Source organism: Croceicoccus hydrothermalis, assembly GCF_022378335.1.
Classification (GTDB): domain Bacteria; phylum Pseudomonadota; class Alphaproteobacteria; order Sphingomonadales; family Sphingomonadaceae; genus Croceicoccus; species Croceicoccus hydrothermalis.
Genome location: NZ_JAIQCI010000011.1, coordinates 1 through 110,286 on the forward strand (window position 1 = coordinate 1; position 110,286 = coordinate 110,286).

Here is a 110,286-nt window from a genome sequence, read left to right on the forward strand (position 1 = left end):
AGCTCCTCGCCTTCATCGCGGCTGAAGACGCCCGCCTTGCGGAACATCGCATAGCGATGAGTGCCCAGCGGGAAGAAGCTGCCTCAAAGCAAGTCGGCTAACCTCACCGAAAGGAGGGCATCATGTCCGCCGAAACAATTGTTCAGCTACAACCTAAAGCCAATTGCGTGCCGATAGGGCGCAATTGCGCCGGAACGCTTGAGCTTGACCTCGACAAGCTCCTGGCGGGACGCCTGCTGATCCAAGGATCAAGCGGCGCGGGCAAGAGCGCTACCCTGCGCAGGATCATCGAAGAAGCCTTCGAATACATGACCACCGTGATCGTCGATCCGGAGGGCGAATTCGATAACCTTGCCGAGCATATCGGTGCCGCCACGATCAGAGCGGCAGATCTAACGACGGAAGGCATGACGTCCGCTGCAGTGCGCGCACGCCAACACCGAATTCCGCTCCACATCAACCTCTCCGACCTCGACGCCGAACAGCGGATCCTCAAGGCCGCGGCGTTCTTCGCCGGCCTCATGAGCGTACCCAATGAAATGTGGGCCAATACCATGCTCGTCTGCATCGACGAGGGGCACCTTCTGGCGCCGCATCTCGCCGGCACCGCGCAAGACGCTGAGACGCGCCGGCTCGGGGTCGCCACACTGACCGACCTTTGCGCCCGCGGACGCAAGCGGGGCCTCGCGACAATCGTGGCAACCCAGCGGCTTGCAAAGCTCAACGCTTCGGTCACCAGCGAGCTTCTCAACTTTCTCGTCGGCCTCAACGTGTTCGACCGAGACGTAAACCGGGCTGCCGATTTCCTTGGCTTCAACCCGAAAGATGCCGAGCGACTAAGGCAGCTCGCTCCGGGCGAATTCTTCGCGTTGGGACCAGCGCTGGCACCCGAACCACGCCTCTCGAAGATCGATCCGACGATTACGAAGCATATCGGGGCAACGCCCCAGCTGATCGGCTCAGCCGACATCAGTGCAGAGGAGGCCGCCCGCCTTCTCGACCTCGACGCGATGAAAGATCTCGCCAATTCGGGCGATGCCCGCAAACTGACGTTGCGCGGGACTCAGGCACTCGACTGCTTCTTGCTCAATCCGGTCGCGCCGACGGCTACGCAAGTCGTTCAAGCTCTCGCCCGAATCGCACCGAACGCAACAACAGCGAGCGAGCTTGCCGGCCATGTCGGAGCCGATCTCACGACCATCAATGACGCCATCGACGCGCTTGCGGCAATCGGCGCAATCGAAGGCACGCACCGGAACGACGATCGCATTGCCAGATTGAGCGCTCGTCTTCGCCAGAAGAATACCGGCGTGCAACTCGTCGGCCTCGCATGACCTATTGCTTCGACATCGTCGAGCTCACGCCTCTGGCGCCATCTCTGTCGTCCACCTCCAAGCCTCTCCGCGAAATCGCCTTCAGGCCGGACGCATGGCTTCCCGACGAGATGGACGATCTGGTCGCCATGTTTCTAGCAGACCGTCCAATCGGCGATATCGCAGACCGATTGGGCCGGACCAGGGCTGCAGTGCAAACGCGAATCTACGAACTCGGACTCAGGAGAAACTCAACCCAGCCATGGACAGAACAAGACGATAGCGAACTGTCGATGCGCTACGGCAACGAACCGACCGCGGCCGTAGCGCAATCCCTTGGCCGGTCTTGCAGCGCAGTCTATGCCAGGGCCTCGATCCTGGGCCTGAGCGAAGCGAACCCGCCGGGATGGACACAATGGGAGGACGCTCAGCTGGCGGAAGGCTACCGGCGCGCGATTCCCATCCAGCAGATCGCAATCCTGATCGGGCGCCCCATTTCGGGCACGGCCAGCAGAGCCAGCGCACTAGGTTTACGTCACCCAAACCATCCGGCTGACTGGAGCGATGCAGAGCTCGGTCGCGCGCTGCAGCTTGCTGAAGACGGGCTTCCATACCGCGAAATCATGGCAGTACTTGAGGCCGAAGGTTTCCCGAAGCGCAGCAAGGCCGGCTTCGGCAGCAAACTTCGGGCTACAGGTTACGGCCGCGGATGGGGCAGAAACTGGATCGACGAGGAAGACTGCCTCCTGCGAAAGGCCTACGCACAAGGGCTAAGCCTCACACCGCTGCAAACCCGGCTCGGCCGGTCGAACCATTCGATCCGCTGGCGCGCAGAATATCTCGGCTTGCGGGGCCACCATCCCAACAAGAACGGCTTCCGGCAGGGACCTGACTGGTCGGAGGACGATCTGGCGACGCTCCGCGAAGAATACGGACGGACGCCCACTCCGCAGCTCGCAAAGAAACTCGGCCGGACGAAGGCAGCGGTCTTCACACGCGCAAACGTGCTCGGCCTGCAGCATGGCTACATCAAGAGCTGGGACGACGGCGACCATGACGCCCTCGTGATCGCCTTCCGCAACGGCATCGCCATCGCAGATCTCGCACTCGCGCTGGACCGCAAGGCGATGTCGGTTTCGAAATACGCCAAACAGCACGGCTTCGCCTTCGGGCGGCGCCCTCGTTTGCCGTTTCCGCCATCTAAAGAGCTAATCCTCTCCTTGAACCCGAAAGAGGAGGGGGAGGGGCAAGAGCGCCTACAGATTAATAAGGAGGCTCATCATGCTGCTCACGACCGTCAGACCGACTGTAAGCCCGGAAACGATCACCAAGGTCACACGCCTGTTCAACGGGACGCCGGGCGACATACTGAACGAGCTCCTGCAAAACGCACGAAGAGCCGGCGCAAGCCGGATCACGATCGATTACGCCGAACTCGACGGCATGACACACGTCGCCGTGTCCGACGATGGATGCGGAATTGAAGATCCGGCCAGATTCCTCGCCTTGGGAAGCTCGGGTTGGAATCAGGAAATCGCACAGCGAGAAGATCCGGCAGGGATGGGCGTTTTCAGCCTGGCCGGACGCACCATTCTAGTCACTTCACGCCACGCATCGCACAAGACAGCATGGAGCCTGACGGTTCCAAGCTACGGTTGGACCGGCGATGTCGCGCTCGAGCTAGAAGAAGCCGCGCGCGATATCGGCACGACTATCAGCTTTGTCCTGCCGGACACCACCGCGCACTATATCGAGCGAAGCGTGACCCGCGCAGCGGAATTCTTTGCCTTGCCGGTTCTGGCGAACGACGTTGAAGTGCCGCGCCGGGACTTCCTCGCCGATGCGCTGCACATCACCGAATGGCAGGGGTCGCGGATCGGCGTGTTCACCGGCGTTCCTTCCTACAACAACCCGTCGGTGAATTTCCACGGCCTGACGGTCCAAAGTCGTTTCTACGACCTGGCTGAAAGCCTGGGCGGACCGCGCTACTTCACCAAGATCGAGATCGGCAACACACCCGACCTGCAGCTGGTCCTGCCCGCACGTAAGGAATTCGTCTCCAACTCAGCCTACAAGGCGCTGAAGGTCGCGTGCGAACGCGCGATCTACGAAGCAATCGGAAATCGGCCGAGCCACCGCCTGTCCTTCGACCAATGGAAGCGCGCCGGAGAACTTGGCATTACGCTGCCGGAGGCCGAATCCAAACTGCTCCATTGGAGCCCCGCGGTTGCGGCCGACGAAGACACACTCGCCGACCATAGCGAACGCGATGCCGATGCAGACATCATCATTGTCGAGCCGTTCGAACCCGTCATCGACCAGCCCCTGGCACGAGCCCTCCGCGACAACCCGCTAAGAAATCGCCTCGTCGAGCCACACACGCCCTTTGCGGGCTATTCCTGGTACGATGCCCTGCCTCGGCTATGCCGCGCGAGCTTCCACATCGCGCATGGCGGCGGATCCACGATAATTCGTTCGGACGGAGACGACACCTCCCCCGTGACAGAGAACATCGAGGCCGACCGCATCGAACTGACCTTCGACATCGAAACAGCCGGCTCGACAGTGCAGACGACCATCGAGACCGATCTCGCTTTCGGGATAGACGACGAGATCTGGTACGATACGATCGAGCACATCCGCGTAGCCTGGACGCCGTCGCCATCGCTGACGCCCGACACGCTCGTCGATCTCCTCGAGGCCGTCTGCTTTTGCGCAAGCAGCGATAGCGACGCCGATTCCTGGAGCACCCAACACGACCGGTTCCTGCGCGATGCGCGAAAGGCGGCCACCGAGATCCTCCTGGGCGAAGACGCCGCAATCTGCGGGCAGTTTCGAGACCTCATCCACCGCAATCGTTGGCTCCTGCCCAAGGGAAGAGGATTGGTCATCTCGGTCGGTGCAGAGACCGTCGAGGTAAAGCTCGATACAGCCGCGCTGGACGTGTGACATGCGTACTCCATCGGTCCTCTGCTACGGCGCGGGAGTAGACAGCACCGCACTGCTGATCGAACTCGAAGCCCGAGGCACGCCTCCCGACCTCGTTCTCACGGCTGACCCTGGCGCGGAAAAGCCGGAAACGTATGACTATCTTCGCATGATGCGACGCTGGATGGCCGAGCGGGGCATCCACCATGAGACCGTCCGCTATGTCACCAAGCGCTTCAAGAACTGGCCACCATACGAAGACCTGGCCGGATCGCTTCTCACCAATGGATGCCTGCCAAGCATCGCATTCGGGCGGCACAGCTGCAGCCTGAAATACAAAGCAACACCGCAGGAAGCCTACATCAAGCAATGGCCGCCCGCGCTGGCCGCATGGAACGCCGGGCAAAAGATTGTCCGGATGATCGGCTACAATGCCTCTCCCCGCGACACCCGGCGCTACGCACACGCTGCCCGCATCGACGATCCACTTTTCGACAACCGCTATCCGCTGCGCGAATGGGGGTGGGACCGCGATCGATGCGTACAGCGCATATGCGACGCCAGCCTGCCGGTGCCACCCAAGTCTTCATGCGTGTTTTGCGTCGCCATGAAACCCGAAGAGATCCGCGCGCTTCCGCCCCGCTGGCTGCGAATCATCGTGCTCATCGAAGCTCGAGCAGCCCCGCGGCTACGCACCGTTGAAGGTCTCTGGCGCAAAAGCACCAAGACCAAGCCGGGACGAATGACCGACTTCATCCGCACCGAACGGCTGCTGCCGGAGGACGAGATCGATACGATCGTCGCAAGCGCCCCTGCAGACCTTGTCCGCTTCCAGCAAATCGCCGCAACGCAGCCGATCGGGACGCGGCCGCACCTAGCCGCCTGGCTCGACCAGTTCCACGCCGGCATCAGAAAGGACGCCGCATGACACTCGCCATCGACAAACTCGATCGCACAGAGGCAATCGCCCGCCTCAACGACCGCGCTCGCCAAGGCCTCGACCGCCAGGCCGGGGTCGTTTTCACGACAAACCTGCTCAACAAGTTCAGCGACGGCGCGCACGCCAACGATATCATCGCGCAGGCGAGAATCATGAAAGCCATGCGCCGTTGCACGTTCTCCAAGGATTCACCGGAGCGTGACCTCAGCATTTTCGAAGTCGACGGCCACCGCATCATGATGAAAATCGACTATTACGATCCAACTCTTGAATGGGGATCCGAAGATCCGACCGACGCCTCGAAGACGCGCAGGATCATCACGATCATGGCTCCGGAGGACAACTGATGGGACACATCCGCCCGGCCCGCACAGATACGCGCGCGAATGTCCGAGCTGCGCTCAGACATCTGCGCATAGCGCGTGACCTTCTCAGAAAGGCCGACTGTCCGCGCGCGCTCGAAAAAACCCGCGCTGCCATCAAAAGCGCCGATGGTGCCGATCGCCACGCATCGCATCGCAGCATGAGGACCGCACTATGAGCAGACATATCGTGCCGCTCAAATTTGACGTTGAGGCAACCGAAGCTGTCGTCGGATGGGACAGGCCGCTGCAGACATTCTTCGTGCAGGTCTTTCGCGACGACGGCAACGGGGAGGACGAAGCCTTCATCTGGGAGGGCACGGAATTCGGCGAAATCGAAACGCCAGAAGCTGCCATCCGCTTTCTCGAACCGTATTGCCTGATCCCCAACGGGCTCAGCGCCACACTCCAGATCGAGCGGATGAAGACGCTCGCGGCTCACGATGGTCCTGCCCAGCAAGACGCGAAAGCATTCCTCGCCAAGCTGAACGCTCGGCGCCTCAAGGATTAGCAACTCCGCTCAGCTTCGCTCCATCAAGACCGACGCGCTCGCCCCATGGGCGGCGCGGATGCGCGCGGGTTCGCGCGCTGCCGGGCCGATGGCCCGGGGGAAGAGGGGGAAGGGAGAAGGTGCGCCGGACAAGGGGTCCGGTGGAAGCACCAGGAGACGTACAATGAACATCGGCAATCTGAAGAGCAACGACGAGGGCATCCACATCGGCCGCATCGTCACACTGACCTTCGCCGCCACGGTGGCGCTGCGCGAAGTGGTTTCGAACAACGACCGGGCACCCGCCTTCGACGTGATGGCGCTGTCGGCCGATCGCCGCAGCTGGGTGAAGATCGGGGCACTGTGGCAGTATTCCTCGAGCGAGAGCGGCGAGGTGTTTCTCTCCGGCCGGATCGACGATCCGAGCCTGGAAAAGCCGATCGATATCGCGTGCTTCCAGCAGGATGACGGCAGCTACAACGTCGCCTGGCGTCGCCCGCAGCGCAAGCGCACCCTGCCGACCGCATCCGCCGGCGACGACGGTCTCCCGCCGATGCCGCCAGTTGGCAGCGACGACACGCCCCCGTTAGGCGGCAACGATCCGTCCGGTGACGGCCTGGGCGAAAGCACCGCACCCGCGCCGAAGAAAGGCGCCAAGGCGAAGGAGCACGTCGACGCCTGATACCAATCCGATACCGAACTGCGCGGCAACTCCCCACCGCGATGACCTGGCGGCCCGTTCCAACCGGAACGGGCCGTTTTTTTGCCACCACCTCTCGCGTCTCCCTGCACATCTTAAAAGGAGAAGGGGGCAGGTGTAGGCGAACGATCAGATCGCTAAAGCAAGCAGACGCTTCACATCACTGGAATTCCGTATTATACGGACTTTACAAGGATTGCGGCATTCGCACCTTTAACTCGAACAACGGACACTCATCATGGGCACTCCACATCCACCAGTCGCCTCCTCAGAGGTCCAGAAGAAGTTTGGCTACTACTCGGACGAAGCCATGGCGCATCCACTTGAAATCGAGCGTCACGGAGCTGTTCGTCTCGTCCTGATGCGTGCCGACATCTACAAGGAAATGGCGCTCCGCGACCATGTCGCCGTCGCTGCAGAGGATATGAGCAATGACGACTTCCGGGCCCTCTCCAACGCCAGGTTCTCAAAAGAAGCCGACGACCTCAACGCCCTCGTGGACGAAGCCGCGACCAGCTGACATCATCAATTACCGCTACCTCTGGGCTCGCGAAGCGGCCCGAGGTATAGAAGAAGGCGCCAAGGCGCGTCCCTGCCTCGTCCTCAGCGTTGACGAAACACCCAGCGGAACGGTCATCTTCACGACGGCGCTCACGACAAGCGATCACACCGGAGCCAACTCGATCGCCCTTCCCGATGCCGTAAAAGAACATCTTGGTCTCGACTCCAGCTCCCGGGTGATCGTTACCGAGTATAATCGCTTCGTGTGGGTCGGGCCCGATATCGAACCCCTGCACGACGGACGTATTCATCTCGGCACCATGCCGTCCAAAATCGCCCGCCAGGTTCTCTCGGCGTTGCTTGCGAACCGGGGCGCCACGCAGGTCAAGCGCGAGTCCTGACCAGGCTGAGCGACGCGGCAAACCGATGCCTAATCCTCGCGCCTTCAGCCTAGCCGGACGGAAGCTCGCCCTAGAGGACTACCGGTGCTGCAGCCTCCGACGTGCGGCGACGACCAATCGGAATCCGCACCTCGCCCACTCGAGCAGGAGCGCTCCGCGATCGACAGGCGGCGAGGACGTGTCCTGAAGCAACAGCCGCGAACTCCCGCCAGAACGCATCCGTCAATGTCGGAGCCATTTCGCTGACAGCCACAAAGTCCCGGCAAAAACCGTCCGCCGCGCAGTGCCCCTGCCCCTCCGGGCAGACCGGGCCAACACCGAAATATCGGGCCGTGTTGGTCGCTGCGCGACCTGCCCGCACCACCCCGAATTTCGATGTTCCCCTTCGCTGACGCTCCGGTGTCCCGGCCCGCTCCTGCGGGGCTCGATAAGGGGCACCGGCGGACGGTTCGCCGGAACCATTGGAGGCTTACGAAATGAACAACGTCAACCTTGTCGGCCGTCTGGCCAAGGACCCCATCGCCCGCGACAACGGCGACACCCGCATCACCGAGCTGACGCTCGTCACCGAACGCCCCCGCATCCGCCAGGGCAAGACGCAGAAGGACCCCGAAACCGGCTACACCATCACCGACGCCGAGTTCCACAAGGTCACCATCTTCAACGGCATGGGAATGCCGATCCGCGAGCACAAGGCGAAGGGCGACCAGCTCGCCGTCACCGGGCGAATCCACTACACCCGCTGGAGGGACGCCGACGGCAACGACCGCTACGGCTGCGAGATCATCGCCGAGAACGTGATGTTCATCTGACCAGAAAGGGCGGCGCTGCGGCGCCGCCCTTCTCGTTTCACCCATCAGGAGGAACCCATGAAGGACTTCGGCCTCTTCGCCGAGCGCGATATCCCGCGCGCCGAGCGTATCATGCACGAGATGGAGCGTTATGCGGACCGACGCGAACGCTTCCTCAATGCCATCGACCTAGATGAACTCGATCGCGCAGCCGCGTTCGCCATTCTGCGCGACGACGACGATCTCGCCGAAACACTGGCATTCGGCCATCTGTATCTCGCGCATCTCTATAACCTGGAAGCTCAACGCGCCGATATCGCGGCAAACCTTGCGATGGCGGCTTAGCTGCCGTGCCGGTGTCAGCACTTGCGTGGTTTGCGTTCATTCGACCGGAGGTCGGCCAGAATCATACAAAGGGCCAAGACCCCAGCCTGGCGGCAGGTCCAGATCGGTTTGGTCCAAATAGGTCAGCGTTCCGGCCTTGTAGTGGTCGCTCTCTTCTAAATCCGCACGAGCAGTCCGCATCGCAAGCATCAAAGCCTGAATGCTGTCGATCCCGGCAGTTTCCTGGCTGCTAGTTCGGTCCGGCCATTGGATCCGCCAACGACAGCGATACTCGCCCCCGGGGGCAAGGACTGGCGCTTCGAAGTGCACTAACACTTCGCCGTCCGGTGCTGAAAAAGTGCGTTCCACGAATGCCATTGGACCACTTTATGCCGCCCAGCGACAATGTCTGCAATGGATCGATAGCCGAAAGGCAGGTTCTGCCGAAACGAGTCATGTTGGGTGCCACGGCCAAGCAGATCACAGGAACCCAACAGATCGCCACCGGCACCGCCGGGGTGGCTCACGATCGTCTCGCCAAACCGATAACAAATAACTCTCACACTGTAGTCCAAGTATGGCACGCGAGCTTGGCGGTCCGTCAAGGATCCGCGGTCCCCCCAATTTTCTCGACACCCCTCCGCTTCGCTCCAGGGCGCCGACAAAATCGGCTCCCCCGCGTCCCGCTTCGCGGCGGCCCTGCGGGCCGTCCCTGACCTCCCTGAGCATCGCGTGCCTGATGATGAGTGTCATCAAGAGGATGACGGATTCAGAAAATTGGAGGCTTATCATGCAGAAGTTCAACTCATTCGCCGACCTCGCAAACGCCCGCATCCAGCTGGCAGACAACCGCGAAGAGGTCACCGAAACCTACGATGGCGCATTCATCGAACACAGCGATCTGGCGAAACTCTCAATCGTCGAGGAGCCCGTCGCTGCCGAGATGCCCGATCCCGACATGGCGCGCCGCGCGGTGGAGATGGCAATCGGCACGATCTTCGACGTCCTGAAAGACACGAGGATGGAGGAATTCGCGCAGCAGCTTGCCTGGGGGATGGTCAACTCCTTCCACATGACCGCCCGCCTGGCCGAAGGTCGCGAAGACGAAGCAGCGAAGAAACTGGGCGAGATGGCCCGGCACTTCGATCCGTCGGAAATCTACGCCGTCGAACTCGAAGAAACGCAGCTGCTCTGCCAGACGCTGCAGGGTTGCCGCGAAGCGCTCGAAGCCATGCGCGACCACGCCTCGGATGTCTACCGGGTCGAAACCGGCCGTCCATTCACCGCCACGCGCGGATCGCAGGTCAGCAAGAACGGGGTCACCGCCTCACAAATCCAGGCACGGGACTACCTCGCTGCAAGGGCGCAGGAACGCCGCGCGCAATACACTCCTGAGGGACCGATGGTGGTCGTCTCGGGCGGACAAGAGGGCTGGCACGACCACCACATGATCTGGGACATTCTCGACGACATAAAGGCCCGCATCCCGAGCATGGTCCTCGCAACGACCGGAATGCGCAAGGGCGTCGATGCAATGGCCGCCTCGTGGGCGCAGGCAAACGGGGTCAAGACGATCCTCTACATGCCCGACCGGAAGCTCGGAAATCGCGCCCCGTTTGTCCGCAACGAGAACCTCGTAAAGCTCCGCCCGGTCGAAGCGCTAATCTGCGAAGGTTCCGGCATCCAGGCGAACCTCGCCCAGCGTCTCCGCACAGCCGGGGTGCCCTTGCACGTACGGCGCCTCACACAGCAGAGCGAGACCATCGCGCGACGGGCGTAACGCCCTTCGGGAGGCTCCGGCATCCGCCGGGGCCTCCCTTCTTCTTTTGTCGTGCATTACCGCGGCTCGGGGGCATCGAGCCCCGTCGCCGCGGCGGGGAGGCGGCTATCGCCGGTCGATTGCAAAGCAGCGGGACAGAACGAACGCCTCGCACAAGAACATCATAACACCGGTCCGCCGGATCGCTCGCCAGCAGGTGCCTGACGACACCGTGCGGCATCGCGCGGCGGACCTGCCACAGGACAAATCGCGAGCGCAGGAGCGGCCGTTGTCGGCCGCAGCAAGATGCACCGTCAGTGGCCGGCGCCGGCGGTCCCTTGCAGGCGGTCGGCCATGCGGCCGAACTCGCCATGCGCGGTCCGCCTCGCTTCGGATCACAAGCCCGCCAGGACGAGCAATGAAAGATGAGGGGGAGGGGAGATGACGAGCAACAGCAGGAGGAAAAGATGCTCGTCACGTTTCGCATCATCGACACCGAAACACACCTTCACTAGACCCCGGCCATCCTCAGCGCACGCGAGCTCGCCGCACTGTGCCAACTCCTATCGGACAATTCGCTCATGCCCGACCTCGACAACGGCGAGACGGAAGGATCCGCCTATCACTTCGAAGTCGCTGCCAATGGCTTGGCACTGGCGACCTTCGCCCGCGTTCTGTCCTTCCGAACGGATGTCATCGCCGTCGTTGAAGAGGCCCAATTCCTCGGCCGAACGCTGCGCATCGAACGCTCGGAATCGCAACTCAACACGCTGCTGCGCGTATCGAACCACATCGCTCTTACGCCAGACCTCATGATGGCAGAAGAGCTCGCCCACAAAGCGCTCACCGCCCTCAGGCTCACACCCGATAAGCGGACGATCCGACTGTCCAAGCTGCAAGAGCTGTTGCAGAACCCCTCAACCTCAAAAGCATTCGAAGATCAGCAAATTGGCACGATCTTCGACGCGTTGGCACGCGTCGCGTTCGTGGATTGCGGAGAGCAAATCCCGCGTCTCGAATGGGCATAAGCCACCTACATTATTTTCCGACCGACTAGCGAAGCCTCCACGCTATCGGAAACCTCGAAGGGCGCCCGGCTATCGCCGCGGCGCCCTTCCTTTTGCATGATGCTATCGCGCCGGGCACTGCCCCGCCTCGCTGGCAATCCTTACCGGCGCCTGCGCGCCTCGGATTGCGACGCCTCGGCAGGGCAGGGAGGGAAAACCTTATCACAGCCTTCCCATTGCACCACACGGGAGCGACCGCCTCAACGATCGGCGGTCCCCCCAATTTGCTTCGCAAATCGGTTCCCCCACCGCCCGCTTCGCGGCGGCCTGCGGCCGTCGTTGACCCGATCGCTCCCGCGCGCCCGCAGAAGCCCATCATTCATAAGAAGATGGAGGCTTACGATGACCTACAATATCACCACCTACGCCGCGCAAAACACGCTTGCAGCCGATGCCATTATCGCTCGCTCGATCACTCTCGACGAGAAGATCCAACAGGCCGAGCGTCGCTCCTTCCACACCTTCTTTGACATCCACGTCATTGAGAACGAGGACGGCACCTACAGCCTCTTCGAAGAAGGCGACTACGGGGCGATACCGAACCACCTGATCGACAGCATCACCTACACCGCTGACGGCAAGATGAGCGATGAGTTCTGACACGGATGAGGGGCCTCGCGCCCCTCATCTTTCGTCTGTTTGAAATCGGTCGTCAGGGGCATCGAACCCCTGCCGACCGAGTGACGCATAGCGTCACGCCAGAGCCGCAGAACCCTTCGGTTGTTTCAGCAAATCGATCGCCACCTTCGGCTTCATCGCAGCGCTCAATTCCAGGATCTCGATCGCGTTGGGTCTGCCGACTTTCTTGACCAGCTTTTCCAGGGCTTTTTGCTGCTCTTCCTCCTCGAGTTCCGCGAGCCTCTTTCGACGCTCCTCAACCTCTTTCTGAGCCTGCTCCAAAGCCGCGCGTTCGCGTTCCACTTTAGACACCATTTCACCACCTCGTTAGCGTTGCATCCGAGCGCGAATACTATCGTATTCGCGCGATCTGCAGAACTGCTTTTTGGACACTGGGTTGGTCGGATTTGTAGGCGGTGGAGATGGCGTTGTTTTCCGGATCCCTTACCGGCAATGCCGGCAAGGGACCGCGCTCTATTCGCTAGGTCCCCCGATCGCCCGGAACAACGGGCGACCGGCGAACCAAGCTCACCGAGCCCATGCTTTGCATGGTCTCGGCCCATTCGGGTAACGATCGCATTCCGGCCCCATCATCCAGGTCACGCCGAAATGCCGATGCCCTGGAGAGCCGAATACGCCCTGGCTTACAGCCAAGGGCTATCGGCTCATTCGCCACCCCAAAACGGTCCGTCCTTACGGCCGATCACCTTGCAGCAGGTCTCCGAGATCAAGACTCCTACCCACAGGACAGACTCAGGACAGTCGTACCCCTCCAAGTCCCTGATTTAGCACACCCTACACCGCAGCGCGGTAGGGGATTAAGACGGTATTACAGTCGTTTAGCCTCCATTTGCGGTCTTGCAAAATGTTTCAGGTTGGTCCCCGCTCGCGGAATTTGCCGACATTTCCGGTATTTACGCCTGCAACATCTTGCAAGACGCTTTCCACTTTCCTCCCGCTTTCAGCTGCTCTATAATCGACGCTGCGATATCCGAGCCATGCCCACACAACACTGTGGGAATGGACATGAAAGAATCACTCAAGGGCGTCGGCGTCGGCCTCCCGCCCGGAATGCTTACAGAGCTCGACGCCTATGCGGCGACCAAAGGGCTCTCCCGTTCCGAAGCAATTCGGGTCGCAATTGCCGTAGGGCTCCCGATGCTCAAGCTCGGGCTCGCGGTAAACACCCAGCGCACCCTCGCAATCCTCGAACACACGCAGCTGGCGCTCTCCCTGCTCGTTGAGCGGCAATACCCCGACGACGCCGGCGCGCTGGTCGACATGGCCTTCCAGAACGTGGAAGAATACCATGCCTGAGGATATCCGCTTCAGCAAAAAAGCGGCCACGCTGACGCACGATTCCGCTCGCGGAAAAGTGGTGCGCAACACCGACAATTTCACGCGCGGATCGCAGCTGTTCCACCATCAGATGATGATGACCTGGGCAGGGGTCAGGTTGCCGATCTTCGTGTGGTTTTTCACCACCCTCGTCGTGCTGGTGATCCTCAGCCTTATCTACTTCCAGAAGCATGAGATCCAGCTGGTCCTCATGCGCACCTTATCGGTGCTATGGGACTGGGTCGCGCTCGACCCGCTGAAGTCTGTGAACCTCACGCTTCCGAGTGGCCGGATCGCCGAGATTACCATGCACGGCGTGCCCTTTCATCCGGCCGTCCAAGCCGCATGGGAAACCGCCAAGCGCATAAGCCTCGCTTCGGCTGTCGCAGGCGCCTTCATCTGCGCCCCTCTGACCATCTGGTTCGTCGACTATTCGCGCAAGCGCGGCAGTGAAATTCTCAAAGAACGTCACGAGCGCGGCGCCATCCTGATCGACCGCGAGACCCTCGCGGCCGAAGTGCGCCGCCACAACGCGATCGAGCACGCCAAAGAGTGCGCCGCACGTCAACCGGCCGTCGCTCCCGACAGCGTCCTCAAGCAGACTGTCCGCGCCCGGACGCGGGCAGGATTTCACGTACCGTATCAGTTCGCCACGGTCCCGATGCCGTGGCGGCTCGAGCAAAGCCACGCCATGCTGATCGGCACCACCGGGTCGGGCAAAACCACCGAGCTGAAGAAGATCGTAAGGCAGGCGCGCGGACGGGGCCACCGCTGCGTCATCTTCGACCTGACAGGCAGCTTCGTCGAAAGCTTCTACGACCCCAAGACCGACATTATTCTCAACCCGATGGATCGGCGCTGCCAGCCCTGGTCGATCTTCAATGACTGCGATAATTACGCCGAGTTCATGAGCGCAGCTTCGGCGCTCATTCCCACCGGCCATAACGCCGAAGACGACTTCTGGCAGAAAGCCGCGCGCACGCTGTTTGTCGAGATGTGCATGAAGATGCTGACGATGAACGTCCGCAGCAATGGCGGGCTCGCCTATTACCTGATGCAGGCGGACCTCAAATCGATCAGCCGCCAGCTGGAAAACACCGTCGCTGCCTCACTGGTCGCAACACAGGCCGCCAAGATGGCGGAATCGATCCGGGCGACCTTCACCGCCAACGCGAACGTGATGCGCTTCCTGCCCGAACCGGCCGCAGGTGAGGAGGGCTTCTCGATCAACAAATGGATGACCCAGGACGTCCAGGAGGGATCGATCCTCTTCATTACCTCGACCCATCCCGATCTCGTCCTCAACCGGCCTCTGCTGACCTTGTGGATGGACCTTGCGGTCAACTCCCTCTTCCGGATGGGACGCACCCGCAACCTGCGCACCTGGTTTCTGCTCGACGAGGTCCACGCACTCCATCGGCTTCCTGCCATCGAGCATGGTCTGCAGACCGCGCGTGCTGTCGGCGGTGCCTTCATTCTGGGAATGCACTCGTTCGACAAGCTGGCCGAGACTTACGGCGAGAACGGAGCGGTCAATCTGGGCTCGCTCGCGCGCACCAAACTCGTCCTCGCAACAGCCGATATCGAGACGGCCAAGCGCTGCTCGGATTTCATCGGCAACCGCGAAGTGCGGCAGATGGATGAAGCCTACAGCTACGGCTACAACAATACCCGCGACGCCTCGACGATCACGCCCCGCAAGCAGATCGAAAATCTCGTGATGCCCGATGACATCACGAACCTTCCATCGCTCCACGGCTTCGTCAAATTCCCCGATGGTTTTCCCGCTGCGCGTATCAAGCTCGAATGGGAAGACTATCCGGTACGGGCCGAAGGCTTCGAGCGCGTCACGACCATGCGCGCCGCCGACTTCACCCCTCCGTCCGATGATAGCGCGGATGTGGGGGAGGGCGGCCGGGAAGGGGATGCGCCCGAGAACGAGCCGATACCCGTCATGCAGATCGACGAGACCGAGAAGTCGGAAGCGGAAAAGGCGGCGGAGGTGTTGCGCGAGGCGGTCGAGGGCGGCGTCCAGCAGCATCACAGCGACGACGAGAAGCAGATCGCTACTACCAGGGACGAGCGGGCCAGCTCAGAGCCCACTCAGACCCGGCCGGGCGACAAGCGATCGGTGCGCGGAAAACTGCGCTGGTCCGATCACGAAACAGACCATCAGCGCGAGAAATCCCGCCAGCAGCGTAGCGGCGAGAAAGGCGATCGCAATCCGCTCACTGCGCGCCCGCAACGACCGGACCAGAAGACTTCGTCGCGGCAGCGGGAGGACGATCAGGAAAGCGAGATCACCCGCGAAGACCGCCGGGGGTTCGGCGTCGAGCAGAAGCACCGTGAAGCCCATCCGGAAGCCGAGAGCGACCTCGATATGGACGTGGAGCGCTAAGCCATGCTGTCAGTTGCACCTGTCGGATCTGCAGGCGGAGCCGCCCACTATTTCGCGAAGGACGATTACTACCTGGGCGACGGCCCTGGAGAGCTGAGCGAGTGGGGCGGGAAGGGCTCCGAAGCGCTCGGCCTGAGCGGCGACGTCTCCAAGGATGACTTCGAGAAGATCCTCAACTCCACGCTGCCGGACGGCACTGAAGTCAACACAGCGGCGAACCGGCGCGCGGGCATCGATCTCACCTTCTCGCTCTCCAAATCGGCCAGCGTCCTCGCGCTCGTGACCGGGGACAAGCGGATCCTCGAAGCGCATCAGAACGCGGTCAAGCAGACCATGTCCTGGGTCGAGGGCAAGTTTGCAGAGGCGCGCGACTACAGCCGCAACCGCAATGGCGAGCCGGTCCGCACCGGCAACCTGGTCTATGCGCTCTTCCAGCACGACACGAGCCGCAAGCTCGATCCGCAAAGCCATATCCATGTCGTGGTCGCGGCGGTCACGCAGACGGTCGAGGGCAAGTGGAAGGCGCTGTGGAACGGCGAGTTGTGGCGCAACAACAGCGTCATCGGCTCTGCCTATCATGCGTTCGCGCGCAACGAGCTCGAGAAGATCGGCTACCAGACCGAGATCACCGGCAAGCACGGCCAGTTCGAGATCAAGGGCGTCTCCAAGGACGTCATCCAGGAGTTCAGCCAGCGCCGCGAAGAGATCCTGCAAAAGGCGAAGGAAGTCGGTGTCACCACGCCGAAGGGTCAGGACAAGGTGGTCGTCAACACCCGCGACCCGAAACTCAACGTGGAGGACAAGGAAGCGCTGCGCGAAAACTGGCAGCAGCGCGCTGCCGAAAAGGGCTTCGACGGCAAGGCACTGGTGAGTGAAGCGCGCGCTCGCGGGGGCGAAGCACCGGAACAGAAGATCGGCTCGCCCGAGCGCGTCCAGAGCCTCCTGGGCGCGATCAGGGACACGATCGGCAACTACACCCGTCCCTCCGATCCGCTCGCCACCAACGGTATCCAGCGGGCCTTTCTGACCCCATCTGAATTGCGCACCGAAATGGCCGTCGCTTCGGCCGTCCGGATCCTGGGACAACGCGAAGCGGCGTTCGCCATGGAGCAAGTGGGCAAGACGGCCGTCGACCTGGGATTGAAGGGCGTGACCGTCGACAAGGTCGAGGCGCGGATCTCGCAATTGATGGAGAAGGGCGAGCTGGTGCCCGGCGCAACGAACCGGCTCGATCATGCCATCACGCATGTCACCACGCCCGAACACATCGCGCAGGAACGGCAGCTTCTTGGCGAGATCGACCGGGGGCGCGGTGCGGCGCAGCCCATCGTGGGCGCCGGCGATATCGCGGAACGCCTGCAAGCGGCTGCCGGCGAGCGCCCGCTCAATGGCGAGCAGATCGGAGCGGCCACGCTCGCCTTGTCGACCAGCGATCGGATCGTCGTCGTCCAGGGCGTTGCCGGCGCGGGCAAGACCACCATGATCGAGACCATGGCCGGGGTGGCGCAAGAGGAAGGCAAGGAGGTCCTCGGCCTCGCATTCGCCAACAAAATGGTCGCCATGCTCCGTGACGAGGCGAAGATCGAGGCGCAGACCGTCTCATCCTTCGTCAATGCCCATATCCGCGGTGCCAGAGCCGGGCAGGGTCCCGGATTCGAGGCATCGCGCGCGCAGCTCGCCGGCAAGGTCCTGGTGCTCGATGAAGCCTCGCTTGTCGCTAACGACCAGATGAACAACCTCGCGACCATTGCGAACAGCCTCGGAGTCGAGCGTCTGGTGATGATCGGCGACCGCCAGCAGCTGCAACCGATCGACGCGGGCAAGGCATTCAGCCTCATCCAGAGCCACGATCCGGCGATGGCGCGCATGGATACAAGCCTGCGCCAGAAGACCGAGCATATGCAGCAGGTCGCCACGCTGACGCGCGAGGGCAAGTTCAAAGAGGCGTTCGAGGTGCTGGGCCCGCGCGTGCAGAGCGCTGGCAAGGACGAAAGCCATATTACGATCGCGGCCGACAAGTGGCTCGGGCTTTCACTGGAACAACGGGAGGGGACGGCGCTCTATGCTTCGGGCCGCTCTGCGCGCGCGGAGCTCAACGAGCTCGTCCAGCAGGGGCTCAAGAGCGAGGGGGCGCTAACAGGGGAGGGCAAGCCGCTCACCACGCTTTCGCAGGTCAACGCCACGCGCGAGGAACTGCGTTTCAGCAGGACCTATAATGGCGGACAGATCCTCGACGTGGTCCGCAACTCACTTCCAGCAGGGCTCGAGCGCGGCCGCTACGAGGTCATCGGCCACGATGCGCGGGGCCGGGTCATCCTGCAGGACGAACAGGGCAGGCAGATCAAGTTCGATCCCGCCAAAATCGACCCGACCGACAGGCGCGATGCGATCCAGCTGTCCGAAAAGGACGAGATCCGGCTGCATGAAGGCGACAAGGTCCGCTGGACGGCGAACGACAAGGATCGCGACCTGCTCAACTCCGAACAGGCCAAGGTGCTGGCGGTCGACGAGAACGGCGTCCGCATCCAGAATGCCAAAGGCGGGATCGTCGACCTGTCCAACGGCGACAAGATGCTCGAGCGGCTCGGGCTCTCCTACGCGATCAACATGCACCAGGCCCAGGGCATGACCACCGATAACGGCATCGGGGTCATGCACTCGGCCGAGCGACACTTGTCGAACCAGCGCCTGACCCATGTGATGGCGACGCGCGTGCGCAACGATATCGAGATCGTCACCAACGACAAGGACCAGCTGCTCCGATCGATCGAACGCAATCCCGGCGACAAGTCGAGCGCGCTCGAGATCATCGGTGAGAAGAGCGTGGACCAGCGCGGCGAGCGCCGCGCCGACGCGGATTTCAGCCCCAAAATTCCCGAAGCACTACGCAGCGACACCGACAAGCTGCCGCCGATGCCGGGTCTCACCAGCGAGAGCATGAGATCCGTCCCGCAACTCGATCTGCCCGAACGCAACATCGAACGAAGCCGATAGGAGCCGGCCATGAACACTGTCCCTCAAACCACGCTACAGTCCGATTTGTCCAACCTGGAAACGATCGTCCACGCGGCCGGTCTCGACCACCTCTCCGCGCGCATTGCCGGCGACACTTTCGCCGTCTGCGATCTTGGTCGCGACGGGGTGCAGGGCTGTGCCGACATGCGCAATGCCATCCTGCAGCAGCATATCATCGCCGATCTGGTTGCGCTCGGCATGTGCATCTTCGTTGCCGTGATGGTCGGCAGCCTGGCGGTCGCCTTCGTGCATCTCTTCGCCAAGGCACTTTGGCCAATCCAACGTCGCCGGCAGGCGAAAGCGCTGGTCGCGGTGTGATGGCAGCGCAGGTTTTCCTGGCGTCCGCCGACGGATTGGTCAGCGCGATCCCGTTTCTCGCGATCATCGCAGCGCTGGCCTTCCTCGTCGCCATTCTCAAGCGCGACAAGCGCGCAATTGGCGGACTGCCGGTCACGGCCAAGCCGCTCATGACCAATGCCGAGCGCCGCGCGATCGCCCATATCGAAGCCGCCCTGCCCGGGACGCGGGTTCATGCGCAAGTCTCGATGGGCGCCTTGATGAAGCCGCGCAAAGGTTTGGACCGCTCCACCTACTTCAAAACCTTCAACCGCTTCTGCAGCAAGCGCGTCGATTTCGTAGAGGAGGAGCGTGCCACGGGACGAATTCTGATGCTCATCGAGCTCGACGACGCGACCCACAACCGCCGCAGTGACCAGGACCGCGACCGACTGACGACCCGCGCGGGCTATACCACCGTGCGCCCCCCTGCCTCCGAACGCCCCACGGCTGAATCGGTGCGCCGACATATCGGGAACGCGCTCGGGGCAGACTCTTCCAACCCCGGACTGCCGGCGATCGGCCGGCGTCCAACCCAAGCAGCATGAAGGAGAACGAACATGGCTTTCAGCTACGATGAACTAGGCAAATTCGGCGATCGCGGTGCCGCCGAGGACTGGGCAAGACGCAACAATATCGACCCGCGTGACCTCCATTTCCGCGACACTGCCGACGGCGTGGACGTCGGCCTCCGCAAGGGCGCGCGAGGAAACGACAGCCGCTACGACGACAATCATGGCGGTCGCCGCGATGGCTTTTGGCGCTGAACAGCCAAGCCGATGCCCAAATCACAATCTTCGAGCCGGTCGAATACCCGCCCGGCACCAGCGATGGGGGTGCGCCATGGGACGCCCACCATGCTTCGGAGCGCTGAGGTGCAACCAAACAGGCAGCGCCTCATCCCTGAACTCCAACCACAAAGGACCGATGCGATGAAATACCTCATGACCGCGCTGGCGCTTCCTCTGGCACTGGCGGCAACACCGGCAGCAGCGCAAAGCTGCCAAGGTAAGGAGTGCGAGACGCACGATGCGGCTCCCACACAGGACGAAGCCGTCCTCAAGGCTCGCCAGGCCCTCGCGCGCGATATCGAAGCCAAGAAGCACGCAATGGCGCCTGCACCCCATTCCGGGATGGCGCATCAGATGCGCAACTATGCCGCGGAGCACCGGGAGCCGTGCGACCACGGCGACGATTGCCTCGATGCGCATGGTGTCTGCACGCAGTGCCCGAAAGTGGCGCAGAAAGCCGAATGCGTGGACTGTGAAGAACGCGCAGACGGGAAAACGGCGGCCTGAACGTGGGGACGCCCGGAGGTAACACTCGGATGAGAGCCAACACACAAGCCCGGCCGAGATGCGCTTTCTGCGGCGACTTTATGCCGTTCTGGCCGCCCGGAGCGCCGGCAACGACCTGCACGTCGTGCCGGCGCCCCCTCATCCTGTTCCCGGCGTCTCTCCGACACGCGCGCTACAGAATCTTGAGCGTCGTCGATGTGGCGAAGGTCATCCTCTTGCCGGTTGTCGGAGGTGCCGTCGTTGCGTTCGGATTGGCGCGGATGACCCCGCTCGCATTTGCCAATGTCGTCTCCATCGCGCTCCTCGTGTGGGGCACGATCGACGTCTGGGATGGAACGTCGGGCCTGGAATCGGGAATTGATCGCGTCCGGCGTAAGATCCGCAGCGATCGCACTGCGAAACGCATATCCATTGCCAAGACCCTCTTCGGCGGTGCCTCGATCGCGCTCGGAGCGGTCGGGCTTCTCATGATGAGCTGAGCCATGGGCATCGACGACAGAGATTACATGCGAGAACGCACCCGCAAAAGACTACAAGGCGGGGCCTTCGACGCTAAAAAACACAGATTCAACTATGGAAGCGGTCGGTGGAATCACGAGGAAAGCCTCGAACTCCAGCGGGAGCGGATCACCGGTCGCCGACGCCGGAAGACCTCGAACAGCAGCCGGTTCCTGACACCTGGACCAGTTCTGGCCGTCGCATTTGCCGCTGTGCTTGTCGCTAAGGGCCTCCCGGTGTTTCAGGACGTCCGCAGGCACGGCTACCTGCCCGACTTCGAAACCGGTCAGGCATTTCCCGAAAGCGGCGAATTCAAAGTGCGTGGTCGCCAAGCGCGCGGGGGCACGGCCCGATTTACGATAGCTGCCGGCGATCACAACGCGGTCGTGCAGCTGGTCGCATCAGACGGCGTCCCCGTGTTCATGACCTTCGTTCGAATGAACGAAATGGCTGCCGTCCTGGCGCCCCACGGCACCTGGACCCTCCGCCTTATCGAAGGGGACACCTGGTACGGCGAAGAGCAGCTGTTCGGGTTCAACACCGTGGTGGAGGACAGCAAGGAGCTCATGACCTTCGGCCCCGAGGAGGGCCACATCATAGATCTGCGCCGGCGCTTTAACGGTAACCTCGAGACCAAGACCAATCGGCGCTCACCAGATCTGGAGGGCAACTGACATGAGAAAAGGAAAGCGGCGTAAAGATCCGCGGACAAACCGATCAACGACCCTCGGACGGCCGAGGAGCGGCCCCTCACTCAAAACATGCGGTTAAACCAAACTGGAGACGAACCATGCCCCGAAAACTGAAGACCCTGATGGTCATCGCTCTGCTTGCGATTACCACATCTACCCCTGCGCAAGGACAACAAGCCGAGCGCACGCGTGAACTTTACCACATCTTCGACATCAAGACTCAAGCTGACCGGCAAGCAATTATCCGTGCATTGACCGATGGAATGAACATCAACGTGTCGGACTCGCAGACTATTACGCCGCTGATCCGAGGCGCACCGCCAGCGACGCCGGGTACATTCGAGCTGAAGGATCCGTTCGCTGACGGTCGGCTCGGTGCCTTTGGAGCTTTGCTCGGCTCAGCTCAAACCGCGCAGCTGAAGCAAGTCGAGTGTGACGGCGCCGTTTGGATTTCCAACGCTCAGCGCCGCTTGCGCGGCTCACAGCACCTGCGGCTCACCATGTGCCTGTTCCCTTACACCGAAGGCTATCATCTCGACGTGTACGCGATCGACACGGAAGATAAAGGCGGAGGCTTAAGTCGGCGGCTCGGAAGGCTCATTGCCGGCGCCGTGGTCGGAGACCCCGGCGACTGGACGAACAAGACGATCATGGATCTGCTCCGCACCGTCGATCGCCAGACGAACGCTGAAATCGACTATGTCGAGGGCCAACCGGCCTTTACCGGCGAGCCATGGGAGGAAGAGTATCAAATTATGCCGAGCGATGCGGAGAAGGTTGAGGACTGACCATGTTGTTGATTCATCTGACCGATAAGTCGGCGTAGATTGATTCACTCTATGCGTTGGACCGGCGAAGCGACAGCTTGCAGGCTTAACCCATGGATGATCGAGACGAGTACCAGGAACATTGGCGGGCTCAGGATCCCGAGCGTAATATCGCGCGAGAATACCACCTTAGTGTCAGCATGGACCTGTTTGGCTGGACGATCGTCGAGCGCCAATGGGGGCGGATCGGGTCCGTCGGTCAGAGGCGTCACCTCAAGGTTTGTGCGCCAGACAACGATTTGGCAGACATAATGCGAACATCGGCTAATTAGCGAGCTTGAGGCGCGACATGGGATCGTTGAGCTGGCGGAATTCACCGCCAGGCGGACGCTCCGCCTGCCCTCAAAGGCAGCCGCCGGGCAGGCTACGCCGCGGGGTACGATGCTACTGACATGGCCAAGCCTTCGCTAACGAGCGTTCAGCTCCGGCCACCATATGAACACTCATAAAATAGCTATTCTGCTCCGCCCAGCGTAAATATGCCGCGCGCAGCGCCGATCGGTCATAGCGTGGAGCGCGGCATTCCGCTTTTCGCGCGACGATCATCATGTCGAGCACGCCTTGGAGGTAAGCGCCGCATCGCGGCTCATTCGCTTGACAGCTTACGAACAACGCCGAGCCCGTCGCCGACGCGTGTTCGGTTTGGCCGATCGCACTATCAGGCAGGGCGGCCAAAGCGGCGCATAACAATATCCATCGCCTTGGCCGCATTTTCGTCTCCTATTCCGCAGTATCATTTCGGAAGGGGCGCACGGCCCTCGACGGCCGGCGCCCCGTGCTGATCCATCATTCGCGGCCGAGCACCTGGCCTTCGGGCGTGACGAACAGTTCGATCGTCTTTCCGTCGCTGTTCTTGCCCTTGATTTCATAGAGCGTGCTTCCGTCCGCCTTTCGGGTGACTTGCTCCGCTTTGCTTATTGACGCGAGTTGCGCGCGTGCCGCGTTCATCGCGGCCTCGGGCACCTGAGCAAGCGGGATGTCTCGTTCGCTGTGCTTGCCGATTATCCGGTTTTCGTTCGCCTCGTGGTTTTGCGCGATCGCCACGCCCGCGATCGCCAGCGCGGCCGCGCCCACGCCTGCGACAACAGTGAGAGTTCGTTTGCTAGCCATGTTCCATTCCACTTCCTGCATAAGGGCCGTGGGGTCGGGCGGGCGGCGGTTACGGCCCAATGAGCCGTCGTCCGAGTTCAACTCCTCTGATTGTTCATCCTGTCGAGCGCCGCGCGCAGCCCACGGGCGAGCTTGGCTGCGTCGTCGTTGGCCCAGAAGTGCATGAAGAACAGCCGCGGCTCGTCGTTTAGCATATGATTATGCAGCGCCGTGACCTCGATCCCGTTCGTCCGCAGCACGCGCAGGACCGGATCGACCTCGTTTGCGACAAGTACGAAATCGCCGGTGATGGCGGCTCGGCCGTCCCCGGTTGGCTGAAAGTTGATCGCGGTCGCCGTGCCCATCGTCGGCGGAGTCTCCATATCGCCGTCCATCAGCCGCTCGGCGCGCGGAAAGCTGTATTGGAGGATGCCACCGGCCGTCTTGCCCTCACCGCCCATCAACCGGTTGAGCGCGGCCACATCGAGGTCGAGCCGCGATGCGGCTGCGCTGGCCGAAGGCGATTGCGGCGCGGCGAGCGGGGTCCGACTGGCTGATAGCGCTTGCCGGAGCGCGGCCGCGAGCTTCACCGGGTCGCCGTGGCCGGCAATGTGCATGTACATGGTCGCAGGCGAAGAGCGGAGCAGGTGATTGTGGAGCGCGGTGATCGTAAAACCGCTTGCGAGCAGGCGGCTCAAAACGGGGTTCACCTCGTCGTGAGTCAGCACGAGATCGCCCATCACCATCGCCTCGTCGCCCATCGGCTGAAACGCCGCCCAAGAGCCGAGCGCGAGGGAGGGCTTGATCGTCACCCCATCCAGCGTGACGCTCAGGTCCGAACGCGGGAAGCTGTAGCGGTGAACGCCCCCCGGCTGTTCGGCCCCCGCTCGTCCTATCGCCCGGTCGACAGCCGACCAGTCCGGCGCTGCCCATGCCGGGCTTGCCAGCAGGAGGCTGGCGAATCCCAAGGCGATGGTCTTTTTCAGCATAATTGATCCTTCATCAGCGCACTCGACACGGAAAGCCTCACGTCATGCGAGCGCGCCGCCGGCGAGCCGCGACATTGCGCTCCGGTTTCTTTCTTCGGGATAAGCAGTCCTATGCTCATGAGGCTTGTGATGCAACCCTTACACTTGTAGGCTAGTGACGATACAACTATGACAAACACACAAGCTTCCCCTTGGTTGCTCCTGATCCCGCAGCTTCCGGCTAAGCCTGCCTATTTGCGGGTGAAGGTCTGGCGGCGTTTGCAGGCGATCGGGGCCGCGCCGCTCAAGAACGCCGTCCATGCGCTCCCCAATCGCGAGGACACGCGCGCGCTGTTCGAAGAACTGCATCGCGAGATCACCGAAAATGGCGGCGAGGCGCTGATCCTCGAAGCGCGCCTTGTCGGCGGCATGGGCGATGCGGAGCTGCGCGGAGTGTTCGACGCTGCGCGTGACGCCGACTATGAGGAGTTGGCACGCGAGGCGCGCGCGCTGTGTGAGGGCGAGTATGTCGCGGCGGCGGATGTGGGCCGCCTGCGCAAACGCCTGAACGAGGTCGCCGCGATCGACTTTTTCGGTGCGCATGGTCGGCAGGCGGCACAGGCCGCCATCACCGAGGCGGACCGCCGCTCTCACCAACATCCCGATGTGAGCGGCCCCGGTGCGCCCGAGCTGACCCCGGCGGAGCTAAAGCGCCGCGTTTGGGTGACGCGCCGCCATGTCCATGTCGATCGCATCGCGTCCGCCTGGCTCATTCGCCGCTTCATCGACCCCGAGGCGAGCTTCAAGTTCGTCGAGGGCAAAGGATATGTGCCGGAGCCTGACGAACTGAGGTTCGACATGGCGGACGCTGAGTTCACCCACGAAGGCGACCGCTGCTCCTTCGAGACCTTGGTGTTCCTCACCGGTCTCGAGACCGACCCCGCGCTGCGGGCGCTCGGCGAAATTGTTCACGACCTTGATATTGCCGATGCTCGGTTCGAGCGCCCGGAAACTCCGGGAGTGAGCGCGCTTATCGCCGGCATCTGTGCCGGCACCGACGACGACGAGGAGCGGATCGCGCGCGGATCGACCGCGCTCGACGGATTCTATGCTCACTTCACCCGGCGAAAAGAGGACTAAAGATGGAGGCCAGCGCACGCGCTGAAATCGCAGTCGAGACGCTGCACGAGCACGGCATCAGCTTTGGCGAGGCGGTGCGCGTCTGGATCAGGGTCGCGCTGCTCAGCTTCGGCGGACCGGCGGGCCAGATAGCGGTGATGCATCGCATCCTGGTCGAGGAGAAGCGCTGGATCGGCGAGGAGCGGTTCCTCCACGCGCTCAACTATTGCATGCTGCTGCCCGGCCCTGAAGCGCAACAGCTAGCTGTCTATATTGGCTGGTTGCTCCATAAGACCAAGGGCGGCCTGGTCGCGGGCGCGCTATTCGTGCTGCCCGGCTTCCTCGCGATTTTAGGGCTCAGCTATGTCTATGTGCTGCTCGGCGAAGTGGCGCTGGTCGAGGGATTGTTCTTCGGATTGAAGGCCGCCGTGCTGGCGGTGGTGCTACAGGCGGTGGTCCGGGTGGGTTCGCGTGCCTTGAAGAACAACGTCATGCGCGGTTTTGCCGCGCTGGCGTTCGTCGCGATCTTCGTGCTCGACGTGCCCTTCCCGCTGATCGTGCTTGCCGCCGCGCTGATCGGCTTCTTCGGTGGCCGCGCTGGTTACGCCGCATTCAAGGGCGGCGGCGGACATGGTCCCGCCGGCGCTGAGATAATCCACGACCGCGACACCGCTCTTGGCGAGGGCCTTCCCGACCATGCCCGGCCGAACCTCTCTTGGTCGCTGCGCATCTCCGGCGTCCTGCTGCTGCTCTGGCTCGGGCCGGTCGCAGCGCTGCTGTTCGCGTTCGGCCCCGACGACGTGTTCAGCCGCATCGCCACCTTCTTCAGCCAGATGGCGGTGGTGACCTTCGGCGGCGCCTATGCGGTGCTCGCCTATGTCGCGCAGGAGGCAGTCGAGACCTATGGCTGGCTCCAGCCCGGCGAGATGCTCGACGGGCTCGGCATGGCCGAGACCACGCCCGGGCCGCTGATCATGGTGACGCAGTTCGTCGGCTTCCTCGCGGCCTTCCGCGAAGCGACCGGGCTGCCGCCGCTCGTCGCCGCGACCTTCGGCGCAATCCTCACCACCTGGGTTACCTTCCTGCCATGCTTCCTGTGGATCTTCGCCGGCGCGCCATTCATCGAGCGGCTGCGCGGCAACCGCGCATTGTCGGCCGCGCTTTCGGCGATCACCGCCGCAGTGGTCGGCGTGATCCTCAATCTGGCGGTCTGGTTTGGTATCCACACTCTGTTCGAGCAAGTCCGCGAAGTGCCGTTCGCAGCCGGCACCATCGATCTCCCAGTCCTAACGTCCGTCAACTGGCCGGCGCTGGCGCTCGCGGTGGGTGCGATACTCGCCATGTTCCGGTTCAAGGCCGGCATGCTGCCGGTGCTCGGCGTCTGCTCGGTCCTCGGGGCCGCATATGTAATGATCATCTGAAGGAGTGACGCGTGACGATCGACCATCTTTCCCGACGCAGTGCAATCGCAACTCTTGGCATCGGAGCCGCCGCCATGACTATCAACGAAGCCTCTGCGCAGACGCCGGCCGCAGCGCCGGCGGCTGTCCCCGCCTTTGCCGGAAATCATCAGGTCAAGCCGCTCAGGTTCAATCCCGCCAGGCTTCACGGCCTCTCCGAAAGGCTGATCACATCGCACCACGAGAACAATTATGCGGGCTCGGTCAAGGCCCTGAATATGATCGAGACACGACTTGCCGCCGCGCTCGCTGACACGGACCTGCCGCCGGTGGTCTATGGCGGATTGAAGCGCGAGGAGCTGCACCGCACCGGCTCGGTCGTGCTCCATGAGGTCTATTTCGACGGGCTCGGCGGCAACGGCCAGGCAGCCGGTTCCATCCGCGACGCGCTGGGCGCGGCGTTCGGCTCGTTCGACCGCTGGGAAGCCGACTTCCGCCGTACCGGGATGAGCCTTGCCGGCGGATCGGGCTGGTGCGTGCTCGTCTACAATCTCCACACGCGCTCGCTGCACAACCATTGGGCGTGGGATCATATGCACGGTGCGATTGCCGGCGTGCCGCTGCTCGCGCTCGATATGTACGAGCACAGTTTCCACATGGATTACGGCACCGCCGCCGCCAAATATGTCGACGCCTTCTTCCGCAACATCGACTGGGAAGTGGTCGACCGGCGCTATGCCGCGGCTTTGCGCGGCGGCGGCTGAACCCGACCGCCGTGGCTTAACACCCACTGCTGCGCGACACCTGAGTTCGCGACCACAAAGGGGACAGGTCCGATGGGGAGATGCAACAATGACATCCGGCCCGAACATCGCTCTTCTTTGGCGTGGGAAAGCAGCCGAGTGGACGCATCGCTTTCATGAAGCCCGGCAGTGGCCGATAATGCAGGCCTTGCGGGCGCTCGGGGCGACCGCAAGGCCTGTACTGTACAGGGACGAGGCGGTTCGCGAGATTCGGGACGAGCTGCTGTCGTGCGACGCAGTGCTGGTCTGGGTGAATCCGTTGGACATTTCAGGCGACCGCTCGCAGCTCGATCCAATGCTGCGCGAAGTCGCGGGGTGCGGCGTTGTCGTCAGCGCGCATCCTGACGTGATCGCCAAAATCGGCGTCAAGGAAGTGCTCTACACAACGCGATCCATGGAATGGGGCAGCGATGTCGATCGATACGTGGACGCTGAAGGCCTTCGCGCTCGTTTCCCCGAACATCTTGCCGCAGGCCCGCGCGTGCTGAAGCCGAACTACGGCAACGGCGGCAGGAATGTATGGCGTGTCCAACTAGACGAAGCGGGAAACGCTCCGGCTTTGAAAACGTCGGTGAAAGTTCAAGAGGCCCGCCAAGGAAGCAAATCGGAGCGCATCAGCCTAGGCCCTGTTGACATAGTGGGTGAGCCACAGCTTTGCGGAAGCGAGGCATAGGAAGCCGAGGAAGGACGTTGCGGTTTTGTCGTAGCGCGTGGCGATCCGGCGGGATTGCTTGAGGCGGTTGAACAGCCGCTCGACCTGGTTGCGGTCCCGATAGCGCCGGAAGTCGCAAGCCGCCGGCTTACGGCGGTTCGCCTTGGGCGGGATGATCGGCAGGATGCCGCGCCACAGCAGCTCTTCGCGGACGGCGTCGCCATCATAGCCCTTGTCGGCGAGCAAGGCGTCAGGCTTGGGCACGGGCATGTCGAGCAGCGCTGGCACGGCACGGTAATCCGAGACCTCGCCCCCGGTCAGGACGAAGCCAAGAGGGCGTCCCTGACCGTCACAGCGGGCGTGGATCTTGCTCGTAAAGCCGCCGCGGCTTCGACCAAAGCCCTCCTTGCAGGTCCCCCTTTAGCGCCCGCTGCCTGAGAATGGCCGCGGACGGTCGTGCTGTCGATCATGTGCTGCCAGTCGTCGGTAAGCCCCAGATCGACCAACGTCGTCAGCATCGCGTCCCAGACGCCTTGCTCGGCCCAGCGCCGGAACCGGACGTAGACCGAGTTCCACTTGCCATAGCGCTCGTGCATGTCGCGCCACGGGCAGCCTACCCGCAGAACGTGCAGCATTCCGTTCAGGAACCGCCGGTTGTCATGCGACGGCCGCGCCTTGCGGCCGCGCTCCGGTGGAAGCAGCGCCCCGATGACCGCCCATTCCTCGTCCGACACGTCGCCTCGACCCAAAGCCACCTCCAAAAAGGAAGCCTTGAATCAGAGATCACACCCGCTGGGAATCCACTATGTCAACAGGGCCTAGCACTACGTTGGCAGAAGTTCGTTGGGATGTCTGATGAGGTTACATCCGCAGTGAGGGCAATGCCCCGGCGGTGAGCGAGAAAGACGGTCAAGGATGGCTTGGCGCACTGCAGGCAAGGTGGGGTGAGGAGGCGGACCGAGGACTCTTTTTTTTCCGGCCCGCCTGAGCGAGCCTTCGGGACTGCAAGAAGGTGTAAGCCATCATCGACATCAGGGCATGGCGGTGAAGTCCGTTCCAGGATCGTCCTTCGAAGTGGTCGAGGCCGAGTTCTTCCTTGAGTTGCTGATGCGCTTGTTCGCAGACCCAGCGCGCCTTGATCGCGCCGGCTAGAGCCTTGATCGGGGTGTCAGCGGGCAGATTGGAGAGATAGTATTTTCGCTCGCCATTCGAGCGATGCTCACCCACCAGCCAGGCTTCCTCGCCCGGCATGTGCTGAGCCCCGGCAGAACCGATCCGCTGAGGCGCACCATTGGCAATACGCACGCGCATGGCCGCAAAGCGGGCCGTCAGGCGTCCCTTGGTTCCTTTGCGCCAACTGACCTGTCGCCACTTCGCACCTTCGAGCATCGCGTGCGCGGCCATGGATTTGACGTCCGGCACATGCCGCACCCGTGGGCGACCGCGGCCAGCGACCGGGAAGATCAGTTGTACATCGGCTGGATAGACCTTTTGGTGCCGGGGGATGCCCACCGCCCAGCAAAGGTTACGCGCGCTCAGCGCCTGTCGGAATGGAGCGGATAGCCCGTAACCGGCATCGGCCAGCACACAGCCGAAGCGCACCCCGGCAGCGATGATACGATCGATCTCCTGGATCGCGATCTCGGGCTTGGTGCGATATTCCTGCAAAGGGGCAGGCACCCCCGCCTTGTCCATGCGTGCGGTATCGCTCGTCCAGCTTTCCGGCAGGAACAACCGCAAACTCAGCATGAGGGGAACTTCGCACGAGGCCAGTGTCACCGATACCAGTGTCTGGCAGTTCGCATTCTTGCCCAGCGCCGTAGCGTATTGGGGCGCGACGCCAACCGAAGCCTTGCCCTTCTTGGGCAGGGCGGTGTCGTCAATAATCAACCAGGCTCCATCACCGCCAACCAGTTCATCCGCCTGGTTCCACAAGGTCGCTTCCAGTGGGGCGCTGTCCCACAGACCGGCTCCGATGAAATGATGAAGCCGGTCATAAGAGATCGCATCTGAGCGCGCTGCCATGGGCTGGATGCTCTTGCGATCACCGGGCCCGATCAGACCGGCGATATAGGCCGGGCACATCCGTCGCCGCGTCTTGTTGCCCAGACCTTCCAGATACGGGGCAAGCCACCGCTCCAGATCCCCCTGCCAGTCCTCGTCCATCGCCAGCCTCCATCAAAGCTGGCTCCCCATGAATCACGCAATCCGCGCCATGGGAATCCCAAAAATTACTCTTCTGCCAAAGTAGTGCTAGCCGAGTGCTTGGAAAGGTGGGTGCCGTTTCTAAACGACGGCGGCGTGCTGATCGATCAGGCTTATCAGCCGCAGTCGTCCGAGGGCATGGTCCGCTGCTACGTGTGCGGGCACCGAGTGGTTGGCTTTGGGCACAACCTGATCACTGCGCTGATGACGCCAACGGCCATTGATACAACGTCGTCAACCCCACAGCCGATGGGCCGCGCCATGTTCGGACCGGAGGTGACGCGCTTCGCAGCCTTACGGAAAGCGATGGAGGATCGCTGGATTCCAGAGATGCAAAGGTTGCTGTCGATCGTCGACCACGATCTTCCGCTTCTTTGGGACGCCGACTTCCTATTTCGCCCTGGTGAAGCCATCAGCGATGGCTCCTATGCGCTTTGCGAGATCAATGCTAGTTCGGTTGCACCATTTCCGCCAAGCGCCGTCCAGCCAGTCGCCGCAGCGGCAATCGGTCGCGCTCTTGCCATTCGTTTGACGAAGGAGACCTCCAATCCTCATTGATATGATTCAAGCAATTCAAGAGACGTGACATTGGTCGTATCAATCAGACAAGCCTAAGGGTGAGCGAGGCTGGGTGAAACCGGCTCAGGTGGCAGCGCGGAGATACTGGTAGAGGGTTTCGCGACTGATCCCCAGGTCACGGGCGATGACGGCCTTGCGCTCGCCGTCATCAACACGGCGGTGCAGCTCGGCGACCATTTCGTCGGAGAGGGAACGTTTCCGCCCGCGATAAGCACCGCGTTGTCTGGCGACCGCAATGCCTTCGCGCTGCCGCTCCCGGATCAGGGCGCGCTCGAATTCGGCGAACGCACCCATGACCGAGAGCATCAGGTTGGCCATCGGGGAATCCTCGCCCGAGAAGGCCAGGCTTTCCTTCACGAACTCGATCCGGACGCCTCTTTTGGTGAGGGACTGAACCAGTTTGCGCAGATCGTCGAGATTACGCGCCAATCGATCCATGCTGTGGACCACGACGGTGTCACCCTCGCGGGCGAAGGCGAGCATGGCATCGAGTTCGGGGCGGTTGATGTCCTTGCCCGATGCCTTGTCGGTGAAAATCCGGTCGAGCGACTGCCCGTCCAACTGGCGATCGACATTCTGATCGAATGTGCTCACCCGGACGTAACCGATCCTCTGGCCTTTCATCGCCGCCTCCGGTCAAAATGTCAGGTTGAATTCTATGACACGGCGGAACATGCGTCAATAAATGCTTGCCATAACCCTATCCTGACAGAAACCGCCGCTGCATCCTGACGTCCGGTTAGGCTATACTCCAGATTGACGCTAGCCTGTCGCTCTCGACTCGGGATGGAGGCAGGATGGCGCGGCGGCGATTATTGACCGGAGAAGAAAGGCGTCGCCTGTTCGATATCCCCCATGACGAAACCGCGATCGTCGGCCACTATACCCTTGCCGCCGAGGATCTCGAACTGGTCGGTCGCCGCTATCGCCCTGCCAACCGCCTCGGTCTGGCAACGCAGATCGCGCTTATGCGGCATCCCGGCTTCGGTTTGCAGCCCGACGTCGACGTCCCCGATGCGGTCCTTCACTATCTCGCCGCCCAGCTCTTCGTCGATGTTGATGCGTTCGCCGACTATGGCCAGCGCGCGCAAACACGTAACGATCATGCCGACATTGCGGCACGGCATCTGGGGCTACACCCTTTTCGGCGAGGGGATATACCGCTCGCGCTCGATCTCGCCGCAAGAGCTGCGGAGCGGACCGATCGGGGCGAACCTATTGTCCGCGCATTGATGGAGGGGCTGAAGCAGGAACGCTTCATTCTTCCATCGGCAGACACGCTCGAACGTGCGGGCCTCGCCGGCAGGGCACGCGCCCGCAAAGCCGCGGCGGCGCTCATTGTCGAAAGCCTGGGTCATGCCGAACTGGCGCGGATCGATGATCTGATCGTCAACAACAGCGACTTCGGCATGACGCCGCTGGCCTGGCTGCGCAATTTCGAGGAAGCGCCCACCACGGCGAACATCAACGGGCTGCTGGAACGGCTACGCTATGTGCGCGGAATCGGCATCGACCCGGCGATCGGCGCGAAAATCCCCGACTTCCGGTTCGCGCAGTTCATGCGCGAAGGTGGCGTTGCGCCGGCGTTCCTGCTCTCCGATTATAGCCTTAACAGGCGCCGCGCGACGCTGATCGCGGCGGTCATCGACCTCGATGCCAGGCTCGCCGATGGTGCGATCCAGATGTTAGACAGGCTTGTCGGAAGCCTGTTCACACGGGCGCGGCGCGGGCGGGAAAGGCGCTATCAGGACAGCATCCGCTCGGTCGGCGAACTTATGCGGCTGTTCGGCGCGACGATCGCCGCGCTGGGAGAGGCGGTCGAACATGGCGGTAATCCGCTCGAACTGATCGACGAAGCGGTAGGCTGGCACAGACTGGTCGCAGCCAAATCGCAGGTCGATGCGCTGGCCGAGCTGGCGGGCGAAGATGCGCTTGTCGCGGCGACTGGTCGCTATGCGACGCTGCGGCGGTTCAGCCCGGCTTTCCTCGATACATTCACGTTCAAGGCATCGGGGAGCGGATCGCAACTGGTCAAGGCCATCGAGGTCATCCGCGATACCAATGCCCGCAAGGCCCGCAGCCTGCCCGAGGGCGTTCCGCTCCCATTCGCCAACCGGCAGTGGAAGCGCCTCATCACCGAAGGTGGCCAGGTCGATCGCCGGCGATACGAGACGGCCATCATGGCCACGCTGCGCGATCGGTTGCGCGCCGGCGACATATGGGTCGAAGGAACCCGCAATTATCGCCGCTTCGACACCTATTTGCTGAGTCGACGCGATGCCGATAAGGTGGCCGACAGCCTGCCATTCCAGACCGATGCGGCCGCCTATCTGGAGGAGCGGGCAAGGACGCTCGACTGGCGGCTGCGCCGTTTCGCCAAGCAACTCAAGGCGAACAGGCTCGCGGGCGTGGCGCTCGAACGCGACCGGCTCAAGCTGCAACCCATGCCGGCGATCACTCCACCCGAGGCGGAGGCTCTCGATCGCAGGCTCGACGCCTTGCTTCCGCGCGTGCGGATCACCGAACTCCTGGTCGAGGTGGCCGAGCGCACCGGGTTCCTGAGCGCATTTCGCGATCTTCGGTCCGGCAAGGAGCATGACAACCCGCACGCGATCCTCGCCGCCATTCTCGCTGATGGATCGAATCTGGGTCTAGAGCGCATGGCCAACGCCAGCGACGGGGTGAGCTACGCCCAGCTTGCCTGGACCCACAACTGGTATTTGTCGCCCGAAAACTATCAGGCCGCGTTGGGGATGATCGTTGCCGCGCACCATGATCTTCCTTTCACGCGCCATTGGGGAGCCGGCACTAGTTCATCCTCCGATGGGCAGTTCTTCCGCTCGGGCCGCAACCGATCGGCGGCGGCCGACATCAATGCGAAATATGGCAGCGAGCCGGGCCTGAAGATCTACTCCCACCTGTCCGATCATTTTGCCTCGTTCGGATCGCGGATCATGTCGGCCACCGCCGGCGAGGCCCCCTACGTGCTGGATGGCCTGATGCTCGGCGCCGGCGCGCTACCGCTGCATGAGCATTACACTGATACCGGCGGCGCGACGGACCATGTCTTTGCCCTTTGCCATCTTCTCGGCTTCCGGTTCGTGCCCCGTCTGCGCGACATCGCCGACCGGAAACTCGGCTCGATCGCCGCGCCTTCGACCTACAAAGGCATCGAAAGCCTCATGGGCCGCACGATCAAGACGGCGGCGATCGAAGCCGATTGGGATGACATCGTCAGGATCGTCGCCTCCATTAAGGAAGGAGCCGTTGCGCCCTCCGCGATCCTGCGCAAGCTGGCCGCCTACAAGCGCCAGAACAGGCTGGATTTTGCGCTGGCCGAACTCGGCCGCATCGAGCGGACGCTATTTGCGCTCGACTGGCTTGAACAGCCCGACTTGCGTCGCGCCTGCCAGGCCGGCCTCAATAAAGGCGAAGCACGTCATACCCTTGCCGCCGCGATCTACACCAACCGACAGGGGCGGTTCACCGATCGCTCGATCGAGAATCAGGAATATCGGGCATCGGGCCTCAATCTGCTGATCGCGGCGATTTCTTACTGGAACACCGTCTATATGGACAGGGCCGCCCAGCATCTCCAATCATCCGGCGGCACCTTCGATGATGCGCTGCTTGCCCATCTCTCGCCGATGGGCTGGGTGCATATCAGTTTGACCGGCGACTATCTGTGGCAAAGGGCAAACCGGCTCTCCCCTGGCGAGTTCCGCACCCTCAACGATCCCATGGCCCGCCTCAAACTCGTGGCATAGCCAGTGTTCTCATTATGTCCGCCAAATCGTTGTCTGGCGCACAAACCTTGAGGTGACGCCTCAGAGCAGGCGCGAAAGCTTCATAGACACCGCAGATGCGGAACGATCGATTGCATCGGTTCGGCGACGCAGAGCCAGCGCAAACAAGCGGATCGGGGTCGCTTACCGGCTCCGTGATACGTCAACGCCATAAAAGTACGCTGACCCGGCTAGACGGTTCGCCACAATCGATCAGATAGTGATTACCTGGGCTGCATTCATCGTCGCTACGCTCGTCTCAATTTCAGTATAGAGGTCAGCTTCGATTCCATGGGCGTCGATCTCTACGACCAGGGCAAAACGCACTTCAGGCTCTTCCTCGCGTAGCCTCGATTTGGACTTCCACCACCCGGCAACCGGATGGACGGCCAAGAGATTGCGACGAGCAAGGTCCGATGCTTTGCAAGTAAGTTGGTCGATATGGAGAGAACCAACATCGCGCCGGTCGCTACCGTACTCCCAAAGGTCATCTTCCTCGACCTGGGGGCCGACGGCCTCGACTGCCTTGCTGATGCGCGCCATGAACTGCTGCGCCCCTTCGCCAGCCCGGTTCAGCTTGAACCGAAGATTATGTGATGCGTAGCGGTATCGTGAACCACGAGACGCCTCGGATGGATTAGGCGCGACGAAGGAGCTGAGCGCGACCCGAAGGGTGACGTTCGCCGTTCCAAGCTTCCGCAATTCTTCAACCGGCCAGGGCAGAGTGAAAACGCGCATCTCTTTGTGGACGTCATCTCCCGACTCCGCTGAGATACCATAAGGCGTGATGACGTCCTGCACGATCATGGTGAGAGCGTTTGAAGCGCTGCGGCGGGCTCTCTCGAGATCGGGGACCCCATAACCGTAACGCTGGAACAGGCGGGCGTAGCTTCCTTTATTAGGATTTGGTGGCAGATGTGATCGCATCTGCGGGGTCCACCGCGCAGAGCCAACATACAGCGCTCGCACGCTTTCGGGCCAAAGCAGCGGATAGTCCGACCAAAGCTCTGTTATCTGCTTTGCGGCGATCGCCGTCGCGGCGCTCGTATCGTGAGTAAAGCTGAATGATCTTTGCGGATATGTATGGTTGGTCGTGAGCAAGGAAAGATAACCATGGCGCATCGGCGGCGGCGCAGCGCCGACAGCCCAGTTACCGCCCTCAAGGACGATATCGGGTTTGAGCGGCCAGGTGGAAGACCAAGATGCTGTCCGTGAGCTTGGCGACAAATCGCCGTGGGGCGCAACGGCAGCTACACCTTCGTCCGCCGGCACCATCGTTTTTTCCGTGTAGGCGCCGACGCTTATGACGTTCCAAGCCTGCGCCGGGGATTCTAGCTCGTTGTCAGCATGGTCGCAAGTATCCAGGTATTGGCCGCCGGTGAAGGTGAAATTGTTGGTGTTGCCCGCAGAAACCAGAATCAGGCGCGGGTCAGACCGCTTGCCTGAGACGCCTGCAGCAAGCTGATCAACTTCGGTTGACCATGAGGTTGGAGCGCCATCATGCGGCGTGTCCTCATCAGTTGTCACGGCCAGGGTGAAGGTCCGCCGACGAACCGACTGTTCTACTGTATCAATCGCTTGGCGCGTTACAGCGCCTAGCAAGTGATGGGGATTACGCCCGGCGTCAGGCAAAAGCTTCACCGATTCAAGGCGGTGTGAAACGAAGACCGGTTCTGCAGTATACAAAACCGAAATGAGATCTCCGAACAACGCCAAGCCGGCAAGTTGAGTGCCATGACCCTTTATGTCTTCAAGACCCCAGGCGGGGTCAGCGGCATGTCGGTCCTGTGCCGGCAAGACAGGAGCAATTAGCGGATGGGCGCGACTGACGCCCGTGTCCAACAAAGTCACATAGCCCCCGTCCAAGGCGCCGAGATAGCTCGTGCGGTCGCCGAGCTCCTCAACCCAGGCAGCTTGTTCCACAACATCCAGAGCGTCGAAGAATTCGGCGGTTACAGCAGGTGCGGCCAAAGCGCGAACCCCACCAAGTCTTCTCACGGCGAGCGCGAGGTGCTCTTGTGTTGCATAACCGACAACGACAACATCTTCCGGAAATCGCAAGCGGTCGGTGTTGACTACAACATGATAGTCGACTGCACTCGCCACAAAGGCTTCTGCCTTGTCGGGATCAAGCCAGATTTCCCAATGCACTGCACCCTTATCTGAAGGGAACTTTGTCTGCGGTCCGCGCCACAAAGCGCGCAAGCCGGCCTCGGTGATCGCCGCGAGGCTCTGTACGAGATTGGCATTCTTAGGGCGGCCGGGAATTATCTCACCGTCCTTCTCCCTATCGTTCGTATTCTCCGTCTCGAACTCCGCGATTTTCTTCCGGAGCTTCTCGACACCCCTGGCTGTCGCGAAAACTGTTGCCGTCTCGGTTGAGCCCTCATCACTGGACTTCGTGTCGGTGCGCAGCAGCTCGATGCCGCTTGAGCCAAGGCTGTCCTTGGTCAAAGGCTCATTCGGCCGACCCAACACCTCGAGATAAACACCCGGGAGACCGCCGGCAGTTACATCAGGAAGTCGATCGAGAGCTTGCAGTAGAGCTTGAGCGTGCCCAGCACGATCGAGGACATCACTCGGCTTCTTGCCGCCGCCGCCCGTCTTCGTTCGAAACGGGAATGCCCTTCCGAGATCTTTTAGAAGAAAGTGACTCAGGTTTCGTGGCATTCGCGTCTCTTCCTAGCCCCTGTAGCGAGCGACGGCGCCCCAGCGAGTTTACCAGATCAAGTGTTGTTATGCTGTTTCTGTCGCCGAGGACGGCGCGACGCGCAGCATCCTCAGCAGCTGCTACGACATCGGCAGTCGACAAGCCCGCAGCGCAATCGGTGATCTTCCGCCACGACAAGCGCGAGAGAGAGAAGCCAATCAGACGGCGTTCGAGCGCCTCACGGATGGATGCAGCGTCTGGCAGTTCATAGGAGAGAACGAGGTCAAAACGCCGGAGGACCGCTCGGTCGAGGATCTCCGCAAGATTTGTCGTGGCGACCACGATCGATGGTCCGGTATCCTCCTCGAGAAACTGAAGAAACGAATTCAGGACTCGACGCGCTTCGCCGACGTCGTTTCCGTCGCCTCTCGCGGCCGCGAGAGCATCGATCTCGTCAAACAGGTAAACTCCGCGCGTCGTCTTAATCGCGTCAAACACCAGTTTGAGCTTCTGAGCGGTTTCGCCCATGAATTTCGTGATGAGCCCGTGCAGCATCACCGAAAACAGAGGAAACTGGAGTTCGCCTGCCAGGCTGTGCGCGCTCATTGTTTTGCCGGTTCCGGGCGGCCCAGAAAGCAGGATCCGCCGTCGCGGCTTCAGCCCCTTTTCCTCAAGCTTCTCGCGCATCCTCGTCTCGACGACGATGTGAGCCAATTCCTCCCCGATGAGGGGCGGCAGAATGACGCTATTCAGCCTTTCGCTGGGATACGAGGCGACCAAAAACTGCGCCAGATCGCCGCGGGGTGCTGCAATCGGAGTGAGGTTTGGCGTTCGAGCTTCTGCCCTAGGCATCTGGCCGGCGTCGGCCCACTGGCGCAATTGCTCGGCCAGACGCTTATGCCCCTTCTGCTCCTCTGCAGCTGACAGCTGCATCGCGAGATCGAAGAAGCGATCGGAATCCCCCTCCGCGTGGCTCTTGATGAGACCTATGAGCTGCTGCGCTGACGCCATTATAAAGGTATATAGCGGATTTGCTAACGATACACCCCTAATTCGGCCTGCGATAAGCCACGACGGTCGTCAGCTGAAAACACGAAATTGCAGAGGGTCTAAGCTCTTTCGTTCCCATTCTGTTCCGACATCGGCTAGAGCTCCTTCGTTGAAAGGATGCTTACCCGATGCCTGTCTCCCTGGTCGATCTTGAATGGACCCACCTTCCATCGCAGCACCATGTTGCACTCAACAGCCTGCCTGCCGGCTTCCCGAGCCCGGCAGAGGGCGAAGAAGACGATCCGATCGACATCACCAGCTGGCTGATCGAGAAGCCCGCAGCATCCTACCTCATGCGCGTCCAAGGATCATCCATGTCGGGTGCCGCCATCAATGACGGCGATCTGGTGGTGGTGAGCCGTGCAGAGCGACCCCGACCGGGCCACATCGTGGTCGCAGTCGTGCACGGGGAACGAACATTGAAGCGCCTCAAGCGGCTCGATGATCGACTTTGGCTGATCCCCGAAGCCGAAGGCTATCCGCACACGCTCGTCGACGAATATGTCGAGATTTGGGGCGTGGTGGTCGGACTCGCGCGCAAGTACCGATGAGCGGCCTCATTGCGCTGTGTGATTGCAACTCGTTCTACGTCTCGGCCGAGCGGGTAATGGACCTGTCGCTCCGCGGCATTCCGACGATCGTAGCCTCAAACAACGACGGATGCGCCGTCGCACGCTCCGACGAAGCCAAATCCCTTGGCATCAAGATGGGCGATCCGCTTCACTTGATCGCCGACAAAATCAAGCGGCACGGAATCGCCGTCCGATCCTCCAATTACACGCTGTACGCGGACATGCAGCGGCGCGTCATCGCTGCGACCGAGCCGTTCGCCCGCGACATCGAGATCTACTCGATCGACGAGAACTTCCTCGATCTAACCGGATTCGAACACCTCGATCTGGTCGACCATTGCCAGAAGCTGCGCGCCAACATCCTCCAATGGACCACAATCCCGACCTGCGTCGGCATCGGAGCCACGAAAACGCTCGCGAAGCTGGGCAATGCAGCAGCGAAGAAGAACCCAATTTTCCACGGAGTTGCGGACCTGAGCGACGAACATATTCGTCGCTACGTCATGGATCGCATTGAAGTCGCGGATGTGTGGGGAGTGGGGGCGGCGACAGCGAGAAAACTGGCCGGTCTCGGCATCTCAACGGCGGGAGAACTGCGGGACATGCCGTTGAGGCAGGCGAGAGGAATGGGGACGGTGGTTCTGGAGCGTCTCGTCGCGGAACTGAATGGTGTGCAGGCGGACGTGGTGGAGCTCGTCGCTCCTGCAAAGAAGGGGATGGCTGTGACGCGATCGTTCGGACGGCCTGTCACGTCTCTCGAGGATCTCATGGGCGCCGTCTCGCAATTTGCCATGCGCGCCGGCGAGAAATTGCGCGCGCACGGCCTGGTCGCCGGCAGGCTGACTGCGTTCTTCCACACGAACCGCTTCAAGCCAGATCGGCCGCAGCACTCCGTTGGGCGCGGCGTCTCATTGCAGCCCATGACCAGCGACAGCTTCGAATTGATCGCCGCCGCCCGCGCAGCAGTCGAACGTGCCTATCGTGATGGCTACGAATACACAAAAGCGGGTGTCATGCTCGAGCAGCTCGTCTCCGAAGAGTCACGTCCGCGCACGTTGTTCGAGGATATAGAAGGTCGCGAACGCAAGGTGCGCCTCATGCACGCGCTCGACCAGATCAACGGAAAGTTCGGCCGAATGACGGCTGTTCCTGGCTCGCAGGGCTTTGATCGGCCGTGGAAGATGCGCGCCGACATGAAATCACCTGCCTGGACGACCCGAATAGACGAGTTGCCCATCGTCAAAGCAACCAGCTAGGATCGCTGTATGTGCAACCGATACAGAATGAGCGCGTCCGATCGCGACCTGGCCGAACGCTATGGAGCGCCGCTGCTGGACGAGGACCTGACGCTTCCCGGCGGCGAACTCTTCCCGAAGCGGCCTGCCTGGGTGGTCCGGCAGAGTGCCGGGGAGCGGAAACTCGACGTCATGAAGTGGGGTTTCCCGCTAGAGGTATCTGGTCCGCGCGGAGGAACTACCAAAGCGGTGACGAACGTGCGCAACTATACATCGCAATTCTGGCGATCGGCGCTCAAGGATCCGGAGCGCCGCTGCCTGGTCCCCGTCACGGCCTTCAGCGAATACGGGCCAGGTCCGAAGGGCGGCAAGCCGCTCTACTGGTTCGACCTTCCTTCGCGGCCAATCTTCAGCTTCGCGGGAGTGTGGCGACCGGCAGAGGACGGGGCGGTCTTCGCCTTCCTCACCACCGAAGCGAACAGCGTAGTGGAGCCGATCCACCCCAAGGCAATGCCCGTCATCCTTCACGATGAGGACGAGGAGAAGTGGCTGACGGCCCAGATGGAGGATGCTTTAGATTTAGCAGAACCCTTTCCGGCGCAGCTCATGAACGTCGCTCAAGATCCGAACAAAGGAAAGCCTGCAAGCGAATAGACCTGCCTATCTCCAGGGCAGGACGGTCCCGGTCTGCAACAAGGCTGCGCCGAGATCACGGCCGTCCGCCAACCGGCAAGAGGCGACCACTCTGTCGTAGCTAGTCCCTTGCTGAATGCACCGCATAGCAGGATAGCGAACGCGGATATGACCACTTCTCAAGGTGCCCCTGCTGCCGCCCAAAAGCTCGACAAGGGCGTCACGGGCATCAATTCCGGATGCTGTAGGGCAGGGATGACCGCGGCGGCAGGTGCCGTCGATTTCTCGAGCAGCAACGTCAGCAAGCCTGATCTTGGGCCCTTCCGCACACCATATCGGTCCATCGCCGTCATAAACGGCGGTAGGGGTGCAGGAGAATGCTCCGGCTGCTACGATCGCCAAAATCATTGACATTACCTTGCTTCAGAAGCGTGTGCGTGGCCCATTATTAGGCGTAATCCCGAGATCGACGATCGCGTCATCGCCAAATAGCTCTGGCATTTCGGATTCTCGGGTCTTTATAGTCACAATCTCCGCGCGCTTCACGACCGCGATTGAATCCGCGCCAACAAGATAGATGTTCTCAGCGTCGGCTGCAATCTGCACTCCGGTCGCGTTTTCTCCGCTGGAAAGATGATAGGTATCACATTCGCCTGCTTCACACCCGCTGGCAACACGATCGTCTACTGCACCAAGTCGGAGTCCCGCTGCGGCGAAGCCAATACCCATAGGTATGGTGGAAAATAACGTAACGCTCACGAAGACGGTGAAAATATCAAGCCAGTGGAGACTGCGGTAGTTCATCCTGTTCCAAAACGCCCTCGCCTCTTCGGACCAGTCTGTACGTAAGTGTTCGCGCTCCTGATTTCGAAACAAAAACTTGAGAGCCGTATACCCGATCGCAGCGACGACCAAAACAACTGGCCACCAGGGCAAAGGGGCCAAAGCCCGCAGGAGGTTGAGACAAATACTAATCGTTCCAAGAGCGCCTGCCGCGACTGTCTGATCGAACGAACCGAGGAAAGCGTCGAGCGGAATCCCCGTTGCGGCACTAAGGGTGAGAGCCTTGGTGAACCCTACGAAGTAAAGAGTAGCGGCGGTCGCTGCTGCCCGCTTCAGTACGACAGTTAGAAGACGTCTCCGGATTTCCACCCCCTTAGGAGGTTCGCTCCACCGATCTTGCGAAACGGCCTCTTCGGCAACACTCATTTAGCACGCTCCCTTCGAGCCCCAACTTGAATGACGCATGTAAAGTAGGGCAAAGAGGTACTCTTCGCACGCTCGATGAAGACTGAATTGATCCGAACTTTTGGCCAAACCCGCCTCTGGGCGTGCCTAGAGAAAACCTTCGCCGGCGTGTTCCCTAAACCGCTCGTGATCGCGCACATATTCAGCCACCATGTCGATCGAGGCGTGTCGGCTGTGCTCCTTCATCTTGAACAGATTGGCGTTCTGCCGCCCTGCTTCGGTCAGGAATCCGGCGCGCAGCGAATGGCCGGAGAACATTTCGGGCGGATAGCCGGCAGCAGCAGCCGCCGCTTTGACCACCAGCGCCACGCCTTGCGCGCTCATCGCCTTCTCGGTCAGCCGGCCTTGCGGGGTCAGCTTGCGGAACACCGGCCCCGAAGTGATCGCGGCCTTTTCGAGCCAGGCCTTATAATGGCGGACCGGTTCGAGCCGCCGGCCGTCGAGGATCGCGACCTTCTGACCCTTGCCCTCCTGGTCGGTCTTGGACGAGGGGATGCGGATGAGCAAACCACGCGGCTCCTCCGCCACGCGTTCGACGGTGATGGTGACCAGTTCGGAGCGGCGCAGCGCGCCGGCCATGCCGATCGCCAGCAAAGCGCGATCGCGATAATGGCGCAGCTCCTCGCCCGCGATTGCGCGCAGCATGTCGCGCAGCACGTCGCCATCGGCGGCGCGCTTCTTGACCGGTTCCTCGTCCTTCTTATCCCTGCGGATCGCGCGCATCGCTTTCTCGAGCCGTGCGGCATCGGGCTGCGAAGTCGGCGGTTCGGCGCCGGCGGCACGATGGGCGAACACGATCGCCGCCAGGCGGCGGCCGATCGAGGCTTTCGAGAGCGGCTTGCCCTTGGAATGGCGCGTGCCGTTCTCGGCGATGTCGGTGAGGAAGGCGGCCGCGACCTGCGGGCTCGCCGGCAACGGATTGTAGCGCCGTTCGGCGCACCATTCGACGAACAGCGTCCAGTCCGAGCGATAGGCGCGCAACGTAGTCTCGGCTGAGGCGCGGCTGACATAGCGATCGACCCGCTCTTTATCGTCGGGCTCGAGCTGCGGCAGATACGGTTCTAGCGCCGTCACTCCGTCGAGCGCGACCAGCGCGCCGGCGACGATCGCATCGAGATCGCCCGGACTGCTGGCCGCGGCCGCGGCGCCTGGTTCATCATCCTCGGGTGGAGGATTGCCGTCGGGATCCATCGCGCTATCCTCGCCTGTCCGATCTTTAAGGAAATCATCCGGCATTTAGTCCGGCGGTATTCTGCGATTCCTTCGTCGGTGTTTAAGGAGAACGGACAGGTAGCGGACCGCCCTCTTGCTGGCCAGATTGTTTTTAGCGGGAATCAGCCTTATCGCTAGAAAGGCGGTGTGCCAGAGGCGCTGTGATGTGTCGCGAAATGGAGGCGATGCCATAAGCTGGATGTTTTGCCGTCTTTCGCATACATGTCAGAAATGCAGCAGGAAGCATCGCAAATCTAGCGAGGTCAAACATGTTAATCCAGGTCTTGATAGCGGCGAACGGGCGCATGAGCCTGCCGGCTGACATTCGCAAGCGCCTCGGGCTTTCCGACGGCGGCGCGGTATTTATCGAGGAGACGCAGGACGGCCTGGTGCTGCGCACCGCGGCGCAATCGGTCGCCCACGCGCAGGGATTGGCGAAAAAGTACACTAGCGGACAGCCGGACAGCGGCGTTGCGGGATTTCTCGCCCGGCGCCAGGAGGATAGCGGCGCATGAATCCGTTTGCGCTCGACGCCTCCGCGCTGATCGCGATGCTCAAGCAAGAGCGCGGCGCGGCCAAAGTGGCCAAGGCTATTGCCTCGGCCCGGCTGTGCGCGGTCAACTATGCCGAAGTGGTCAGCCACTTTGCCTTCCTGGGAATGCCGGACGCTGACATCGACGCAATGCTCGATCCGCTGCCCATCGAAATCGTCCCGGCCGACCGTTCACTCTCGCGGATTGCCAGCAACCTGAGAAGTGTGACGTCAGAAGCAGGGCTGTCGCTGGGCGACTGCTACTGTCTGGCACTGGCACAAAGAGACGGCCTGCCAGCGTGGACCTGCGACAGGAATTGGGATATCGTCGCGGAAGCGGCGGGGGTTAAGGTCGTCCAGGTGCGGTGAGCGGATCGGCTGAGAGGAAGACCTGAATATCCGACGTTCGGAGGTCCGAAACACCTTGCCAAAAGCCGCCGTACAGTCACATCAGTGACCACGTTTTTGATCGAATGGCATTGCGACAAACCTGACGTTCATGACGAGATGTCTAACGTCAGGTCTTGGCAAGTAGCCGGAAGTCTATCCGTCTAGTTCGAGCAAGGTCTGATGACGAACTTAGCCAGCGCTGGATCATACACGCGCTGTGTAATGGTGCCGTCGCCGATCCGCGAGACCAGCTCGTTGATGATTGAAAGCGGGGCAAGGAACCATTCGCGTGGCTGCACGATTTTGCCGAACCGGTCACCCGCTGATAGATCAAGGCGGGCAGGCCCGAGCGCGCGATGGATCAGCCGTTCCAGCTTAATTCGATTGATGTTGTAGAGTTTGTATTCAGCAACGACCTCGACATCCGCGAGCAGGAAAGTCGGATCGTTTCGCGCGTTGGCAATCCGGCTGATAACCGGTTGTCCTGTCACACCGATCTTATGGATCAGGTCGCGATGCTCGTCGACGTAGGGATGCGATGATTTGCTGCGGAGTACATAGATGGTGCCGCTCTCCAGATCGTCGGGCTCCGCGATGTCTCCGAAGAGCGGACCTGCGCTTTGCTCGCTCACGCGCCTAGCGGTCTCGTCCCGATAGAGCGACTTCTGGAATGAACGTGATAGGACCGTCGCCTCAGTTGCGTTGTCATAGATCACACGCACACGGCGATCGGCCCGCTCATACTGGGTCGTGAAGGCCTCGGTCGAGGCGGCGATGTAAGCGAGTTGTCCGCCGACGATGAAGAAGTTCCCCGGCTGGATTTCGGCCAGTGTAACCTCGGAATTGCCGAGCGCCTTGGCTTGCCTGCTACCGGCCTTCAGATCGACCTGCACCGCGTCGAACAGCGGCTTGAAGTCTTCGAAATCCTCGCACCTCTCACGGTTGGCGATCTCTTCAGCCGCTCTCTTCTCGGCCCGAGAACTCACATGCCGCAGCTTTGTAATGTCATCTTCCGAGCCCGGTTGGATGCCGAGCTCTGCCAAAAGTGCAGTGTCGTCGAGTTCGCCCGATGGTTTCCCTAACGGCTCGGCTGCATCCAGAATGCTGTCCGGGTCCATGCTCGCCAGGAGCTCTTGCGCTTCGGGAAGCGCGCGAAGCCTCTCAAGGCGGACAGCATAGAGGCGCTCGAAGATGTCATGATTCTCCCCGTGCCTGGGGAGGCGTCCATGCTCTTTGACGAAACTCTGTATGTCCTCGAATCCCGCTATGATGCGTTCCTGAAGCGGGGTCAGCTTTCGAACTGGCTCGGGTGCTGTTTCGACACCAAGCTCGGCCAGCAGTTCGAGGTCACTCAATTCAGCCATTGCTGGCCTCTTTGGTGGCGTGGCGTTGGAGGAAAGCGATGCCCTCGGCCATCTTGCGTTCCCAAGCATCTTGAGAAGTTAGCGACGGCAGCCGTCCGCGCTCCCGCTTGAATTCCAGCGCGCGCTCGGCAAGTGCGCGTGCTTCTTCATAGGTCAGTTTGTCCTTCTTTGCGTTGATGACCGCCTGAACCTGCAACAGGGTCTTTGCATCCATGGACTTAGCCAAAACAGCAATCGTTGCCTCGAAAGGATTGACCCGGTCGATGAGATCGATGTCGAGCTCCGTCACGCTGAGCGCGAACCTGCGCACGCCTTCTATGAAGGCGGTATTTGCTTTGATCTCGCCGTCACCATCGCTTGTCAGGACAGCTTTGGCTTGCTGGGTCAACGTCATCGCTGCAACCGCCTGTTGGCGGACCGCTTCCTGATCGTGTTCGCTCAGCTCGGGGTACTTTTCCCGAATGATCTTGCCCATCTTGAGTTGGGTCAGCTCTTCTGGAACCACATCGGGGTCGAATACGCCGCGTTCGACCACTGCCTTGTCCTGCACAAAGGTCGCAATGACCTCGTTGAGATCCTCACGGCAGATACGCGTTGCCTCGACGCTCTTTGGCAGTTTGAGACCCTTGATCTCGAAATGCATCTGGCCGTGATCGTTCACGCCAAAATTGGTTTCACCTTCCTTGTATCCACCCGGCCCGTAGTCGAAGTCCGGTTTCGGACCCGCGTCCTTTGGGGTGAAGTCGAAGCGGGGTGCGAGCACCTGCTCCATGAGCAAGCTCGCCGCAATCGCCTTGAGGTAATCGTTGATCGCGTCGACTACGAGCAGGCTGTCCGCAGCCGGTTCGGCGATCAGATTGGTAAAGCGAGCGCGGGTCTTGCCCGGCGCATCACGGGTTGCCCGGCCAATGATCTGGATGATTTCAGTCAGGCTGGAGCGATAGCCGACCGTCAGCGCGTGTTCGCACCAGATCCAGTCGAAGCCTTCTTTCGCCATACCCAGCGCGATGATGATGTCGATGAAGTCGCGATCCGATCGCGCATCGGGCGATTTCAGGGCTGCGGCGACGCGGTCGCGCTTGGCGGAATCGTCGTCGACGAGGTCGGCCACTTTGATCACGTTCCCGGCAGCCGTTCTGATGAGGTGGAACCCTGTCTCGGGATCAATGCCCTGCCAGTCGCCGAGGTGGTTCATGATATCCTCGGCTTCGCGATGCTTGTCTTTCAGGCTCTCGCGCGAATTGACCGATGGGATGTGGACGATGGTTTTCACCGTCGGATCGAGCAGCGCTGAAATCTTCTCGGTGTAAGGCCCGGTGTAGAAGCTGTAGCCGATATCGAGCGTCTTGAGATACTCGTAGCCATTGAGCTGCTGGTAGTAGGTGTAGGTAACCGTCTCGAACTTGGCTTCGTCTTCGGGCGCAAGCACCGGAATGGCATCGCCACGGAAATAGCTGCCCGTCATCGCCACGACATGCGCCATGTCGCGCCCGATCAGCTGCGCGAGCTGCGCGCCGAGGCGGTTGCCGGCATCAGCGGAGACATGGTGGAATTCGTCGATTGCGACCAGGCGGTCGTCGAATGCTTCCGGTCCAAGCTCGTCGAAAGCGAAGCGGAACGTGGCGTGTGTGCAGACGAGCACCTTTTCATCGCTCGCAAGGAATTCGCCGACCGCCTTCACCTTGGACTTCGCGACCTTGGGATCATCGGCACCCGGCGTGTTGCACAGGTTCCATTGCGGGGCGACGTTCCAGTCGGTGAAGAATCCGTACTTGCTCAATGGTTCGCTGCTGAAACTCGCGCCGATCGAGCGTTCGGGCACGCAGATGATGGCCTGCCGGACATTCTGGTTGGCCAGCTTGTCGAGCGCGATGAACATGAGCGCACGTGATTTGCCCGAGGCGGGCGGGGACTTGATCAGCAGATATTGCTCACCGCGCTTCTCATAGGCTTGCGCCTGCATAGGGCGCATGCCCAGCTCGTCCGACTTGGCCGACACGCCGGTCCGGGCGGTCGTGAACGATACGGCGGGAATGATTTGATCCTTGGCGCTCATTTGAAAAGCTCGCTGTGTGTTCCGGCGCGGGTGAAGAATATGCCGCCGCCGGGTGCCGGAATGTCTTCCACACGATAGATGAGCAGGAAATCGCCACCGACATGGCATTCGCGGTGACCCTGCCATTCACCCTTGAGTGCGTGGTCTTTCCATTCGGGGCCAAGAGGTGCGTCATTGGCGATAAGCATCAGCATGACCTGCTTGAGCCTTTTCATATCGTATCGGCCCGAACGCGACAGCCGCTCGAAGTCCTTCAGGAATGACTTCGCATAGCCAATCGTCCGGGGCAGCGCGGTGCGCTTGCTCGCAACTGGTTTTCTCAAGACTTCGGTTTTCCGGCCTCACGCAGGGCTTTGCTCTCTTCCTCGAGCTCGGCAAACATGTCTTCTGCCTTGTCGAACCGAGGCGTGCCGCCATTTTTGAAGAACTCATCCGCCTCTTCCATCGCCGCGCGGGTTTCCGCATTGGGAACCTTGAGCTCCAGCGGAAAAGCCTGATCGGTGGCGATGCGATGGAACAGCAGGCGCACGGCATCGGCGGTCGACAGCCCCATTGCCGCCAGCGCCTCGGTTGCACGTTCTTTCAGATCATTGTCCATTCGGACATGAATCATCGAGCTATGAGCATTCATAACACCTCCTGTATCTCAAATGAGAGATAACCAAGAAGGGTGCATTGGTCAATCGAGTTCAATGAGCTCTCGAACCACGAATTCTGAGGACGATCCGTCTTCCAAATCCTTCATGTAGAAACGTTCGCCGACTTCAATGGCCCGGTCAAAAATCTGCATTTCTCCATAGCGTTCCGCGTGGCTGTCCTCCGGGTCGCCGCCGAAGTCCACCGAACCGTCTGGCTTGAAAATCACAGGGCGACACCAGTTGTTGCCCTTCGGGATTCCCCACCATCCGGAATGGGGGATGGCGTGGGAAATTGTCTTATCGTCATTGAGTGGGACAGTGACGACTAGTGGCGACGGCTCGTCATGGTTCACTTGGTCGAACCGGATTCTTACTAACTTCATCTTCCCTCCGCGGTCTGGTCTAGGCTTATGCCGCCTTTGCGCTGGTCATTTTGGTGTAGAGTTCGAACAGTTTTTCGAGGCGTTCGGTGTCGTTTTTGAAGCGGCGTCCGATGTAGATGCGTTCCAGGACCTCGTCGTTGCGATCGTGCGTGTGGCGGAGGTTTTCGGGCATCTTCTCCGGATCGTAGAGTTCAGCAATGGTTTTGGGAAAATGCGCCTCGCGGGCGAGGAGGATGTCCTCGGCGCAGCGGGTCAGATCAGCTTTGTGTTGTGCCTTCAGACCAGTGGTAGGCAAGGGAAACGTGTTCCAACCTAGGGTATTAGAGTAGCGATATCGGGTTTCGAGCTTGCCGCAGACGGTGGCGATCCAGACCAGATGCAGGTGCGAAGCAATAAGCGAAAGGTGCCAAAGAGGCGCGTCATACAGTCCAAACGCCGCGTTTGATACAACCGCGCCTCTCGAAAGCGCGCCTACTGGCAGAACATCCCGATTCTCGCTTGTGTGTATGGGGATGATCAACGGCACTTCAGTGCCGCCTTTTCCATGCCGGATTTCCGCGAAAGCATGCGGCGTAGATGCTTGTTCTTTGGTCTTGGCCTTTGTACTCTTGTTCCTAAATGCTCGAACATTCTCAAGGCGGCTCGCAATGAATTCTATATTCGATGCCTTCTCTACATCACGGTCGGTAATCCAGAGGCAGTAGCGGAACTTGCCATCAATATATTCATCGCTTCCGAGATACGGCTTGAGATAATCTTTCCCCGTGCCCTTCGCAACGTCTCTGAACTCATGCGATTTGAGAACCAAGCCGCCACCATCAGCGGGCTTGCTTCCATAATCCATCGGTGTGAGACCATTCAACGGCTTCGAAACTTTCTTCACGATTGTTGTAGAGTTTGGCACTAGGTAAGGGCCGATGACGTCGACACGTCTTTCTAGCGGATTGTCTGGATCAGTCTCATCGAAGAGTTTGGTGTCTCCCTTTTTCACAGTCAGGCCGACTACAACTACCGTCACGCCAGCATTGTTGGTGGCCAGATTCTTCCATTTGAAGGAAGTTCGGGCGAAGTGAATCCTTACCCCAGTCTTCAAAGCCGCGCGCCAAAACGCATCAACCTGCTGTCCTTGGCAGATCGAATTGGTAGCCACGAAGGCGCAGTCAGTCGCCGCGTCACGGCAAAGCGGGATCGCTTTGGCAACCCAGCCCAAGACGTAATCTAACGACTTCCAACTTGCGGTTGATGATTCAAATACCCCGGCGAGATCGAGCTTCTCGCGCTCGCTCATTTCGGACTGGCCGCTGTATGGCGGATTTCCGCAGATATACGTTTCGCCGCCCGCATTTTCGAAATCGATCTCGGCTTGCTCCAAGGGCCTTTCAAACAGATCATCGCCTCTTACCTTTACCCCCGTTCCAGTAGGCGGGCAGAGACTCAGCCAGTCCATCCGAAGCGCATTGCCGCAGGTGATCCAGTTCTGGCTATCGAGCGGCAGGAAGTCGGCGAGAGCCTCCTTCTGCCCGCGATAAAGCACGTCACACTGAAACTCGGCGATGATCAGCGCGAGGCGTGCAATCTCTGCCGGAAAGTCGCGCAATTCGATGCCGCGAAAGTTGGTGAGCGGAATGTCGCTGTCGCGCTCGCTCTCGCCGCGCCGCTTGTTTATCTCGGCCTCAAATCCGCGCATCTGCTTGTAAGCGATGACGAGAAAGTTGCCCGACCCACAAGCTGGATCGAACACCCTGATCTTTGCCATTCGGTTGCGCAGGTTTACCAGCTTGCGGCCATTGTCGCCTGCTTCCTCCAGCTGCTGGCGAAGGTCATCCAGGAACAGCGGGTTCAGCACCTTCAGAATGTTCGGCACGCTGGTGTAGTGCATGCCGAGCGCTCCGCGCTCCTCATCATCGGCGACCGCCTGGATCATGCTACCGAAGATATCGGGGTTGATCTGTTTCCAGTTCAGCCCGCCGATATGCAGCAGGTAGCTGCGCGCCATGCGGCTGAAGCGCGGAACCTCCACACTGCCTGAAAACAGCGCGCCGTTGACATAGGGAAAGGCATCGGCGTGGGGCGGGATGTTCACCGCCTTGCGATAGCGATCGTCCAGCTTGCCTTCGTGCCGCGTGGGCGTGTCCATCGCGCGAAAGATGTTGGAGATGATCTCGTGCGTGTTGCAACTGTCCCGGTCGCTGAATCGCTCGACCGTAGAGGTGAACAGGCCCTCTCCGTTGAAGATGTCGGTATCCTCCGCGAAGAAGCAGAAGATCAGCCGGGCCATGAAGTGGTTCATATCAGGCCGGCGCTCCGCCGCGGCCCAGTCGGAGTTCTCTCTCAGCAGCTCGACATAGAGCTTGTTGAGCTTGCTGGTCGCGCGAATGTCGAAGCTGTTCTCGCGGATTTGCTTGACGGTGGTAATGCCCGCGAGCGGCAGGAATGCGCCGAAGTGGTTCGGGAAATCGCTGTAGGTGGAGGCGACGGATTCGTCGTTGATCAAATCCTCCGCCTGCAGGTCGACGCCGTCAGTGGCCAGGATGAACTTGGCTTTCGCCACGCCAGTCTTGGGGCTCTCACGCAGGGCCTTCAGCGTCTCGTCGACCGTGCCCGGATCGCAAGTGGCGATATGGATATTGTTGCGCTGGAGGACGCCGCCGGGAACGTCCGAGGCATTGGTTGTCCCAACCCGCAATTGCTTCAGCGTATTCGCCTTGCGCCCGAACGCTTCGAGAAACGCGAATGGAAACTCCGCCCGGTCAAATGGCTGGGCGGCCAGTTCTGAAATGGCTTCTTCGATCTCGACTGCATTCATAGCGCGACATTAGGCGGGCGGGTGCGCGATCCGCAACAACCTATTGAAGGTGGCAGCCCTCGAGGTTTATCTGCTTTCGGGCTGCCGAATGGCTTCGCGCTGAGTGAATGGCAGATAGGGCAGAAGCTGCCGTTCAAAGCCTGGCCGGCGAACGACGCACCTTGGTCGAGTCTCGTCGGTATGCATCGCACGGCCTATTGCCTGAACCGCCAACATAGCGATCGTAGCGACGAAGATCGACAGGAACAGTTCTATCCGCTCTATTCGATCTATACTGGCGCACGCGACAATGGAGCGCGGCATGCCATCGATCAAATTCGTGCTGTCGGCCGCCCTGACGAACACGACCTCGCTCACGTGCGACTATGCGCGCGCTACGGTCATCTTTGACAGCGACTCGGCGGGGGGAGATTGTTACGATCATAACAAGGAGCAGAGATGGTCGAGTTTGTAACGAAGGCCGAGTTGCGCAACTTCGCGGCCAAATTGACTGTCACAGAGCAGGCAACCCTTCGCAAATCTTTGGCGTCACGATCCCTTTCTGGCGCAACCTTCCTATCGCATTCGAGCAAAGACGATGCCCTTGTAGTTGGCGCGACGCGAGTGCTCGAAGGGCATGGCGCGACCGTTTACACTGACGAGGTGGATCCCGCGATGCCGCCCTATACGAATGAGGAGACAGCCAATCTTCTCAAACAACGAATCCAGCAGACCCGGAAATTTGTCCTGCTGGCCAGCGCGAACAGCAAGGAGAGCAAATGGGTACCTTGGGAGCTCAGCATCGCCGACGGCTATAAGGGAATGGAGCGCATCGCGCTCTTCCCAGCTGCCGAAAGTGCGAACGACACCACATGGGCGAGCTGGGAGTATCTGGGTCTTTATCGCCGTATCGTCTGGGGCAAGATGCAAGGCGAAAAGGATCCACTGTGGATGGTTCACGACTGGAAGCGTAACACCGCTGTCAAACTTAGCAGCTGGTTGGGGTGAGCGGCTTTTTGCCCCTTCCCAAACAGCACGCGGCTCTGCAAAGGTTGATATCTGCACCGCTACGTAACGGAAGAGACGAACTCTCGTGTCGAATGTGGCGGATGAACAGATCAGGGTGAGGGTGATTGATGGCAAGACGTGTATTCTTCAGTTTTCATTATGAACGAGACGTCCGGCGCATTCAGCAGGTTCGCCAGTCTTGGGTCGTTCGGCCCGGCGGCGAAGCCCAACCCTTTTACGACGCTGCGGCCTTCGAAGAAGCGAAGAAGCGTGCGGGCGGCATCGAGAAATGGATCGAGGATCAGCTAAAAGGTACGTCGGTGACGGTCGTCCTTTACGGCGCGAAAACCTATGATCGAGAGTGGGTACGTCACGAGATCAAGCGCAGCTATGAGCTCGGCAAAGGTATACTCGCAATCGACATCCACAGCATCCGCGATCCGCAGGCAGGCGTCGATGTGCAGGGCGCCAATCCGCTCGGCTATTGGAATATCGAGCGCGGCGGCCGAAAAGTTTATTTTACCGAGCTATACAAGAGCTACGACTGGGTGCGGGACGACGGCTATCATAATATGCCGACTTGGATCGAAGCCGCCGCTGCTGCCGCGAAGCGCTGAGGCATAATGATCGCGCCCGACGGAAGCACGCGCCGCGCGACTGGTGGAACAGATCGAAAGGGAGAAGCTTCGTTTAAAACCTGCAGTCGGGTGAACCGGCTCCGCCTCATTTGTTCGCGCTGATTCGGTATGTATCTCAAAGAGGCGACCGTAAGGCAGCAGGGCATCGCGAGCGCGCTGGGATGGGGCGATGCGGAAACGGCGTTGGCGTTCAAGATGCTGCCGCAGATCATACGGTCTCGCTTCGACATCTTCCTTTCGCACGCCGTCCGTGACGCCGAATTGGTTCTGGGCCTTAAGGAGATTCTCGAGGCGACGGGGCGGATCGTCTACATCGATTGGATCGACGACCCAGCGCTTGATCGGTCGCAGGTGTCCGGCAAGACGGCGGAAGTTTTGCGCAAGCGCATGCGGGAGAGCGAGAGCCTGCTCTATCTTCACACCGGGCATTCGCGGGTATCGCGCTGGATGCCATGGGAGCTGGGTTTTTTCGACGGTCTGAAGGGGAATGTGGCCATCCTGCCCGTCATTCCGGACGATGGCCGCCTCGACTTTGAACGGGAGGAATTTCTGCAAATCTATCCGAAGGTCGATGTCGTCAATGTGACGGGCACGCCGTCACTGCACGTTAATCGCGCTCGCCGGACGGAGAGCGGCGACTATCTCTCGTTCAACGCCTGGTTGAAGAGCCCGGATAAGTTGCGCCCCGATTTCGGGCCGGGACGTTGATATGTGCCGGAGATTATCGATGGAGAGCGTGACCTACCAGATCGGCTTGCTCGGAGCCGGCATAAAACCATTCGGCGCACAGATCGAAGCCGCGGTACGCGCGCGCGTGACCGAGATTGGCGATGACCTTGCAGAAGCACTCAGTTTCTTCGGGCCGGGCGAGCAGCCCTCCGCCCGGTGGCCCTCGGTCATCGTTTATGTAGGCGGGGATACCGTAACAGACGAGGAAGACATCGAGGCAATGATCGCAGCCAGCATCCCGGTGGTGCCGGTCGTATTCGATCTCGAACACTATAGCAGCCAAGTTCCGCCGGCGCTCAAACCCATCAACGGGAGCGCCGTTGATGCAGCGGCCCCGGATTTCGCCGCGATCGTCAATGTGGTGCTCGAAAATCTCGGGCTGCTTCGCAAGGCTCGTCGCCTTTTCTTGAGCTATCGCCGCGTTGAATCGACGCCGGTGGCGCAGCAGCTGCGTATCGCTTTCGACGCACAGGGCTATGACGCCTTTCTCGACACGAATTCGGTGCCGAAGGGCGATCCGTTCCAGGATGTGCTGTGGCACCGACTGCTCGACAGCGACGTGGTAGTGGTGCTGGGGACCGAGAACTTCCTAGCCAGCAAATACACCAAGCTGGAAATTGCCAACGCATCCGCGATGGCAGTCGGAATGCTGCAGGTCCTGTGGCCTGGGGTCCAAAGCGAACCCTTCGCCAGCCTCGCGGTGCCGTTTCAGCTTGAGGACGCCGATTTCGACGGTAAGCAGCTGAAGAGTGAGACCCTTGTAAGGATCGTTTCAGCGACCGAAAAACTGCGCGCACGCTGCCTGGCCGCGCGCCATGCCAGCCTTATTGGCGAGTTTTGTGAGGAAGTTCGCCGGATCGGCGGCAATCCGCTCGTCCAGCCTGAGCGGTTTGTTTTGGCGGAGATGCCTGACGGCCGCCGGATCGCTGCGATCCCCGCAGTCGGCGTCCCGGACGCGCAACGCTATCATGAGGCCAGTTCACGCTTTCCGGTCGGCGATCATGGCGCCACCGAAGCGCGCCTGATTTATGATCATCGCGGAATGCTGCCCCAATGGATGAGCTTCCTCGACTGGCTCGACGACTTCTTGCCAGTTAAAGGCCTGCGAGTGACAGATACCGCCGCCAAGCTGGGGAGAGTGTGATGCGTTCGATCTTTCTGTCAGCAAGCATCCCAAATCCCACCCGGCATCCACGCTATTATGAAACGATGGACGTCATCGCGATCCGCGATTCCGTGCGAGCGCTCGCGACCGTTGCCTTGCCCAGCGCCTGTCTGTTCTGGGGAGGGCATCCCTCGATCACGCCGTTGATCCGCGTCGTAGCGGAGAGTGTCGGTATCACGGGCGGCCCGCACGTCCGCCTATTCCAATCGGCATGGTTCTCCGACGTCTTGCCCGACGATAACGCGGCTTTCGAGGAATATGCGCTGACTGAGAAGGGGGCGACGCTCGATGAGAGCATCTCCGTCATGCGTCGTCACATGTTAGGCTCCGCGCCGTTTGACGCGGCCGTCTTCATCGGCGGCATGGAAGGGATTGAGGTCGAGTTCGATCTTTTTCGCGAGTATCATCCAAACGCACCCGTCTTTCCGATCGCCTCGACTGGAGCGGCGGCCAAGCTTCTGTATGAGCGACATGCCGAAGCGCTCAACCTCCCCCCCGAGCTGGAAACGAGCTTCACCTATCCGACACTTTTCCGCAGTCTATTGGCTCTGTCGACCAGCTAGTCTAGGGGACGGGGTCTCACGAGCCCGTTCATTGATGATCAGGATACGGGAAGCCGGTCGTCCTGCGGTGACATGCCGATGCGGAAACCCGAGACTAAACACCCAATTACGAATGAGTGTTAGTCGGATCCGCCGGGGCTCCCACGGTAGAGACGCCACTTGCGGAATGGATCGCCACGCAATCGAGCGCTTGGTCGCGAAGTTCATGCTGCGGAAAACTTCCCAGAGCTTCCCACCAGATGCTGACGGCCTCATCCCGCTTGCCCTTATTCCACAGCGCGCCAGCCAGTTCGAAGAACGCGGTACCGTCGGTCGGATCAATCACCGTCGCCTTGCGGAAGGCAGCGACGGCCTCGTCGTATCGGTCCATATGAAGGTACGCATTTGCGACCTGCACCCAGCTCAAGGCGTCCGGCTGTATCCGTTCAGCTTGGTCTAGGAGGAGCGGAAGACTCTCCTCGGGCCGGCCCAGAAACAGCAGTGCCGTGCCTAGGCAGTATCCATATTCCCCTCCATCGAGGTCATATGCCCGGCGATAGCACCGCTCCGCTTCGTCCCAGTCCTCTTCCTCCTGCGCCCAATGCCCTAGCCGGTCCCATGGCAAGGCTGCATCGGAATCATCAGCCTTCGCAATGTGCTCGTCAAACTCGAGCCGAAATTCATGGTAGGTTTTGCCAACCTCCACACCCTGACCGCGCAAGTAGAATGTTGCCATTAGGAGCTCGCTTCTGGCACGCGGATGGTCGGGATGCCGAGCCACGTAACGGCGCCAGAACGTTAGGGCCTGCCGCGCATTGTCCGCAGTGGTCCTTCCGAAGAGCGCGACCAACCTCGCGCACCAAGGCCAAATCCAAATTTCGTCCTCGGCTCGGCCGAGCATGGTGGTGATCTCGCGAAAAGCAGCGCGTCCCTCGCCCAGGTTAAACAGGGCGTTCATCCTCCAGCCAGCGACGCCCGACATCGCATTGGGGTGCCTCTTCTCGAAAACAATCTGGTCGAAATGGTCGAGGGCTTCCTGATACCTGCCATGGCGGATGTGGTACTGGCCTAGGGCGTGATGGGCCTCGGGGAGCGCGGGATCCAGCTCCAGTGCCCGGTGGTAGTGCGACGCCGCCGATACTTCGTCTCCCAGCTGCTCGACGCTCGTCCCTAGGTTCTTCTCGATCTGCGCCTCTAGGTCCGTCATCCTCGCAATCTTCGGATCGGAAAGGGCCATCTCGTAGGCGGCGCGGGCCTCAACTTCGCGGCCAAGTGCGGAATAGGCGTTTCCTATCGTATAGTTCAGACTAGCGGGCTCGAAGCGCCCATGCCTGAGCTTGTTCCTAAAGTGCTTGATGGCTGCCCCGACCCGGTCACGGTCAATTTCCTTGCCATCCATCCCGAAATTGATCTCTGCCATGTACGCTGGCCCCATGGCGTCCGAGCCTAGGCCCAGCACCGCCGCGAACTGGTCGAAGGCTGCGCTTATGGCGTCGTCGGCGCCCTCTTCGTAGAGATGTTTGAGGAGCTCCGTCGCAGCGCCGCGATCCGCTGGGACATGTATGTCGGGGGCGCGGCGCCGAAGCAGCGATGGCACTAACGAAGCCGAAGCGCCGATCTGATCCGAGCGGCGGCGACGCGAGGCGATCGCGCTGGAACGTACGAGCGCTGAGTATTCACCGAGCCACTCGGCGGTAAGCACCGTACCGAATGTGATGGTTAGCGAATCCTGTTCGGTCCATCCGCGTCCGTGGTGCTCGTACTGCCGAAGTACGGACTCCACTGTTCTCACGCGCAATGAGCGAGAGGGTTCGTGGTAACAGACGTAGATGCTGTGTGGCTGAACTAGGAGGTAGTTCAGGTTGGTTCGCGCCACCTGAACGCTGACGGAGCCATCCGAGTTGAGCTCACACCGCGTACCCTTAATCTGAACATGTACGCGTGCATTGGATGCCGCCCCTGACCCAACGGCTTCGATCTGACAGTCGGTTCCGTAATCCCTGCGGTCGCACGCCTGGAGGTCGAACGCTTCGCTGGTGGCGAGCAGGGCGTTGAACGCTGCAACCGCGCGCTCCTCGATGCCGCGGTTGTCGTCTCGCTTGGGAAATTGATCGAAGTGGTCCATGCATTGTGGAAACTAGCGTATCCGTGAAGAATTGCCGAGATGTCCGATGCACTGGAGCGATGATTGGCACAAACGCGACCGAAGCCAGTCGACCGCCGCTCGCAGAATGCGCTCGGTGCGCCATCTAACGCCAGATTGCAATTTAGCGAACGACTGCTTTCGGGCGAAGCGAGCGGCAGCGGGAACGGCGGCAATGAGGGCGCAAAGCTGAAGCGCCGGTTCGCCGGACGGAACGTCGGCTATCTTGATCCGTGCTCCTGAAAGGAGCCGTTCCGGAGTGTCCGACGTTGCAGTTGTTCAAAAAGCACCCATCGAAATGGTTTCCGGGATCAATTCGCCGACATTCAGCGTCCAACCCAAAAAGACAGATCATGTGCTGACGTATTTCTGCGGTTCCACCAAACGCTGTCATAAGATCGTCACAGCACTGGTCATGATAGGTACGACGGGCTCGCCAACGAGAACAAGGAGTTGCGACTGATTCGATAGCTATCTAACAGTTGAGATGGCAAAACGTCGAGGCACCATGGGCATGGACTATCACGGCGATTTGATGCGGCTCTTGCGAGCGATCAATGAATACGAAGCCACAGGAGATTTGCCTCCCGATGCTTCGTCGATCGACGTTGTGTGCGAGCGGGTACTCGAATTCGACCCTTTCGAGACTGTTGCGAGGCGCTGGAAGCGCATTACCATCTCTGAACCCGAAGACCCTACGAAAGACGAACCCTGGCGGCGTTGATAGCCGTTGAGGATTTTCGGCCTCTCGCTAGAAGGTGCGCATGTCAACGAGCCACGTGGGAACATCATACAGAGCCGCCCTGGAAGCGCTTGCGCCGTCGGCCGACGAGTGCCTGGAAGCTTTGCGCTGGTCCGTGGTTCGAGATGGAGAGTTTCACCGACGCGAAGCATCCCCCGAGTCAATCAGCAAGCTGACCGGTCAGGGAGCCGAATGGGGCGGCTACGCCTTTCGCCAGTTGCGCCTCACGGGGTTCATCGAAAACAGCATAGACGCATTTACCTGGCAATCCTTCGATCAGGCCCGCCTCGGCTCCTGCCTGGATCTGATGTCCGGCTTTGAATCGACCGCCATCCTGCGAAGCCAGTTCATCGACATGTCGAAAGTGCGCAACGAGCTCGACTATCGCCGCAAGGATCTGGCCCGCCTGGCTCACAGCCAGTCTCCGCTTGCTGCAGTCCTTTCGCTGCAGAAGCTGTTGGTGACATTCGTCGCGAGCATAGGCAGCGCGGAACTTCTCGCCGAATATGTGACCGCCAGCAGGGCGGCTATCTGCTACGCGTGGGCTGATCGGCTAACGGCCAGCGCGGTTAGCGAGATTGCTGAGTGCATCGAGCAGATGTTCGATCTCCTCGATGCCAATCAAGCGCGCGAAGCCGCCAGAGCCTGCAGCACCATGCGACTGATGCCCTATAAGGAAGGCGCAGAGCCCCTCGAAGTTTAGCGTTAATCCACGGCGAAATTCAGCGATGCCGGCGGCGCGTCCCGAAGCTCCGGAATGAGCAATTGCCGTACGGCGTGCATAGGCGTGCCGATCACATTAGCGTGCCCCGTGAGCCGCGGCTCGATCAACTGGTTCGCCTTTTTCGAGAACTCTCCGGCGTCAGGCGACTGATTCCGCAAATCCAGCTGCGCGTGCAATGAATCGGCTATCCCATCGAAGTAGATCCCGCACGCGGCCTTTGCTTCCTTGACGCTTCGTTTTGGCGCGACTTCGATCAGCTTTCTTGATGCCTCCAACAGAAACCCTCCGTCGGGTGACTGACTATCGGCCAACCAGAGAAGCCGGAAGAACACCTGCGGCAGCAGTTGTCCGGCCAGTCGGGAAAGAGCGCTTTTCTGCCCCCCGAGAAGCAGGGCGCACAGGGTGAGTGCCGCCAGATAGAAGCGCTCCTCCTTGATATCCCATTGCCCGAGCGTCTCTTCAACATGCCGGCGGAATGCCTCGAGGCGCTCAGCAGGCTCCAGGACGAGACGACCGGCGCCGATCTCCATGAAGGCGCAAAGCAGCTGACGCCACTCTTCGATCTGGTCATGCGAGAACATCGCGACCGAAAAGCTGAACCGAGTTTTGTAAAGGTAGCCGTCGGCCGCCAGAGCATTAAGCAGCAGGCGGGATTTCCGTTCGCCAAGATCGTGATTCTCGGCGGTGCATTTGACGGTGATCGCGTGCCCCGGCGGAAGCTCGCCGTAAAGGATCTTCCATCTTAGGGAAACGTAAGCTTCCTCGAGCTCACTAGCCATTTCGACCCTCTTCCTCAGACACAGCTGTTCGTCCCGGATCGACCCATCCGTCTCCAAGACGCGCTCGAATAGCCACAATCGCCCCTCTCTGGAACCCAAAAGCGATATGTGGTATTCTACCGTTTGGAGAAGCACGATGTCAGATTTGCACATTGAACGTCATGAGGATGGCCTGGTATTCGAACCGGGTCTCAGCACATTTGCCCAACACGGCATCCCATCTGCAGGGACAAGCGCGAATGAACAGCATGAGCAGGAACTCCGTGAATGGCTACAGGGTGATCTGCAGCCGGTTGATCGCTCTCCGCTCTATACGGCGGCGTTTCTCCTAGTCGCGGCGATTATCTTCGGCCTTCCATACATCATTTAGTTGCGATCCTTCCACCAGGCAGCGCGGCGGCTGTCCTGAGTTCGCTGGTTCAAATCGGAAGCGCCGATCACCCCTTGCTCATAAGTTCGGGCGGCGCCCTCGCGCCCGCGGGCGACGTCTTCACGACCTTCTTCGATCGCAGCCTCCGCACCCTGAAGGCGGGCGTCGACCTCTGACGAGCCACCGCCTCCTGACGCGTTGCCGCCACCACGGCCAGAGCCGCGAAGATCCGCTTCACTGAAGTTGGACGGACCCTGCACCGGACCCATAACTTGCGTTGGCGGAAGCATCTCGTCGCGTACCGGTGCCATGGTTTCATCGATGTACTTGTCGAGAATCCTGTCGACCACAATGTTACGGCTTGCCATCTGCGTGGGAGTAATGTCGGTCTGGTTCGGATTGAGAGGCACGTCGAGGCCTTCGGCCCGCGCACTCATGGCCTCATCATAATACCGGCTCGCCACGATCTGCGACATATCCTGACTGATCGTTGCGCCCCCGCCCTCACGTGTGGTCCAGGTGGACGAGAGGGTGCGCGATGCTTCGTCGATCTCGGAGAGCTGCCGATCGATCGAGCGAATGTCTTCGACCAGATTGTCGCGATAGCTCCGATCTTCGGAGAAGCCCTCGTTGCGGCTGAAAGACCCGTCGCGAATATAGGCCCCGCTCTCGCGGCGACTTTCATCACTTACATCTTGTGACTCAGAACTGCTGCTGTTTCGGGATAGATTTACGCGGTCAGACTGGGTTTCGGTATAGCCATCTTGAAATACCACCCCGTCTCTCGCCGTCTTCATGACATTGCCCGAAATGCCAGTACCAACGGCTCCACGCCCTCCACGCCCTCCAGGTACTCCGCGGCCCCCGCCTCCTCCTGGAAGCCCGAGACTAGCGGCAACTGACCAGTTGGTCTGATCGTCGGCAGTATACTGATCTTGCGCGGAACGACGACCATCGACGTGCTGCCCGATCGTGCGTCCCTGCCCCGTCGTGAAGACATTTGACTGACCATCACGCCGCGACTGCGCTTGCGTAGCCCCTTCGCTGATCCCGCTTTCCGACATGCTGCCGCTCGACGTACGGGAACCGCTCGAGGTAGAAAAACCGGCCCGCTCGAGCGCGGCAACGCGCTCAGATCGCGCAGCCGATAGAACCTGCCGGCGTGTCTCGAGCTCGGACGCCGCCTCCGCAAACTCGGCCGACCGCGAGGCTGTCACTTGCGGCGCAAACCCGAGATTGCTCATGCCGCCGCGGGACTCGTAGATCATTGATCCCCCGGCCGTCTGCGCCACTGCAGTGCCATCGGCGCTCTGGAACGTCGATCTACCGAACCCGGTGCTGTAGGACGGCGCCGAGTTCCACTGATCCCGCTGCGTGACGTTGCCCGTCAGGTTCATATAGCTCTGGTTGCCATAAGAATAATTGCCGGTCGTACGTTCAATCGCCGCGGCCTCGGCCGCGCCCTGGGCGGGCGCGAGCATCGAGGTCGCCTGCGAGGAGACAGCCATCGCACCGCGCGCAAGCCCCGCTGCGAGAAACGGAATCGACATCATCAGGAACCCGGCAATCGTCGCCGTGTCCGAGTTCACCGCATCGATCCCAGCCATGCCAGCCATGGTGATCCCGCCCGGCGCGACAGCATTCATCGACTCAGCCGTTCGCTCCATAATGAACATGTGCAGGACCGCGTAGAGCGGCCCCCATGCCGCCAGGTAGAAAAAGCCCGTGAAGTAGCCCTTCAACGCCGGGACACCGGTTTGCGGAAGGAGGAAGAGCGGGAAGATGACGGGGAACATCGCATAGAAAACTACCGTCAGCACGATGTTGAGAAGCGGCACCCACGTCATCGCCTGCTGGGCGATCGAGGAGTAGGTATTGCGTGCCTGTGCCTCGGCGCGCAGCATCGCAAATGTGTCGCCGTCGGCCGAGCCGAGATTGGCGCGCGCTTCCAGGAAGGCATCCACCAATGAGCGCTGGTGAAACACCTGCTCCGAGCTCTGGCTTGCTCCGTGAAAGGCGCTGGTCAGTACCGGAATGTCGGCGTCGAGCTTCGCCTTTGCCGCCGCCGCTGACAGTCCGGGGAAGATCTTGCGCCCCTCATCGGTCAGTCTCGCGGCAGTCTCTGCCGGGAGATCGGTGTTGCGCAGCTGGTTGTAGGCAGTTTCGCAAGTGATGACCGAGGACGATCCCGAGGAATCGAGCCATTTCATCGCGCGAGCCGGCGAGCCCGGTCCCATATCGCTCAGAATGTCGGTCGAGTTGGCAACCGAAGCGAACGTCTTGTGACCCAGCATGATGTCGTAGAACAGGCACTGCTTGAAGAATTCCTCCAGGTTCGACCGCACGCGCGGATCCCTGATCTTGAATTCGGTGGTCCTGTCATAAAGCCGCGCTCCGTAGATCATCCCATTGCTGCTCAGTTGCAGCGCGGTCGGCATGACGAACACCGTCTCGGCCGTCCGCGTCATCCAGTCGCCGGCAAGGCTTGAAACCGACGCCACGGTCGCCAATCCGATCGGAACATTGTCGACCACTGCCGAGGGCAAGGAGGGATTGAGCCGGTCGGTGACCCTCACCGAAGTCGTCGGGATAATCAAAGCGCCGTAGATCAGCACCGAGCCGAGGAACCAGTTGAGCCACATGCGCCAGTTCATGCTGAAGGCAACCACCAGCAGCGCGTATATCAAGCCAATCACCATCACGACGCGGATGAGGGAGCGAAACCCCCCTCCCCCGCACCATGCCGCGACCGCATTGAGCACGTTGACGATGTACTCGCCGCCTCCGATCGTGAAGATCTCCAGCATGATTTGCGGCTCCCTTAGTGGATGCCCTGCTTGGACATCGAGGTGCTGAAGGACAAAGCTGCCGACATTTGCGGCGACAGGCTGTTGCGAAGCGTGCTTTCGAGGAAAACCGTGCGCTCGACGATGGCCTGCGTCCGGATCAGGCGCTCGTTCATCGCATAGGAATAGCCTTTGATGACCTCGCGCACCGAGGCGATCTGATCGCGCCACTGCCCAAGCGTCTCCGGGTCGGCGCGGTCAAAGCTGACCGAGCCTTGCACAACATAGCCGTAGAACTGGTTGGCGATCGTATCGAGCAGGTCCATCGCGACGATCTCGGCCAGTCCGCTCATCTCCTGGGTCGACATGCCCCCAAGCTGCGCCGCCGAATTGACCGTGATGATCTTGTAGAGCGGAACGCTCGTTGCGCCGAGCAGGCCGATTTCATCCGTTGTCAGCGCGGCATTGGAGCGCACTTTGCCCGCCATGCTTTCGATGAGCGCCAGCACGCGCGGCTTGAGAGCAACGGCCTGCGAGACATTGATCGCTTGCGGCGTCGGATTAAGGCAATCCGTATATTCGTCGCACTTGAGAATGGTGGTCGACGTCGTGCCGTCGATCAGCGCTGTCAGCAGCGCCTGATCGCCAATCCCGAAATACTTGTACGATGCGCCGGAATCGGCGTCGGGCGGGCGCACATAGACGATCGTGCCGACCAGGCTCATCAGGTATTCTTTGAATTCGTTGGAGAAGCTGGGATAGCTCTTCTGCAACGTGTGCCAGGTGTAATTGTACGACCCGGAGGGCAGACCCTCGTCGGTATTGCCCTCCATGATGCCCGCGCGTTCACCGCCGGCATTGCACATCTGTCGGCCCTTCGCCCAGTCGGTCGCCCACCCCTGAGAATTGGCGATCGCCTTGCACACCTCGGATTGGTGTCCCTGGTTCTTGCCCCAAAGCCCCGCCACCAGACCCTGCGCCATCTCGCACGAGTTCATGTTGAACTGGTTCATCTGCTGAACCTTTTGCGCGAACTCCTCGATCGTCGAAGAGATTTGCGGGCTGATCGACTTGATCGCCAGCTGGAAGGCAAAGCCGAGCGCATTGTTCGCGACCGACTTGAGCATGGCGACGATCTCGTCGGAATTGATGAACGAGAAGCTGCCCGAGAAAATGTCGATGCCGCCGCACCCGGCCTTGGCCGAGGGAAGCGAGAGGTTGACCGGGTTCACGCTGCGCTGCGGGAAACGCGACCAGACGCCGCCGCCGGTATAATAGCCGGCTGACTGCCCCTGATAGGCGGTCGGGCCGGTCACGTTCGCGGCCGCGCCCATATCGTTGAAAAACGTGTTGAGCTCGTTGCCCACATTGGCTTGCGCCGGCGCCGCCGCCATGCCGGCTGCGGCCAGTGCCGACAGAGCGGATCCCATCCAGCGCAGAGCGGTCCGACCGAGTGGGCGTTTGGTTGTCCGTCGCATCAGTAATCACTCCCCGGCTCGACTTGCGTCAGATAGAAGATCCGCTGCATGACCTCGTCGGCCGCCATCAGACCGTAACCGATCGGAATCGGCTGCTTCGTCTCGGTATCGAACAGGACGAGCGCCGGGACCTGGCGGTTCTCGCCAAGCCCCATCCGCTGATACTGGCCGGTATCGACCACGAAGTTGGGGAAGGCATCGTTGGCGCCGCCATCCATCGAGACAGCCAGCACTTCGAGCCCGAACTGGTCGGATATGCCGCGCATGATAGGGCTGAACACCTGACACGCTGCGCAATTCGACGAGTAGAAGTAGAACACGCCGTAGCGCTGCGAGAGATCCTGCATGGTGCCCTGGCGCTCGATATTGCGCTGGTCGGTCCAGGTCTGCTTGCCCAATGTGTTGACGGGCCGCTCGAGCGTATAATCGAGTTCCGGATTTTGCCACACTGCCCGGCTCCACACATCGGCGAAGGTCGAGGCGCGGTCGAGTTGCTCGCGCTGGAAGCGAATGTACTGCGTCACATTTTCCGTTGTCGGTTCAAGGATCGCGCGCGCCTTGAGTTCGTCGAGCTCGTCGGTGATCGCGGCCATCCTCTGCGCTGCAGGAACCGAAGGTGCAGACGACGGCCGCTGCGCCTCACGCACCTTCGAGGGGTCGCAATAGAACCAGCTGCCGAGCTTGCGCTCATCGCAATAGAAGGGATCGCGCGGATTGCCGGGCATGTCCTGCGCGGATGATGCCGGCGGCACGATTGCCGACAGACTGACCGCCGCCATGGTCGCAGCGATGACGAGACGCTTAGTCATTGTTCTGCTCCTTCGGTAAATCCAGCAGGTTGAGAAGGTAGGAGACCTTCAGGACACCGAGGCCCCGATCGATCATCCGGATGCACCCGCCGTAAAGCGTGGTCACACAGTCGATGCCCTCCGGCGTAAGCTGGTAGTCCGACAGGGTCGCACCATACGAACTGACCCAGCCTTCCTCTTCGAGGCGGGACAGTGCCCAATTCACATCGACAGCTGAGACAGACTTCTGAAACCAGTCGGACAGCATGTCGCACAGGTGCGTATCGTCGCGCGGCCTCTGCCGGCCGATCGCGCTGGCAACAGCCAGTTCGAATACTGTCATCGACGGCACGTCGTGCTCGCGGTGGATGGTCGCAATCCTGGCCATAACTCCCCTCATGGCGATGTGTGCAAATCGTAATATTGGGCGATCCGCTCCTGGATCAGGACGCCGGCCTCGATCTCGTCTGGCAGCCGTGCAGCCTCTACGAACTCATCGTAGACCTCGCTGAAATCCATCTGTGAAAGGTCGAGCTGCTGGAACTGTGCGACCAGGAAACCATCGCAGGATGGTTCCTTGGCCGAACCCCAGGACATGCCGAGCTGCGCCCTGCCCTGCTCCTGCAGGATGCGGGTGAGCTTGCTCGAAAAGCAGCAATAGGACTGCTTGCGCGTCACGCAGACGCCAAGGATCTTGTCCGAACAATAGGTGCCGACATAATGGCACAGGCCCTCATCATCCTTCTGATCGACGAGCCGATCTTCGGAATCGCACAGCCAGGGGGTGATGAGGGGCACACCCTTGCCCGAGCAGCAATTCGAGATCCCGAAGACCTTCCTGGTGCATTTCAGGTCCTCGCCTGTGAACAGGCGCAGCGTGTCGGGATCGAAATCGTCGCGGAATTCGCCCATCGTCTGGACCGCGACCATCGCGTCCTTGAACTCGGTCGATGCCTGCCGCTCGACCGGGGTACATTCGCCATCGATGCAGTACAGGTCGCCGGCGCACACGAATTCAGGGCCGGACGTATTGCCGTTGGACCCCGTGGTGCAGCGATACCAGATGTCCCACAAATTGCAGGTGCCATCGCTGTTTTCGCTGAGGCATTCCCGGCGATCATAGGTGCAGCTCGAATTGGCTTCGAGCGCCGAGCAATCGTTCTTCTGCTCGAAGCTCCCGCACTGATAGGTGCGCTCCCACCGCCAGCACGAATGGGTGACCGCCACGCCGTTCACCATGCGCGTCTGCGGCGAAGCATCGACGCAAACCTCAACCGGATTGTTGCACGTCAGCGACGCCGTCTTCGTCTGGCAATCGCTCTCGTTGATCGAGGAGGTGGCGCTGACATTGACGGCCCCGTCATACCTCTCGGCCGCAGCGTGCCAGTGCTGCTCGGACGTAAGATCGGGCCGTGTGAACCGAGACAAAAAGCGCGTGTAATAGGGCGTACTCGATTGCACCGCCGGCAGCGGATTGTGTTCGGCTGCGCAGGTGTAGCTGCGCGTCTCTACCTTCCCCAGACGCAGGTACTGATCCAGTCGCCCATAGATGTAGTGCGGTCCGTCAGCGGAGTGGCTGGTTCCGGTCAGCCGGCAGGAACTGTCAGCTTCGGCAGACGTGCAGGTCGATATCGTCTCGACAATCTGCTCCGGAGTGGTCGTGCAGCCGTTGCGGTTGCACTCGGTCTTTTCCGGGATGACGATGTCGACGCTCTGGCAGCTATAACGATGTTCGGCCGTCACCTGCACCTGGCGCACGACGGAACAGGTGAGCGGAAATTCGGCCGCGGACGTGCCGTCATTGCAGCTCTCAAAATAGTCGCTCGCACCGGTGTTACCGCCTGGTAGCGGTTCGCACGAACCGCTCGATCCTCCCAGATCGACGTCCGTTCCGAGATAAGCGTCGGGATCCTTCTCGACGAGCTGCGCCGAGGACAGATCGATTGTCGTCGGATCGAAGGTCGGCCTGCTGGTGTCGATCACGACCCCGTAGCTGGGATTGGTATGACGCTGCAGCTCGCCAATATCGCTCAATCCATCCGGATCGTCCGCAAGGTCGGTTTCGCTGAACGTCGTGCCGCCGAAACCCGGCACCGCATCGGGAGCCGCGTCGCCGAGAATTGTACCCGAAGTCGCGTCCCTGAGTGTCTCGGCGAGTGCTTCGCCCTCCTCGCGCGCATCCTGCATGGCCTGGCCGAGCGCAACGCTCGAACAGACAAAGGCGATCACCATCGCCGCAGAACGCGCCGCCAGCCTCACCTGCGATCTCGCAGATTGGACAGGGCAACCCGCGAAACAGCCGCCCCTGGTCCATCGGCATCGGCGAAGACCGACAGCGCATACTCCACCGTGACATTGCCGCCGATGCGGTCATGCGGAGGAGCCTGGCTGACGCAGTCGAGCTGATCGCACGGTTCGAAATCGCGCGACAGCGCAACATAGGTTGGCACGCGATCGACGGCGAAGGCGCGAAAGAGGCGCGGATCGATCGCCATGTTGCTCGCGCCCTGCTGGTCGACGACCTTCTGGATGCCCGCAATGAAGCCGCGCGGATCGCCGGAAGAGAAGCCGCGAAACACCACCACGCCGCCGGCCCGGGTCGTATCGGCGATCATGCGCGCCAAGGCCTCTTCCGGCATGGAGAGGCTGGCGAAGGCGATAAACAGCGGCGCTCCCTTGGGCGCCGCCATTGCAGCCTGCGCCCCGGCCAGCATTTCATCGAAGTCGATCGCGCCTTCGGAGCCTGTGACATCGCTCACGTCCAGCTGGCGGATGGCCTCACCGCCTGCCTCGACGACCTCCTGCGCCGGCTCGCGGTGCACCTCGGCATTGGCGGTCGCGAAGTCGAACAGCGCCTGCGCGTCCTCGACGTGCTCATCCGCGCGTCGCTCGATCTGCTGGATGTCGAGCCCCTCGATGCTCTGCGCCAGCACTGCAGAAAATGTGCCGCATCCCAGCGTGACCAGAAGAGGGACAATCAGCTTCTTGTTCATGCGCCACTCTCCTCAAAGCACGCAGCAATTGCGCTTGCGCCAAAGGAGGAAGCCCACGTCCTCCCCTTTGACCGGATAGACCTGACCAGAATTCGGCAGAATCGTCGTCGCACCGATCGGCGAGCAGGACTCGCGCCCATTGACCATCGGCGTCGGATTGACCTGCTGCAGCCGGTATTGGCTCTTCTTCAGGATCGGCATGAGGTACTTGCTGCACAGGCCCTTGCTGCCCATCGTGCCGTAGGCGAGCCCGGTGCGGTGCATCTTGTAGATCATCCGCTCGGCCGCGAGACGCGCGGATTGCTTGATCCCGATATTGGCGCCGATATTGCCGTTCATCGGGTACATCGGTCCCTGGCATCCCGAGCACCAGAACAGCTCGTCGAGAGGCAGCTTGGCCGTGGCTGCGATGCAATCGGCCGAGCACGCGGCCTGCGCCAGCGGATTGGCGAAGACGGCCGCTTCGGGATTGAGGAGTGTCGTCAGCTGATCGTCCTGCCACAGCGGATCGATCTCGGTCATGTAGGCGATGTCGAACGAACTCTGCTCGAAGCAGATGAAGTCCGTCAGGATCTCGAGCCAGTAGAGCAACGGATAGACGTAATAATGCACATGGTACTTGGCAGTGTTCTGCCCCTGCCCTCCGACCTGCGAGGACGTAGAGGCATGGCCATTACCAATGCCGAAGCCCGGATCGAGCCGCACGCCGCCAAGATTGGGAAAGCAGAACGGCCGCGTGGTCACATCGACAAGCCGGACCGGTTCCCAGAACCCGACCGCGAGACCGACACGCGGGATGGGAGATCCGCACAGGCACACCGGAAGATCGGGATTGTCAGTGTCAGCGCGGCTCGACGGCCAGATTTTCAAGGCACCCAACGACAGGGGAAACATGCAACCCCAACACACATCCGTGATCGGATTGACGAAACTGCCCGAGCAGCGGCCGCCGCTTGCTTCCGGCAACGTCTGAGCGCTTGCAGGAACCACGAACAGGGCCAGCAGCAGCGCGGCCAGCAATGCGCGTACCCTACTCATCGCCAGCACTCCCGTTCATGAGGAAGTCGTCATCGGCTCGGTTCTTGGCCCGGACCCAGATCGGAACCTGGACAGCGAGGAACACGATCAGGCCCCCCATGACCGGCAAGGCGAACCGGCCTGTAAGGGACCGCAGTTCGGCGAAGAACGCACAGCCCATGGCGACCAGCGCCAGGACGACAATTATCCGGATGCGGGCCTGGCGCAGAGCGGGCGTTTCAGGGGCGGCGAGCGGAACAGGCGCCAGTTCTTTCACACGGCCGAACATCAGCTGGCCCTCCGCGAAATTGCCTTTTCCCGGATGACCAGGATCTTGCCGTCCTGCTCGACCAGTGCCGGGGTGTGCTCGATCCCGAAATGCTCGGACAAAGTGCCCGACTGATCGAAATAGAACCGGCGCTGATGCACTTTCATCTGCTCGAACGGAGAGCCGTTGACGAAGATGATCTTCGCTTGCTGATCGTCACCTTGCGCCATCGCCCAGGACAGTTCTGCATCGCTGTCGCCATTGACGAAGACGAGCCGCTGGGTGAGCGCCACCGTGTCGAGCGGGTTCACCCGCTGACCGGCCATCGCAATGAGATTGCCCTTGTGGTCATGAATATCACGCTCGATCGTGACGGCCGGATCGAACTCCCAGACACGATCCTCCTGCGCCGGACGGATGCCGCCGACCGGGACCGGACGCATAACCCGCTCCTTCACACGGTTGGCAAACTGCTGGTTCATCTGGTCGAGGCGGCCCGTCCGGCGCGCTTCTTCGAGCTTCGCCTTGATGACCTCCATCAGATCCGGCTCGATAACCGCCCAGGATTCGCCCATCTGCCCGTGATCGACCGCCCGCGCTTCGGGAAGACCGGGAAGGAACGGCCCGATGGCGAGACCAACCAGAGCTGCAAGAAACACCCGGGTCACAGGATCGGCTCCCCCACCCCGACGAGGCGGTCACGGCAGACATATCCGATCGCGGAATACCGACTGTCGAACCCGTCCTTGTGGTCGGTCGCCGCAAACACGCATCCTTCGGGAATGATGCCGGTCGGGCCGGCCTCCAGCGGATCGCCCTTGCGCGTCAACGGCTTGAGCTGCGCCACCGGCTCGCCATTCACCAGCACCACGTCCCCGCTGCGGATGACGCTATCGCCGGGAATGCCATATGCGATCTTGGCGAACGCTTCGGGCTCCTTGCCGAAATACTTCTGCGTCAGAGGATCATGGCCGGGGTGGAACACGACATATTCGCCGCGCTTGGGAAACTTGCCGCTCTCGACAAAGAATGCCCAGTTCGGCAGCGATTCCGAGGCGTTAATCATGAAGGCGTGGGTTTCGCTCCACGCCTTCAGCGCCAGATAAGCCGAGAACACCACACCAAGCGCGGCGATCGCCGCAATCTTGCTACGCGTCGTCAGGCGACGTGTGTTAGCGGGCCGCGACATCGGGAACTCCCTCCGTCGACAGATAGGCCTCCATTTCGCCCTGCACGCCGTCTGCAGGCATCATCTCGGGGCGGGCAACCTGACCATAGACCTGGCGCCTCACGGCGTCGGTGATGTCCGGAATGTCGCCACCGATGACCGCCTCATGCACCAGCACGACCTTGCCTCCCGCCGACAGCCCGGCGACGGTCTGATCGAGCGTGCGCATGAAGACGGCAGTCTCCTGCGCGGCTTTGGCCTCATCACTGCCCGATCGCGCCTGCGCTTGCAGATATTCGCCAATGATGCCTTGCAGCTGCAGCTGCACGAACTCCTGCTTGGGTGGCCCTGCAATCAGCGTCTTGGTCACCCATGCACCCCATGCGACCAGTACAATCGCAGCGATGACAATGAGAATCTCGGACCGGCCCACCCGCATTGCCGCAAGCCCTGACGCCTTGCTCCGCCGCCCAGCGGGAGAAGGTGTTGCCGCCCGTGGTGGCTCGTGATCGAACAAGTCAGTCATGGGACGTCTCCGTTTCCTTGAAGATCCGCACGAGGCCCGACCGGCGGAAAAACCCGATCGCGCAAAAAGCGATCACTGCGCCGGTGGCGAGCAGGTGATTGAACTGCGCCTGTCGGGCTGCATCGGCAGCGACGTAGCGGGAGGCGAGATTGTCCAGCTGCAGCATCGTGCCGGAAATCGTGAAATTGCCGATCGCAAAGAAGAACAGCGCGACGACGCCCATCGATGCCAGGAGAGTGACGGCAAGCCACCCCGTCATCCGCAGGCTGGCAGCCAGCCCGAATTGGGAGCGCCGCACGCTGGCTTGTGCGACATTGCGCATGGTCACAGCGTTCATTCCGCAGCCTCCAGCAAGTTGTCGTTTTGGGGAAAGGCCACAGCTTCGATCGCCGCCGACATCGAATGTCCGCGACGGACATATTCCTCGATATCCGCGAACACCCGCGGGCTCGACGAATAGAGCGTGGCCGAATACGGATCGAGAACGAGCCTGCAGACGGTCTGCGTTTCCGGCCCGCGGATCAGCAAATCCGAGTAGTCGGTGCCGTTGCGCTTGAGCGATCGCAGCAACGCATCGGTGAAATTGTCCATTTCGAACCGATCGCTGTTGCGGAAGTCGGAAATCGTCTCCGCCTTCTGCTGCAGGATCACGAACCAGTCGGAGTTTTCCAGCGCCGCGCGCGAGCCATCGGACTTGTAATAGTCGTTGATCGACTGCGTCGCGGTGATGAGCGCCGCGCCGTATTTGCGGCAGGTGCGCGAATAGGTCTCGACGAAGTCGGCCATCGCCCCGCCCTTGAGCATCTGCCAGGCCTCGTCGATCAACAGCGCCTTGGCGACCGAGCGGTCCATGCGGCGCATTGTCTGCGACGCGACGAACATGATCGACGTCAGCACCACCCCACGCAGCTCCTCGCGCGTAGCCAGGTCCGACAGCTCAAAGACCGTCAGGTCGGCCGACAGGTCGAGATTGCTATCCCCAAGGAAAAACCGCCCGAAAGTCCCGTCAGAGGCGAAGGGCAGGAGCGAGGTCGCCAGATCATATGCAAATGGATGCTCCTCCGTCTTTAGCGCGCCAATGATGCCATCGACCGTTCCATCACTCCCGTCTTCGTTCCAGACGGTGTTGACCGCCTTGTCGATCAGACCGCGCTCGGTATCGTTGAGGCGCGTTTCATGCCGTGCCATCTGCGAGATGATCGCCTTGAGCATGGCGAGACAGTCGACGAGGTAATCCTCATCCTCTGCAGCGAGCGTGGGATCGATCATACGGAACGGGTTGATCGAAATCCCCGAGGACAGCTTGAACTCGGTAAAGGTGCCGCCGAGCGCCTTCGCCATGTGCTCGAAGGAGCGCCCATCGTCGATGACGATGGTCTTGGCGCCCACCCCGACGAGACTGGCGGTGAGATCCTGCAGAAAGACAGACTTGCCCGATCCCGACTTGCCGGCGATCGCGACATTGTGGTTGCCTGCGCTGTTCTGGAATGGCGACCAGAATTGCGGTTGCCCGCGCCGGCCGATGAACATCAGGTGCGGAATATGTCCGCCGACATATTCGCCCTGCAGCGGGGCGATCGCTGCCACGTTGGCCGAACGCATGAGCCGCAGGCGCTTCATCCGCTTGTAATCGGAATCGAGCCCATCGGCCATCAACAGCGGGAAATGCGCCATGAATGCCGGCAGCTGGATGTGCGTCTCGTCGATGAGATCCCATCCGGCAGCCTTGTAGACCGCCTTCATGGTGCGCTCGCACGCCTCGCCGCGACCCTTCGGCGCAAGGATGGTCACGGCATAATAGCACGAGATCAGCTTCTCGCCCGCCTTCACCTGGTTCTGCACGAACTCCCATTCGGCGGCCTGCTCCTTGATCTTGGGAACAAGCTTGGCGCCCTGCCCGTCAGCCAGCGACCGCGTGCGGGCGAACTTGTAGCCCGACTTCGCCTCCGAGGACTCGCTGCCGGGAATGATCCCGCAAATCGTCTGCAGCGTCGGACAAGGCAGGTTGAGCTTCGTGTTGAAGATGTCACCAATGGTCTTTTGCGTATCCCATGGCGCCCAGCGGTCCGGAAAATTGCGCACCGACATCGTGCGCACGTCGAAGCGTTCGGGAACGAAATCGCGCATCTCGGGCACGCCCTCAACGGTTTCACCCGTCGGCCGCAGCGACTGCGCGTGAAGCAGCAGGCGATCCTTCTCGACGTGAGTGACAAGGTCCCGGCGGACACATTGTTCGTTGATCGGATCGAAGCGGTTGTAGCCGGGAACATCATCGCCGGCTCCCGTCGATGGTGCCAGGACCTCATCAAAGAACCGGATCAGGTCGACCGGGGTGGACACGCGGACCGGGACGTCGATCGACTCCAGCGCCGATACGACGCCGTCGCGCATGGTGATGAGATCGCCGACCGACAGGCCGCTCCCCTCGGTAACCCCGACCGCCAGGATACAGCGAAAATTGCGCGCGAAGAACGGCCCGTCGCTAGCAAGCGAGGACCATGCCCCGTTCTTCAACTTGTCGAGCCGGTGACGCGCCAGCGTCTGGAACACCCCGCCGGCACGATAGCGCGGCAGAACCCATTCCTGCAGTTTCTCGGAGATCCGCGGCGAGGCGTAATTCGTCACCGAGAACTTAGCGCCAGCCATCAGGATATCGGAGAAGATCGAACCGACGATATCGGTCACCCGATCGTTCGCGCCAATCAGCGGCGCCAGCTCGAGGATGAAACCCTTCGAGCGGGTCTGGTAGAAAATCTGCTTGCCCTCGTCATACGAGCGATAGCCGAGGAAATGCGAGAGCATCGGCACGCTCGCTGCATTGGCACGGCGCTCCGGCTTGCGATTGTCGCCCACCAGAGCCTCGACAAGATCATTGAGCGCCTTGAACATCGCCGCTTACTCCGGCGTGCCGGGAAAGGACGCTGCCTGACGGCGCGGCCGATCGGTCGACAAAGTTGTGGCCACCTCCTCCTTGATCCGGTCGATCGGTCCCGGACCGACGGCCAGCTGAGCGCCTGCCGGATCGGCAAGCTGCACCTGGTCGATCAGGGTCGAGGGCGAGGCGACAGCCAGAAACGGCGGCGCACTCTCTGCCGCTGCCAGCAGCCCGCGGCCGCTAGAGCCGTGCGACCCCCGCAGCGCCAGCGCATCGACCGTATCGCCGCGCCCGGGGAGCCGCACATCGGTATGTACTGAGGCGCGATCATGCAGCTGGCCGCGTGCGTCGACGAAAGCCGGGAACACGACGCGCAGCCGGTAAGTATCGGCGCCGCGTTCGACGTGATCCGCTGAGGCGAGGATTGCATCGGGCACAGGCACCTCGCCGTCGTCAATCGTATAGGGCCCAGCAGGCGTAAGGAGCTCGGTGGAGGACACGCGCTGGATCTCCGCGAGCGCACCGTCATCGATGACCGTAGAGGGCGCGCACACGCCGTCAGGCGCCTCGCAGCGAAAGCTGCCATTGACGTTGGTCCCGAGCGTGGTGCAGCCCGAAATGAGACCGGATGCCGCCACAGCGGCCAAAGCCATGCTTCGACCAGCGACAATCGCCGGAAAAGGTCGCTTGAAGATCATGAGTTCTCTCCCTTGAGCCAGGTCTCGAGGAAATCACGCGGACGAGCGCCGTGCAGGACCGCGCCATCGCTGCGCACGATGACCGGCGTGCCGGTGAAGCCGTGCTGGCGCGCGAACGCCTCATTGGCGTCCAGACCCGACGTGTCGCACTCGCGCACATTTGAAATGGCCTCGCCGGCATAGGCCTGGCCGAGCGCCCGGCGCCGATCGCTCGCGCAGACGACCGCATCCGAGATCATCCGTGTCCCGAGAATAGAAATCGGGCGTTCGACGACCTCGACGTTCATTGCCGACAGCGTCTCGTGCAGTTGCTTGCAATAGCCACAACGGAAGTCGCTGAAGACGGTGACTTTCGTCCTGCCCCGCCCCCACCGAATCGCACCATCGGCAGGAAGAGCCTCGAGCGCCGCCTTCTCGACAGTCGGCGCCGTCTCGCGGGCAGAGGCCACAGGTGCCGCAGGCTCCCCACCGGCAGATGCGCCGCTCGATGCCGCGGCACCAACCAGCATGTCGGGATTGATCTCGAGCAGCCGAGCGGCGGTCAGATCCTGCTTGGTCTCCATGTCATAGACACGGCCGATGATGAGGTAGCGCCCGCTCGCATCGGTGTAGAACAAGTTGCTCCCGGCCTGGACCTCGCACAGCCCCTCGATCTGTTCGCAATCGACTGCGGTGAGCTGGGTTTTCGGCAACCGCTCCCCGAGCGCAGCCTGGACGGTCCCACTCGACGTGCTTTGCGCGACAGCCTGAACCCCGAGGGCAAGCAAGCTGCCCGCGCCGAGGATCGCAAGTCCCTGCACCGCCCGTCTGGACCCAATTCCGGCTTCGGAAGAGCCGGACAATGTGCGCGTGATATTGAAGCTGTTGAACATGGTGGCCTCTCAGTTGCGGATGAAGGTGCCATCGAGGAACACGACCTCGACCTGTGCGCCGGTGGGCATTTCCACGACCGGCTGATACTGCTCGGCGCGCTCGATGAGATAATCAGAAAGCGTCGTGCCCGCCTGGGCTGCGCCGCCACCAACCGCCGCAATGCCGACACTTTCGACATCAGGCAGCGCCGGGTTGCCTTGGGTTATCCGGGGGATCTGGTTGGCACTGTTGAAGGCGTTGCCGGCGCCGCTTACGAGGCCCGCAAGGAATGCCTGGGTCGTCAGCCCACCCTCGCGGCTGACCACACGCCCGCGGATGCCGACCTTGCCGCCATAGGCGAGGAAGCCCTTCACCTCCGACACCGCATAGCGCCCGCCGGGCTGCGGACAGGTCATGCGCAGCAGCTTCACGTAGACCTTCTCGGACGACAGGTCGCCATAGGCCGCGCCGTTGACCATGCAGCCCTGAACCCTGGTCGCGAGCAGTTTCCCATCCTGGAAGACCGAGCGCGCCGGTCCCGTTACGCGCAGAAGCACAGGCAACGGATCGCTCTGGCTCCGCGTGTTGGTGGTCGCATCCACCCCAACGACAACGGTCGCATTGGCGATCGAGTTGGGCGGCAGATAATTGGGGCTATCAGTGTACGTCGTCACGCCGTTCGCAGGATCGATCCGCGAAGCCGTCCCGCCATTCTGCGAAAACGATACGAGGCTGACATTCTTCGATCTTGCAGGCGAAGGCGCGGCCGCAGCCCCCGCCCCTGCACCGGGAGCAACGCCCATCGCCGCTGCGGCACCTGCCGGACCTGGTGCGCTCGGTCGCGAGTTCGTCTGCTCGAGCTGCCGCTTGAGCTGCTGGTTCTCGCGCTCATAGGCATCCAGAACGCGCGTTCCGTCCTGCACCATCGACGCATTCTGCCCGCGCAGCGCCTGAATCTCCGCTTCGAGCTGCTCGACCCGCCCACTGCCCGCCTCGACGCCCTTGAGCCGCCGATCCTGTTCGTTGATCTGGTGCTCGTAGACGCTCATCCATTCCTGGTCGGCCATCTGACGGTTCATGATCGCGTCGGTCGACACCACGGTCTCGGTTTCCGATCCCGTCGCCTGCTCGACCATTTCGGTCGTATCATCCATGATCCACCACACAGCAGCCAGGGCGATCAGACCGCCCCCACCCCACAGGACGAGCTTTTGCCGCTTGGCGGTCGCAGCGTTCTCGGCAATGCCGCCATCGCCCTCGACATAGTCATGTTCGTCGACTTCGGTGGTCTCGACGTCCTTGGGTTTGCGCTTGAGGAAATCCATGGTCAAAAACCTCCTGCCGGCACGACGACGTAGGCCGCCGTTGCTTGACCGGGCTGCAGCTCAGGGTTGGAAATGCTGACGGCGATGGCTCCGTCCGCAGCGATCAGTTCTTCGGCCAGCGTCAGAGGCTGGTCGCCGGTGTTCTCGACCCGCAGGACCTTGCCCGCCAATGTCGGGCTGACATATTGCGAGACCAACTGGACCTTGAGCGCCCCGACATTGACCGGCGCGCGCGCCTGATCCTGGATCTCGAAACCCTGAACGGGACGCTGCTCGAACATCGCCCGGACGAGACTGACCGCCTGGTCGCCAAGGGGGGCGGAACTGGACAGCTGGGCGGCTGCAGGTTGCGGATGCTCGATATCGGCATTGGCGACGAAGACCTGCTTGGCCTCGTCTCCCGACACCTGGCAATTGAACTTGTAGACGTAGCCCTTCTCGCTCGTCCCGAAGAACGACACGGACGGACGCGAGAAGCCCTCCGGGACCGAAATGTACAGATCGCCGCGGGTCGGCTCGTGAACGACCGAGAAGTCCTCGAGCGGATTGCCCGTCTCGACCTTCGAGACCGCCGCGAAGCGATCCTCCTTGAGCGAAATACGCGTCAGGTCCGACTTGGAAACCTCGCACAGAACTTCGCCGTTATCGACCGCCATGATCGACTGGTCGGCAAAAGCCGGTGCTGCCATCAGCAGCGCTGCCGCACCAACCAGGCCCGCACCGATAGAGCGAGATGACAGGCACTCGATCCGCGTCAGCAAAGCGACGCCGCCAGCCATCAATCCGAAGGGGACAAGCTGCATCACGCTTCCTCCTCACCTGCGGGCATCACCACGCCGAAGCTCAGCAACTTCAGCGACAGGCCCGTATATTTCCATTTGAACTGGAAGACCTTGTGTTCGCGGCGCACATCGCGCGAACCCACGATTGTGTGGACCACCGCGCCGACCTGGCTCGCGAGACCGTCGGGATCGACCTTGATCCAGTCGATCGTCACGAATTGCGTGATCTGCGAGCCTTGCTGCTCTTCCACGATGCCCATCAGCTCGGTCTTGAGCTTGCCCTGAGCCTCGGGTGCAGTGATCTTGATGATGGAGTCCTTCCAGTACTGGAGCGTCTCCGGCGACCGGTTCAGCGCCAACTGCGCCGCATCGCGCGTGACCGCTTCGAGATATTCCGGCGATACGCCCGCAGTCGTGATCGCCATCTCGTGGGGGATCACCGGCTGCAGAACGATCTCGCGGTCGCGCGTATTCGCAGCAGTGAACATCACCACCACCAGCACCCCGAGGACAACGGAGATCAACGCCAGCAAATTGCGCTGCTTGAGCGTGCGCTGGGACGTTTCGTGAGCAAAAGTCAGATCCATGTCAGCCCGCCATCACTCTGTAATAAGAAGGCGGAGCAACTTTCAGGCCGAAGAACTCTCCAGGAAGGTGCCAATAGGCAAAATGGAGAACCCAATACATCGACCGACCAGCTCGAAGTTTGCGATATCCGAGCCACGCAACCACAGACAGGGCTAGGCCGATTACAATGTGCTGCGCCAGAATTCCCCAAACAAAGGGGGCGAGCATCACAAGAAATTCGTCCAACGTCCAAAACCCAATGAGTTCCGGATCATCCAGGTGCTTGGGTATGTAATACTGGTCCACAAGTCGCTCCGCCGAGAAGTACGGCTGCACCCAAGGGGGTCAAAGGGCGCAGCCGTACGGACTCCCGTTCCGTGATCTGTTCGATCCGGATCAGATGGTCGCCGTGACCGTCGAGGTGACGATCGGGATACCGGTGCCGGCACCAACGCCGACGCCGACTGGAATCGCCACCTGGCTCAGCGAGAAGCGACCGGAAGCGAGGCCCACGATACCGCCTGCGAGGGAAAGAACGGTGATGATCTTGCCGCCCGAGCCCTCGAGGAAATCCGTGAACTGAGTCAGCGCAGTATCGAACGTGGTATCGGCACCAGCCATCGCGGTGTCCACGCCGACCAGGCCGGCGAACGCGATAACCGATGCTGCGACAGCGAGCTTCTTGCCCATGTCGCTCTTCAGATTGAGTGCCTTCATGACTTCACCCTTTCGTATTGAGACACGGCGCCTAAGCAGCGCCACGATCAATTCGGGCCTGTCGGGAACAATTCAGCAACCCCTTGTTTGATAAAACTCGGGCGAATTCGCGATTTTAGCGAATCAGTTGCTGCTATGGTGACGCTTTCCGGCACCAGCGGTGACGGTTTCCAGCACCAGCGGTGCCGGTTTCCAGCACCAGTGGTGACGGTTTCCAGCACCAACGGTGACGGTTTCCAGCACCAGAGGTGCCGGTTTCCGGCACCAACCCGCCTTCCACCTCCGCGGAACGTGCCAAACCGCCTGCAATCGTGCGATTTCCACCTTCCTCCGCACAGGTATAAGCGATGTTTTAGAACCAATCCGGAGGTGGGATTCGCAGGGATGCAAGAAGACGAAAGTGGGAGGAAAACCAAATTCAGCGTGCACAGATTGTACGTCAGCGACGACGCGATGGAGCTGATGATTCGCGCGATCGCCAATCTGAGCCGCGCAAACCGCCGGTTCGAGACGCTACGCGACGTGGTCCTGCACGTTCTGAATACCGCCCCTGACATCGCCGATGAGACGATCGAGCGGTTCCGCGACCTGCTCCCGCTCGACGGTCAGACGCGCATCTTTCTGAGGGTCAACCAGGACGAAGCGGCTGCTTTAGAAGCGCTCAAGGACGAGCTTACCGCGCGATCGCTTCATACCTGCAATGTGCGTGATGCCGTCTGCTTCTGCTGCCTCCAAATCGCTGAAGAACAAGTTTAGGCTTGTCGTAGCATATCCTTTGGATATATTGGCATATGCGGTTGCATAGGATATGCAGCGGGACAGAAACTCTGCGTAGGGGGGTCTCATGGATGCGGCGACAGAAGCCTTAATTGAATCAGCGGGCGCGAAAGACCCCCCGCTGGACTACGGTACGCTCATCCGGGCGGTCATGAAGGCGCGGAGAATCAGCGCAAAGAAGCTCTACCAAGAAAACGTCATCCGACGATGCACCTTCCGCGAATTCGACAGGCGTTTGGTAGAGGGCCAAATCACCACCGCCGAACTTAACTGCATCTTCGCCTATCTCAACATCGACCCCGTGCGCGCAACGCTCGCACTTTTTATCCTCCACAGCCCCGACGCCTATTTCGACCCGAGTTGCGAAACCGCGTCGCAACTCGCCTCGGAAACGGTTGTCGTTCTTTCGGAACAGCTGGCGGCGTGCGGCGGAGACTTCGAACCCATCAAGAAAGGGCTCTGCAGATCCTTGGCGCAGCGCACTTCCGGGATGATCGTCGAACATCACAAGCGCGTCGAACAGGTGAGAACATCCGCGTTCGCATAGCATCACGCGGCGCGAAACGGGGTGCGCGCATGTCGTGACTAGTCACGACCGCGACACCGGGCTGGAGCGGCCGAAAGAAGATCCACGAGGACAGCGAAATGATGAGAGCACGCAAAGCTGAACAACGCCGTCGCCGAAGAGCGCAGGGGCTGAAGCCGCTCGAGGTCTGGCTCCCCGAGCAGCTCATCTTGGAGATCGATAAGCTAAAAACGGAACAAACCCATTCCCGAGAGGCCGTTATCGCAGCCCTGATCGCCGGAACGCTGCAAAAAGCACGGTCCGGCCGACCGGTTGCCTCAATGGCCCTTGGCTAACGAAAAAGGGCCCGGTTGCAGCCGGGCCCTTTTGTATATTTTCGTCGCTGGGACGCTTCCAAATCAGGAGCTCCTCCTAGCAACGAACCGCCCTTGGAGCAAGCGTTTCGGCGCGCGATGACGCGCGCCTGGTCGCAGCGACAAGACCGTCAGTCGCACGACGCGTCTGATGAAGCAGGAAGGAGGAGTGAGGCACAGATCAAAAAAAACCCGGGCGAGGCCCGGGCTTTATGAAGGGTCGGTTGGCTCGTCGCGCCACTGGACAAGGCAACCACAAACTCTCCGGCAAGACTAATCGGCTCCTGACAAGTTGCAAGCAATTTTCCGCGATTTTCGCGGCGATTGTTGCTGTCTGTGCCGCTCCTCGCATGACGAGGAAGCGAACGATGAATCTTGCCCAGTTATCACCCGGATCCGGTCGCCGAACCAGCAGCTCTACGCCCTATTGCGGGGTCCGGTTGGCTGACGCCCTGAAGTCCCTACCCTCCCCCCGTCTGCAGGAAAGCGACCTGCAGGTGTGCAGTTTATCGAGCGAGCAGGAACGAGCCGCCCACGCTGCCTTTGTCGCCGCCCTTATGCGGGAGCGCGCGCCTCTTGGCAGCGCAGCTGAGGGCGAACTTCTCCGACGCCGCGTCATTCGCGTCCTCTGCCAATTCCGCGATCAGGGGACGATCACCCTCCCCCCCAGCAAAAAGACTTGGGAAAGACTCCACATTCTAGCAAGAATGTGCGCGTCAGCTGCCGACTGGACCAGTCAGACCGGGCCTATTGTGGGCGCTTCCAACGCAGTTCTCGAGGTCAAGCTGGACAGCACCAATGTCCGCCGGGATCTGCGCGACATGGCCCGTTGCGGCTTGATCGTGCCATTCTGCCCGAAAGGGAATGGTCACCGATTCTACGTCCCGGCCAGAAAGGGTAAAGCCGCCATAGGCGCGGGGTGGTCATTAGCGCCACTGGTCCTGATGATTGACCACTTGGAGGCTGTCGCTGCAACAGAAGCCGAGCTGCGCGAAATGCGCGTCGCCCTTCCCGCAGAGATCAAGTCCTATCTCAATACCATGCGCTCGCTTCTGGCGCCCTTTGTCGACGCTCATATGTGGGCGCAGGCATTGGCGCAAAAAGTCGAGAAGCTGGCAGATCGGCGCCGAGACACTCCCCGATCGTCGCTGCCGGAGATGCGTAAGATCCTCGAAGACACGCTCGCACTCCACGACCAACTGCAGCACGCCGTTATCGTGCACTCACGAGCCGTCCCTCCCGAAGGTGAATTGTCCACTACGCCGGACGAAAACGTCCACCGCAAATACAACAGGAATCAAACACTAAGATGTAAGGTTGGCTTGGCAGAGGGTCGCAACCGAGAGGCAACACAAGACCTCGAGGCGAGCTCAAAAACGCAGGCAGAACAGAACAAAAGTGGGGCCCTTCAAGCAGACGATGCGTTTGGAATAAAGCGCAGCGGCTTTACGTGGGACGAGACGGCATCCCTATTCCCTTTCACCGAAGGGTTCATCGCCCTCCCCTCGTCGCCTACGATTGCTTCAGCCCAGGCTCTCGCCCGAGCTGTGGGCGTGGCTGATGCGACTGTCATAAGCGCTGCTCAAGCACTCGGCCTCGAGGCGGCCATGCTGTGCGTTCTCCTAACCGGCCAGCACGCCTGCGACGGCGAAATACTGCGGTCGCCCGACATTTACATGCGAGCACTGATCGAGCGTGCCGGCCGCGGTGATCTCAATCTCGGAAACAGTCTATTTGGACGCAGAAGCAAGATTTCGGAACCGGCCCGGCGCAGGATCGGTTAGATAAACGAAAGGGAATGTCGGCTATCTCACGACCATGAAACACGAAGCTCTCATCGCCTGGACGTCGCTATACATCGCCGTGGGAGCAATGGCCCTCATCTGCGCGGTGCTGGCAGTGGTGGTTACTGTTCACGACTGGCAAAGCCGAGCTTGGCGTCCCAAACTCGCCACAAAGCTCGACGCAGCGCTGCTACTGCCGAAAGTTTGGCTCCGCTGGCAGATCAACTACCTCAAGGGCGCACCAGTAATCCTCACGGTTGCGCTGTACTTCGCCTCGGACGTGGGATTTCACGTGTTTTGGAACATTTAGATCCTAATATGCCAGCAACGATGCGCGCCGAAACGACGTAACTGGAATATCTGACCGCCCTGCCCCTCCCAGATAGGTCTGAACACTGGCCAGGATCGTCTCCACATAGGCACGCGTTTCACGATAGGGTGGAATCCCTCCGTGTCGTCGAACGGCACCTGGTCCGGCATTATAGGCGCTCAACGCCAAATGCCAGGCTCCGCCGAACTCGTCGAGTTGAGCGCGAAGGTATCTTGCCCCACCCCGTAGATTCTGGCGCACGTCCCAAGCGTTGAAAACTCCAAGATCACGCGCGGTTCCGGGCATAAGCTGAGCGAGACCCATGGCGCCCGCCCGGCTTCGTGCCGCCGGGTTATAACGGCTCTCCTGCACGATCAGGCTGTCGAAGAGTTCGATCGGAACCCCTGCCTCACATGCCGCCGATGCCATCTCGGCATAATGCAGGCGGCGGCGGTTCTCGGCTGTGCGGCTCAGTCCCGGATATGGCTTGTAAACCGGATTTCGACAATCCGCGCTCATGAGTGCTGACGCCGGCGGGACATAGTACTTGTCAAATACCGACCGACCGCCCCGCATCCATGCAGGAACAAACAGACCAGAGGTCATCGTCGGCAGAACCGGTGTGGCCGGCTCTGGCTGACCGACGTCGCCCGACAGTTCAACACTCAGGCGCGCGAAGTCTGTCGCCAGCCCCTCGAGCGGCAAGCCGCCCTCCCCTCCAGCCTGGGGCTCAGCGGCAATCGCCCCCGGCACAATAAGCCGAAAAGACGGCGCAGCTGGTTCAGTAAAGACCGATACCGAAGCTTGCTGCGCCGATGCGCTGCTTGCCGTTAAAGCAAGGATCACCGAAAGAAACGTCTTCATCGCATCACACTCCAAATGTGGAGCGTGGCTCGGATATCGCGTCTCTTGCGATACAATGCGAGGAGATACGGGGCAACCCTCTTTTGCGCGTGTCTGGTGTGCAGCCCCCTCAATCAATGTAACGCGGAGTGTAAAGCGCTTTGTAACGCGCGTCCGGCAGGGCTATGTAGAGCGCTATCGCCTGCCAAGCGCAGCGCGTAGCGCTTTACAGTTGCTTTGTCTTCCGCTTGCCTTGTGCTTTAGGTTGCGCTATCGGACGCAACGCGCTTGGGACGGCGCTATCCACAGCGCTTTCGCTTTCAACGCGCTTTGCAAAGGTGAAGTACATGCCAGTCATCACAATCGCGCAATCGAAAGGCGGGGCGGGCAAATCGACCCTAGCCCTCGCATTGGCTTCTGAATTTGCTGACTTGGGCGGAACGGTCGCCATCCTCGATGCCGACCGACAACTTAGCCTGCTCAACTGGTATACCGACCGCGCCAGCGAGGGGATGGACACTGCCGCCATCAAAGTCATCGACGCCTCACAGCTTCGCGATACCGAGATCGGCGGTGCCATCGAAAAAGCAAAGCAGGACGCTCAGCTCGTCATTGTCGATTCGGAGGGGACGGCAAACTTCAAGACGACCTATGCCGCGCAAGATTCGGATTTCGTCATCATCCCGACGCGGTCATCACGTCTGGACCTGGAACGGACCGTTGAAACTCGCGTCATGCTTGAGCGAATGTGCCCCGGGGTCCGCTACCGGGTCCTCATCACGCAGACCGCCATCGTCGCCCGGTCGAGCACCGAATTTCAGATCGATCAGCAAATCCGCGACACGTTGCCGACCTTCGATCAGCACATGCACATGCTTGACGGTTTTCGCGCCATGTCGAACTGGCGCAGGACGCTGCCCGAAGTCGAGCGGGAAGGGCTCGCACGTACCGAGCGCGCCCGAACGATTGCGCAATCGATCCTGGGCGCGATCCTCGAGGAGATCACGCAAACGGAGGACGCCCGATGACCGAGCGGAGGACATTACCAAACGTCGTCGCGGCAGCTGAAAGTCGGATCGCCAAGGCAGGAGACGATTCCCGCTCAGGACTTGCGCAACTCGTCGAGAAAGCCGGCCATCAAGCCCGTAGCAAGCCGGCGATCAGTCATCCCGGCTACCATCCCCAGATAGCTCCCGAACCAGAGGCGCCACGCCCCAAAAGAAATCCCAAGGTGAAGGCCGAAAAGCGCGTGCATGTCATAAACATGCGCCTGACGACCACAGAGCGCGAGCGCTTCTACAGCTGGTGCGAAGAGCGAGATCTCAGCCTTCCCGACGGACTCGTCGCGCTGATGGATGCCGTACAAGGCGGCTCCACGAACGATCAGGACTAGGGCGATCGGAGGAGAGGAGGGGGAGGGCGGCCGCGAGAAAGGATGACACTATGCTCATCGCACTGCGCCCCACTCAAGAGACCGTAGACATCGTCGCCAGCCTGCGCGGGAAGTGGCATGGATCCTACGCCCTGTGCCGTTGTCCCGCCCACGAGGATACCACGCCGTCGCTGTCGATCAGGCAGGGAAGCAAGAGCATCCTGGTCCACTGTTTTGCCGGCTGCGACCCGGAAAACATCCTGCGCGAGATCGCGAGACTATCGCCCCAACAAGGGGCGCCGATGCCCGACTTCACGCCAGCGCGCAGCTCGGCCAACGCACGTCGGATTTGGGACGATGGCCGCGAGATTACCGGAACGCTTGGCGAACTCTACCTTCGCCGTCGTAACCTGCCCATCGACCTTCCCGACATCCGGTTTCACCCCCGCTGTCCCTTTCGCCCAAAGCCCCACACCCGCTTTCTGCCCGCGCTGATCGTCGCCGTCCGCCAGGGACCGCAGATCACTGCCATACAGCGAATCTTCCTCGATCCCGAAACCCACTGGCACACCGGTAAATACATGCTCGGCCGGCCAGAGATGGGCGCATGGCGCCAAACGCTGGCGGGGACCACACTCGCCATCGCCGAGGGATTTGAGGACGCAGCTGCGTTTACAAAGCGGCAGGAAATCCCGTGCTGGGCATCGCTGGGTGCTGAGCGCCTGCCGCTGCTGGCGCTACCCGACTCGATCGAGACCCTGGTCATTGCCGAAGACGACAATCAGCCGGGAAGGGCAGGGGCCCTGCGTGCCCTGCACGCCTACAGGCGACCAGGCCTCAAGATCCTGCGCAGATCGCCGCGCCCGTTCGAAGACTGGGCAGCGGCCAACGAAGCGGCTCCTCCAACAACCCTCTGAACCTCCTACCCAGTGAAAAGGGGAGGGGGATGCTGAGCGGCGCATCAGCATGAGGAGCGAAGCGTGACCGACCTTTTCGACCATCAAGCCACCCGTCTCGACGCCGCCATCGATTGCCTGGCCGGCCAGATTTCCAAGGGCGAGCTCAACAAGACCTTCCTTCACAAGACCATGCGCGAGCTTCATGGCGCTGGATCGGCCGATGGCGCATGGACGCAGCGCGGCGCGTTCGACCTCATGGAAGCCGCACTCGTGCGTCACCTCACCAGCGCGGCAAAGCCGACAGGACTGGGAGATATCGAAGCGTTCTCACAGATTATGCAGGCGCTCCCCACGCAGACCGTGCGGAGCGAGACTCAAATCCGCTATCAGCAATTCTCAACTCCCGCCGACCTGGCGGCACTCGTGGCGGTGCTTGCACAAGCCAGGCAAGACGACCTTGTCCTCGAGCCGAGCGCCGGACACGGAATACTGGCTGCAGTGCTGCCCAAGGTTCGTACACTCCATCTCAACGAGATCGATCCCGACCGACGGGAGAAGCTGGCAATCCTCTTCCCGCAGGCAACCCTGACCGGCGTCGACGGCGCCATGCTGACATCGCTGCTCGACGAGACAACCAGGCCAAGTCTCATCGTCATGAACCCGCCGTTTTCCCGATCAGAGGGCAGGGGGGTCGATCAATTCGCCGCTATCCGGCACCTGCGCTCCGCGATCAGCAAGACCAGCCCACGAGGCCGGATCGTCGCCATCATGCCCGACTGGTTCACCACCAGCGCCAGGATGCTCAAAATCTACGAAGAGACATTCGCCAACTGCACGGTCCGATCGTCGTGTCGTATCGACAAGTGCTACCAGAAGCAGGGCACGACCGTCGCAGTTCGTCTCTACGTGATCGACAAGATCCCTGGCGTGACAAAACCCGCCGTACTGGCTCGCGACACAGTCCAAGCTCTCGCAGAGGAGCTCAATGTGCCGCCGCGAAGCAATCCTGAGCGAAAAGCGCCGGGCGCCGCTGCTGAGCGACCAAAGCCCACGCTGTTTCGCGCGATGCGGTCGACTCCGCGGCCGAAGGTGATCGCGCCTCGCGCCGTGCCCACGCAGGAAATCACCGCCGTGGCCTATGATACGCTCGATCGCCCCCGCCCTCTCGGCGAGCAGAAAGGCGTGTATCTACCGTATCGGCCGAGCCGCATCGACATTGCCAACGCCAGTACTCACCCCACGCCACTGGTTGAATCGGTTGCCATGGGATCGATCCCGGCGCCGCAGCCCGAATATCTCCCGCAGTTGCACGCTCGTATCGTCACTGAACAGCGGCTCTCCGAAGCGCAGCTCGAGACCGTCATCTACGCTGGAAATGCGTGGAGCCAGTTCCTTCCTGGCCTTTTCAAGCCAGACGAAAAAGGCGTCGGTCTAACGCTCAGCGAAGACGGTGAAGCCTACCGTAAGGGCTACTTCCTCGGCGACGGAACCGGGGCAGGGAAGGGGCGCCAGATCGCCGGCTGCATTCTCGACAACTGGTTGGCAGGTCGCAAACGGGCGATCTGGGTCTCCAAAAACGAGCAACTCCTCGAAGATGCGCGCCGCGACTGGGAGGCGCTCGGAGGAATGTCGGCCGACATTCAGCCACTTTCGGCCTGGAAGATCGACCAGTCGGTGCCCTTCCGTGACGGCATTGTCTTCGTGACCTATCCGACGCTGCGGAGCCAGCGCCAAGATGCCACACGCCTGAAGCAGCTGCTCGACTGGGCCGGAAACGATTTCGAGGGCGTCATCGCATTCGACGAAAGCCACGAAATGGGCGGGGTCGCTGGCGGGGAGGGCCTGAAGGGCGCCAAGAACGGGTCTCAACAAGGTATCGCCGGCGTGCTGCTGCAAAACCACCTTCCACACGCCCGCGTTCTGTATGCCTCCGCCACAGGCGCCTCCGACGTGAACAATCTCGCCTATGCGGTCCGGCTTGGTCTTTGGGGGCCAGAGACCGCGTTCGCCAACCGGGAGGATTTCATCAGCCAGATTCGTGCCGGAGGCATCGCTGCCATGGAACTGGTCTCGCGAGATCTCAAAGCGCTGGGGCTTTACCAGTCGCGCGCACTGAGCTTCGCGGGTGTCGAGTACGAGATCCTCAAGCATGAACTCACGCCCGAACAGGTCTCCATTTACGACGCCTACGCCGAAGCCTGGGCGATCATCCATCAGAACATGGAAACAGCGCTGGCACTGACGAACGTCGTCGACGACCTCGAAGGCAGCACCCTCAACAGCGGCGCCAAAGCCGCAGCACGTTCGCGCTTCGAGTCCTGCAAGCAGCGCTTCTTCAATCAAGTCCTCCTGTCGATGAAACTCCCAAGCCTGATCGGTGCGATCGACCAGCATCTGGCTGACGGTAAGTCGGTCGTCATCCAGCTCGTCTCAACGGCAGAGAGCATCCTCAACCGGCGGCTGAACAGTCTCAGTCCCGAGGAACGAGCTAACCTCGAACTCGATCTCAGCCCCCGCGAGAATGTGATCGACTACCTCGAGCGCGCGTTTCCGACACAGCAAATGAAGGTCTTCGTAGATGACACCGGCGCCGAACGATCCATGCCTCTCTATGACGACGACGGACGCCCGGTCCACAACCAGCAGGCACTTGAATGCAAAGCGGCGCTCATCGAGCAGCTCTGCGCCATGCCCCCTATCAAGCCAGCCCTCGACGGGCTGATCGAACACTACGGGACCGACGCCGTTGCAGAAGTCACCGGGCGCACCAAAAGGCTCATTTGCCAGTCCGACGGCTCACAAAAGCTGGAATCGCGCTCCTCGCGGACGAACCAGTCGGAAACGGATCAATTCATGGACGGTCGCAAGCGCATTCTCATTTTCAGCGACGCCGGCGGCACAGGCCGCTCCTACCACGCAAGCCTGAAGGCGAAAAACCAACAACAGCGCGTGCATTTTCTGCTCGAGCCTGGATGGCGGGCGGATCGCGCAATCCAAGGCCTTGGTCGGACCCATCGAACGCATCAGGCCACGACACCTCTGTTCCGACCCGTCACCACCGACTGCAAGGGCGAATTGCGCTTCACCAGCACCATCGCCCGAAGGTTGGACAGTCTCGGGGCGCTCACGCGCGGCCAACGGCAGACTGGCGGACAAAACCTGTTCGATCCCGCTGACAACCTCGAAAGCGAGTATGCCAAGGCCGCGCTCGTGACCTGGTTCGGCCTGCTGGCAGACGGGAAGCTCAAGAGCACGACCATGCTGGATTTCGAGAGGCGCTCCGGGCTTAAACTAACCGAAGAGGGCGGGGTGCTCGTCGAAGAACTTCCACCCATCCAGCGATGGCTCAACCGCATACTGGCATTGCCAATCCACATGCAAAACGAGATCTTCGACGAGTTTCTCGGACTGGTCGAAGCGCGGGTCTCGGCCGCACGCGAAGCCGGCTCACTCGATGTCGGCGTCGAGACGATCCAGGTGGAGTCGGCAAGGATCACCAAGGATGTCATCCTACGCACCGATGAACGGACGGGAGCCACCTCGCATCTGCTGACGATCGAACTGGAATCCAAGCAAAAGCCGGTTGCGCTCGACCGCATCCTCGAGATGCGCGAATGGGCCAAGTCGCCGAAACTGCTGGTCAATCGCAAGAGTGGTCGGGTGGCCTTGTGCGAAGACGCGCGCAGCTTCATGGAAGACACCGGCGATCTCATCCCGCGCGTCGTCCTCAACCGCCCGGTCCGCCGCCAATACAAGCTGCTAGCTGACCTCTCCGAAACCGCTTGGGAAAGCTGCGACGAGGCCGCCTTCCGTAAGCTCTGGCAGGCCGAAGTTACCGAAGCAGCCGCGCGCACAACAACCGAAACGATCCACCTGGCAACCGGCCTCCTGCTGCCGATCTGGTCCTCGCTTCCGCGGGACTACATGGCGGTCAACCGCATCGTCGACAAAGACGGCTCCAGCTGGCTCGGCCGCCTCGTCCACGACAGCGACGTATCGGCGCTCCTGAGCAGCTTCGGCGTCGATTCAGAGTATATCCCGAGCGTTGCAGCAATTATCGCAGCGCTCGCGCAGAACCGCTCGACCACGCTCCGACGGCCATTCCCAATCACGATCAAGCGATCGCTTGTAGCCGGCGAACACCGGATCGAGCTTGCGGGCGAGCTCGGCACGCAGCTAGCGTGGTTGAAAAGCCTCGGCTGCTTTACCGAGATCATCCAGTACAAGACACGCATCTTCGCCCCGGCCACGCGAGCGGAAGCCATCTTGGCCGCGCTGCTCGCAGTTGGCTGACGACGAGGACATCAGCCGCCGACGAGCCGGCAGATCCCTTGGGGTCTGTCAGGAGAGCTTTACATGAGGAATCGGGGGCTCAAGCCCGCCCCCGCGCGCGGACGAAGCTTTTGCAGAAACCTTCCCAAGATTTGTAGAGGCTCGACCCACTCATACTTGCGAGCTTCGCCCCCATGGTCTTGCGGTATTCGCCGGCGATCAGATCCTTGTCCCAACCACCGCCATAATCGCTCACGATCGTAAGAAGTTGCTGATCGCTGCAGAAATGCAGACTGTCGCTCGGAAACGGCTTGGACCTATTCAGCTTCGGGGTCTTGTCTGCAATGATCTCCTCGACCGTACCGGCACGCCGTGCACGCCGTCCGACCTTCGGCCTGTCGAGCTCCTTTGCGGTCGCTTCCTGCTCAACAGGGTCTTTGGGATAAAACATCAGCGTGACGGCCTCGACCGGCCGTCCACGCCCGGAGCCGCGGATCTCCTCCCATTCGACAGTGAAATCGGCGAGCTGATCGATCTCAGCCTTCGATTTGACGAGAACATCCCGGCGCAGTTCGGCGAAGTTCTTGAAGCTGCCGTCAGCGACACCGAGCTTGCGACGCAACTCCTCTACCGAGAATTTCTTCACTCGGTTCTGCCGGTTAATAATGAGACAGCCGATGTCATACAAAGTGAGCGCATAGCGGGACTGCAAAGCAAGCATCACGCCCAGATTGACCCTGGCGTAATAATCCGACTTCTCGATCATCCGCTTGAAATTATCAGAAAACTCGAACTCGACGACGCTCATTCCGTCTTCGGAGATTTCTTCCACGCAGCTTGAGAGCAAAGACTGTGACATGACCGCTGGTTTGCCCTTGGCGGTCGTCGTCCTGATCCGAATGATGACGCGAAGCAGTTCATCCATTACCGATTGAATTCGCTCGTTGCCCTTATGCGAACCGCGAATCTCTTTCTTGGTAATCGTGAATGTCTGATTGCGGCCGGCATCAGGGCCAGCCTTGCGCAACATAAGCGCAAATGCCTTCCGGGCAGCTGCGCTCAGCGTTCCGGTTTCAAATTCAGATTCGACAAGCTCGCCCGGCTTGCTCACAAAATCGAGCTGACCGCGGCGAATCACGTCCGCCACTCGCAAGGTTCGGCTTAGCCCCTCCATCGCCGGGGCAAGTTCTAACTTTGCCAGTTCCGAATCGGTCTTCATGTGAGTTGCATAGCATTGCTATGTCACAATGAGAACTCCACCCCTATTGCTCACATAGACAGCCCCCAGATCCTCACAATAACTGACGGGCCCTTGGACCCCTGACGAGAGAGCGATACCGGCGGGCGCGGGAACGGCCCCCAATCCCTCACGTAAACACGCGTCAGTGGCGCAAAACGAGCGCTGTAGCCCCCGATCACACATGTAGTCGTCGGCTTACAGCTGATGGAGCAGGTCAAAGGGACTGCGAGGCGTCGCAATCAGGGTGCTTCTTTCACGTTCAAACACAGCCCCCGACGGCTCACATAGACATTGAAAGCCAACTGACCCGCTGCCCCCAGTCCCTCATGTAAAGGAGATCGGCCTGAGAAACCGGCGCGAAGCACCGGTATTCTCACCATAAATGATGGATTCGAAGGCCGCGCGGATCCCCCAACGCCTCACAGAGAAGAGGACCAAGGCGACAATCATTGGATGGAGCCCCCGAAAACTCACATAATCGGCGGCAATCAACTGCCCACAGGCAGCCCCCAACGGCTCATAGAAACGACAAAGGCTCTAAGGATCGCCTGTTAAACCGAGGATTCCTCACGAAGGCCGCGACCGTCCGACCGAACGCTGCCCCCAGGAACTCATATACACAGCCATTTCGCGACGACTTCTCGCTAAGCCCCCCGTTTCTCACATGAACATTCGGCTCTGAACTGTGGGCGAGCCCCCAATCGCTCACGTTAATGCAGAACATCGAGCGGGCAGATCGTAGCCCCAAATCCCTCACATAAAGCGTCAGATCAGGCGATACCCGGCCGCATCCCCAGTTCCTCATAGTGACCCCCTGTCGCTCAGGACAATGCCCCCGGTTTCACATGATGAAGCCCCCCGTTTCTCACGCTAAAGCCCCCCAACCCTCACGAAGAGGGGGGTTAAACCATTGAGTCTACAAAGGATAATGAGCCCGAATCTTAGAATCTTGAATCATTGAAGCTCCCAAGCTGGCGCTTGGGCGTTTTTTAATGAGATTCTTGAGAGACGATGGAGGCGATGCCTGCGCCAAGCATAACAGCACTGCGTAGATCAGGCCAACCAGAAGAGAGGAGGGGGAGGGGGAGTGATGGTCCGTCGAACTGGCGGGCAATCAGTAGGAGACTCCCCATGCAAACCATCCCTCTCAACAAACTGGTCCTCAGTGACAGCAATGTACGCAAAACCGTGTCCGCCGACGCCGACGAGCAGCTCTCGCATGACATCGAAGCGCACGGACTGCTTCAGAACCTCATTGTCACCAAAGCCAAGAAGCGCGGCACCTACGCCGTCATCGCCGGCGGACGCCGCTTGCGCGCAATGGAACTCATCGTTGCCCGCGGTAGCTGGCCTCCCGACCAGGAGATTTCCTGCAAAGTGATCGACGAGACCGCCGGTGACGCCTCCGAAGTCTCGCTGGCAGAGAACTTCCAGCGTCTCGCAATGTCACCTGCCGAGGAATGCCGCGCATTCCAGCACTTCATCAAGGAAGGCGATGATATCGCCGCTGTAGCCAAGCGGTTCGGACAAACCCAGCGCTTCATCGAGGGTCGGCTGCGCCTGGCCAATCTCGCAGAGCCAATCTTCGAAGCCTTGGCGAATGGCGACATTACCCTCGATATCGCCAAGGCGTACGCCGCCACCGACCAACATGAGGTCCAGCTGCGCGTCTACGAACAGACCCGCCATTCCTACCACATCAGTGCGGACGGCATCCGCCGCATGATCGCCGATGGCTCCATCCGTGGAAACGATCCGCTGGCGCTGCTCGTCGGCGAGGAAGCGTACGTGGCAGCTGGCGGGCGGATTGAACGCGACCTGTTCAGCGATGCAGCCGATGATCGCTGGACGGATATTCCGATCGTACACGATCTCGTTGGCAAGAAGATGGAGGCCGAAGCCTCGCGACTGGCCGCAGAATTGGGCATCGGTTGCATTTGGCCCATCGCTGGCACCGCCAGCTGGAACGTGCGTCACGAGCTGAACCTCAACCCGGTCCGGCTTCCCCCGGCTCCGGTCAGCCCCGAGGTGAAGAGCCGCATCCAGGCGATCGAAGAACGCATGGGCGCTATCAGCGACATTTTCGACGACGACAGCGCTGAAGAGACAGCCGATATCGACGTCGACGCGCTCGAGCAGGAATATTCCACGCTTGAAGCCGAATACGAGGAACTGAGCCGTCCTGCCCGGGAACTGCCCGAGGAATGGAAACCCGAGGTCGGCCGTTTCCTGATCCTGTCGACCAAGGGTGAGATGATCCTCGAAAGCGACTACTTCAGCGAGAAGGATCTGCGCTTCGAAGCCGACGAGGAAGGCAATCTCACGGGCGGATCGTTCGAGAAACCGACGGCGCGCGGCAGCGACTCCCGCCCGAGCAAACCTGAAGCCGTAGCGCCAGGTGGCAAACCCGTCAGCGCGAAGCTGTTCGACGAACTGGCGGTTCAGCGGCGTAACATCCTTGCAGCCTCGCTCCTGGGCGATCCGGGTCTCGCGCTCGATCTTGCAATCTTCGCGCTTGCAGTCGGCACGGACAGCTACGAGCAGAAGGGCACGACGATCGCTGCAGGCCGGCCACACGATCCCGTTCTGGGGGATATCCCCCGAGGCGTGGCCGAAGATACGCTGAGCGAAGCCTACGACCATCTCGACAAGAGCTGGCAGGAAGCAGCCGATATCGTCACGCGCTTCCTGGCGTTCCGCTCGCTCGATGACGACGCGAAGGCAGCCTGGATCGCCTATGTCGTCGCAACCTCTCTCGAGGCGAAGAAGGGCTACAACTCGGAGTATCACCCGATCCACGGGCTGCTCGGCTCGCTGCTCGACATCGACGTCGCCGCTCTATGGCGCCCAACATCCGAGAACTTCTTCGATCGGATCAACAAGTCCGCGTGCCTGGCGGCCTTGAAGGAAGTCGGCGGGAGCGAACTCGCCAACCGCTACGCGGCTTCCAAGAAGACCGAGCTCTCGAGCACCTGCCACAAACTGTTCGCCGGCGAGACCATTGTCGAAGAGGACATCAAGGAACGCGCTCTGGCCTGGGTTCCACCGGCCATGCGCTTCGAACCGCCCACGCAATCGGGTCCCGACGACCTCGAAGAGGGGCCGGGCGAGGAAAACTTCGATGTGGACGGGCTTCCCGACGAGGACACTGCAGACGAGCCGGACGGTGACTGCGAAGTCTCGCCGGCCAACGACGAATTCGCCGACGAAGAAGCGGCGATCGAAGCCTGACAACAGGCGAATCTCCTCCTGATGCAACCTTGGCCCGGGGCTCAGCTCCGGGCCATTTCTTTTGGAAAGGATCCGCTATGCGAACGGGCCCCAAGCGCGATGTCGCGCAGGAAATCACCAATCTCATCATCTCCAAGATCGAGCAGGGCGTCATGCCCTGGCGCAGACCCTGGATCAAACTCGGCGGCGGCGGAGCGCCGCTGCGCGCGAACGGCGTGCGTTACACCGGTATCAACGCGCTGTATCTCTGGGCCGTGGCAGATTCGTTCGGTTATCGCTCGCGATACTGGATGACATACCGGCAGGCACAGGAGCTCGGAGCCCAAGTGCGGCGCGGCGAAAGCGCACAACCCAGCATCTATTTCAATTCGGTCCAGAAACCCGAAATCGACGAGAACAGCGGCGACGAGGCGACCAGGAGCATTCGCTTCATGCGCGCCTACTCCGTATTCAACGCTTCGCAGATCGACGGCCTCCCGGAGCACTTCTATCCGGATCCGCTGCCGGTCACTCCGCCGACTCCATCGGAAAAACAGGCCGAAATCGATGCGTTTTTCGCCCCGATCCCAATCGACGTGCGGCACGGAGGCGACCGGGCCTTCTACGCACCGGGCGGCGATTTCGTACAGATGCCGCACAAGAGCAGCTTTGCTTCGAGCGATCACTACGCGGCGACCCTGGGACACGAACTGGGGCACTCCACAGGTGCACCAAGCCGCCTCGGCCGCGCATTCGGCAAACGCTTCGGCGATAAAGCCTATGCCTTCGAAGAACTCGTCGCTGAGCTGTGCAGCAGCCGGATTTGCTACGAATTGGGGCTTCCGACGGAATTGCACGACAGCCACGCAAGCTACATCGACCACTGGCTGACGATCCTGAAGGCCGACAAGTCGGCAATCATCACAGCCGCTGCCAAAGCCGAACAAGCTTTTAACTTTCTCGCCGCATTCTCTGGATACGGCGAGCAGGCCGAGGAGGCGACCGATGGGGCTCGCGCACTTCCAGCTTACGCTTAACGCGCACCCACGCAGTGTGCTGCGGCTCCTCCAGATCACCGAGTATGACTTCCTTCGGCTCCATGCGAGCAGCGAAGACGCGGTTGTTTCTCAGGATCTTGCCAAGGTCCTCGTCGACGCCTTTCCCGGCCATGACGCCGAGACCGCGTTTGCAAAGATCTTCGGCGAGACATCCCCCGGTTGGGAGGTGCGAGAAGGGTCGGGAACCACGATTATTATCGAAACAGGGTGTGGCTACGGCATTTGTCGCCTCCTTGTTCGGATCCATGATCTGAGCCTGCTGCAACAAGCGTTCCGTCAACCGGTCCGCTCTAACCTCACATCCGGTCGCCGCTCGTGCGCGGCTGCACCACAATCCCGCTTGCGTCGGGTCTGGCTCAGGAAGACGGGACCAACCTTTTTGTCGGCGATCGAAGCCAATGGGGACCGACGGTCCGTCTAACCTGGATCCGGCAGGGGCACGCCCCGCAGGAACTCGTTATTTATACCTCGTCAGGCTGCCTTGAGGACTGCGCCTTTTGGCACGACGCCAGCCGAACTGAACTGCCACAGCGCAATCAGCAGCTTACGGGCGAGAGCCACAATCATCACACGGCGGACGCGGCCACCGTTGGTTCGCACCCGCTCCTCATACCAGCGAGTCAGTTCTGATGCTGGCTGATGTCGCAGCCACAGCCACGCGACTTGGATCATCGTTACGCGCAGCCGTTTGTTGCCCGCCTTGGATACGCCTTGCTCGCGGTCCATCGCGCCACTTTGCCACGGCGACGGCGCCAGTCCTGCATAGCAGGCGACCTGTCGACGGTTACTGAAGCTGCGGAAGAATGCCTCGGCATAAAGCACGCTGGCGAACTCAGGGCCGATGCCGCGCAGTTGGAGCAGTCGAGCGGTGGCCGGCGCTGGATACTCTTCTGTCGCCGTGTCCGCCTCCGGCTCCAGCTCCAACATTGCATCGCGCTCTCGCTCAACCTCTTTGATAGCATCCGAACCAGCTACCAGAACTTGCGGCGCTTCCCTTCAAATCCGTCTTTCACTGTGTCGATCCACGCGACAATCTCATGCTCGCTCCAACGGGAGGCATAGGATGATATTTATAGGGGGGCCGAAAAACGCCCCTGGACGATCAGCCGATAGATCATAGACTTTCCGAGGCCGACGCGCCGAGTGACCTCGGCAAGTTTCAAGAGCCGTTCGGGGGGATCGGTAAACTCTGCCATGTCATCCATCCTACCCCGCCATGTTCGAGCGAACGGCTGGCGGATAGGTAAAGGGCAATACCATCTGCGCGGTCATACCTTCCGCGTCGGGGAGCAATATAGCCTTGAGCGGATAAAACGGATCGTTGATCTCAACGCGCACATAATTGCGCGCGGGATCGCTGCGGGATTTCTTCTCCCACGCATCGCCTATGGAGTTCCATCCCGGCATTACGCGAAACGCAGGGGCTTCATCGCTCTCGCGGTTGTCGTTCGGCACCAGCCTGATTCGGCGTTTTTGTATGGGGAGCGTATCGATGTCGCCGTCCCAGCCGCCTTTCGTCTTCTGCCGCAGCGCCTCGGCGCTAAAGCCCGTTACGGCCACCGGCACGGATTGAAAAGATTCGTTGCGTTTACGGGCCGTGACGATGATCTCGTCTCTCGAAACGTTTTCGGCGGCGGTCTCCGACGGAGACGACAGACTTGAGGGCTGCAGCTGGGATTGGGCAAACACCGCCGATGGTGCTTCTATCATCGCGACAAGCACTGCGGTGCGGGAAACAATAAGGCGAAGATTCGATTTTTGCATATACGCCCCCTGTTTTTTTGAGTGTCGAAACTGGTCCTTGTTCTCAGCCATTGCGGACAGGCGTGATTGCTGACGGAACTTAACTGTTCCGTCTGATGAAATTCGAGCCTACGGTTTCCGGCGGGTGAATTAGTCAGATCGCTAGCGCGGGATGCTTACTGTCCCACGGCTGCAGGAGGGCAAGCGCCTGCGCGACACGGAATACCTTGGTCTCGTTCATCCGGCGCGCGATCACCTGTAAACCCACGGGCAAACCGTCGACGAAGCCGCAGGGAACCGAAGCAGCGGTGAGCCCGAGGAAATTCACGACATGCGTATAGGGTGTGCCGAATTGCGCGCCATAGGTCGGATCGGCATAGGGCTGCTCCCATCCAGCGGGCGCGATCGGTGCGATGGTCGTCGATATCGGAGTGCAAATGACGTCGTAGCGGTCGAACAATGCTTCGAAACGGGTTCTGATATCCGCGCGGACTCGCTCGGCCTTGGCGATGTCGTCCGCTGTCGGAATGGGGCGGTCGCGCAGCATGGTTTGGGCGACCGGCGGCGATATCAGTGCCTTCTGTTCCTCGGAGAAACCCCGAATTTTGGCGACGCTGCCCAGCGCCGCATTGCTGATTGCCCAAGGCTCGAAGAAATCATACAGCTTGATGGCCGGATCCTCGACCGTCGCACCCGCGCGCTCCAGCAGGTAGGCGGACGATTTTTGCGTCTTCAACACGCGCAGATCGAGGATCGGGATATGCCCGAAATCGTCGCTCCAGGCGATCTTGAAGCCCTTGATGCCGTCGTTAAGCCCAGCGGTAAAATCGGGCGTAGGCGTCTGGATGGCGCTCGGGTCGCGCGGATCAGGGCCAGCCATTGCATTCATTATGATTGCGGCATCCATCACATCGAGCGTCATCGGCCCGAACGATGCTTGTTGGGGGCCGGCCAGAATCGGCTCCAGCAGCGGCAGCCGGCCTGGGCTTGGTTGAAGACCGAATACGCCGTTGAAATGGGCCGGGATCCTTGTCGAGCCGCCGCCGTCGCTTGCAATGGCAAAGGGCGAGATGCCTGCTGCCGATGCGGCACCGGCACCGCCGCTCGATGCACCTGTGATACGGCGTGTATCCCAGGGATTGCGAGTCTCGCCTATGACCCGGTTCATCGAGCGCGCGAAATAGCCGAATTCGGGCGTGTTGTTCTTGCCGAGAATGACGACGCCGGCCTTACGGAGCCGAGCGACGAAGATGTCGTCATGGTCGGGAATGCGATCCTTGAAGATCAGAGAGCCGTCGGTGCTGCACAGTCCTTTGGTGAGGGCCAGATCCTTGATCGAGATCGGGATGCCATGCAAAGCACCAAGAGCATCGCCGCGCATGACGGCTTGTTCGGCCACCTTCGCCTGCACGAGAGCGCCCTCATGATCCACCGTGACATAGGCGTTGATCTTCGGATTGATGCGATCGATCCTCGCAAGATAATGTTTGGTGAGTTCGACGGGCGAGATGGTCTTCCTCTTGATCATGTCCACCAGCTTCCATGCCGGGGTCCACGTCAGTTCTGCGATTTCTCCCGCGGCAGCCCGTACGCTCACCGCTCCCGCCACACAGGCGCCCTGCAACAGGGTCCGTCGATCAACCTGCATTGTCCACCTTTTATATATGATCCTATTTGCCCGATTATTTGCCAGACTGACCCCGGAGTCAATGGATAAAGCCGCCGAAATATGATCCCGTTGAAAATATATGGTCCTATTGCGGTGGGTTGGTGGCAGCCGGGGTGCTATTGAGCTAGGGATTCCGGACATGAAAGCTGGAAGGGAAAGGCGGATGACGGCGGGCAGCGCGCTGGCGGCACATATCGAGAAGGAGATCGCCGAGCATTCGCTGGCGAACGGCGCGCTGCTTGGCACCGAGCGGGAGCTGTGCACACGTTTCTTGGTGACGCCGGCGGTATTGCGCCAGGCGACTCGGATACTTGAAGCCCGCGACATCGTGAGCACGAAACGCGGTACCTCCGGTGGCATTTATGTGCGGAAGACCTCACTCGAAACTGTTGCCGGCTACGTTGCGACCTTATGGGAGCTCGATGGGATCCAACTGAACGATCTGGCCACCACGCAGGCGCTGTTCCGGACAATGACCTTCAATGCCGCCAGCAAAAGAATGACGCTCGAGGAAGCCTATCACCTGCGACACCTGCAGCAGGATTGTCACGCAGCACCCGATCAACTGGCGCGGAGCCAAGCTGCGATCCGACGCGAGGATTACATCGCGTCACTATCCGGAAATCCGTTACTCGTTCTGAGCCACGCAATCTCAACGCGCTTCATTCGCAACATGGTCCCATTCGAATATTTGGACCTGTCCCCTAGCGACCGGCCTGATAAGACCGATCGTACGCATCCGATAGAGGCCGCCTTGCAGGGGGGTAAAGATCGCGCGATTTAGCGGGGCTCGCGCGTGACGAGCGGAGGTGGTCGCGCCGGAGCGAGGATCAGGCGGCTAATTCTGCCGGGTCGTTATTCCGGAGCAGTTTCCAGTTCCATGGGAGGAGCTCGTGCAGACGGGTTTGCGGGATTTCGGCGATGCGCGCGAGAACATCGGTGAGCCAGGCGAGCGGATCGACGTCGTTGAGCCGGCAGGTGCCGATCAGGCTGAACAGCATCGCGGCGCGGTCTCCGCCCCGGTCGGAACCGACGAACAACCAGGCTTTTCTGCCCCGGGCGACGCTACGCAGCGGTCGCTCTGCCGCATTGTTCGTCAGACAGATCCGGCCATCTTCCAGGAAGCTGGTGAAGCCCTCCCAGTCGTTGAGGAAGTAGGCGATGGCCTTGGCCACGGGATCGTGCCTGGAGAGGGTCTGGCGCTGCGCATCGAACCAGCTCTTGAGCTGATCGACCAACGGGACGACCACTTGCTTGCGCACGCGCAGCCGCTCCTCGGCCGTCTTGCCAATGATATCCCGCTCGGCGGCGAAGATCTCGTCGATCATCTCCAGCCCTTCCCGCGCAAGGGGAGAGATGAGGGGCACGCTCCCTTTCTTCTTGCGCTTCAACTGCCCGGCCACATCGACCAGTTTGAACAGTTCGCGTCTGCCATGCGCCCAGCAGTTGGCGCGGGTCATGGCCTTGTCCGCCCACCCGGGCTCGAACATCTGGTTGAAGCCGGCATAGCGGTCGACCTGGAGGATCCCGGTGTAGCCAGCCAGATGTGCGCGGGGATGTTCGCCTTTCCGGTTCCGGGAGTAGCGGCACATGAGCGCCGGCGCCCCTGATCCGTTGAAGGGGCGGTCATCGCGCACATAGTCCCAGATGCGGGCGATCTCGGTCTTGTATTTGGCAAGGAGCGGAACGGTGGTGTCGTCGGCGTGAAGCCGTTCAGCGGCCAGCACATGAGCCTCGTTCAACAGGGCGATCGGCCTGAGCGCCGCGCAGACCGCACCGATCTGGTCGGCGAGCGTCGAGAGGCTGAGCGGGATGCCTTCCGCCTCCAGTCGATCGCGCTGGCTGTTGAGCGGCTGATGCAAGCCGTATTTCTGGAACGCGAGATGGGCAAGAAAGTGCGGGCCGAACATGCCGCGCGGGGTGACGTGGAAGGGCGCCGGTGCCTGGCGGATCGTCTCGCATTGGCGGCACGACACCTTCTCGCGCACGGTCCGGATGACCTTGTGACGCGCCGGCACCGTCTCGAGGGTCTCCGTGATGCTGGCCGGCAGATGGCTCAGCTCCGCCGAGCCACAGCAGGGGCATTGTTCGGGAGCCGGGATCACCACATCTTCGCGCGGGGTCCCGGCCGGAAAGTCACGGCGGGTCCCGCGCTTGCGGGTGAAGGCGGCAATGGTGGTGGTTTTGGCGGCGGCCTGGTTGGCGAGGCTTTCGGCTTCGCTGGCATCAGCCTCCAGTTCCTCGAAGGCCATTTCGAGCTGGTCGATGAGCCGGCTCGCGCGTTCCGATTTGGCGCCATATTTGTCGCGGCGCATGAGCGCGTTCATCAGTTCCAGATGGGCGTTGCGGGCCAGCAGGTCGGCGTTGATGGCCAGGATGCGGGCGGCGTTCGCTTCCGCCTCGAGCGCCTTGACCTCGGCTTTCCGGAGCAGTTGACGCACGAGAGCGAGCTCGGCAGACACCTGTAAAATCCCGGGAAGTTCATCGCTTGACGACATGGCCTTCGATAGCAGGAAGTGCCCGGAAAGCCTAAGCTTTTCTTGCCTTTTTGCCTCTTTTCCGCTCCTTTTCAAAGCCCTGTTTGCGCCGCCGATCCGTGCTGCCCGGGCGCCGTTCCGGCTCAACCAACCTGGCTTGGCCGCCACGTGCGTTGCGGGTGGCGCCAGTCGATTCCTTCGAGCATGCAGGCCAGCTGCGAGGCGCTCAGCGCAATCGCTCCGTCCTTGGCCGAGGGCCAGATAAAATGCCCCTTCTCGAGACGCTTCGCATAAAGCGATACGCCCAGCGCATCACTCCACAAGATTTTTACCAGATCGCCGCGGCGTCCCCGAAAAACGAACAAATCTCCCGCGTGGAAGACCTTGCCCAGCTGCTGCTCCACCTGACGTGCCAGGGTCGCCATGCCGCGACGCATATCCGTGTGGCCGGTCGCAACCCAGATCCTCACACCTGCGGGAACGGGGATCATCGCAAGCTCTCCAGGATCGCACGGACCAGGTCCGGCCGTGCCGTGTCCCCAAAGCGGATCACCGCTCCCCGCGTCTCGACCATCGCTGCGACGTGGGGACCTGGCTGCCCTTCACGCGGCCAGTCGTCCGAGCGGTCCGCCTTCACCACCACCGGCACAAAGCCCGCCTGGCCTGCCGGCGAACCGACCCGCTGCGTCCGCTCCCGCCGCCAGCGGTGGATCAGGCTCGGATGCACATCCGCCGCGCGCGCAATCTGTGACACCACCGCTCCCGGAGCACAGGCCGCCAATACCAGCGCATCCTTCTGCTCCCCGCTCCACACCCGCCGACGCTCCACGCCCGAAATCACCGTTATCCGTTCCATCCTGTCCTCGCTAACTCCAGTGCAAACGACGCGTTTGCACTCGCGTTAACTCCGACAAGCTCACAGGCAGAACAAGGCGGTCCCTATCGGATGCGTACGAAACAGGGCCTGATGGCGCTGATCTTGCTGCCCTGATCCACGCCTTAGATCTGGCTGCGCCGGAGGCCCTCCAACAGGAAATGCACTACGTTCCCAAACTCCCTGGGGCTGCGAGCAGGCCGATCGGGGATCGGCTCAACTAGGAAGAGGAGGGGGAGGGCAACCATCGAACTTACGATGGAGCCGAGAATGAACTACGATATCGACTTCCGCTACCGGCGGGCGCTCTCTCCCGAAGGCCTGGTCACTTACGAGACGTGTCTCATGGCGGTAAACGATGCCGTCGCTGACGCCAAGCTTGCCGGCCTTGATCCTGCCACCGATCCCGCCGTGCAATTGCTCAGCAGACGCCTGGCTCGTTTCAGCCTCGGAACGATCGAGAGCCAACACGATGAAGACCAGGATCTGCGCAAGCGTTGCGTCGAGAGCCTGGCCGAACTCAAGCACAAGCCGGCGATCGTGGCGCTTGTCTTACGGGGCATCGATTACCGCCCGGTGGAACTCGCCCATTATCGGCGCGAGGGACAACGCACTTTGAGGCAAATCGCCAACGAGCTCGGCCTCGACTGGGACCGTTACCGGCTCAATTACCTCGCACCGACGGCGTCACTGGCGGGGGACCATACACTTGAGAGCAGCAGTATCTTCGTGAGGATCTCGCCCGAGCGGTGGGGCGAGCAAGGCGTCGCATGGCGTCATCCACACTGGAAACCGCCTGGCAATGCCTTGCGCAAAGCCCCGATCACCGTGCTGCGCGACATCCCGGCATTCGCCCGGCGCCTCGCGCGCGAACTCAAACTCCCGGCCGCCCGCCAGGCCAGCCTAATCTAAGGACACACGCAAATGGGATGGCTCTACATGCCGGAAAGCTCGATGGGGCTGCACCGGACACCAAAAGCATATCTGGACAACCAGCTCACCTACGAGCGCCCTGCTGAAGGAGATCAGCCATTCAGCGCTCTGCGCGTGCTCAAGAGCGCCTGCCCCGGCAACCGCACCTACTACGCCGCTGTCGAACGATACGACGAAGCAGGAACACGTCTCCAGGTCTTCGCGATCGTGTGCCTCGTTCGGTGGAACCCGCGAGCGAGCGACGGCATGAACTTCGGCTACAAGGACATGGACGAACAGGCAGGGCCGTGTGAAGCAGATTGTCCCGCAAGCATCCTCGACCTGCTCACCAGCACCGATCACCCATTCGCCCTCGACTGGCGCCGACGATGCCATGCGAATCTGCGACGCCAATCGCGCGACGTTCCCGATGGCGCATTGATCCGCTTCCATGGAGAAATCGGCTTCACCGACGGATCACGGCACAGCGAATTTCGCGTAAAGCGGGAAGGGCGCAAGATCGTTCTGACGCCAAAGGACGGCGGCGGCCGCTATACGATCAGCCGCCTGATGGATCGCAATTTCGAAATCGTGCGCGAGACAAAAGTCGCCAAGACTTTCTTTCCCAGCGCCTGACAGCGAGGAAACCACCATGCTCCCCGATCGGCTATCCCCCCGCCGATGGCAGCTATGCGGTCGCACGAACGCCGACCGCCTCGCGCAGCGAACGTGCGAGACAGCCGAAATCGGTTTCGCCGTAGTTCGAACCCAATGCCGCCTGCAGCCTTACAAGGTGGTCAGAAGCGAGGAGGGCGATCCCCACGACATCGAACTTGAAGTCGTTGTCCTGTGACCTTCACCCGGAAATGCAGCCACCAAGCTGCGGGTCCAGATACCACGAAGGGCCTTCCTCGAAGGCCGCATCAGCCGAGACAACCGGCCCATCGGGTTGCGCCGCCACATATGGGCTCGGAATCGGAATCGGATAGTCGCCTGCGCGAAACAGATCCGCCGAAATGACGCTACGCGCCTCGAGCAGCTTCAGCAGCCAATCGAGATCATCGAGCATCTGCACGACGCCGCGCCCGGCGAGGCAATAGTAGATGCAACGCTGAAGATCGTCGCACTGGGTGGCCAGAATCCGTGCCAGACGCGCCTTGGCCTTCGGTCGTCCTTCGTGCACGGCTTCGAGCGCTTCGTAGAGTTCTCGAATCGAATAATACGCATCGAACGCCTCGACCCCGATACAGGCATTCGCGATCATCCGGCGGGTCGGCCTGTTTTCCTCGTCGAGCGACGCATCGCGCAGCGTTACATCCAGATCGAACTTCCCAACTTCAAAAGACGTGCTCATAATACGCTCCTTGATGTGCTGAACATAGAGTGAACATAAGGAGGCGTCAACCGGGTTAGGAATCATGTGGCTCGTACCCAAAGACAGCGATGGATCGCACGCCAAGGTCGCCATTCCGGCTGACCTCAAGGCCGGTCTTGTGCGCTGGTATACCGGGCGCGGGAACGAAGCCGATCATCGTGCATCGGTCTCGCTCGTCGTGACGGCGCGCGAAAACTACAAATGGATCGCCTGCGACTGTCAGGGCGACAAGCCCAGGCCCCCGCTGCTGAGCCCGGCCTATCTGAGCGAACAGGAAACCTACTACCTGCGCCGCCTGACCTCAAGGCCAGCCCACCAGCGGCGATGCCCATTCTTCCTCCCGCAGGCACCGGACCGCATTCGCGAGACCGCAAAAGACACGCTCTTCGAGATCGAATATCCCAAGGGCCTGTTCAACGCGCACAAGGAAGCCCCCGAGAAGCTCGCCCAGCAACCGCCCGACAGCGAACCCGACGACCGCAGCCGAGGCGTCGACATCCCGCGACTTGCCCGGCTGCTGTGGATGCTTCTCGAAGCGGCCCACACCAATGTCATCCCCTCCCTTCCTGGAGACGGGCGTCCAGAATTCTCGATCAAACGCGAGTTCGCCAAGATCTATTTCGCGGCGCAGCGCTTCCATATCGCTCCGGGCATCGTTCTGGCTGACCATTTCTACACCAAGGCGATCGACTACGAGAAGAAGCGTGTCCACGCTCGACTGCGTGAAGCCGCCAAATCCTGGCCGGGAGGCTATGCCCCGCAAGCTTTCCTTCTGCTCGAAGCCAACGCAATCAGCGGAAGCGAGATTGTAACGGGCCTGGGTACAATTGAGATTCGCAATCGCATCCAGCACACCGGCATCATCCGCGCCAATGTGAAACCGCCCTTTCTTGTCCTCGCTGTCGTCGGCGAACACAGCAAACGCGAAGGATACCTTGCTCTGCGAGCCTACGCGCAGCCGGTTTTCAAGGGCAATCAGTTCATTCCGATCGAACGCGAAGGCGATCGCGAGCTCCTGGAGACATTGACGCGATTTCAGTACCGAATGCGCGCCAAGGGCGTGCAAGTTGCGGTGAAGAAGCCGCAATTCGATATCCTAACCGAAGCCGGCAGCGTGAGGCCGGATCTCGTGGTTGCATTTCTCGATCACCGCACGGGAGAAGAAGCCGACTTCGCCATCCAGGTCCTTCGCAGCCGCGACGCGCATTACCTCGAATTGAAGCAGGTCGAACGCAGCCGAATAGCGGAGATACGCCCGACACTCACCACCACGCCAGGAGAAATTGGTACAGACGATCTCCTGGACAAGCTGGAAGCCATGATCGGATAAAATGCGGCCGCAAGGACTTCGCATACGAGCTGCTGTCGGATGATCCTGAAACCGCTGGCCCCGCACTGAACCCGTAAAAGCACAGAGGGGAGGGGGAGGAAGCAAGGCGGAACAGGAGATTTCGTCATGAGCAACTTCGCCCATACTCCCCGCCCGAGCTGCTCACCGTGGGGCGCTATCCAGCAAGCTGACCAATTGATCCCCGGAGCATGGCTGGTGTCGACCGCCACCCATGGCGGGATCCTGTTGTCCGACGAACGCCAGGCGGCAATGCCGGACGCTCTGAGGATTACCGAGCCCGCCTACGAAGAAGCCTGCGACTGGTCTTTGCCCATACTGGCATTTCAAGACGAGTTCGTAGCGAGTCCGTCCTGCCGGTCATCATGGATCACCCTTGCGCGCGACATCGCCCGTTGCTGGCATCCCGACCGTTTCACCGGGCACACAGGCGAAGCCGTGCCGGAAAACCCCTCGCACATCCTGCGAAGCCGAGCTGCGTACCAGCTCGCCATCGGGAAATTCTGCGTCACCAGCGCGTGGGGCAGCTGGGCAGAATGGGTGCCGGACGGCAAAGTCGGCGTCATGGCGCGCAAGGTTACCGCCGTCGACCATCTCGGACACGCGTCGTACGACGACGAAGAGCGCTACGCGCTCGTCCCCAAGGATCGCTACGATTCCAGCATAGGGGTAAACTGTCTCGACGATCTCGACGCGGAAATCATCGACAAGCCGACCGTCCGCTGAAAGGCGTTCGATGATCGCAATCATCCTCGGTCTGCCCCACCTCCGGCGAGGCCCGCTGCTCGATCGGGCGCTGGCGCTCAGGGCTTCCCTTCTGATCTCGGCCAACGCCCTGTCGCTGTGGCACCGGGCGAAGGCCGTCAGATGCTGGAAGGGATGGAACCTTGCAGAGCTGAACAACCTGCCGCCGAACGCCGACATCATCCTCGATTCAGGCGGCTTCACCAGCCACGTCGTCTATGGCGGCTTCCCGTGGACCATCGACGACTATGTCGCGCTCGCCGCCGCGTATCCGTTCCGGCTGTTCGCCAGCTTCGACTATCCGGTGGAGAAAGAGATCGCTGTCGACCGCAACGCCATCCGGGAACGCATCTCCCGCACGATCGGCGCAAACCGGGAAACGCGAAGACGCGCCGAGGACCACGGCATAGGCAATCGGCTCATGCCCGTTCTGCAGGGGCGCACGCCTGACGACTATGAGCGATGCGCCGATGCCCTGTCCTGGTCGATGATCCCCGGCAGGACCATCGGGGTAGGCAGTATGTGCCGGCGTCACGTCAGCGGACCAGAGGGCCTCGTTGCCGTGGTCGAGCGTCTCGATCGCATTCTGCCGCGAGGCGTCGACCTGCACTGCTTCGGGGTCAAAGGTTCGGCGCTGCCGTACCTGAGCGAATTCGGCGACCGGGTCGCGAGCATAGACTCGCAGGCCTACGGCATTGCTGCTCGCCACGATGCACACAGGCGCGGAATCAGCAAGCGGGACGCATTCGTCGCCCAGCATATGACAAGTTGGTTTCTGCGCCAGCGACGAGCCGCCTGTCGTCCGCCCAAACAGTTGCAGATCGGCATGACCAGGACCGCTGAGCATCCACCGGACAGCCCCTGGGAACGCGCGCTTGCGCTAGCACGAACCGAACTCAACGATCTGATCGAGACCGGCGATCTCGGCCATGATGAAATCACGGAACCCTGGCTCGAGCAGTGGGCGGCCGACATTCTTCACGCCGCCTGAAAGGGACCACCATGGTCAAACCATTACCTCCGATCGCCCACGCGGCGACCATCGAACGCGCGTTGAGGAATAATGCCCACGTCGTTTACAGCCTCTCGGGCGGCAAGGATTCAAGCGCGGCTGCATTCGCAACGAACGCCTATCTCGACGAGATCGGTCATCCGCAGTCTCGCCGCCATGCCATTCATGCCGACCTTGGAGACATCGAATGGCCCTCGACCGCGCCTTTCGTCGAGGACGTCGCCGATCACTTACGCGTGCCGCTCCACGTTGTGCGCCGCAAGGCCGGAGGTCTGATCGATCGCTGGCGCCAACGCTGGGTCAGCTCGGTTGACCGTTATGTCGGTTTGGAAACGTACCAGCTCGTCTCACCCTTCTCGAGCGCGCAGCTCCGCTTTTGTACCAGCGAGACCAAGGTTGCACCGATCGGCTCTCATCTGAAGGCGACCTTCAGTGGAGAAACAATCGTCTCCATTGTCGGGATCCGCCGGGAGGAAAGCGCAAATCGCGCAAAGGCGCCCGTCTTCAAAATGGACACCCGCTTCGCCCCGTCGGGCAACCGCGCCGGCACGCAAATGCTGACGTGGCATCCGATCCTGCAATGGACAGCCCAAGAAGTGTTCGAGGCCCACGCACAGATCGGCTTCCCGCTCCACGAAGCCTATCACATGGGCGCGACCCGACTTTCCTGCAGCTATTGTGTTCTCGCGAGCCTGCATAACCTCGTCACGTCGGCCAAGGCCCCGGGAAATCACCAATCCTACCGCGATATCGTCGACATCGAGATCGCCTCAAGCTTTTCCTTCCAGGCAAGCCGATGGCTCGCAGACGTGGCATCCGAGTTGCTTCTGCCCGAGCAAACCACGCTCATCGCCGCTGCCAAGACCGTCGCAACAGAGCGGCGTCAGGCCGAAGGCTCGCTTCCTCCAGGTCTACGCTTCTGCAGGGGATGGCCTCCCCGGATTCCCGCAATGGACGAGGCTCGAACCATTGCCGCAGTTCGAGGCCGGCTGCTCGAGGCTCTCAACCTCCCCAACAAATACCCCGTCGCCAACGACGTGCGAGACCGTTTCGCCGAATTGCACAGCCGCCGCGCGGCATAATCGGAGCCGCGCAGAAGCATTCAATCGGGCAGCAAAGAAGAGGGGGAGGGGAAAGGCGTCCATCACGATCAACGAGGGCCTTGGCATGAAAATCGAACTGAAGAACCTAAAGGTGGCCAACCACCTATCTCAAGAGACAACCGCGTACTCGGCCAGCGTGTATGTTAACGGCAAGCGCGCGTTCCACGCTCAAAACGCCGGTCAGGGCGGCGCCGACGACTTCCACCGCGTGCCGGGTTATGACGGCCCGGCTCTCGCCGAGATCGACGCATGGCTTGCCGACCACGAGCCACCTGCTGGCCCCATGGACCCTGACCCGGCGACACGCGCGGCTTACGACACCGGAATGCGTTGCGATCTGGAGCTTCTCGTCTCACGCCTAATCACCGAAAAGGACGCCGCGCGGATGCTCGGCCAATTGCTGAACAAGAAGATCCTCGCCCTCGGCGCTGATAATCAGGTCTACCAATACAAGGCAGCTCCGACCCCTGCAAACATCGCAGCTCTCATCAAGCGCAACCCCGAAGACACGATCATCAACGGGGCCGCAGACGACGTTCTGGCCAAAGCCCGCCGCGTGCTTTGCGGCGCTGAAGACACCGCCGAGGCCGTGTACGTGCGCCAGCGCGAAAACCGGCTGACCCAGGCCGATGCGCATTGGCTGCTCGCCCAGGACCGGGCGGCCAAGAAACCCTGCTCTGAACTCCAAGCGTAGCTCCTCGCCTTCATCGCGGCTGAAGACGCCCGCCTTGCTGAACATCGCATAGCGATGAGTGCCCAGC

At 61.1% G+C, this 110,286-nt stretch carries 113 protein-coding genes and 2 pseudogenes; 64 read left to right on the forward strand and 51 right to left on the reverse strand.

Going from position 1 to position 110,286, the window contains the following annotated elements; translation table 11 throughout:
* Positions 1–122 precede the first annotated feature (122 nt).
* From K4G67_RS08705 to K4G67_RS08750, 10 genes are all read left to right on the forward strand, one after another.
* Positions 123–1,334: a helicase HerA domain-containing protein gene (locus tag K4G67_RS08705; RefSeq protein WP_239806000.1), complete on the forward strand. Its 1,212-nt coding sequence runs from the start codon at positions 123–125 to the stop codon at positions 1,332–1,334.
* Complete coding sequence (locus K4G67_RS08710; RefSeq protein WP_239806001.1) at positions 1,331–2,797, forward strand: hypothetical protein; 1,467 nt, start codon at positions 1,331–1,333, stop codon at positions 2,795–2,797. Before K4G67_RS08705 ends, K4G67_RS08710 begins: the two co-directional genes overlap by 4 nt.
* A gap of 1,466 nt (positions 2,798–4,263) precedes the next feature.
* Positions 4,264–5,169 (forward strand): adenine nucleotide alpha hydrolase family protein, encoded by a 906-nt coding sequence (locus tag K4G67_RS08715; protein ID WP_239806002.1) that lies wholly within the window; start codon positions 4,264–4,266, stop codon positions 5,167–5,169.
* Positions 5,166–5,528, forward strand: a complete 363-nt coding sequence (locus K4G67_RS08720; RefSeq protein ID WP_239806003.1) for a DUF3768 domain-containing protein — start codon at positions 5,166–5,168, stop codon at positions 5,526–5,528. Before K4G67_RS08715 ends, K4G67_RS08720 begins: the two co-directional genes overlap by 4 nt.
* A 190-nt stretch (positions 5,529–5,718) precedes the next feature.
* Positions 5,719–6,054, forward strand: coding sequence for a hypothetical protein (locus K4G67_RS08725; protein ID WP_239806004.1), 336 nt, complete (start codon positions 5,719–5,721; stop codon positions 6,052–6,054).
* A gap of 163 nt (positions 6,055–6,217) precedes the next feature.
* Complete coding sequence (locus tag K4G67_RS08730) at positions 6,218–6,715, forward strand: DUF736 domain-containing protein (protein WP_239806005.1); 498 nt, start codon at positions 6,218–6,220, stop codon at positions 6,713–6,715.
* A gap of 256 nt (positions 6,716–6,971) precedes the next feature.
* Positions 6,972–7,253 (forward strand): type II toxin-antitoxin system Phd/YefM family antitoxin, encoded by a 282-nt coding sequence (locus tag K4G67_RS08735; RefSeq protein WP_239806006.1) that lies wholly within the window; start codon positions 6,972–6,974, stop codon positions 7,251–7,253.
* On the forward strand, positions 7,165–7,635 hold the full coding sequence (locus tag K4G67_RS08740) for a hypothetical protein (protein WP_239806007.1): 471 nt from the start codon (positions 7,165–7,167) through the stop codon (positions 7,633–7,635). The genes K4G67_RS08735 and K4G67_RS08740 overlap by 89 nt, the downstream gene beginning before the upstream one ends.
* Positions 7,636–8,111: 476 nt before the next feature.
* Positions 8,112–8,447, forward strand: a complete 336-nt coding sequence (locus K4G67_RS08745) for a single-stranded DNA-binding protein (protein WP_239806008.1) — start codon at positions 8,112–8,114, stop codon at positions 8,445–8,447.
* A gap of 57 nt (positions 8,448–8,504) precedes the next feature.
* The gene (locus K4G67_RS08750; protein ID WP_239806009.1) at positions 8,505–8,771 is read left to right on the forward strand and encodes a hypothetical protein; all 267 of its coding nucleotides are present in this window, start codon (positions 8,505–8,507) and stop codon (positions 8,769–8,771) included.
* A gap of 36 nt (positions 8,772–8,807) precedes the next feature.
* On the opposite strand, the gene K4G67_RS08755 is transcribed toward K4G67_RS08750, so the two are convergent.
* A complete protein-coding gene (locus tag K4G67_RS08755) occupies positions 8,808–9,119 on the reverse strand; it encodes a DUF6968 family protein (RefSeq protein ID WP_239806010.1) in 312 nt (103 codons plus the stop codon).
* Between the two features lie 421 nt (positions 9,120–9,540).
* On the opposite strand from K4G67_RS08755, the gene K4G67_RS08760 reads away from it, so the two are divergent.
* The 3 genes from K4G67_RS08760 to K4G67_RS08770 all read left to right on the forward strand — a co-directional run bounded on the left by K4G67_RS08760 (position 9,541) and on the right by K4G67_RS08770 (position 12,176).
* Positions 9,541–10,530 carry a DUF2493 domain-containing protein gene (locus K4G67_RS08760; protein ID WP_239806097.1) on the forward strand — a complete coding sequence of 330 codons (990 nt, stop codon included), beginning with the start codon at positions 9,541–9,543 and terminating at the stop codon, positions 10,528–10,530.
* A gap of 560 nt (positions 10,531–11,090) precedes the next feature.
* The gene (locus K4G67_RS08765; RefSeq protein ID WP_239806011.1) at positions 11,091–11,537 is read left to right on the forward strand and encodes a hypothetical protein; all 447 of its coding nucleotides are present in this window, start codon (positions 11,091–11,093) and stop codon (positions 11,535–11,537) included.
* A 381-nt stretch (positions 11,538–11,918) separates the two neighbouring features.
* Complete coding sequence (locus tag K4G67_RS08770) at positions 11,919–12,176, forward strand: hypothetical protein (RefSeq protein WP_239806012.1); 258 nt, start codon at positions 11,919–11,921, stop codon at positions 12,174–12,176.
* A 93-nt stretch (positions 12,177–12,269) separates the two neighbouring features.
* On the opposite strand, the gene K4G67_RS08775 is transcribed toward K4G67_RS08770, so the two are convergent.
* Positions 12,270–12,497 carry a hypothetical protein gene (locus tag K4G67_RS08775; RefSeq protein ID WP_239806013.1) on the reverse strand — a complete coding sequence of 76 codons (228 nt, stop codon included), beginning with the start codon at positions 12,495–12,497 and terminating at the stop codon, positions 12,270–12,272.
* Between the two features lie 723 nt (positions 12,498–13,220).
* Between K4G67_RS08775 and K4G67_RS08780 the strand changes: the two genes are divergently transcribed.
* The 11 genes from K4G67_RS08780 to K4G67_RS17525 all read left to right on the forward strand — a co-directional run bounded on the left by K4G67_RS08780 (position 13,221) and on the right by K4G67_RS17525 (position 22,868).
* Positions 13,221–13,511 (forward strand): ribbon-helix-helix domain-containing protein, encoded by a 291-nt coding sequence (locus tag K4G67_RS08780; protein ID WP_239806014.1) that lies wholly within the window; start codon positions 13,221–13,223, stop codon positions 13,509–13,511.
* Positions 13,504–15,930, forward strand: coding sequence for a type IV secretion system DNA-binding domain-containing protein (locus K4G67_RS08785; RefSeq protein ID WP_239806015.1), 2,427 nt, complete (start codon positions 13,504–13,506; stop codon positions 15,928–15,930). Before K4G67_RS08780 ends, K4G67_RS08785 begins: the two co-directional genes overlap by 8 nt.
* Positions 15,931–15,933: 3 nt before the next feature.
* Positions 15,934–18,924 (forward strand): MobF family relaxase, encoded by a 2,991-nt coding sequence (gene mobF, locus K4G67_RS08790; RefSeq protein ID WP_239806016.1) that lies wholly within the window; start codon positions 15,934–15,936, stop codon positions 18,922–18,924.
* A 9-nt stretch (positions 18,925–18,933) separates the two neighbouring features.
* The gene (locus K4G67_RS08795; RefSeq protein WP_239806017.1) at positions 18,934–19,263 is read left to right on the forward strand and encodes a hypothetical protein; all 330 of its coding nucleotides are present in this window, start codon (positions 18,934–18,936) and stop codon (positions 19,261–19,263) included.
* Positions 19,263–19,829 (forward strand): DUF2726 domain-containing protein, encoded by a 567-nt coding sequence (locus tag K4G67_RS08800; protein WP_239806018.1) that lies wholly within the window; start codon positions 19,263–19,265, stop codon positions 19,827–19,829. Before K4G67_RS08795 ends, K4G67_RS08800 begins: the two co-directional genes overlap by 1 nt.
* A 12-nt stretch (positions 19,830–19,841) precedes the next feature.
* On the forward strand, positions 19,842–20,048 hold the full coding sequence (locus tag K4G67_RS08805; protein ID WP_239806019.1) for a hypothetical protein: 207 nt from the start codon (positions 19,842–19,844) through the stop codon (positions 20,046–20,048).
* A gap of 165 nt (positions 20,049–20,213) precedes the next feature.
* Entirely contained in the window at positions 20,214–20,579 is a 366-nt protein-coding gene (locus K4G67_RS08810) for a hypothetical protein (protein ID WP_239806020.1), read from the forward strand.
* A gap of 182 nt (positions 20,580–20,761) precedes the next feature.
* Positions 20,762–21,058 carry a hypothetical protein gene (locus tag K4G67_RS08815; RefSeq protein ID WP_239806021.1) on the forward strand — a complete coding sequence of 99 codons (297 nt, stop codon included), beginning with the start codon at positions 20,762–20,764 and terminating at the stop codon, positions 21,056–21,058.
* Between the two features lie 3 nt (positions 21,059–21,061).
* The gene (locus K4G67_RS08820; RefSeq protein ID WP_239806022.1) at positions 21,062–21,751 is read left to right on the forward strand and encodes a hypothetical protein; all 690 of its coding nucleotides are present in this window, start codon (positions 21,062–21,064) and stop codon (positions 21,749–21,751) included.
* A gap of 116 nt (positions 21,752–21,867) precedes the next feature.
* Positions 21,868–22,557, forward strand: a complete 690-nt coding sequence (locus K4G67_RS08825) for a hypothetical protein (protein WP_239806023.1) — start codon at positions 21,868–21,870, stop codon at positions 22,555–22,557.
* Between the two features lie 92 nt (positions 22,558–22,649).
* Entirely contained in the window at positions 22,650–22,868 is a 219-nt protein-coding gene (locus K4G67_RS17525) for a WGR domain-containing protein (protein ID WP_275588806.1), read from the forward strand.
* Positions 22,869–22,980: 112 nt separating this feature from the next.
* Here the strand turns inward: K4G67_RS17525 and K4G67_RS17760 are convergent, their stop codons facing one another.
* From K4G67_RS17760 to K4G67_RS08840, 3 genes are all read right to left on the reverse strand, one after another.
* On the reverse strand, positions 22,981–23,307 hold the full coding sequence (locus tag K4G67_RS17760) for a Rap1a/Tai family immunity protein (protein WP_420830018.1): 327 nt from the start codon (positions 23,305–23,307) through the stop codon (positions 22,981–22,983).
* A gap of 75 nt (positions 23,308–23,382) precedes the next feature.
* Positions 23,383–23,670, reverse strand: a complete 288-nt coding sequence (locus tag K4G67_RS08835; RefSeq protein WP_008603796.1) for a hypothetical protein — start codon at positions 23,668–23,670, stop codon at positions 23,383–23,385.
* Between the two features lie 113 nt (positions 23,671–23,783).
* Positions 23,784–24,674, reverse strand: coding sequence for a DUF1259 domain-containing protein (locus K4G67_RS08840; RefSeq protein ID WP_008603797.1), 891 nt, complete (start codon positions 24,672–24,674; stop codon positions 23,784–23,786).
* A gap of 240 nt (positions 24,675–24,914) precedes the next feature.
* Between K4G67_RS08840 and K4G67_RS08845 the strand changes: the two genes are divergently transcribed.
* The 4 genes from K4G67_RS08845 to K4G67_RS08860 all read left to right on the forward strand — a co-directional run bounded on the left by K4G67_RS08845 (position 24,915) and on the right by K4G67_RS08860 (position 28,648).
* Entirely contained in the window at positions 24,915–25,793 is an 879-nt protein-coding gene (locus K4G67_RS08845; RefSeq protein WP_232307676.1) for a chromate resistance protein ChrB domain-containing protein, read from the forward strand.
* A gap of 2 nt (positions 25,794–25,795) precedes the next feature.
* A complete protein-coding gene (chrA, locus tag K4G67_RS08850) occupies positions 25,796–27,193 on the forward strand; it encodes a chromate efflux transporter (protein WP_008603799.1) in 1,398 nt (465 codons plus the stop codon).
* A 74-nt stretch (positions 27,194–27,267) separates the two neighbouring features.
* On the forward strand, positions 27,268–27,936 hold the full coding sequence (locus K4G67_RS08855) for a superoxide dismutase (protein ID WP_017184236.1): 669 nt from the start codon (positions 27,268–27,270) through the stop codon (positions 27,934–27,936).
* Positions 27,937–28,024: 88 nt separating this feature from the next.
* Positions 28,025–28,648, forward strand: a complete 624-nt coding sequence (locus K4G67_RS08860; protein ID WP_160165733.1) for a Cj0069 family protein — start codon at positions 28,025–28,027, stop codon at positions 28,646–28,648.
* Here K4G67_RS08860 and K4G67_RS17660 read toward each other — a convergent pair.
* Both K4G67_RS17660 and K4G67_RS08870 read right to left on the reverse strand, forming a co-directional pair.
* Positions 28,595–29,376, reverse strand: a pseudogene (locus tag K4G67_RS17660) (IS5 family transposase). The gene K4G67_RS08860 and the pseudogene K4G67_RS17660 sit on opposite strands and share 54 nt — an antisense overlap.
* 160 nt (positions 29,377–29,536) lie before the next feature.
* Entirely contained in the window at positions 29,537–30,793 is a 1,257-nt protein-coding gene (locus K4G67_RS08870; RefSeq protein WP_420830019.1) for an IS701 family transposase, read from the reverse strand.
* Positions 30,794–30,928: 135 nt separating this feature from the next.
* Here K4G67_RS08870 and K4G67_RS08875 point away from each other — a divergent pair, with 135 nt between their 5' ends.
* Positions 30,929–31,390 (forward strand): Cj0069 family protein, encoded by a 462-nt coding sequence (locus K4G67_RS08875; RefSeq protein WP_149864700.1) that lies wholly within the window; start codon positions 30,929–30,931, stop codon positions 31,388–31,390.
* A gap of 84 nt (positions 31,391–31,474) precedes the next feature.
* Here the strand turns inward: K4G67_RS08875 and K4G67_RS08880 are convergent, their stop codons facing one another.
* Positions 31,475–32,035: a recombinase family protein gene (locus tag K4G67_RS08880; protein ID WP_017184234.1), complete on the reverse strand. Its 561-nt coding sequence runs from the start codon at positions 32,033–32,035 to the stop codon at positions 31,475–31,477.
* 173 nt (positions 32,036–32,208) lie between these two features.
* On the opposite strand from K4G67_RS08880, the gene K4G67_RS08885 reads away from it, so the two are divergent.
* Positions 32,209–35,178 (forward strand): Tn3 family transposase, encoded by a 2,970-nt coding sequence (locus K4G67_RS08885; RefSeq protein WP_239806024.1) that lies wholly within the window; start codon positions 32,209–32,211, stop codon positions 35,176–35,178.
* Between the two features lie 231 nt (positions 35,179–35,409).
* On the opposite strand, the gene K4G67_RS08890 is transcribed toward K4G67_RS08885, so the two are convergent.
* On the reverse strand, positions 35,410–37,866 hold the full coding sequence (locus K4G67_RS08890; RefSeq protein WP_239806025.1) for a S8 family peptidase: 2,457 nt from the start codon (positions 37,864–37,866) through the stop codon (positions 35,410–35,412).
* Positions 37,772–38,857: an AAA family ATPase gene (locus tag K4G67_RS08895; RefSeq protein WP_239806026.1), complete on the reverse strand. Its 1,086-nt coding sequence runs from the start codon at positions 38,855–38,857 to the stop codon at positions 37,772–37,774. Before K4G67_RS08895 ends, K4G67_RS08890 begins: the two co-directional genes overlap by 95 nt.
* Before the next feature lie 167 nt (positions 38,858–39,024).
* Here K4G67_RS08895 and K4G67_RS08900 point away from each other — a divergent pair, with 167 nt between their 5' ends.
* The 3 genes from K4G67_RS08900 to K4G67_RS08910 are packed head-to-tail and all read left to right on the forward strand — an operon-like array spanning position 39,025 to position 41,357.
* A complete protein-coding gene (locus K4G67_RS08900; RefSeq protein ID WP_239806027.1) occupies positions 39,025–39,447 on the forward strand; it encodes a LexA family protein in 423 nt (140 codons plus the stop codon).
* Complete coding sequence (locus K4G67_RS08905) at positions 39,444–40,724, forward strand: Y-family DNA polymerase (protein WP_239806028.1); 1,281 nt, start codon at positions 39,444–39,446, stop codon at positions 40,722–40,724. The genes K4G67_RS08900 and K4G67_RS08905 overlap by 4 nt, the downstream gene beginning before the upstream one ends.
* A gap of 9 nt (positions 40,725–40,733) precedes the next feature.
* A complete protein-coding gene (locus K4G67_RS08910; protein ID WP_275588807.1) occupies positions 40,734–41,357 on the forward strand; it encodes an SOS response-associated peptidase in 624 nt (207 codons plus the stop codon).
* A gap of 402 nt (positions 41,358–41,759) precedes the next feature.
* Here the strand turns inward: K4G67_RS08910 and K4G67_RS08915 are convergent, their stop codons facing one another.
* Both K4G67_RS08915 and K4G67_RS08920 read right to left on the reverse strand, forming a co-directional pair.
* Positions 41,760–42,545, reverse strand: a complete 786-nt coding sequence (locus tag K4G67_RS08915) for a hypothetical protein (RefSeq protein WP_239806030.1) — start codon at positions 42,543–42,545, stop codon at positions 41,760–41,762.
* 126 nt (positions 42,546–42,671) lie between these two features.
* Positions 42,672–43,820, reverse strand: coding sequence for a site-specific integrase (locus K4G67_RS08920; RefSeq protein ID WP_239806031.1), 1,149 nt, complete (start codon positions 43,818–43,820; stop codon positions 42,672–42,674).
* A 245-nt stretch (positions 43,821–44,065) separates the two neighbouring features.
* Between K4G67_RS08920 and K4G67_RS08925 the strand changes: the two genes are divergently transcribed.
* Together K4G67_RS08925 and K4G67_RS08930 are read left to right on the forward strand one after the other, a co-directional pair.
* Positions 44,066–44,311, forward strand: coding sequence for an AbrB/MazE/SpoVT family DNA-binding domain-containing protein (locus K4G67_RS08925; RefSeq protein WP_239806032.1), 246 nt, complete (start codon positions 44,066–44,068; stop codon positions 44,309–44,311).
* Positions 44,308–44,697: a type II toxin-antitoxin system VapC family toxin gene (locus K4G67_RS08930; RefSeq protein WP_239806033.1), complete on the forward strand. Its 390-nt coding sequence runs from the start codon at positions 44,308–44,310 to the stop codon at positions 44,695–44,697. Before K4G67_RS08925 ends, K4G67_RS08930 begins: the two co-directional genes overlap by 4 nt.
* A 182-nt stretch (positions 44,698–44,879) precedes the next feature.
* Here the strand turns inward: K4G67_RS08930 and K4G67_RS08935 are convergent, their stop codons facing one another.
* Genes K4G67_RS08935 through K4G67_RS08960 form a run of 6 tightly spaced genes read right to left on the reverse strand, consistent with a single transcriptional unit; the run spans position 44,880 to position 51,965 of the window.
* Positions 44,880–46,082, reverse strand: a complete 1,203-nt coding sequence (locus tag K4G67_RS08935; RefSeq protein WP_239806034.1) for a GIY-YIG nuclease family protein — start codon at positions 46,080–46,082, stop codon at positions 44,880–44,882.
* Entirely contained in the window at positions 46,075–48,138 is a 2,064-nt protein-coding gene (locus tag K4G67_RS08940; protein WP_239806035.1) for a DEAD/DEAH box helicase, read from the reverse strand. Before K4G67_RS08940 ends, K4G67_RS08935 begins: the two co-directional genes overlap by 8 nt.
* Complete coding sequence (locus tag K4G67_RS08945) at positions 48,135–48,461, reverse strand: type II toxin-antitoxin system YafQ family toxin (RefSeq protein WP_239806036.1); 327 nt, start codon at positions 48,459–48,461, stop codon at positions 48,135–48,137. Before K4G67_RS08945 ends, K4G67_RS08940 begins: the two co-directional genes overlap by 4 nt.
* The gene (locus tag K4G67_RS08950) at positions 48,458–48,769 is read right to left on the reverse strand and encodes a type II toxin-antitoxin system RelB/DinJ family antitoxin (RefSeq protein ID WP_239806037.1); all 312 of its coding nucleotides are present in this window, start codon (positions 48,767–48,769) and stop codon (positions 48,458–48,460) included. The genes K4G67_RS08945 and K4G67_RS08950 overlap by 4 nt, the downstream gene beginning before the upstream one ends.
* Before the next feature lie 48 nt (positions 48,770–48,817).
* A complete protein-coding gene (locus tag K4G67_RS08955) occupies positions 48,818–49,129 on the reverse strand; it encodes a hypothetical protein (protein WP_239806038.1) in 312 nt (103 codons plus the stop codon).
* A 55-nt stretch (positions 49,130–49,184) separates the two neighbouring features.
* Positions 49,185–51,965 (reverse strand): class I SAM-dependent DNA methyltransferase, encoded by a 2,781-nt coding sequence (locus K4G67_RS08960; protein WP_239806039.1) that lies wholly within the window; start codon positions 51,963–51,965, stop codon positions 49,185–49,187.
* 21 nt (positions 51,966–51,986) lie between these two features.
* Between K4G67_RS08960 and K4G67_RS08965 the strand changes: the two genes are divergently transcribed.
* The 6 genes from K4G67_RS08965 to K4G67_RS08990 all read left to right on the forward strand — a co-directional run bounded on the left by K4G67_RS08965 (position 51,987) and on the right by K4G67_RS08990 (position 56,047).
* Positions 51,987–52,355, forward strand: coding sequence for a hypothetical protein (locus K4G67_RS08965; RefSeq protein ID WP_239806040.1), 369 nt, complete (start codon positions 51,987–51,989; stop codon positions 52,353–52,355).
* 48 nt (positions 52,356–52,403) lie between these two features.
* Positions 52,404–52,952 (forward strand): toll/interleukin-1 receptor domain-containing protein, encoded by a 549-nt coding sequence (locus K4G67_RS08970; RefSeq protein ID WP_239806041.1) that lies wholly within the window; start codon positions 52,404–52,406, stop codon positions 52,950–52,952.
* Between the two features lie 128 nt (positions 52,953–53,080).
* Positions 53,081–53,569: a TIR domain-containing protein gene (locus K4G67_RS08975; protein WP_239806042.1), complete on the forward strand. Its 489-nt coding sequence runs from the start codon at positions 53,081–53,083 to the stop codon at positions 53,567–53,569.
* 216 nt (positions 53,570–53,785) lie between these two features.
* Positions 53,786–54,298 (forward strand): toll/interleukin-1 receptor domain-containing protein, encoded by a 513-nt coding sequence (locus tag K4G67_RS08980; RefSeq protein ID WP_239806043.1) that lies wholly within the window; start codon positions 53,786–53,788, stop codon positions 54,296–54,298.
* A gap of 28 nt (positions 54,299–54,326) precedes the next feature.
* Positions 54,327–55,463 carry a toll/interleukin-1 receptor domain-containing protein gene (locus tag K4G67_RS08985; RefSeq protein ID WP_239806044.1) on the forward strand — a complete coding sequence of 379 codons (1,137 nt, stop codon included), beginning with the start codon at positions 54,327–54,329 and terminating at the stop codon, positions 55,461–55,463.
* The gene (locus K4G67_RS08990; RefSeq protein WP_275588808.1) at positions 55,463–56,047 is read left to right on the forward strand and encodes an SLOG domain-containing protein; all 585 of its coding nucleotides are present in this window, start codon (positions 55,463–55,465) and stop codon (positions 56,045–56,047) included. Before K4G67_RS08985 ends, K4G67_RS08990 begins: the two co-directional genes overlap by 1 nt.
* Positions 56,048–56,153: 106 nt before the next feature.
* Here K4G67_RS08990 and K4G67_RS08995 read toward each other — a convergent pair whose 3' ends face one another.
* Positions 56,154–58,151: a tetratricopeptide repeat protein gene (locus K4G67_RS08995; protein WP_239806046.1), complete on the reverse strand. Its 1,998-nt coding sequence runs from the start codon at positions 58,149–58,151 to the stop codon at positions 56,154–56,156.
* Positions 58,152–58,677: 526 nt separating this feature from the next.
* Between K4G67_RS08995 and K4G67_RS09000 the strand changes: the two genes are divergently transcribed.
* Together K4G67_RS09000 and K4G67_RS09005 are read left to right on the forward strand one after the other, a co-directional pair.
* On the forward strand, positions 58,678–58,893 hold the full coding sequence (locus K4G67_RS09000) for a hypothetical protein (RefSeq protein WP_239806047.1): 216 nt from the start codon (positions 58,678–58,680) through the stop codon (positions 58,891–58,893).
* Positions 58,894–58,933: 40 nt separating this feature from the next.
* On the forward strand, positions 58,934–59,614 hold the full coding sequence (locus K4G67_RS09005) for a hypothetical protein (protein ID WP_239806048.1): 681 nt from the start codon (positions 58,934–58,936) through the stop codon (positions 59,612–59,614).
* A 2-nt stretch (positions 59,615–59,616) separates the two neighbouring features.
* On the opposite strand, the gene K4G67_RS09010 is transcribed toward K4G67_RS09005, so the two are convergent.
* Positions 59,617–60,414 (reverse strand): hypothetical protein, encoded by a 798-nt coding sequence (locus tag K4G67_RS09010; RefSeq protein ID WP_239806049.1) that lies wholly within the window; start codon positions 60,412–60,414, stop codon positions 59,617–59,619.
* Positions 60,415–60,550: 136 nt separating this feature from the next.
* On the opposite strand from K4G67_RS09010, the gene K4G67_RS09015 reads away from it, so the two are divergent.
* A complete protein-coding gene (locus K4G67_RS09015) occupies positions 60,551–60,784 on the forward strand; it encodes a hypothetical protein (RefSeq protein WP_239806050.1) in 234 nt (77 codons plus the stop codon).
* On the opposite strand, the gene K4G67_RS09020 is transcribed toward K4G67_RS09015, so the two are convergent.
* The 21 genes from K4G67_RS09020 to K4G67_RS09120 all read right to left on the reverse strand — a co-directional run bounded on the left by K4G67_RS09020 (position 60,781) and on the right by K4G67_RS09120 (position 79,848).
* Positions 60,781–63,591, reverse strand: a complete 2,811-nt coding sequence (locus K4G67_RS09020) for a conjugal transfer protein TraG N-terminal domain-containing protein (protein WP_239806051.1) — start codon at positions 63,589–63,591, stop codon at positions 60,781–60,783. The two genes, K4G67_RS09015 and K4G67_RS09020, sit on opposite strands and share 4 nt — an antisense overlap.
* Before the next feature lie 14 nt (positions 63,592–63,605).
* Positions 63,606–65,048 (reverse strand): conjugal transfer protein TraH, encoded by a 1,443-nt coding sequence (locus K4G67_RS09025; protein WP_239806052.1) that lies wholly within the window; start codon positions 65,046–65,048, stop codon positions 63,606–63,608.
* Entirely contained in the window at positions 65,048–65,857 is an 810-nt protein-coding gene (locus K4G67_RS09030; RefSeq protein WP_239806053.1) for a conjugal transfer protein TraF, read from the reverse strand. The genes K4G67_RS09025 and K4G67_RS09030 overlap by 1 nt, the downstream gene beginning before the upstream one ends.
* Positions 65,850–66,179, reverse strand: a complete 330-nt coding sequence (locus K4G67_RS09035; RefSeq protein WP_239806054.1) for a hypothetical protein — start codon at positions 66,177–66,179, stop codon at positions 65,850–65,852. The genes K4G67_RS09030 and K4G67_RS09035 overlap by 8 nt, the downstream gene beginning before the upstream one ends.
* Before the next feature lie 53 nt (positions 66,180–66,232).
* Positions 66,233–68,095, reverse strand: a complete 1,863-nt coding sequence (locus tag K4G67_RS09040) for a conjugal transfer protein TraN (protein ID WP_239806055.1) — start codon at positions 68,093–68,095, stop codon at positions 66,233–66,235.
* A complete protein-coding gene (trbC, locus tag K4G67_RS09045) occupies positions 68,092–68,829 on the reverse strand; it encodes a type-F conjugative transfer system pilin assembly protein TrbC (protein ID WP_239806056.1) in 738 nt (245 codons plus the stop codon). Before trbC ends, K4G67_RS09040 begins: the two co-directional genes overlap by 4 nt.
* A gap of 12 nt (positions 68,830–68,841) precedes the next feature.
* Complete coding sequence (gene traU, locus K4G67_RS09050; RefSeq protein WP_239806057.1) at positions 68,842–69,867, reverse strand: conjugal transfer pilus assembly protein TraU; 1,026 nt, start codon at positions 69,865–69,867, stop codon at positions 68,842–68,844.
* Positions 69,860–70,135 carry a hypothetical protein gene (locus K4G67_RS09055; RefSeq protein ID WP_239806058.1) on the reverse strand — a complete coding sequence of 92 codons (276 nt, stop codon included), beginning with the start codon at positions 70,133–70,135 and terminating at the stop codon, positions 69,860–69,862. The genes traU and K4G67_RS09055 overlap by 8 nt, the downstream gene beginning before the upstream one ends.
* On the reverse strand, positions 70,135–70,782 hold the full coding sequence (traW, locus tag K4G67_RS09060; RefSeq protein WP_239806059.1) for a type-F conjugative transfer system protein TraW: 648 nt from the start codon (positions 70,780–70,782) through the stop codon (positions 70,135–70,137). Before traW ends, K4G67_RS09055 begins: the two co-directional genes overlap by 1 nt.
* Positions 70,779–71,303 (reverse strand): S26 family signal peptidase, encoded by a 525-nt coding sequence (locus K4G67_RS09065; RefSeq protein WP_239806060.1) that lies wholly within the window; start codon positions 71,301–71,303, stop codon positions 70,779–70,781. The genes traW and K4G67_RS09065 overlap by 4 nt, the downstream gene beginning before the upstream one ends.
* Positions 71,287–71,808: a TrbI F-type domain-containing protein gene (locus K4G67_RS09070; RefSeq protein ID WP_239806061.1), complete on the reverse strand. Its 522-nt coding sequence runs from the start codon at positions 71,806–71,808 to the stop codon at positions 71,287–71,289. Before K4G67_RS09070 ends, K4G67_RS09065 begins: the two co-directional genes overlap by 17 nt.
* Positions 71,801–72,145, reverse strand: coding sequence for a hypothetical protein (locus tag K4G67_RS09075; protein ID WP_239806062.1), 345 nt, complete (start codon positions 72,143–72,145; stop codon positions 71,801–71,803). The genes K4G67_RS09070 and K4G67_RS09075 overlap by 8 nt, the downstream gene beginning before the upstream one ends.
* Positions 72,142–74,697, reverse strand: coding sequence for a type IV secretion system protein TraC (gene traC / locus K4G67_RS09080; RefSeq protein WP_239806063.1), 2,556 nt, complete (start codon positions 74,695–74,697; stop codon positions 72,142–72,144). Before traC ends, K4G67_RS09075 begins: the two co-directional genes overlap by 4 nt.
* 6 nt (positions 74,698–74,703) lie before the next feature.
* Positions 74,704–75,381 (reverse strand): hypothetical protein, encoded by a 678-nt coding sequence (locus tag K4G67_RS09085; RefSeq protein WP_239806064.1) that lies wholly within the window; start codon positions 75,379–75,381, stop codon positions 74,704–74,706.
* Positions 75,378–76,253 carry a DsbC family protein gene (locus K4G67_RS09090; protein ID WP_239806065.1) on the reverse strand — a complete coding sequence of 292 codons (876 nt, stop codon included), beginning with the start codon at positions 76,251–76,253 and terminating at the stop codon, positions 75,378–75,380. Before K4G67_RS09090 ends, K4G67_RS09085 begins: the two co-directional genes overlap by 4 nt.
* 9 nt (positions 76,254–76,262) lie before the next feature.
* A complete protein-coding gene (locus K4G67_RS09095; protein ID WP_239806066.1) occupies positions 76,263–77,558 on the reverse strand; it encodes a TraB/VirB10 family protein in 1,296 nt (431 codons plus the stop codon).
* Between the two features lie 2 nt (positions 77,559–77,560).
* Positions 77,561–78,361 (reverse strand): type-F conjugative transfer system secretin TraK, encoded by an 801-nt coding sequence (locus K4G67_RS09100; protein WP_239806067.1) that lies wholly within the window; start codon positions 78,359–78,361, stop codon positions 77,561–77,563.
* On the reverse strand, positions 78,361–78,927 hold the full coding sequence (locus K4G67_RS09105; protein ID WP_239806068.1) for a type IV conjugative transfer system protein TraE: 567 nt from the start codon (positions 78,925–78,927) through the stop codon (positions 78,361–78,363). Before K4G67_RS09105 ends, K4G67_RS09100 begins: the two co-directional genes overlap by 1 nt.
* A gap of 1 nt (position 78,928) precedes the next feature.
* Positions 78,929–79,213 (reverse strand): type IV conjugative transfer system protein TraL, encoded by a 285-nt coding sequence (gene traL / locus K4G67_RS09110; RefSeq protein ID WP_239806069.1) that lies wholly within the window; start codon positions 79,211–79,213, stop codon positions 78,929–78,931.
* A gap of 90 nt (positions 79,214–79,303) precedes the next feature.
* A complete protein-coding gene (locus K4G67_RS09115; protein WP_239806070.1) occupies positions 79,304–79,624 on the reverse strand; it encodes a hypothetical protein in 321 nt (106 codons plus the stop codon).
* A 47-nt stretch (positions 79,625–79,671) separates the two neighbouring features.
* A complete protein-coding gene (locus tag K4G67_RS09120; RefSeq protein ID WP_239806071.1) occupies positions 79,672–79,848 on the reverse strand; it encodes a hypothetical protein in 177 nt (58 codons plus the stop codon).
* A gap of 160 nt (positions 79,849–80,008) precedes the next feature.
* On the opposite strand from K4G67_RS09120, the gene K4G67_RS09125 reads away from it, so the two are divergent.
* The 5 genes from K4G67_RS09125 to K4G67_RS09145 all read left to right on the forward strand — a co-directional run bounded on the left by K4G67_RS09125 (position 80,009) and on the right by K4G67_RS09145 (position 83,374).
* Positions 80,009–80,380 carry a hypothetical protein gene (locus tag K4G67_RS09125; protein WP_239806072.1) on the forward strand — a complete coding sequence of 124 codons (372 nt, stop codon included), beginning with the start codon at positions 80,009–80,011 and terminating at the stop codon, positions 80,378–80,380.
* A gap of 88 nt (positions 80,381–80,468) precedes the next feature.
* The gene (locus K4G67_RS09130) at positions 80,469–80,948 is read left to right on the forward strand and encodes a hypothetical protein (RefSeq protein ID WP_239806073.1); all 480 of its coding nucleotides are present in this window, start codon (positions 80,469–80,471) and stop codon (positions 80,946–80,948) included.
* A 98-nt stretch (positions 80,949–81,046) separates the two neighbouring features.
* The gene (locus K4G67_RS09135; protein WP_239806074.1) at positions 81,047–81,262 is read left to right on the forward strand and encodes a hypothetical protein; all 216 of its coding nucleotides are present in this window, start codon (positions 81,047–81,049) and stop codon (positions 81,260–81,262) included.
* 458 nt (positions 81,263–81,720) lie between these two features.
* Positions 81,721–83,064 (forward strand): replication initiation protein RepC, encoded by a 1,344-nt coding sequence (gene repC / locus K4G67_RS09140; protein WP_239806075.1) that lies wholly within the window; start codon positions 81,721–81,723, stop codon positions 83,062–83,064.
* Between the two features lie 34 nt (positions 83,065–83,098).
* Positions 83,099–83,374, forward strand: a complete 276-nt coding sequence (locus K4G67_RS09145) for a hypothetical protein (RefSeq protein WP_239806076.1) — start codon at positions 83,099–83,101, stop codon at positions 83,372–83,374.
* A 3-nt stretch (positions 83,375–83,377) separates the two neighbouring features.
* On the opposite strand, the gene K4G67_RS09150 is transcribed toward K4G67_RS09145, so the two are convergent.
* Positions 83,378–84,238 (reverse strand): lytic transglycosylase domain-containing protein, encoded by an 861-nt coding sequence (locus K4G67_RS09150; RefSeq protein ID WP_239806077.1) that lies wholly within the window; start codon positions 84,236–84,238, stop codon positions 83,378–83,380.
* Positions 84,239–84,564: 326 nt separating this feature from the next.
* Between K4G67_RS09150 and K4G67_RS09155 the strand changes: the two genes are divergently transcribed.
* The 4 genes from K4G67_RS09155 (at position 84,565) to K4G67_RS09170 (ending at position 90,781) form a co-directional block, all read left to right on the forward strand.
* Entirely contained in the window at positions 84,565–85,245 is a 681-nt protein-coding gene (locus tag K4G67_RS09155; RefSeq protein ID WP_239806078.1) for a ParA family protein, read from the forward strand.
* Positions 85,242–85,610 carry a hypothetical protein gene (locus tag K4G67_RS09160; RefSeq protein WP_239806079.1) on the forward strand — a complete coding sequence of 123 codons (369 nt, stop codon included), beginning with the start codon at positions 85,242–85,244 and terminating at the stop codon, positions 85,608–85,610. Before K4G67_RS09155 ends, K4G67_RS09160 begins: the two co-directional genes overlap by 4 nt.
* 50 nt (positions 85,611–85,660) lie before the next feature.
* Positions 85,661–86,506: a DUF7146 domain-containing protein gene (locus tag K4G67_RS09165; RefSeq protein WP_239806080.1), complete on the forward strand. Its 846-nt coding sequence runs from the start codon at positions 85,661–85,663 to the stop codon at positions 86,504–86,506.
* Positions 86,507–86,569: 63 nt separating this feature from the next.
* On the forward strand, positions 86,570–90,781 hold the full coding sequence (locus K4G67_RS09170; protein ID WP_420830020.1) for a strawberry notch-like NTP hydrolase domain-containing protein: 4,212 nt from the start codon (positions 86,570–86,572) through the stop codon (positions 90,779–90,781).
* Between the two features lie 79 nt (positions 90,782–90,860).
* On the opposite strand, the gene K4G67_RS09175 is transcribed toward K4G67_RS09170, so the two are convergent.
* Positions 90,861–91,979, reverse strand: coding sequence for a replication initiation protein (locus K4G67_RS09175; RefSeq protein WP_239806081.1), 1,119 nt, complete (start codon positions 91,977–91,979; stop codon positions 90,861–90,863).
* A gap of 1,152 nt (positions 91,980–93,131) precedes the next feature.
* Here K4G67_RS09175 and K4G67_RS09180 point away from each other — a divergent pair.
* From K4G67_RS09180 to K4G67_RS09190, 3 genes are all read left to right on the forward strand, one after another.
* Positions 93,132–95,231, forward strand: coding sequence for a ParB/RepB/Spo0J family partition protein (locus K4G67_RS09180; protein WP_239806082.1), 2,100 nt, complete (start codon positions 93,132–93,134; stop codon positions 95,229–95,231).
* Between the two features lie 77 nt (positions 95,232–95,308).
* The gene (locus tag K4G67_RS09185; protein ID WP_239806083.1) at positions 95,309–96,247 is read left to right on the forward strand and encodes an ArdC family protein; all 939 of its coding nucleotides are present in this window, start codon (positions 95,309–95,311) and stop codon (positions 96,245–96,247) included.
* Positions 96,216–96,689 carry a hypothetical protein gene (locus tag K4G67_RS09190; protein ID WP_239806084.1) on the forward strand — a complete coding sequence of 158 codons (474 nt, stop codon included), beginning with the start codon at positions 96,216–96,218 and terminating at the stop codon, positions 96,687–96,689. Before K4G67_RS09185 ends, K4G67_RS09190 begins: the two co-directional genes overlap by 32 nt.
* A 50-nt stretch (positions 96,690–96,739) precedes the next feature.
* Here K4G67_RS09190 and K4G67_RS09195 read toward each other — a convergent pair.
* The 4 genes and pseudogenes from K4G67_RS09195 to K4G67_RS09205 form a co-directional block, all read right to left on the reverse strand.
* A pseudogene (locus K4G67_RS09195) lies at positions 96,740–97,225 on the reverse strand (transposase); the annotation flags it as partial.
* A 113-nt stretch (positions 97,226–97,338) separates the two neighbouring features.
* Positions 97,339–97,473 (reverse strand): helix-turn-helix transcriptional regulator, encoded by a 135-nt coding sequence (locus tag K4G67_RS17540; protein ID WP_306812044.1) that lies wholly within the window; start codon positions 97,471–97,473, stop codon positions 97,339–97,341.
* A gap of 1 nt (position 97,474) precedes the next feature.
* Positions 97,475–98,083 carry a DUF736 family protein gene (locus tag K4G67_RS09200; RefSeq protein WP_239806085.1) on the reverse strand — a complete coding sequence of 203 codons (609 nt, stop codon included), beginning with the start codon at positions 98,081–98,083 and terminating at the stop codon, positions 97,475–97,477.
* 82 nt (positions 98,084–98,165) lie between these two features.
* Complete coding sequence (locus tag K4G67_RS09205; protein ID WP_239806100.1) at positions 98,166–99,539, reverse strand: amidase; 1,374 nt, start codon at positions 99,537–99,539, stop codon at positions 98,166–98,168.
* A 280-nt stretch (positions 99,540–99,819) separates the two neighbouring features.
* Between K4G67_RS09205 and K4G67_RS09210 the strand changes: the two genes are divergently transcribed.
* Positions 99,820–100,464, forward strand: a complete 645-nt coding sequence (locus K4G67_RS09210) for a FadR/GntR family transcriptional regulator (RefSeq protein ID WP_239806086.1) — start codon at positions 99,820–99,822, stop codon at positions 100,462–100,464.
* Between the two features lie 46 nt (positions 100,465–100,510).
* On the opposite strand, the gene tnpC is transcribed toward K4G67_RS09210, so the two are convergent.
* From tnpC to tnpA, 3 genes are all read right to left on the reverse strand, one after another.
* On the reverse strand, positions 100,511–102,178 hold the full coding sequence (tnpC, locus tag K4G67_RS09215; protein ID WP_239806087.1) for an IS66 family transposase: 1,668 nt from the start codon (positions 102,176–102,178) through the stop codon (positions 100,511–100,513).
* Positions 102,179–102,300: 122 nt separating this feature from the next.
* Entirely contained in the window at positions 102,301–102,648 is a 348-nt protein-coding gene (tnpB, locus tag K4G67_RS09220) for an IS66 family insertion sequence element accessory protein TnpB (RefSeq protein ID WP_239806088.1), read from the reverse strand.
* Positions 102,645–103,013 carry an IS66-like element accessory protein TnpA gene (gene tnpA / locus K4G67_RS09225; protein ID WP_239806089.1) on the reverse strand — a complete coding sequence of 123 codons (369 nt, stop codon included), beginning with the start codon at positions 103,011–103,013 and terminating at the stop codon, positions 102,645–102,647. Before tnpA ends, tnpB begins: the two co-directional genes overlap by 4 nt.
* Positions 103,014–103,301: 288 nt before the next feature.
* On the opposite strand from tnpA, the gene K4G67_RS09230 reads away from it, so the two are divergent.
* Both K4G67_RS09230 and K4G67_RS09235 read left to right on the forward strand, forming a co-directional pair.
* Positions 103,302–103,943, forward strand: coding sequence for a hypothetical protein (locus K4G67_RS09230; RefSeq protein ID WP_239806090.1), 642 nt, complete (start codon positions 103,302–103,304; stop codon positions 103,941–103,943).
* Positions 103,944–103,955: 12 nt separating this feature from the next.
* On the forward strand, positions 103,956–104,579 hold the full coding sequence (locus tag K4G67_RS09235; protein WP_239806091.1) for a DUF6927 domain-containing protein: 624 nt from the start codon (positions 103,956–103,958) through the stop codon (positions 104,577–104,579).
* A gap of 220 nt (positions 104,580–104,799) precedes the next feature.
* On the opposite strand, the gene K4G67_RS09240 is transcribed toward K4G67_RS09235, so the two are convergent.
* Positions 104,800–105,297: a hypothetical protein gene (locus K4G67_RS09240; RefSeq protein WP_239806101.1), complete on the reverse strand. Its 498-nt coding sequence runs from the start codon at positions 105,295–105,297 to the stop codon at positions 104,800–104,802.
* A 64-nt stretch (positions 105,298–105,361) separates the two neighbouring features.
* Between K4G67_RS09240 and K4G67_RS09245 the strand changes: the two genes are divergently transcribed.
* The 5 genes from K4G67_RS09245 to K4G67_RS09265 all read left to right on the forward strand — a co-directional run bounded on the left by K4G67_RS09245 (position 105,362) and on the right by K4G67_RS09265 (position 110,219).
* Entirely contained in the window at positions 105,362–106,648 is a 1,287-nt protein-coding gene (locus K4G67_RS09245; RefSeq protein WP_239806092.1) for a hypothetical protein, read from the forward strand.
* Positions 106,649–106,774: 126 nt separating this feature from the next.
* The gene (locus K4G67_RS09250; RefSeq protein WP_239806093.1) at positions 106,775–107,392 is read left to right on the forward strand and encodes a DUF7007 domain-containing protein; all 618 of its coding nucleotides are present in this window, start codon (positions 106,775–106,777) and stop codon (positions 107,390–107,392) included.
* A 10-nt stretch (positions 107,393–107,402) separates the two neighbouring features.
* Complete coding sequence (locus tag K4G67_RS09255; protein ID WP_239806094.1) at positions 107,403–108,401, forward strand: deazapurine DNA modification protein DpdA family protein; 999 nt, start codon at positions 107,403–107,405, stop codon at positions 108,399–108,401.
* 11 nt (positions 108,402–108,412) lie between these two features.
* Complete coding sequence (locus K4G67_RS09260) at positions 108,413–109,504, forward strand: phosphoadenosine phosphosulfate reductase domain-containing protein (RefSeq protein ID WP_239806095.1); 1,092 nt, start codon at positions 108,413–108,415, stop codon at positions 109,502–109,504.
* Positions 109,505–109,589: 85 nt separating this feature from the next.
* Positions 109,590–110,219: a hypothetical protein gene (locus tag K4G67_RS09265; RefSeq protein WP_239806096.1), complete on the forward strand. Its 630-nt coding sequence runs from the start codon at positions 109,590–109,592 to the stop codon at positions 110,217–110,219.
* Positions 110,220–110,286: the final 67 nt, after the last annotated feature.

Excerpts from the sequence above, each read along its gene's own strand:
- K4G67_RS09230 (WP_239806090.1), top strand. The coding sequence starts at position 103,302 with ATGAACTACGATATCGACTTCCGCTACCGGCGGGCGCTCTCTCCCGAA.
- K4G67_RS09035 (WP_239806054.1), bottom strand. The coding sequence starts at position 66,179 with ATGACAGTATTCGAACTGGCTGTTGCCAGCGCGATCGGCCGGCAGAGG.
- K4G67_RS08760 (WP_239806097.1), top strand. The coding sequence starts at position 9,541 with ATGCAGAAGTTCAACTCATTCGCCGACCTCGCAAACGCCCGCATCCAG.
- K4G67_RS09175 (WP_239806081.1), bottom strand. The coding sequence starts at position 91,979 with ATGAAGACCGATTCGGAACTGGCAAAGTTAGAACTTGCCCCGGCGATG.
- K4G67_RS08890 (WP_239806025.1), bottom strand. The coding sequence starts at position 37,866 with ATGCCACGAAACCTGAGTCACTTTCTTCTAAAAGATCTCGGAAGGGCA.
- K4G67_RS08970 (WP_239806041.1), top strand. The coding sequence starts at position 52,404 with ATGGTCGAGTTTGTAACGAAGGCCGAGTTGCGCAACTTCGCGGCCAAA.
- K4G67_RS09085 (WP_239806064.1), bottom strand. The coding sequence starts at position 75,381 with ATGATCTTCAAGCGACCTTTTCCGGCGATTGTCGCTGGTCGAAGCATG.
- K4G67_RS08950 (WP_239806037.1), bottom strand. The coding sequence starts at position 48,769 with ATGAATGCTCATAGCTCGATGATTCATGTCCGAATGGACAATGATCTG.
- traU (WP_239806057.1), bottom strand. The coding sequence starts at position 69,867 with ATGAGTAGGGTACGCGCATTGCTGGCCGCGCTGCTGCTGGCCCTGTTC.
- K4G67_RS09190 (WP_239806084.1), top strand. The coding sequence starts at position 96,216 with ATGGGGCTCGCGCACTTCCAGCTTACGCTTAACGCGCACCCACGCAGT.
- K4G67_RS09070 (WP_239806061.1), bottom strand. The coding sequence starts at position 71,808 with ATGACTGACTTGTTCGATCACGAGCCACCACGGGCGGCAACACCTTCT.
- K4G67_RS08915 (WP_239806030.1), bottom strand. The coding sequence starts at position 42,545 with ATGAGTGTTGCCGAAGAGGCCGTTTCGCAAGATCGGTGGAGCGAACCT.
- K4G67_RS08720 (WP_239806003.1), top strand. The coding sequence starts at position 5,166 with ATGACACTCGCCATCGACAAACTCGATCGCACAGAGGCAATCGCCCGC.
- K4G67_RS09015 (WP_239806050.1), top strand. The coding sequence starts at position 60,551 with ATGTCAGATTTGCACATTGAACGTCATGAGGATGGCCTGGTATTCGAA.
- K4G67_RS08885 (WP_239806024.1), top strand. The coding sequence starts at position 32,209 with ATGGCGCGGCGGCGATTATTGACCGGAGAAGAAAGGCGTCGCCTGTTC.
- K4G67_RS09185 (WP_239806083.1), top strand. The coding sequence starts at position 95,309 with ATGCGAACGGGCCCCAAGCGCGATGTCGCGCAGGAAATCACCAATCTC.
- tnpB (WP_239806088.1), bottom strand. The coding sequence starts at position 102,648 with ATGATCCCCGTTCCCGCAGGTGTGAGGATCTGGGTTGCGACCGGCCAC.
- K4G67_RS08730 (WP_239806005.1), top strand. The coding sequence starts at position 6,218 with ATGAACATCGGCAATCTGAAGAGCAACGACGAGGGCATCCACATCGGC.
- K4G67_RS08995 (WP_239806046.1), bottom strand. The coding sequence starts at position 58,151 with ATGGACCACTTCGATCAATTTCCCAAGCGAGACGACAACCGCGGCATC.
- K4G67_RS08810 (WP_239806020.1), top strand. The coding sequence starts at position 20,214 with ATGAAATACCTCATGACCGCGCTGGCGCTTCCTCTGGCACTGGCGGCA.
- K4G67_RS08935 (WP_239806034.1), bottom strand. The coding sequence starts at position 46,082 with ATGGCTGAATTGAGTGACCTCGAACTGCTGGCCGAGCTTGGTGTCGAA.
- trbC (WP_239806056.1), bottom strand. The coding sequence starts at position 68,829 with ATGAACAAGAAGCTGATTGTCCCTCTTCTGGTCACGCTGGGATGCGGC.
- K4G67_RS08820 (WP_239806022.1), top strand. The coding sequence starts at position 21,062 with ATGGGCATCGACGACAGAGATTACATGCGAGAACGCACCCGCAAAAGA.
- traC (WP_239806063.1), bottom strand. The coding sequence starts at position 74,697 with ATGTTCAAGGCGCTCAATGATCTTGTCGAGGCTCTGGTGGGCGACAAT.
- K4G67_RS08880 (WP_017184234.1), bottom strand. The coding sequence starts at position 32,035 with ATGAAAGGCCAGAGGATCGGTTACGTCCGGGTGAGCACATTCGATCAG.
- K4G67_RS09210 (WP_239806086.1), top strand. The coding sequence starts at position 99,820 with ATGAAAGCTGGAAGGGAAAGGCGGATGACGGCGGGCAGCGCGCTGGCG.
- K4G67_RS08805 (WP_239806019.1), top strand. The coding sequence starts at position 19,842 with ATGGCTTTCAGCTACGATGAACTAGGCAAATTCGGCGATCGCGGTGCC.
- K4G67_RS08870 (WP_420830019.1), bottom strand. The coding sequence starts at position 30,793 with ATGGACGAGGACTGGCAGGGGGATCTGGAGCGGTGGCTTGCCCCGTAT.
- K4G67_RS09265 (WP_239806096.1), top strand. The coding sequence starts at position 109,590 with ATGAAAATCGAACTGAAGAACCTAAAGGTGGCCAACCACCTATCTCAA.
- K4G67_RS09010 (WP_239806049.1), bottom strand. The coding sequence starts at position 60,414 with ATGGCTAGTGAGCTCGAGGAAGCTTACGTTTCCCTAAGATGGAAGATC.
- K4G67_RS08930 (WP_239806033.1), top strand. The coding sequence starts at position 44,308 with ATGAATCCGTTTGCGCTCGACGCCTCCGCGCTGATCGCGATGCTCAAG.
- K4G67_RS09090 (WP_239806065.1), bottom strand. The coding sequence starts at position 76,253 with ATGTTCAACAGCTTCAATATCACGCGCACATTGTCCGGCTCTTCCGAA.
- K4G67_RS09245 (WP_239806092.1), top strand. The coding sequence starts at position 105,362 with ATGTGGCTCGTACCCAAAGACAGCGATGGATCGCACGCCAAGGTCGCC.
- K4G67_RS09125 (WP_239806072.1), top strand. The coding sequence starts at position 80,009 with ATGCAAGAAGACGAAAGTGGGAGGAAAACCAAATTCAGCGTGCACAGA.
- K4G67_RS09235 (WP_239806091.1), top strand. The coding sequence starts at position 103,956 with ATGGGATGGCTCTACATGCCGGAAAGCTCGATGGGGCTGCACCGGACA.
- K4G67_RS17540 (WP_306812044.1), bottom strand. The coding sequence starts at position 97,473 with ATGGATGACATGGCAGAGTTTACCGATCCCCCCGAACGGCTCTTGAAA.
- chrA (WP_008603799.1), top strand. The coding sequence starts at position 25,796 with ATGGAGGCCAGCGCACGCGCTGAAATCGCAGTCGAGACGCTGCACGAG.
- K4G67_RS08900 (WP_239806027.1), top strand. The coding sequence starts at position 39,025 with ATGCCTGTCTCCCTGGTCGATCTTGAATGGACCCACCTTCCATCGCAG.
- K4G67_RS08765 (WP_239806011.1), top strand. The coding sequence starts at position 11,091 with ATGCCCGACCTCGACAACGGCGAGACGGAAGGATCCGCCTATCACTTC.
- K4G67_RS08855 (WP_017184236.1), top strand. The coding sequence starts at position 27,268 with ATGACTATCAACGAAGCCTCTGCGCAGACGCCGGCCGCAGCGCCGGCG.
- K4G67_RS09150 (WP_239806077.1), bottom strand. The coding sequence starts at position 84,238 with ATGAAGACGTTTCTTTCGGTGATCCTTGCTTTAACGGCAAGCAGCGCA.
- K4G67_RS09255 (WP_239806094.1), top strand. The coding sequence starts at position 107,403 with ATGATCGCAATCATCCTCGGTCTGCCCCACCTCCGGCGAGGCCCGCTG.
- K4G67_RS17760 (WP_420830018.1), bottom strand. The coding sequence starts at position 23,307 with ATGCGGCCAAGGCGATGGATATTGTTATGCGCCGCTTTGGCCGCCCTG.
- K4G67_RS08905 (WP_239806028.1), top strand. The coding sequence starts at position 39,444 with ATGAGCGGCCTCATTGCGCTGTGTGATTGCAACTCGTTCTACGTCTCG.
- K4G67_RS09160 (WP_239806079.1), top strand. The coding sequence starts at position 85,242 with ATGACCGAGCGGAGGACATTACCAAACGTCGTCGCGGCAGCTGAAAGT.
- K4G67_RS08785 (WP_239806015.1), top strand. The coding sequence starts at position 13,504 with ATGCCTGAGGATATCCGCTTCAGCAAAAAAGCGGCCACGCTGACGCAC.
- K4G67_RS08750 (WP_239806009.1), top strand. The coding sequence starts at position 8,505 with ATGAAGGACTTCGGCCTCTTCGCCGAGCGCGATATCCCGCGCGCCGAG.
- K4G67_RS08735 (WP_239806006.1), top strand. The coding sequence starts at position 6,972 with ATGGGCACTCCACATCCACCAGTCGCCTCCTCAGAGGTCCAGAAGAAG.
- K4G67_RS08725 (WP_239806004.1), top strand. The coding sequence starts at position 5,719 with ATGAGCAGACATATCGTGCCGCTCAAATTTGACGTTGAGGCAACCGAA.
- K4G67_RS09130 (WP_239806073.1), top strand. The coding sequence starts at position 80,469 with ATGGATGCGGCGACAGAAGCCTTAATTGAATCAGCGGGCGCGAAAGAC.
- K4G67_RS09205 (WP_239806100.1), bottom strand. The coding sequence starts at position 99,539 with ATGATCAAGAGGAAGACCATCTCGCCCGTCGAACTCACCAAACATTAT.
- K4G67_RS08895 (WP_239806026.1), bottom strand. The coding sequence starts at position 38,857 with ATGGCGTCAGCGCAGCAGCTCATAGGTCTCATCAAGAGCCACGCGGAG.
- K4G67_RS09055 (WP_239806058.1), bottom strand. The coding sequence starts at position 70,135 with ATGTTCGGCCGTGTGAAAGAACTGGCGCCTGTTCCGCTCGCCGCCCCT.
- K4G67_RS09155 (WP_239806078.1), top strand. The coding sequence starts at position 84,565 with ATGCCAGTCATCACAATCGCGCAATCGAAAGGCGGGGCGGGCAAATCG.
- K4G67_RS08990 (WP_275588808.1), top strand. The coding sequence starts at position 55,463 with ATGCGTTCGATCTTTCTGTCAGCAAGCATCCCAAATCCCACCCGGCAT.
- K4G67_RS17525 (WP_275588806.1), top strand. The coding sequence starts at position 22,650 with ATGGATGATCGAGACGAGTACCAGGAACATTGGCGGGCTCAGGATCCC.
- tnpA (WP_239806089.1), bottom strand. The coding sequence starts at position 103,013 with ATGGAACGGATAACGGTGATTTCGGGCGTGGAGCGTCGGCGGGTGTGG.
- K4G67_RS09165 (WP_239806080.1), top strand. The coding sequence starts at position 85,661 with ATGCTCATCGCACTGCGCCCCACTCAAGAGACCGTAGACATCGTCGCC.
- K4G67_RS09105 (WP_239806068.1), bottom strand. The coding sequence starts at position 78,927 with ATGGATCTGACTTTTGCTCACGAAACGTCCCAGCGCACGCTCAAGCAG.
- K4G67_RS08910 (WP_275588807.1), top strand. The coding sequence starts at position 40,734 with ATGTGCAACCGATACAGAATGAGCGCGTCCGATCGCGACCTGGCCGAA.
- K4G67_RS08975 (WP_239806042.1), top strand. The coding sequence starts at position 53,081 with ATGGCAAGACGTGTATTCTTCAGTTTTCATTATGAACGAGACGTCCGG.
- K4G67_RS08840 (WP_008603797.1), bottom strand. The coding sequence starts at position 24,674 with ATGCTGAAAAAGACCATCGCCTTGGGATTCGCCAGCCTCCTGCTGGCA.
- K4G67_RS09145 (WP_239806076.1), top strand. The coding sequence starts at position 83,099 with ATGAAACACGAAGCTCTCATCGCCTGGACGTCGCTATACATCGCCGTG.
- K4G67_RS09180 (WP_239806082.1), top strand. The coding sequence starts at position 93,132 with ATGCAAACCATCCCTCTCAACAAACTGGTCCTCAGTGACAGCAATGTA.
- K4G67_RS08740 (WP_239806007.1), top strand. The coding sequence starts at position 7,165 with ATGACGACTTCCGGGCCCTCTCCAACGCCAGGTTCTCAAAAGAAGCCG.
- K4G67_RS09075 (WP_239806062.1), bottom strand. The coding sequence starts at position 72,145 with ATGAACGCTGTGACCATGCGCAATGTCGCACAAGCCAGCGTGCGGCGC.
- K4G67_RS09115 (WP_239806070.1), bottom strand. The coding sequence starts at position 79,624 with ATGAAGGCACTCAATCTGAAGAGCGACATGGGCAAGAAGCTCGCTGTC.
- K4G67_RS09020 (WP_239806051.1), bottom strand. The coding sequence starts at position 63,591 with ATGCTGGAGATCTTCACGATCGGAGGCGGCGAGTACATCGTCAACGTG.
- K4G67_RS09200 (WP_239806085.1), bottom strand. The coding sequence starts at position 98,083 with ATGGCTGAGAACAAGGACCAGTTTCGACACTCAAAAAAACAGGGGGCG.
- K4G67_RS08925 (WP_239806032.1), top strand. The coding sequence starts at position 44,066 with ATGTTAATCCAGGTCTTGATAGCGGCGAACGGGCGCATGAGCCTGCCG.
- K4G67_RS09000 (WP_239806047.1), top strand. The coding sequence starts at position 58,678 with ATGGGCATGGACTATCACGGCGATTTGATGCGGCTCTTGCGAGCGATC.
- K4G67_RS08710 (WP_239806001.1), top strand. The coding sequence starts at position 1,331 with ATGACCTATTGCTTCGACATCGTCGAGCTCACGCCTCTGGCGCCATCT.
- K4G67_RS08980 (WP_239806043.1), top strand. The coding sequence starts at position 53,786 with ATGCTGCCGCAGATCATACGGTCTCGCTTCGACATCTTCCTTTCGCAC.
- K4G67_RS08960 (WP_239806039.1), bottom strand. The coding sequence starts at position 51,965 with ATGAATGCAGTCGAGATCGAAGAAGCCATTTCAGAACTGGCCGCCCAG.
- K4G67_RS09095 (WP_239806066.1), bottom strand. The coding sequence starts at position 77,558 with ATGGATTTCCTCAAGCGCAAACCCAAGGACGTCGAGACCACCGAAGTC.
- K4G67_RS08770 (WP_239806012.1), top strand. The coding sequence starts at position 11,919 with ATGACCTACAATATCACCACCTACGCCGCGCAAAACACGCTTGCAGCC.
- K4G67_RS08825 (WP_239806023.1), top strand. The coding sequence starts at position 21,868 with ATGCCCCGAAAACTGAAGACCCTGATGGTCATCGCTCTGCTTGCGATT.
- K4G67_RS09240 (WP_239806101.1), bottom strand. The coding sequence starts at position 105,297 with ATGAGCACGTCTTTTGAAGTTGGGAAGTTCGATCTGGATGTAACGCTG.
- K4G67_RS09025 (WP_239806052.1), bottom strand. The coding sequence starts at position 65,048 with ATGCGACGGACAACCAAACGCCCACTCGGTCGGACCGCTCTGCGCTGG.
- K4G67_RS08715 (WP_239806002.1), top strand. The coding sequence starts at position 4,264 with ATGCGTACTCCATCGGTCCTCTGCTACGGCGCGGGAGTAGACAGCACC.
- tnpC (WP_239806087.1), bottom strand. The coding sequence starts at position 102,178 with ATGTCGTCAAGCGATGAACTTCCCGGGATTTTACAGGTGTCTGCCGAG.
- K4G67_RS08860 (WP_160165733.1), top strand. The coding sequence starts at position 28,025 with ATGACATCCGGCCCGAACATCGCTCTTCTTTGGCGTGGGAAAGCAGCC.
- K4G67_RS08780 (WP_239806014.1), top strand. The coding sequence starts at position 13,221 with ATGAAAGAATCACTCAAGGGCGTCGGCGTCGGCCTCCCGCCCGGAATG.
- K4G67_RS09065 (WP_239806060.1), bottom strand. The coding sequence starts at position 71,303 with ATGTCGCGGCCCGCTAACACACGTCGCCTGACGACGCGTAGCAAGATT.
- K4G67_RS09260 (WP_239806095.1), top strand. The coding sequence starts at position 108,413 with ATGGTCAAACCATTACCTCCGATCGCCCACGCGGCGACCATCGAACGC.
- K4G67_RS08745 (WP_239806008.1), top strand. The coding sequence starts at position 8,112 with ATGAACAACGTCAACCTTGTCGGCCGTCTGGCCAAGGACCCCATCGCC.
- K4G67_RS08795 (WP_239806017.1), top strand. The coding sequence starts at position 18,934 with ATGAACACTGTCCCTCAAACCACGCTACAGTCCGATTTGTCCAACCTG.
- K4G67_RS09100 (WP_239806067.1), bottom strand. The coding sequence starts at position 78,361 with ATGCAGCTTGTCCCCTTCGGATTGATGGCTGGCGGCGTCGCTTTGCTG.
- K4G67_RS08940 (WP_239806035.1), bottom strand. The coding sequence starts at position 48,138 with ATGAGCGCCAAGGATCAAATCATTCCCGCCGTATCGTTCACGACCGCC.
- K4G67_RS09250 (WP_239806093.1), top strand. The coding sequence starts at position 106,775 with ATGAGCAACTTCGCCCATACTCCCCGCCCGAGCTGCTCACCGTGGGGC.
- K4G67_RS09005 (WP_239806048.1), top strand. The coding sequence starts at position 58,934 with ATGTCAACGAGCCACGTGGGAACATCATACAGAGCCGCCCTGGAAGCG.
- K4G67_RS08800 (WP_239806018.1), top strand. The coding sequence starts at position 19,263 with ATGGCAGCGCAGGTTTTCCTGGCGTCCGCCGACGGATTGGTCAGCGCG.
- K4G67_RS08920 (WP_239806031.1), bottom strand. The coding sequence starts at position 43,820 with ATGCCGGATGATTTCCTTAAAGATCGGACAGGCGAGGATAGCGCGATG.
- K4G67_RS09135 (WP_239806074.1), top strand. The coding sequence starts at position 81,047 with ATGATGAGAGCACGCAAAGCTGAACAACGCCGTCGCCGAAGAGCGCAG.
- K4G67_RS09030 (WP_239806053.1), bottom strand. The coding sequence starts at position 65,857 with ATGACTAAGCGTCTCGTCATCGCTGCGACCATGGCGGCGGTCAGTCTG.
- K4G67_RS08705 (WP_239806000.1), top strand. The coding sequence starts at position 123 with ATGTCCGCCGAAACAATTGTTCAGCTACAACCTAAAGCCAATTGCGTG.
- mobF (WP_239806016.1), top strand. The coding sequence starts at position 15,934 with ATGCTGTCAGTTGCACCTGTCGGATCTGCAGGCGGAGCCGCCCACTAT.